Below are 115,343 nucleotides of genomic sequence, written 5' to 3'. Positions count from 1 at the left end.
GGCGTCAAGACCTGCTTCGCGCCCTGCCCTATGCCCGGCGGTACGCCCGCGCATTATGTGGCAGTCAGTCGAGTGGTGACCTGCTGGTTGCCGAAAGCCTGCGCGAACTCATGGCGGTGGACGATCCCTCCATGCCGCCGAGGCTGCGCCTTTACCAGTGGATATCCCGACACCATGCCGAACATGGCCGCGAAGACGAGACGGCGGGCGGCATGCCGCCCCTGGGGCGCAAGCTGCTGCTCCTGACATCGCTGGAGGAGCTGCCGGTCAATGACGCGGCACGTGTCCTTTCCCTGTCCCCCGCGCAGGCCACCACCATACTGGAGGACGCCCACACCCGCCTGCGTTCCTGCGCCCAGACCAGCGTGCTGATCATCGAGGACGAACCGATCATCGCAATGGATATCGAGGAACTGGTGCGCCAGTGCGGCCATACCATTGCAGGCGTCGCCAGCAGCGAGGCGGAAGCCGTAAGGCTTGCGCGCGAAACCAGGCCGGGCCTGATCCTGGCCGATATCAACCTTGGTGATGGTGGCGACGGGATGAAGGCGGTTTCCAGCATCCTGCAGCACCAGGACATTCCCATCATCTTCGTCACCGCCTACCCCGAACGCCTGCTGACGGGCGATACGATCGAACCGGCATTCGTGATTACCAAGCCATTTGAACCACTTACACTGGCCGTCTCCACCTATCAGGCCGTTTCGGGTGGCGTTTCCCTGAACTGACACATCCGCATGCCAGTACCGCGCCTGCGCCATCCCCCCCGTATGGCCCGGCGTGTATGGTGCCTGTTCTGGCCGCATAACCGGCTGGGGCTGATCCGCCACGCGACAGCTTATCAGAGAGGGCAGAATGAAACGGCTGGTCATCGTATCCAATCGCGTTCCCGTTCCCAAGGAAGGGCTGCGGCCCGGCGGCCTCGCGGTTGTGCTGAAGGACCTGCTGGCGCGCAAGGGGGGCATGTGGTTCGGCTGGAACGGCACCTGCCATCCCGACGCGGCCCATCTGCCGCCCGAAATCCAGCAGGCGGACGGGGTGGAATACGCCACCATCGGCCTGACACCCGCCGAACACCGCAATTATTACACCGGCTTTTCCAATTCCACGCTGTGGCCGCTCATGCATTCCCTGCCCGAGCACATCCACTTCGAACGGCGTGAACTGGCCACCTACTGGTCGGTCAACGAACGGTTCTGTGAAAACCTGCTGCCCCTGCTGCGGGCGGAAGACGTGATCTGGATCCACGACTACCACCTGCTGCCGCTTGCGGCCCTGCTGCGCCGCCACGGCGTGCGCCAGCCCATCGGCTTTTTCCTTCATACCCCTTTCCCCGCGCCCGACATGCTGGCTACGGCACCCGATGGCGGCACGTTCCTGCGCGACCTGCTGCGCGCGGACCTGCTGGGTTTCCAGACAGCCGACGACACGGCCAATTTCATCTTTGCCGCCACCCGCAAGGCAGGCGCCACGGCGGAAGATGACAGCACCCTGACATTCGAGGGACGCAGGGTGCGCGTCGGCACATTCCCCGTTGAAATCGATCCCCAGGCCTTTGCCCATGCGGCAACGGCAGCCGCCGGGTCGCAGGACCTGCGCCGGCTGTCCGGCTCCCTTGCGGGGCGCAAACTGGTCTTTGGCGTGGACCGCATGGACCCGACCAAGGGGCTTGACCATCGCCTTGCCGGGTATGAACGCCTGCTGGAAACCTATCCCGAACGGGAACGCCAGGTCACGTTCCTGCAGATCGCGGCCGAAAGCCGGACGGACGTACCGTCCTATCAGGCGCTGCGCAACAAGCTGGAACACCAGATCGGCAAGCTGAACGCCCATAAGGGACAGGCCGACTGGACGCCGCTGCGCTTCCTGACACGCGGCAGCCCGCGTCCCACCGTGGCCGGTTACATGCGGCTGGCGGACATTGGCTACATCACCCCGCTGCGCGATGGCATGAACCTTGTGGCCAAGGAATTCATCGCGGCACAGGACCCCGAAAATCCCGGGGTGCTGATCCTCTCGCGGCTTGCCGGGGCGGCCAAGCAGCTTGAAGCTGCCCTTCTGGTCAACCCGCTGGACCATGACGGAATGGCCGATGCGCTGGAACGCGCGCTGGCCATGTCGGTGGAAGAACGGCGCGAACGCTGGAAAGCATGCTGGAACAGCATTGCCAACCGCACGGCCCTTGGCTGGGGGCTGTCATTCCTGAACATCCTTGAAAACGCGGCGCGGCAGTAGCCTTGCCTCCCACACCGGCCTTGCGCAGGGAGTGGTTGAGAATACATAAGTGGGCATGGCTTCACCTCCCCTTCTTCTCCTTCAGGATATTACCCTGACCCTTGGCGGCGCGCCGCTGCTCAATGGCGCGGGCTTCGGCGTTGGCCCGGGCGAGCGCATCTGCCTTGTCGGGCGCAATGGCTGTGGCAAGTCCACCCTGCTGCGCATTGCGGCGGGTGAGATACAGGCCGATGACGGCACCGTTTTCATCCAGCCCGGCACCACCATGCGCTACCTGCCGCAGGAGCCCGACCTGTCGGGCTTCGCCACCACGCTGGATTATGTCCGCGCGGGCATGGGACCGGGCGACCCGGAATACCGCGCCGAGCTGCTTCTGACCGAACTGGGGCTGAATGGCACGGAAGACCCGGCCACGCTGTCTGGCGGTGAAGCCCGCCGCTGCGCGCTGGCCCGCGCACTTGCACCCGAACCCGACCTGCTTCTGCTGGACGAACCCACCAACCACCTGGACATGCCCACCATTGAATGGCTGGAGCGCGAACTGCTGTCGCTGTCTTCCGCCATGGTCATCATAAGTCATGACCGCCGCCTGCTGGAAACGCTGTCGCGTTCGGTCGTGTGGCTGGACCGGGGCGTGACCCGCAGGCTGGACCAGGGATTCGCCCGGTTCGAGACGTGGCGCGAAGAAGTGCTGGAGCAGGAGGAGCGCGACAGCCACAAGCTTGACCGCCAGATCGCGCGTGAAGAAGACTGGATGCGCTATGGCGTGACCGCGCGACGCAAGCGCAATGTCCGCCGCGTGGCCGAACTGGCCGAACTGCGCAATACCCGCCGCACCGCCATCCGTCAGCCCGGTGGCCTGAAGATGGAAGCACGCGAAAGCGACCTGTCGGGCAAGCTGGTTGCGGTGGCGGAAGACATGTCACGCGCCTACGACCCCGCTCACCCGGTGGTCAGCCATCTGGACCTGCGTGTCCTGCGCGGCGACCGGCTGGGAATCGTGGGGGCAAATGGCGCGGGCAAGAGCACGCTGCTGCGCCTGCTGACGGGGCTGGACAAACCGGATTCCGGCACCATCAATATCGGCAGCGCGCTCAATGTCGTGACACTGGACCAGCAGCGTCGCTCGCTCGATCCCAACACCACGCTGGCGGATACGCTGACGGGTGGCGGCGGTGACATGGTGCAGGTTGGCGATGAGAAACGCCACGTTATTGGCTACATGAAGGACTTCCTGTTCCGCCCCGAACAGGCCCGCACGCCGGTGGGCGTGCTGTCGGGCGGGGAGCGCGGGCGGCTCATGCTGGCCTGCGCGCTGGCGCGACCGTCCAACCTGCTGGTGCTGGATGAGCCAACCAACGACCTTGACCTTGAAACGCTTGATCTGCTGCAGGACATGCTGGCGGCCTATTCCGGCACGGTGCTGCTGGTCAGCCATGACCGTGATTTCCTCGACCGGGTCGCCTCCTCCATCCTGATGGCGGAAGGCGGCGGGAAATGGGTGGAATATGCCGGTGGCTACAGCGACATGCTGGCCCAGCGGCAGGACGGGACACTGGCCGCCCGCCCCCGGCAGGACCGCGCTGACGCCGCGCCGGCCAGAACCGACGTCGCACCGTCGTCTTCACCCCGGCAGCCATCGCGCAAGATGTCGTACAAGGACAAGCACGCGCTGGAACAGTTGCCCAGGCAGATGGCGGCGCTGGAGGCGGAAATCGAACGCCTGCGCGCCATCCTGTCTGATGCGGGGCTGTATGCGCGCGACCCTGCGGGCTTCACCGCCGCCACCACGGCGCTGGAAACGGCACAGGCCGACCTGACGGCGGCGGAAGAACGGTGGCTGGAACTCGAAATGCTGCGTGAGACGCTTCAGTCTTCCTGACCGGGGGGAATGATCAGACCGGACGCCTCCATCCGCGCACGGGTGGCAGCGATTTCCCGTGTCACCGCCAGCGCCGCGGCCAGCGCCCGGCGGCCCGCCACCGCGTCCACCAGCACCTGCGCGCCATCAAGGCATGAAGCCGCGAAGGCGGCATGTTCGGCCGCCAGCGTATCATGGTCGCGCCACGTTACGGATTCGCGACGGAATCCGCCCGATCCCGGCAGCGGCAGGCCGCGCGTACGCCCGATCATGGTCAGTTCGCGCTTCATGAAATCGGCGGACAGATAGCCTTCCTGCGAAAAGACGCGCATCCGCCGCTCGGTCTTGAGGGAAATGCGGCTGGCCGCAATGGTGGCGACACAGCCGTTTTCAAAACGCACGCGGGCGTTGGCAATATCCTCGAAAGGCGAACTGACGGCAGCCCCCAGCGCATCGACACTTTCGATCGGGCTGTCCACGATGGACAGCACCAGGTCAAGATCGTGGATCATGAGGTCAAGGATGACCGATACATCCGTTCCACGCGGCTTGTAGGGTGCAAGGCGCGTGGCCTCGATATAGAGGGGACGCGAAATCCGGTCGGTAATGGCACGGTGTTCGGCGGAATAGCGCAGCAGGTGCCCCACCTGCAGCACCACGCCATGCACCTGCGCCAGATGCGCCAGTTCATCAGCCTGCGCCAGTGTCGCCGCCATGGGCTTTTCCACCAGCACATGCTTTCCCGCCGCAAGGGCCTGCCGGGCAAGTTCGAAATGGTGTTCGGCCGGGGCTGCGACAATAATCGCATCCGAACAGGCCAGCAGGTCGGGATAGGACAGGACCGGCGCGCCACCGGCCTCCACCGCGACCTTGCGCGCGCGCGCCGTATCAGGGTCATGAATGCCGGCCAGCACTTCCCGCGCGGCCGCCTGCACCTTGAGCGCATGGAAACGACCGAAATGCCCCGCCCCCACGATCCCGACGCGTAACAACCCCGTTCCTGACTGCGTCATGCCCTGCTCCTGCCTGTTCATGTCCGTAACCTGCCTTCCGGATTAGCAGCCAGCCACGCATGCGCCCACCCCCGCCGGGCGCACGCGCGGCATGACGGGCCGTGCGAATTGCGGCAAAACGGCAACGGATGCGGGCTGGCTGGCGGATCAGCGGTTGCATCATCGGGCGCGGACCGGCATGTTCCCGCCACTGATTTTCGCACACGCGATACACTGATCATGCCGGGCGTAGGGAGCTTTCCATCAAGTCATGATGTATTACAGTCGGCTCAGAATGGCTTCGGTCATTGGCGTATGTCTGATCGGGCTGGCGCTGTGCCTGCCCAATGTCATCCGCCAGCCCATGGCGTCCCTGCCGTGGCGGCAGATCCACCTGGGCCTTGACCTGCGGGGCGGGTCCTACCTGCTGCTGCAGGTCGATATGAACAGCGTGACAGCCGACCGGCTGCGCGGACTGCAGGACGAAACCCGCCAGACCCTGCTGAAGAATTCGCTGGGATACCGCAACCTGACCACCAGCGCGCATGGCGTGACGTTCACGCCCCGCACGCCCGAAGAGGCCCAGCCCGACATCAAGGCGCTGCGCGCCATGCCGATGAACGTGCCGGGCGAATTCAGGGTTGAACAGGCCGAGGGGGGCCAGATCACCCTCACCCTGTCAGAAGAAGCCGCACGCCAGCGCTCCTATGACGCGGTCACACAGTCGATCGAGATCGTGCGCCGCCGTATCGACGCGACCGGTGCCATCGACCTCGAAATCACCCGCCAGGGCGATGACCGGATCATTGTCGAACTGCCCGGTATCAGTGACCCCGAACGGGTCAAGAACCTGCTGGGCACCACGGCGAAGATGACGTTCCACCTGGTTGCGGATTCTGCCATCGGGTCCTCCGTGCCGCCGCCGGGCGTGGAACTGCTGCCCATGACCGACGGGCAGAGCAAGCTGCCGGTCTTCTCGCACGTGGATGTGGATGGCGCGGACCTGACCAACGCCAGCGCCTCGATTGACCAGCAGAGCGGCGAATGGGCGGTGAACTTTACCTTCGATTCGACCGGCGCGCAGGAATTTGGTGACGTCACCCGCGCCAACGTGGGCAAGCGCTTCGCCATCGTGCTGGATAACAAGGTGATCGAGGCCCCGGTCATCCGCACCGCCATTACCGGCGGCAGCGGGCAGATAACCGGCGGGTTCAGTGCCCAGCAGGCGACCGATATGGCGCTGCTGCTGCGCGCGGGGGCACTGCCTGCACCGCTGAACGTGATCGAACAGCGTTCCATCGGCCCGTCGCTGGGGGCGGATTCAATCCGGGCGGGCGGCTACAGCCTTGCCGCCGGTTTCGTGCTGGTGATCGCGTTCATGGCGCTGTTCTATGGCCGGTTCGGGTGGTACGCGAACATTGCCCTGCTGGCCAACCTGGTGCTGATGACGGCCATCCTGTCGCTGTTCGAGGCGACGCTGACCCTGCCGGGCATGGCGGGCATGCTGCTGACCCTGGGCATGGCGGTGGATGCGAACATCCTGATCAACGAACGCATCCGCGAGGAAGTGGCCCGCGGCCGCAGCGCGCTGCAGGCCATGCAGGCAGGCTTTGAGCGCGCGACCGGCACGATCGTGGACAGTAACGCCACCGCCCTGCTGGCGCATGTCATGCTGTTCGTTTTCGGGACCGGGCCGGTACGCGGCTTCGCACTGACCATTACGATCGGTATCGTGACCACCCTTTTCACCACCCTTCTCCTATCCCGGATGCTGATGGTGCGCTGGTATGCCCGCACGCGCCCCAGCGCCCTGCCGGTCTGAGGCGCGCCGAATGATGTTTGATCGTCCCCTTCTCCGGTTCGTGCCGCGTGGCACGAAAATCAACTTCATGCGCGGCCGCTTTATCGGGCTTGCGACATCGGCAGTGCTGTCCATTGCCTCGCTGATCCTGTTCTTCCACCCCGGCCTGACGCTGGGTCTGGATTTCCGTGGCGGCATCGTGGTGGAAGCGCGCACGCAGGGACCGGCGGATTTCAACGCCATCCGTGCAGCACTTGCAGCCGAGCATGTCTCTGCGGCGGGCGTGCAGTCCTTCGGCGGGCCGGATGACGTGCTGATCCGCCTTGATACGCCACCGGACAGCGAACCCGACCATGAAGCGCGCACGCAGGCCATGGTCGATTCCGTGCGCCATGCCATCGGCACCCTGCCCGGCGCGCAGGTGCTGCGTGCGGATGCGGTGGGCGCTTCGGTATCAAGGGAACTGTTCCGTAACGGCATGCTGGCCCTTGGCATCAGCCTGCTGATGATCCTGGCCTACATCTGGTTCCGCTTTGAATGGGAGTTCGCGGTCAGCGCGGTGGTGACGCTGATCCTGGACCTGACCAAGGCCATTGGCTTTCTGGTCATCACGCATTTTGAATTCGACCTGGTCATGGTGGCCGCCATCCTGACCATCCTTGGCTATTCCACCAATGACAAGGTAGTGGTCTATGACCGCGTGCGTGAAAACCTGCGCAAATACCGCACCATGCCGCTGGCGGAACTGATTGACCTGTCGATCAACGAAACCCTCAGCCGCACACTGGGCACGTCCTCGACCGTGTTCCTTGCCGCCCTGCCGCTGGCACTGTTTGGCGGCGCCAGCCTGTCGGGCTTTGCGTGGGTGATGCTGTTCGGGATCGTGGTGGGCACGTCATCCTCCATCTTCATCGCGGCACCACTGCTGCTGCTGATGGGAGAAAAGCGCCTGCGCCGCGACGCACGGCCGCCCACGCGCACGTAATCAGCCACCGCTGCCACACGTCGGAATGCGTGAGGAGCGGAGGCGATCTTACCTGCCGGGGGTGGGCGTGGCCGATTGCGGCCGGGCCTGCCCCTTTTTTGCATCCGGCCCTACAAAACCAGCCGGCAGGCAGCGGGCCGGTGTTCCGCCGGGGAAGGTGGACGGATCGGGCTGGTTGGTGCACGCGATCATCAGTTCCACCGCGCGCTGGCCATCGCGGCGCGCCCTGCCCGAGGGTTTGGTCAGGGCAGCGAGCAGCATGCTCTTGCCGTATTTGAGCGCGGTCGCCATGTCATACACCTGCTGGCCCGACAGGCCGCCATCCTGCAGGCGGCTGACCATGCCCCCTTCGGCCATGAAATAGGATGTGATCAGCAGGTAATCCTGTGCCGGAGCCGACAGGTGCGACATGTCCTGCCGTGGGGTGCTGTGACACCCCGCCAGCGCAGCCGCCATGGACAGGGCCAGCAGCCCCCGGCGCACATGTCGTGTAATATCAGTCATAAGCCAGCCCTTCACCATACCGGGGGATATTGGGCAGTCCCGTCCCCCCGCACAAGGGCGGTCATGGATACGCCAAAAAAAACGGGCACCCGATCGGGTGCCCGTCCTGCCCTGTCGCAGTCTGATATATCTGGATCAGGCCTTGGGCGCGGGTGCCGCCGGCTTCTGGGCCGCTTCCGCCTTCAGCACATCGAGGATATCCTGCAGCAGCACTTCGTTGCGCGGCGGTGCGGGCGGGGTCGTGGGCTTTTCGGCCTCCTTCTTCACCGTCAGGCGGTTGATGGCCTTCACAACCCAGAAAATCACGAAACCGATGATGATGAACTGGATCACGGCATTCAGGAACAGGCCGATATTGATCGTGACCGCCCCGGCCTTCTGCGCGTCGGCCAGTGTTGCCATGTGCGGACCGCGCAGGGTGATGAACAGGTTGGTAAAGTCGATACCACCGATCAACAGGCCCAGCACCGGCGTGAACACGTCCTTCACAAGGCTGTTCACAATGGCGGTGAACGCGGCACCAACAATCACACCGACCGCCAGATCAACCACATTGCCACGCATCAGGAATGCGCGGAATTCCCCCAGCCAACCGGGTACATGAATATCCTCGACGTGCAGTTCGGGCACGTGATCCGGCAGTTTCGCCATGGATGCCAATCCTTTATTTAATAGAAGATGCCCTAGCTCTAGCAACATCCCGACATCATGACGACCATATATCGTCATATCGCTTTTTCATTCCGCGCCATATGATGCAAGCGGGTAACACCATGGCGGCAAACCCGGGGAACCGGCTTTTCTTGCCATCGGGTGTTGATCTTGCCGGTGCTTGTCGTCTATACGCCTGCCGATACAACGCCCCCGGTCGGCATCGGTGGGCCCAGCGCGAAAGTGTTTGAAATGAAATCCGGCATCCACCCCGACTATCACGAAATCAATGTCATCATGACCGATGGCACCGAGTACAAGACCCGCTCCTGCTACGGCAAGGCTGGCGACACGCTTCGTCTCGACATCGACCCGAAGTCCCACCCGGCCTGGACCGGCGTGCAGCGCATGATGGACACCGGGGGCCAGGTCGCCAAGTTCAACAAGAAGTTCGGTGCACTGGGCCAGCGCAAGAAGGGCTGATTACCCCGCCCTCCCGAACAGGTCTGAAGTTTATGGAAATGCCCGGTCCCTTGAACAGGGGGCCGGGCATTCCCATGTCTGGGATGCGCCGGACGCCCACGCGGGTCCATGCGCATCACCCGAAAATCGTGGTCCGCTCAGTCGAGGGGCCGCAAGACGACAGACCTTGCTTCATGGAGGTTTCAAACATGGCTTATGATTTCGCGCCACTGTTTCGCAGTGCCATAGGATTCGACCGTCTGGCCCAGCTTGTCGATACGGCGACACAGAACCCGGTCAGTCCGTCCTATCCCCCCTACAATATCGAAAAACTGTCCGACGCCCAGTATACCCTGACAATGGCGGTCGCAGGCTTCGGCCCTGATGACATTGAACTGACGGTGCAGGACAATACCCTGATCGTGTCAGGTCGCGTCAGTGACAATGCGCAGGGCCGGGAAATGCTGTATCGCGGCATTGCCACGCGTGCCTTTGAACGCCGGTTCGTGCTGGCGGATCATGTAGTGGTGGAAAAGGCTGACCTGACCAACGGACTGCTTCGCATTGCCGTACGCCAGATCATGCCTGAGGCGCTCAAGCCGCGTCGTATTCCCATTTCATCGGGGCAGGCCATGGCGGGCAGTGATGCGTCAGGCGACGCACCTGCACCCGCAACCGGTGAAATGGACGGGCAGATTGCGGCCCGGACCACCGCGACACCTGCCCCGCAGCCCGCACGGCAGGCCGCGTAAAATTCCACCTTCACCATATTTTACCGCAGGGGCGGGCCATTGGCCTGCCCCTGTTTTTATTGATGCGAAACATCCCGAGTGGGTGGATTGAAGTCTTGACCTTTACGGTCCGCAACCGTCATATCACTTCCACGAGTGTTTTCTGTTTCTGGCGCGCCAGCAGGTACGCACGGCCCCCACTTCGCTAGGGGGCTGTTTCAAACACCCTTTCAGGTGCCTGCGTGTGGCGCCACACGCTGTAGGACCTGAGAATGACTGCCCTGCCCTTAATGCCCAAGGCAACCGCCGTGTGGCTTATTGAAAAGACGGCGCTGACCTTTACCCAGATTGCCGATTTCTGTGGAATGCACCCCCTGGAAGTACAGGCCATTGCCGATGGGGAAGTTGCACAGGGAATCGTGGGCTATGACCCGATTGCCAACCACCAGCTGACCCAGGCGGAAATCGACCGCTGCGAAAAGGACCCGGAATCCCGGCTCAAGATCCTGCCGCCGGCCAACCCGATCAACCGCCGGTCCAAGGGCGCGCGCTATACCCCGGTTGCCAAACGTAATGACCGGCCGGACGCGATTGCCTTCATCCTGCGCAATTTCCCGCAGCTGTCGGAACAGCAGACCAGCAAGCTGCTGGGCACGACCAAGGACACCATTGAAAAGGTGCGCACCAAGCAGCACTGGAACAGCGCGAACATCAAGCCGCGCGACCCGGTGACACTGGGCCTGTGCAGCCAGACGGACCTGAACGCCATGGTGGCCGCCGCCAACGAACGTCTGGCGCGCGAAGGCCAAGCCGTGCCGCCGCCGCTGGAACTGGACGACGACAGCGAACACGGAATCTGACCCGGCCCCTGCCGCCCGGCCCGCCGGGCGGCAGGAACGGTGTCAGCCCAGCCGGGCCAGACGCTCGATTTCCTCCTTCACACGAAGTTTCTCAAGCTTGAGCCGCCGCAGGGCGCCCTCATCGGGCATGGGCCTGCGGTCTTCATCGAAAATGCGGGCATCAAGCCGCGCATGACGGGTTTTGAGGCTGTTGATACGTGCTTCGTACGACATGGAACCCTCCAGCGTCTTTGCTACAACCCGATCAGGCTAGACCAGACCGTGCGGCAATTTCCATGCTAAAATTGCAGCCCCCGGGGGGCATGCCGGGCATTTCGCCTTTTGCCGCGGATATGCTTAGGATACGACATGTCCACCTAAAAGATGAGCCGCCATGCTGACAGACCGGGACACCCTCCTTCGCAAGCTGCACGAACTGCGCAGCGAACACCGTGACCTTGATACGGTCATAAGCCGCATGGCCCTGCAGGTAACGGACCAGTTGCAGCTACAGCGGCTGAAAAAGCGCAAGCTGCTGCTGAAGGACGAGATCACGTGGCTGGAAAGCCGCATGATCCCCGACAGTATCGCCTGATACCCAGACAAGAGTATTTCAATCGTGAGCCACCCCCCCCTTCCGTCCTCCGGCACGAAATCCCCGCGCGTGGGGCTGATCATGGGCAGCCAGTCCGACTGGGAAACCATGCGCCATGCCACCGCCGTGCTGGACGCGCTGGATATCGCGCATGAGGTGCGCATCGTGTCCGCCCACCGCACGCCCGACCGACTGGCGGAGTATGCGAAATCGGCACAGGGACGTGGCCTGTCGGTCATAATTGCCGGTGCGGGGGGGGCGGCGCACCTGCCGGGCATGTGCGCGGCATGGACGGCGTTGCCGGTACTGGGCGTTCCGGTCGAATCCCATGCGCTGAAGGGCATGGACAGCCTGCTGTCCATCGTGCAGATGCCCGGCGGCATTCCCGTGGGTACGCTGGCCATTGGCAAGGCGGGGGCAACCAATGCCGCCCTTCTGGCAGCGTCCATCCTTGCCCTGTCGGATGCCCCCCTCGGGGAACGTCTGGCGGCATGGCGGGCGAAACAGACCGCTGCCGTGGCGCAGGAACCTGTGCGATGACGCAGCTTCCTCCCGGTTCGGTCCTTGGCATTGTCGGGGGCGGGCAGCTGGGCCGCATGTCGGCCATTGCCGCAGCCCGTCTTGGCTATCGTGCCCATATCCTGACGACGGAAGACGATGGCCCGGCGGCGCAGGTGGCCCATGCCATCACCCTCGGCCGGTATGACGACCATGACGCCCTGCGTCGCTTTGCCGATGCGGTGAATGTCATCACCTTTGAATTCGAAAATATCAGCGCCGACGGGCTGGACCTGCTGTCCAGCATCCGACCGGTCCATCCCGCAGGCCATATCCTGCGGATCAGTCAGGACCGGATCGCCGAAAAGACCTTCATGGCGGAAAACGATATTCCGGTGGCCCCGTGGCGGGGGGTGCACGACCGCGCCGATCTGGACAGGGCGGCGCAGGCACTGGGCTATCCCTTCATCCTCAAGACCACGCGCCTTGGCTATGATGGCAAGGGACAGGTCCGAATCCATGACGCGGACGGTCTGGACGCCGCGTTCGACGGCCTGCGCCCCCATCCACTGGTGGCTGAAGGCATGGTGCGCTTTGCCTGTGAGATCAGCGTGATGGTCGCCCGCAACGCACGCGGCGATATCGTCACCTTTGACGTAACCGAAAACCGCCATCGCAACGGTATTCTGGATATCAGTCTGGCCCCGGCCCGAATCGTGCCCGAACTTGCGGCGCAGGCGCGCGATCTTGCCCGGCGCATCGCCTCGGCGCTGGACCTGACCGGCCTGCTGGGGGTTGAAATGTTCGTGGACCGTGATGGCAGCCTGCGCGTGAATGAAATCGCGCCCCGGCCCCACAATTCGGGACACTGGACCATGGATGCCTGCCCCGTGGACCAGTTTGAAATGCACGTGCGCGCCGTAACCGGCCTGCCCCTGCCCCCGGCCAGCCGTCACAGCGACGCCGTCATGAAAAACCTGATCGGCCCCGATGACATGGCCCTGTGGCCTGAAATCGTGGCGACACCCGGCCTGCTGGCCCACCATTACGGCAAGGCGGAAGCCCGTCCGGGGCGCAAGATGGGGCATGTGAACGTCCTGTTCCCAAAGGGTGCGCTGCCGGGGGAATTCGGCGTAAAGGCCGCACTTGGCCCGCTGGCGCGCCCGATGGACGCCACATAGCTAGATCAGCAGCCCCGCCTCGCGGAAGCTGTGGGTGCGGCCATTGCCCACGATGATATGGTCATGGACCGTGACCTGCATGATCCGACCGATCTGGGCGATGCGCAGCGTCATTTCGATATCGGCGGGCGACGGCTCCGGCTGTCCCGCGGGGTGGTTATGCGCCAGTACCAGCAGCCTTGCCCCAAGCGCCAGGGCGCGACGCATGATCTCACGCGGGTAAACCGGCGAATGGTTGACCGTGCCGGTCCCCATCAGTTCATCGGCCAGCAGGCGGAAGCCTTCATCAAGGAACAGCACCCGGAACTGCTCGATCACTTCATGGCCCATGCAGGCCTGCAGGTAGGCCTCCAGCCCCGCGCGTCCCGCCAGCACGTCCGTGCGGCGCACGCGGGCGCGGAACAGGCGCAGCGCCGCCTCCCGCGCCACTGCAAGCAGCGGCGGTAGCGCGGTTTCCCGTCCCGCCACTTCATCCAGTCCCCCCACATGCGCCGACAGCGCCATGCCCGCCGAACCAAAATGCGCCAGAAAGCTGGCAGCCAGCCGGTCCGGCGCGGAGTGGGTGGTGTCCAGTGTGCGGATCAGATCCTGCAGAAAGGTATGGTCATCCGCCCGGCTTATGCCGCCCCCAAGGGGTAACGTGACCGGCGCGTACTGCCTGTGTTCGGACAAAACGGGAATTTCCCAACAATTTCAGGACAAGGCCGCCCGGAATGATGCATGATGTGTTCAGGACTAAGGAGGTTATGAACCTGCATGCTGCTTCACAAGAACCATACCGTACTTTTTGACCTGGACGGAACCATCGTGCGGTCCCGCGATGGTATTGTAGAGTCCATTTATGCCGTGCTGCGTGACCTCGGGCATGAACCCGACATGTCAGTTGACCTGACATGGGTGGTTGGCCCACCGCTGGAGGAACTGATCGCCCATATCCTCGCCCATTATGGCGATGACCGGGTGCAGGAAGCGATGGCGCTTTACCGCAAGCACTACGAATCGGAAGGCATGCACAAAAGCCCGGTCTTCGAACATATGCGCAACGTGATCGAGACCCTGTCGGCGGAGGGCGTGCGGCTGTTTGTCGCGACATCCAAGCCACGCCATCTTGCGCGCAAAATCCTGCACCTGCGCAATCTCGTGCAGTATTTTGATGGCCTGTCCGGCGCCCGCGCGGATGACAGCGGCGCCGAAAAGCCCGAACTGATCGCCGCCGTGCTGCGCGAACATGACATTCGCCGCGAGGACGCGCTAATGATTGGCGACCGACGTTTTGACATAAGCGGCGCCCATGCCAACCACGTCCGCGCCCTGGGCGTACTATGGGGATATGGCACGCGGGAGGAACTGACGCAGGCAGGCGCGGACGCGCTGGTCAGCCAGCCATCCGAACTGCTGGACGCCATCCGCCAGCAGTTTGCCGCAGCCGAGGCCCATCCCCACGCCTGACAGGCTGCCTAGGCCACGATCATGGCCCGCAGGCTGGTGCTGGTTCCGCCGCCGCGCAGCACGCAGTCATGCAGGGTCAGGCCCAGCAGGCGGGCATGGGTATGCAGCATGCGGCCGAAACGCAGGTCTGCAGGACTGCCGCCCTCCGGCGGGGCCTGCCGGCCCATGTCCCTGACCGCGACAAGGGAGACGGCATGCAGTTCCAGTGCCCGCGCCAGCACCGCACGGCACATGTCGGCAGGCTGGCCGGTGGCCGTTACCTCGTCGGCCAGCACATGCCGCACGGAATCCAGGTAGAACACCCGCCACCCATCAGTTTCATGCACCGGCAGCCGGTCGCAATAGTCCAGTACCGCCGTCATGTCCGTAAACATCACCTGCGCACGCAGGTCGGGATGGGCCAGACGCCACGCGACACGCGCGGGACACCCCAGCACCGCCACCCCACGCGGCCCCAGCCCCGCCGCGCGCAATGCGGCGGGCGTGGCGTCCAGCACGGCCTCCAGGCTGCCGAAGCTGGCCAGCAGCGCCTTGGCCTGTGGTTTGGTATCGCGCCGGGGCACGGCCGCGAACAGAAGCACTTCCAGCAGTTCATAATCCGCCAGCGAATGCGCGCCCGCCGTGCGGATGCGCCTGCGCATGCGTGCCCTGTGGCCGCCCGGTCCCGTACCCGTTTTCATGCCGTCCCTGCTTCCCACCGCATTTCCCCCTGGCCACGACTGATAGCATTGGTTCCCCCGCGCCGGGGTTGCTATAGAAGATACCGTGATGGACAGCCTTATCCCAACCGGCCGCGCGCCGGATTACCTGAACCGCCTCAATCCCGAACAGCGGGCCGCGATCGAGACCACCGATGGTCCGCTTCTGGTTCTTGCCGGCGCGGGCACGGGCAAGACGCGGGTGCTGACAACGCGGTTCGCGCATATCCTGCTGTCGGGCCGGGCGCGACCCAACCAGATCCTTGCCGTAACCTTCACCAACAAGGCCGCGCGCGAAATGCGCGAACGCGTCAGCGCCCTGCTGGGTGAACCGGCGGAAGGGCTGTGGCTGGGCACGTTCCATGCCCTGTGCGCGCGCATGCTGCGCCGCCATGCGGAATATGTCGGGCTGACCAGCAGCTTCACCATCCTTGATACCGATGACCAGCTGCGCCTGCTCAAGCAGATCCTCGAACCCTACCGTATCGATACCAAGCGCTGGCCGCCACAGGCCATAATGGGCGTGATCCAGCGGTGGAAGGACCGCGGGCTGGTGCCTGACGCCATTACGGCGGCGGAGGATACGGATTTCGCCAATGGCCGGTGCGCCGAGATCTATACCGACTACCAGCTGCGCCTGAGGCAGATAAACGCCTGCGACTTTGGCGACCTCATGCTGCACATGACGGAAATCCTGCGCAGGCACCCCGATGTGCTGGCGCAGTATCACCGTTTCTTCCGGTATATCCTGGTGGACGAATATCAGGATACCAACACCATCCAGTACCTGTGGCTGCGGCTGCTGGCGCACCGCGGCGGCCAGCCGTCGAACATCTGCTGCGTGGGGGATGACGACCAGTCGATCTATTCATGGCGTGGCGCGGAAGTGGAAAATATCCTGCGCTTCGAACGCGACTTCCCCGGGGCGAAGGTCGTGCGGCTGGAACGCAACTACCGCTCCACCCGGCAGATCCTTGGGGCGGCGTCAGGCCTGATCGCCCATAACGAGGAACGTCTGGGCAAGACGCTTCAGCCCGGCCGCGAGGATGCGGAAGGCGAAAAGGTCCGCGTCATTTCCGTACAGGATTCGGATGACGAAGCCCGCATGGTCGGCAGCGAGATCGAGCGCCTGCGCGCCGATGGCCACCCGATGGCGGAAATCGCCATCCTTGTCCGCGCGGGCTTCCAGACCCGCGCGTTCGAGGAACGGCTGATCACCCTTGGCCTGCCCTATCGCGTGGTTGGTGGCCTGCGCTTTTACGAACGCGCCGAAATCCGCGACGCCATCGCCTACATGCGCGTGGTCAACCAGCCGTCTGATGACCTTGCGTTCGAACGCATCATCAACGTGCCGCGCCGGGGCGTGGGCACCACCGGCCTGCAGAAAATGCACATGCACGCCCGCGAACGCCAGATCCCGCTGACCGCGGCCGTGCTGGAAATGCTGGGCGCGGGCGATATCAAGGGTCGGGCCAGGGAACAGCTTGCCGCCCTCATGCGCACGCTGGCCACCACGCGGGACATGCTGGGGCGCGAGGGGCATGTCGTCGCCATTGATTACCTGCTGGAAGACAGCGGGTATATCGACATGTGGAAGGCCGACAAATCCCCCGATGCCCCCGGACGGCTGGAAAACCTGAAGGAACTGGTGCGCTCGCTGGCAGATTATGAAAACCTCAGCGGGTTCCTTGAACATGTCGCCCTTGTCATGGACACCGAAGACAGGTCGGGCGAGGACAGCATGAGCATCATGACGCTGCACGGCGCCAAGGGGCTGGAATTCGACACCGTATTCCTGCCGGGATGGGAAGAAGGCGTCTTCCCGTCCCAGCGCACGCTGGATGAAGGTGGCCTGAAGGGGCTGGAGGAAGAACGCCGCCTCGCCTATGTCGGCATTACGCGCGCGCGCAAACTGGCGATTATCAGCCACGCTGCCAACCGCCGCATATATGGCAACTGGCAGTCCGCCATTCCCAGCCGCTTTGTCGAGGAACTGCCGGGGGAACATGTCGAGACACGCGGCGATACATCCAACAGCAGGCGCAGCTTCCTTGGCCGTCCGGCCGTGTTTGGCAGCACGCCCTTCCCGCTGGTGGCGTCGCGCCGCGTGCATGACGTAACCCCGTCCACCACCGCCACGTCAGGCATGAAGGTGGGGGTGCGTGTATTCCACCAGAAATTCGGCTACGGCACGATTACCTCGGTCGAGGGAAACCGGCTGGAAGTCGCGTTTGAAAAAGCAGGCCCCAAGCGGGTGATCGATACATTTGTTGAGCAGGTATAGATGAGCCTTTCCCCCCGGCGTCACGCCACAGAACTGGAAACCATATCGGTCTCCGTCCCGCCGGACGCGGTCGAAGCCTATGAATCCGCCCTGTCCACCGTCTGCGCCACCATCGGTATCTTTGAAGTCGATGACAGCCAGACCCTGTGGCGCGTGGAAGGCGTCAAGGATACCGGCAGCGGGGAAGACGAACTGCGCGCCGCCCTGATCCTGGCGGCGCTGACCAGCGGCGTCGATGCGGAACTGGACCGCAGCCACACGGAATCCGAAGGCTGGCTGGCCCGCACGTACGAATCCTTTCCCGAGCAGCTTGCGGGCAAACGCTTCGCGATCCGTGGCACGCACCTTGAACGCACCACCAGCCCCCAGCGCATCACCATCACGCTGGATGCCGGCGTCGCCTTCGGGTCGGGCGAACACGGTTCGACCCGTGGCTGCCTGCGTGCGCTGGAAATGGTCGCCTATCGCAGGCCGCAGCGTATCCTCGACCTTGGCTGCGGGTCGGGCATCCTGGCCATGGCCGCGGCCGCCCTGCTGCACAAACGCGTACTCGCGACCGATATCGACCCATGGTCCGTGCGCGTGACCCGGCGCAACGCGGCCATGAACGGGCTGTCCAATCTGGTGGACTGTCACCTTGGCAATGGCTGGGCCACGCCCGCCATCCGTCATCATGCGCCCTATGACCTTGTCTTCGCCAACATCCTTGCCCGCCCGCTGTGCAGCATGGCGGCGGACCTTGCGCGCAACCTGCTGCCCGGTGGCACTGCCATCCTTGCGGGACTGCTGAACACGCAGGTGCGCATGGTGCTGGCTGCCCATCGCCGCCATGGGCTTGTACTGGAACGCCACCTGCGTGAAGGGGACTGGGGCACGCTTATCCTGCGCAAACCCAATGGCTGACACGCCGCCCCTGCTGATCCGTGATGCAACGGATGCGGATATTCCCGCCATTGTCGAAATCGTCAATCACGCCATCCGCAACAGCACATCCATGTGGGAAACCCACGAAACCACCATCGCCGCCCGGCTGGACTGGCTGCATTCCAGTCAGGCCAGCGGGTTTCCCGTGCTGGTGGCCGAAACACCCGATGGCCATGTGGCGGGTTACAGCAGCTGGAAAACATTCCGGCCCTTTTCCGGCTACAGGCACACGGTCGAACATTCGCTGTACATCGCTCCGGCCTACAAGCGCCGTGGCATTGGCAGCGCACTGCTGCAGGCACTGTGCGACCGCGCGAAGGCGGCGGAGGTACATGTCATGATCGCGGGCATCACCTCCACCAACATCGCGTCGCGCAAGCTGCATGAACGCTTCGGCTTCCAGCATGGCGGCCTGCTGCCGGAATGTGGCACGAAATACGGACGGTGGATGGACCTTCTGTTCCTGTACCGCATCATGTCCGTTGCCTGATTCCCTACACCCGAAGGATATGCTCATGCCCCCAGCCCCAAATCGCCCCGATGCACTACGCACCGTGCTGAAACAGATGGGCGTTGACGGATTTATCCTGCCCCGTGGGGATGAGCACCTGGGTGAATATGTCGCCCCCTGCGCCGAACGGCTGGCATGGCTGACCGGCTTTACCGGCAGTGCGGGCATGGCGGCGGTGCTGCCAGACCGGGCGGCCGTATTTTCCGATGGCCGCTACATCACCCAGATGGACCAGCAGGTCGATGCCGCTGCATGGGAACGGCTTCATATCCGCGAGGTCCCGCCCGCCACATGGCTGGCGCGGCATGGCGCGACCTGCCGGATCGGCTACGACCCACGCCTGATCAGCGAAAGCGCGCTGCGCCCGTTCAGTGATGCGGAGCTGGAACTTGTGGCGCTACCCGCCAACCCGGTTGACCGGATCTGGTTCGACCGTCCTGCCCCTCCCTGCACGCCCTGCGTGCCGCAGCCCGAGGAATGGGCCGGGCAGTCCAGTCACGACAAACGCACGGCCATTGCCGACGGGTTGCGCGATGCGGGGGACGCCGCACTGGTGCTGAGCGACCCGGCCTCGATCGCATGGCTGCTGAACATACGCGGCCGCGATGTGCCGTACACGCCGCTCAGCCTGTCATTCGCCATCGTGCATGATACCGGTCGCGTCACATTGCTGATTGATCCGGCCAAGGTCTCCGACGCCACGCGGCAATGGCTGGGCGCGGATGTCACGATCGCCCCCCCCGATGCGCTGGAATCCAGCCTGCGCGCCCTGTCTGGCGCACGCGTGCAGGTGGACCCGGTCAGTAACGCCGTCTGGTTCATGCAGACGCTGGAAGATGCAGGGGCCACGGTCATTCGCAGGGGCGATCCCTGCCAGATGCCCAAGGCGATCAAGAATGCAACCGAGCAGGACGGCAGCCGCCGCGCCCATCTGCTGGACGGTATCGCCATCTGCCGTTTCCTGCACTGGCTGGATGAAAACGCCACGGATACGGCAGAACTGGAGGCAGCGAACCAGCTGGACCGTTTCCGCGCGGCCTGCCCGGATTACCGCGAGGAAAGCTTCCCCGCCATTTCCGGCTCCGGCCCGAACGGGGCCATCATCCATTACCGCGTCACCCCCGAAACCGACCGCAGGCTGCAACCGAACGAGGTGTACCTGATTGATAGTGGTGGCCAGTACCCCTTTGGCACGACCGATATTACCCGCACGGTCTGGACCGGGCCCGACGCACCGGGGGCGGAAGTGCGTGACGCCTTCACCCGTGTGCTGCGCGGGCATATCGCGCTTGCCCGTGCGCATTTCCCGCGTGGTGTGACCGGCCACGCGCTGGATGCCCTTGCCCGCCATGCCCTGTGGGAAGGGGGACTGGATTATGACCATGGCACCGGCCACGGCATTGGCAGCTACCTGTCAGTGCACGAGGGTCCGGCCACCATTTCCCCCGTTTTCCGTCCCGTAAAGCTGCATGCGGGCATGATCCTGTCCAACGAGCCGGGCTATTACCGTCCCGGCGCGTTTGGCATCCGCCTGGAAAACCTGCATCTGGTCCAGCCGTGCCCCACGGCGGAGGAAGGGCGCAGCTTCCTGCAGTTCGAGGTGCTGACCCTTGCGCCGTTTGACCGGCGCCTGATTGACGCAGGCAGCCTGCAGAAAAACGAGATTGCCTGGCTGGACGCCTATCATGCACGGGTTTTTGAAATGATCGCCCCACATCTGGGAAGTCAGGAACGCACATGGCTTGGCGTTGCATGCGCGCCGCTGAACGCCGGATAATGTGACTGCAAAACCACGGCCATGGCCCGGTGGCCCGATTGTCACGCGGGGCTGGGGGGCCTAGGACTTTTAACCAGTTCCGACGGGGCACCCGGCAACGAACCGGGTACGCCAAGCCGGTGCATGCTGAAACGCTTTTCAGTAGCAAGCACAAAGGGAGACGTCCGAGAATGTCTACAGAAAAAACAATTCCCGCCACCCTGATTCCCGGTGATGGAATCGGGCCTGAAATCGTCCAGTCCGTTACCGAGATCCTGGATGCGGTTGGTGCCCCCTTCAAATGGGAAAAGGCTCTTGGTGGTGTCGCGGCTCTTGATGCCACCGGCAGCCCGCTGCCCAAGGAAACGATCGAAAGCATCCGCCGCACCGGCCTTGCGCTGAAAGGCCCGCTGACAACCCCAGTCGGTGGCGGCTTCAAATCCATCAACGTGACACTGCGTCAGGAGTTCGGCCTGTTCGCGAATGTCCGTCCGACCAAGACGATCGTACCCGGTGGCCGTTTCGAGAACATCAACCTCGTCATCTTCCGCGAAAACCTCGAAGGGTATTACGCGGCGATGGAAAACTACATTCCCTACGGTGACGACCCGCATGCCATCGCCACCAGCGCAGGCTACACCACGCGCAAGGAATGCAACCGCATCGTGCGCTATGCCTTTGAATACGCGGTCAAGAACAACCGCAAGCGCGTCACCCTGGTGCACAAGGCCAACATCCTGAAGCTGCTGACGGGCCTGTTCCTTGAAGAAGGCCGCAAGGTCGCCAAGGAATATGAAGGTCGCGTGGAAGTGAACGAACGGATCGTCGATGCCTGCGCCATGCAGCTGGTGACCGATCCGTGGCAGTATGACTGCATTGTCACCACCAACCTGTTTGGTGACATCCTGTCTGACCTGACCGCCGGTCTGGTTGGTGGTCTTGGCCTTGCGCCGGGTGCCAACATTGGCGAAAAAGCCGCCGTGTTTGAAGCCGTCCATGGTTCGGCACCCGACATTGCTGGCCAGAACAAGGCCAACCCGACATCGCTGCTGCTGGCTGCCAACATGATGCTGGCGCATGTCGGCCGTCAGGATCTGGCCACCCGTATCGACAAGGCCATCGAGAAGGTCATTACCTCGGGCGCCGTGCGCACGGGTGACCTGGGCGGCAAGGCCACCACGACCGAACTGACTGCAGCCCTGAAGCAGGCGCTGGTCTGATCCATTTCTCCCACCATGGGGAAATAAAAAAGGGGCCGTGGCGGATCAGACGCTACGGCCCTTTTTTATTAAAGACGTTTTCTGGTGAAGCTTTTTTCAACAGGCTTCGGAGAACGCCGCCTTTAAAAAAAGGCGACACCCAAAAACTTTTATTCTGTCACAAATACGCTACTCAGCTGCCCCGATAGGTCGAGAATCCGTAGGGCGAGACCAGCAGCGGCACATGGTAATGCCCGCCCTTTTCCCCCGGTGCTACCTGCGCCATGCCGAAGGCAATCGGCACGACATCAAGGAACGGCGGGTCGGACAACGCGACATCGCGCGTACGGAAATAATCCGCCACGGCGAATTCCAGCCGGTATGATCCCGCCTGCATGTCCCCTGTCGTCTGGCCCAGTTCCGGGCAGCGGCCATCCACATTGGTCACGCCACGGAACAGGCATTCATGGCCTGCCCACAGGCTGATCGCCATGCCTGCGGCGGGCTTGCCCGAAACAAGGTCAAGAACATGGGTGGAAAGGGTGCTCATGGTTCCTGCTCCAGCCGCGCCAGCACATCCGCCAGTCGCAGGGCGGCAATCTTGTTAATTTCACGCAGGGCGGCCTGCTGTTCTTCTTCCGGCGTATTGTCCAGCCGGGTACGGATCCCGTTCAGGATGCCTTCCTTGTCCGACCGGCGCACGCAGATAATGAACGGAATGCCGAACCTTGCGGCATAGGCATCATTCAGGGTGCGGAATGTTGTGAATTCATCTGGCGTCAGGCGATCCAGCCCGGCGGATGCCTGCTCCGCCGCTGATGCGGATGTCAGCGTCGGATCCACGCCCATGCGCTGCGCCAGTTCGGGATGGGCACGGATCAACGCCATTTTTTCCGCATCCGTCGCCCGGTCCAGTTCATGCCGCATGGCAGCCAGCATGGCCTCCCCGTCGGCAAAGGGACCATGGGCATGCGCACGCTGGGCAATCCATGGGGAATGTTCGTATATCGGGCCGAACAGTTCCACAAACCGGACTGTGGACGCCCCGTTGACCCGATCCATCACGTTTTTCATGCCGGATGCACATCCAGCCAGTGCCGGGCGATATCCAGCCGGGTTGCGACCCATACCTTTTCGCGTGTGGCGATATAGTCAAGGAAACGCGCCACAGCCCGCGCACGCCCCGGACGGCCCGCCACACGGCAGTGCAGGCCAACGGACATCATGCGCGGTTTGTCAGCACCTTCCTCATACAGTTCATCAAAGGTGTCACGCAGGTAGTTGAAGAACTGCTCACCTTCGGTAAAGCCGTTCAGCGCGACAAAGCGCATGTCGTTCACATCCAGCGTATAGGGCACGATGAGCTGCGCGCGGCCGTTGCTGCGGTCATAATATGGCAGGTCATCGGCATAGGAATCCGCGTCGTATACAAAGCCGCCTTCTTCCGCCACCAGACGCGCGGTATTGGGGCTGGTACGCCCCTGATACCAGCCCAGCGGGCGTGACCCCGTCAGCTTCGTATGCAGCGCGATACATTCCTGGATATGCGCGCGTTCCACTGCTTCGGGCACGTGCTGGTAATCGATCCAGCGCAGCCCGTGGGACGCGATTTCCCAGCCTGCGTCCTTCATTGCCGCAACCGCTGCGGGGTTACGCGCCATGGCCGCCGCCACGCCAAAGACCGTCAGAGGCTGCTTACGCTGGGTAAAGATGCGGTGCAGCCGCCAGAACCCGGCACGGGAACCATATTCATACAGGCTTTCCATCGCGATCGCGCGCGCGCCGGTAATCGACTGCGCCCCGACCATTTCCGACAGGAACGCTTCCGACCCGCGATCACCATGCAGGACCGAGTTCTCGGCCCCCTCTTCATAATTGATGACGAACTGCACCGCGATCCGCGCGCCGCCGGGCCACTTCGCATCCGGCGGGTTCCCCGCGTACCCAACCAGATCGCGGGGATAGCTACCCGTTTCAGACATTACGCCAGATCCCCCGTTCTTATGCGTTATAGGCCGCAAGGGCGGCATCGACACCGCTGCCTGCGGCAAAGCTGTAGCCTTCGTGGCGCAGGACGGTTTCCAGCGCACCGATGGTCAGCAGCACCTTGTGCTTTTCCGCGTTGTAGCCCATTGCGCCAATGCGCCAGATCTTGCCCTGCAGCGGGCCGAAGGCGGAACCGATCTCGATTTCGAAATCCTCGCGCATGCGGCCACGGACCTTTTCACCGTCAATGCCCTTGGGAATGTAGACACCGGTCACGTTGGTCATGCGGTAGTCGTCGCAACCAAACAGTTCCAGCCCCAGCGCGCGCATGCCCGCACACATCGCACGTGATGCACTGGCATGGCGGGCGAAGCGGGCCTGCAGCCCCTCTTCCAGCACGATACGGGCGGCTTCACGCGCGCCATACAGCATGGAGGTGGCTTCTGTATGATGGTTCAGCCGCTTTTCAGACCAGTAATCCATGATCATGGCCAGGTCGAAATAGTTCGAGGGAATGCGCACGCGCGTGCCGTCATGCGTATCCGCGCCACGGATCCCGGCCTCGACATGGCGGCGGGCGAAGATATGTTCCGCCGCACGGTCGGAAATGGTGATGGGGGCCGAACCCGGCGGGCCACCCATGCATTTCTGCAGCCCTGAACTGACCACATCCACGCCCCAGCGATCGGTCGCAACTTCCATGCCACCCAGCGTGGCGGTGGTGTCGACATAGGATAGTACGCCATATTTGCGGCACAGCGCGCCCACACCATCAAGCGGCTGGGCAACGGTGGTGGAGGTATCGCCATGGATACACGCCAGCACATGCGGACGGTGGGTGGTGAGTGCGTCCTCGATCTGCTCCAGCGTCGCGACCTCGCCCCACGGAATGTCCAGCGTCACGATTTCCGCGCCAATGCGCTGCGCGATTTCGGACAGCAGCAGCCCGAAGCGGCCCGCGCGCACGATCAGCAGTTTCATGCCCGGTTCAACCAGCGAGACAAGCGATGCCTCGATCCCGGCGCGCGCCGTGCCATCAACCAGGAATGTCCAGCGGTTGTTGGTCATGAACACCTGACGGTACAGGTCCATCGTCTGGTTCATGTATTCGGTCATTTCCGGGTCGAACTGACCCAGCATGTCGGCCGCCATGGCCCGCAGCACGCGCGGGTGCGCATTGACCGGTCCCGGCCCCATCAGCAGCCGGGCGGGAGGGTTGATCTGGCCGAAAAAGGTCTGGGTCATCCGAAACGTCTCTCAAAAAGTCCGATAAAAGTAATCATCGCCCGCAGCGCGGCATCCGTATCGTCATCGGTCACGGATTCAGCCGGGTTATGGCTGATACCACCCGCGCACCGGATAAACAGCATGGAAACCGGGGCCAGATGCGCCATGATCATCGCATCATGTCCCGCACCACTGACCAGCAGCGGCGCAGGGGCATGGGTTACGTCATGCACCGCCTGTTCCATAAGCGCGGTCAGCGCGGGATCGCACGGCGTGGCGTCCAGATCCTGCTGCAGCGCCACATCCATCTCCAGTCCGCGCCGCTCGGCCACCTGACGGGCTTCCTCCAGGATTGCCGCCGCCGCGCGGTCGCGCGTGGCGTCGGTGCCGGCCCGGACATCAATGGTCAACACCACTTCGCCCGGCACGACGTTGGCCGCCCCCGGCATGACATCCAGCGACCCGACAGTGGCCACCAGCCCGTCCTTACCGGCACGGCCAATGCGTTCAGCGGCAAGGATGATGTCCGCCGCCCCCGCCAGCGCGTCGCGCCGCAGCTTCATGGCCACCGTGCCCGCATGGCCCGCCATGCCACGCAGCGTCACGCGGTAGCGGTACTGGGCCGCGATGGCGCTGACCACGCCAAGGGCGCGGCCTTCGGCTTCCAGCGCCGGACCCTGTTCGATATGTGCCTCGATATAGGCCACGACCGGGTCGCCCTTGCGGGACGCGGACTGCATCTGCCCCACATCCAGCCCGAATGCCTCCAGTGCGCTGGACAGGGTCGCAGTCTCGGCCCAGTCGGACATGGCCGGATCCGGGTTATCCAGCACGCCTGCCACGGCATGGGAGGTCAGCATGCCGGACGGAAAGCGTGATCCTTCCTCATCACCAAACCCGATGACTTCCAGCGCGAAGGGAAAGCGTTTTCCCTGCCGCGCGAAATGGGCCACCGTCTCGATGCCAAGGATTACGCCCAGCATCCCGTCAAAGAACCCGCCATCGCGCACGCTGTCGATATGCGACCCCAGCAGCACGACCGGGGCATCGGGCGCAAGACCTTCATACCGCCCGACAAGGTTGCCTGCGGCATCCATACGGGTGGTCATGCCAGCGTCGCGCATCCACTCCGCCAGTCGCCCGCAGGTCGCACGGTAGGACGGGCTGAGATAGGGGCGGAACAGCCCCCCTTCCATATCCGAATACGGCGCACGGCCCAGTTCTGTACATCGCGCCACGGCACGCGCACCACAGGGATGATCCATTGTTTTACCTGCCTGCATTACCATGCCGCCACACATCCATCACTACGCGGGTCGGTCGCCCCTTCCAGCAGGCCCGATTTATGGCGCACCAGTGCGCCCGCATGGCCCATTGTGGAAGAAAACGGCTCAACCCGTTCCATCTGGTGTCCCGCCGCCTGCATCCGGGCGATGACCTCAGGGTCGAAGCGGTCTTCGTATTTCAGGCTGACACTGCTTTCGCCCCATGTCCGCCCCAGCAGCCAGCGCGGCGCCGTGACGGCTTCCTGCAGTTCCATGCCGTAACGTGCGTAGCGGGTGAAAATGGCGGACTGCGTCTGTGGCTGCCCCTCGCCCCCCATGGTGCCATAGACCATGGTCCGCCCGTCATCAAAACGTGCGCCGGCGGGGTTGAGCGTATGGAACGGCTTGCGGCCGGGACGCAGGCCATTCCAGCCCTGCGGGTCCAGTCCGAAGCTGGTGCCACGGTTCTGCCAGACAATACCGGTGCGCGGCAGCACGACACCGGACCCGTATTCGAAATACAGGCTCTGGATCATGCTGACGGCCAGTCCGTCGGAATCAATCACACCAAGCCAGACCGTGTCCCCCGCCTGCGACTGCCACGGCCACGGCGCCGCCCGGTTGGGGTCGATGCTGGCGGCCATGCGATCAAGCGCCTTGCGGTCATCAAGGATGTCCTGTGCCTGAACGGTCATGTAGGCGGGATCGCCCACATGGGTATCGCGATAGCGGAATGCCTGCTTGGTCGCTTCAACCAGCCCGTGCAGGTAATCGAAATCATCCGCCTTCGCCGCCTTCAGCCGGTCGAACAGCGCAAGGATCAGCAGGGACGCAACCCCCTGCGTCGGCGGTGCGAGGTTGTACAGGTCCGCTCCATGGATACGCGCATGCAGCGCGGGCTGGTGCGTTGCCCTGTGCGCCTGCAGGTCCGCAAGCACGAGCGGGCTGCCCACGTCATTCAGGTCGGCTGCGATCTCGCGCGCCACAGTGCCCCGATAGAAACTGGACAGCCCTTCATCCGCCAGCCGCCGCAGGGTCGTGGCAAGGCGCGGATTGTGCAGGATGTCACCGGGCTGTGGCAGGCGGCCACCGGGTGTGAACATCTCCCGGAAACCTGGTACGTCCTTCAGTTCATCAAACTTCGCGCGGGTCAGGTTGGCCGCACTGTCGGTTACGGGCACGCCCTGTTCCGCGTAATACAGCGCATCACGCAGTACCCGCCCCAGTGGCAGGGCGGGCGTCATGGCATGGCTCCATGACAGCGCCATGTCCCAGCCCGATACGGTGCCCGCCACGGTATTGGCCGCAAGCGGGCCGCGCCATGGAATCGTATCCAGCCCCGCGGCATGGTAAAAGGCGGGGTCGGCCTTCTGCGCGGCCGCCCCACAGGCATCGATGGTTTCCACGCGGCCATCGGGCCACATGGTCAGCCAGAATGCATCCCCGCCAATCCCGGTCATGTGTGGATAGACCACAGCCAGGGCTGCGGCGGTAGCGACTGCGGCCTCAATTGCCGTGCCCCCGGCCTTGAGCACGTCCAGCCCGGCCTGACTGGCCAGGTGGTGGGGGGATGTGACCATCCCCCGGCATGAACGCGGCGTATTCAGCATCAGCTGTCCTTCCGTGCGTATCCTGCCTCAATCGGGCGGCAGGCCGCCAGACCCGCGCGCTGCAGTTCGGCCGCCACGGCAAACAGCTTCGCTTCCCCACCCGGTGCACCGATAAGCTGGATGCCCTGCGGCAGGCCATCAACCGCCAGCGGGGCCGCCAGCACCGGCAGCCCGGCAAGGCTGATCGGCTGCGTGAAGATGCCAAGGTTGGCGCGGGCGGATACCGTCCTGCCATTCACGGTAATGGATGGCTGGTCAATCCGGGGTGCGACACCCACCGTGGTGGGCGCCACCAGAACGTCAGCATTGGCAAGGGCGGCATGTACATGCCCGCGGAACCAGCGACGGAAACGCTGCGCCTGCACGAATGTCGCGGCAGGCAGCATGGCCCCGGCCATAAGCCGCCCGCGCGTGGCGGGATCATACTGCATGGCCCGGCGGCGCAGGCGCGGCAGGTGCAGGTTGCCCCCTTCCGCCGCGCTGATCAAAAACGCCGAGGCCCGCGCACGCGCGACTTCAGGCAGTTCGATCACCCGGTCATGCCCCAGATGCGCCATGACACGGTCAATGCCAGCGGCAAGTTCGGGGCTGATATTTTCGGCAAACCATCCGCCAAGGCGGGCCACGCGCACATCACCCACGTCGGGTTCGCCCATATGCAGCCCACCGGCCATGATGCCGTACACCGCCCGCAGATCCTCGACCGTGTCGGCCATCGGGCCAACCACGTCCAGGCTGGCCACGAACGGATAGACACCGCGCAGCGGCATCTGCCCGTATGTCGGCTTCAGCCCCCACACCCCGCACAGCGAGGACGGAACGCGGATGGACCCGTTGGTGTCCGACCCCAGCGTGAACGGCAGCAGGCCCGCAGCCACCGATGCCGCCGACCCGCCCGATGACCCACCGGCCAGACGCGCGGGATCATGCGGATTGCGTGTTGTGCCGGTATGGGCGTTTTCGGTGGAAAAGCCGTAGGCGAATTCATCCATGTTCAGCGTCGCGACCGGCACGGCGCCTGCCGCGCGCAGGCGTTCGACCACCTCCGCATCGCGCGTGGCGGGCAGGTTGTCGCGCAGGACGATGGAGCCTGCCGTGGTGACCTCGCCACGGACGTCAAACAGGTCCTTCACCCCAAAGGGCACCCCCGCCAGCGGGCCGGGATCGCGACCCGCCGCAACGGCCTTGTCCACCTCCTCGGCCTGCGCCACGGCGGCGGGGCCAAGGATGCGGGTCACACTGTTGAAACGGGTGTCACGGGCTTCGATATCCCCGATGACAGCGGTCACGACCGATACGGCGCTGCGGCGTCCGGCACGTACATCCGCCGCAATGGCAAGGGCGGCGCCCGCCTTGTGCCCCTGACCGGTCATGGCGTGTACTCATAGGCGGGTTCGCAGTCATCAGGCAGCGCAAAACCGCTGACCAGATCGGCATAACCATGCAGCAGGGCGGTATTCGCCACGACATCGGGCATGCAGGCGGCCGGAATGGACAGGCCGATAATCCGCGCCATATCGGCCACGGGTGGCCCCTTGCGGTCATCATGCCCCCCCGCGCCGGTCATGGCCGGCGCGGAAGGGGAAAGGTGTGCTGCACTGCTCATCTGATCAACTTTCTCCCGAATGGATAACTCTACCCGGGACGCATCATGCAACAGGAGGGTCGAGACTGACCAGTTCCGGCACGTCATAGGCCAGCAGACTTTCAAGGTGCTGCCTGCCATCGGCCACGTACAGGTCACGCCCAAGCCCGTGTGCCAGACGCTCCACGCCAAAGCGCATGCCGCTGATGGACGCCCCCGACAGACCCATGCTTGGCGTGGCGGAGAACGTGAAATTATGGATGTTCGCCAGCATGGGCGCCAGCGGATCATCCGCACGGCGCGGCAGGAACTGGTAGTTTTCCCCCAGATAGGGATAGCTTTCCAGCACGGCGCTTTCCGACCCGGCGGGTGCGGTGTAGCGATCACCCCACAGCGCGACGGAGGGGGCGAAGGATTTCGTCTCGGCCCTGCGGGACAGGTCGGTTGTGAAACCCGTGCCGATAATCACGAAATCGAACCGCATCTCACCAGTGGGCGAATCGACCACGATCTCATCCCCGTCCATGCGCACGCCCGTCCAGGGACAGCCCGTGCGGAAGGAGAAGTTCGCATGCCGACGGCAGCGCCAGAACGTATCCTGCGGCGGCGGCTGGTTGAGTTCGAAAATCCGGCGCATGAAGCCCCAGCGCAGCTCATCCGACAGGGCGGGGTAATAGGCGAGGAAGCCGGTATTTTCCATCCACCGGTACGGGTTGATGGACGGGATTTCCTTGCGCCGCAGGCACAGCGTCACGCTGCCCGCACCGTCTTCCAGCGCCGTGGCCGCGTTATCAAACGCCGAGGCACCAGCCCCCAGCACACCGATCCGCTTGCCCTTCAGCGCCGCGAAATCAATGTTTTCCGACGTGTGGGCATACCGCGCACGCGGCAGGCCATCGCGGACGAAGTCGGGCACATGCCACGACCCGCAGCCTTCGATCCCGGTAGCCAGCACCAGCTTGCGCGCGTAATGCACATGGGTCGAACCGTCGGGACGACGGAAGGTCAGGCGCAGCAGGCCACCTTCCCATGTCACGCCCTGGAAATCATGGTCATTGGCGACCGGCAGCTTCAGGATGTCGCGGTACCAGTCCAGATAGGCCTGCCACTGCCCACGCGGAATTTTGTCCAGCTTTTCCCAGGCTTCGGCGCCATACTGCGCTTCGTACCACGAACGCGGGGTCAGGGACGGCACGCCAAGGTCGGGGCCGGTCACGTATTTGGGCGTGCGCAGCGTGATCATGCGCGCGAATGTCACCCACGGGCCTTCGCCCCCCTTGGCCGCACGGTCAAAGATGCGGACATTGGTGATGTTATTGCGCTTAAGCGCGAAGGCTGTGGCAAGACCACCCTGCCCGCCCCCGATAATGGCCACGTCCAGCACGCGCTGGCCGTCACGTTCCATGGGGGGAACCCATTCCTTGCGGGGATAACGGATGATCTCAAGATCCCGGCGCACTGCCGCATCCAGTGCAGCAAGCCCGCCGGCCGTCCCGGCATTCGGCTGCGTTGTGGTATCCATCTGCGGGTTCCCATTCATTTTTTACTGTGTGTTGATGCAGCCCGCATGGCGTCCCCCGACGCCATGCGGATATTCCCCCAACCGCACCATGATGGGGAAATCTAACCAGCCTTCCCCCTGTTTCGTCTAGTATAATGATTTGACCGTTCCGTTGCCCAAAACGCAACAGATGTCAGACCACCCGTTCATCGCTGACACCCTGCACACGCCGCAGTTCCAGGCGCAGTTCCTCAATCACCGTTTCCAGCAGCGGCGGCAGCCAGCGGGATTCCCGCACATAGGCCCCGAGGTCCGTAACCGCCCGGGTATCACGCAGCGGCACATGGCGCAGGGTGTCCTGTCCCGGCTGCACGCCCACCGCCAGCGGGGACTGGAACGCCAGCCCGACGCCCGCCTGCACCATGCGGTTGGTCAGTTCGATCGATCCGGTCTGCAACACCACGTTCAGCCGGTCCTGCCACGGGCGCAGCATGGGTTCCATGACACGGTACAGCGACAGCGTGCGTGTAGGCAGGATCAGGCGATAGGCCGTACATTCCTCCACCGTGACCGTGCGCAGGTGCGCCAGCGGATGGTCCGCGCGCACCACCGCGCCAACAGGGAAATGCCCCACCGCCACCCGCCGCAGTTCGGGGTACAGCGCCAGCGAAAACGCAATGCCCAGATCCACCCGCCCGTCCTGCAGGGCGGAGACGATGGTCTTGGGCGCACCGACTTCCACATGCAGTTCCACGGCCGGATAGGCGGAAATGATGCGTTCCAGCAGGGCGGGCAGCAGCTGTCCCGCAATCCCTTCCACCGCCATGATACGCAGCCGCCCGTCATGCCGACCGGACAGGGCGTTGATCTGTTCCTCCGTCCGGGCGGCATCCTGCATGACGGTAACGATATGCCGGGCCATGATCGTGCCCACTTCCGTCAGCACCATGCCATCGGGCAGGCGGTCGAACAGGGGGGCGCCGATTTCCGCCTCCATCTGCGCAAGCTGGCGGGTCAGGGCGGACGGCGTGACGTTCAGCCTTCGCGCCGCCTCGCGGATGGAGCGGCATTCCCGCACGGCGTTGAAATAGGAAATGCCCCGCGCGTGCAGCCGCATCATGCGGGGCGTACGGGAAAGCGGATCGTTCATGGGCTGGTGTCATCCCCGTTTACATGACCGCCCGCCTGCACGGGGTGCAGGAAGCGGGTAACAATTTCTGCCGCGACCAGTGCGGCGATGACGGCGGGCCGCTTGTCACGCACGCCCCGGTCCCCGATCGGGCAGACCAGTGCGGCGATGCGGTCTTCCGGCAGGCCGATCTGGCGGAACCCGGCTTCGAACCGGCGGCGCTTCGTATGCGAACCAATCAGGCCGACATATCGAAAATCCCCCCGTTCCAGGATGGATGCAACAATAACGCTGTCCAGCGCATGGCTCTGCGTCAGGACCAGCGCGCCTGAACCCGCGGGCGCGCTGGCGACCAGACGTTCCCATGCGCCATCGTCATGCACCTCTACCCCCGGGGGAATGGTTGAACCGAATTCATGCGGGCGCGAATCGCACCATGCAAGGCGCAGCGGCAGCGGGACCAGCACATGCGCCAGCGCGCGGCCCACATGCCCCGCCCCGAACAGAAGCAGCAGCGGCTGCATCCGGCGCTGGTGTTCCAGCTGTTCCATGATGGCGTCCAGCCTGTGGGGGGCGGGCAGGTCAAGGTTCAGCCAGACCTCCCCGCCGCAGCACTGGCCCGAATTACCCCCCAGGCTTATGCGCTGGACCAGCGCGTCGCCGCCATGTTCCAGCAGCCTGCGGGCGTGGTGGATGGCGTTCCATTCCAGATCCCCGCCACCGATCGTGCCAGACTGTTCTGTGGGGGTGACCAGCATGAAGGTTCCGGCCTCACGCGGGGTGGACCCCCGCGCGTCCGATACACTGATCCGGGCGATGGGCTGGCCTGACATCCGCCATCGCGCCAGATCCGCGCGCATCTGCATGCCCATGTGATCAGGCGGCGGGCGGGTTGCCGTGCCGCATGCGTTCGGCCACGCGCAGGATCATTTCCGGCGTGGCGGGCGCGTCCAGACGGGGACAGGTGCGATAGTCATCCAGACTGGCCAGCGCATCGGACACCGCCTGCAGCACCGACACCCCATGGACGAATGGCGGTTCCCCCACGGCCTTGGAGCGGAAAATGCTGTATTCCCGGTTGGGCGCGTTTTCCAGCAGTTCGACATTGAACACCCGTGGGCGGTCGGAGCAGGCCGGGATCTTGTACGTGCTGGGCGCATGCGTGCGCAGGCGGCCCGCCTTATCCCATACCAGTTCCTCGCAGGTCAGCCATCCGGCGCCCTGCACGAAGCCGCCTTCGACCTGCCCGATGTCCAGAACAGGGTTCAGGGACTGCCCCGCGTCATGAAGGATGTCCACGCGGTCGATCTTCATCTCCCCCGTCAGCAGGTCGATCACGACCTCCGAACACGCCGCCCCGTATGCAAAGTAATAGAAGGGACGGCCCTGCCCCGTATCCCCGTTCCATGAAATCTTGGGCGTCTTGTAAAACCCGTTGGCGGACATGGACACACGTGCAAAATAGGCCTGCCGCGTCAGGTGCGAAAACGCGATCACCTTCTGCCCGACATGCACGCCATCGGGCGCGAAGCGGACGTCGTCCTCGGCCACGTTCCAGTGGCCGGCCGCGAATTCCACCAGCCTGCGCTTGATCCGGCGCACCGCGTCCAGCACCGCCATGCCATTGAGGTCCGCCCCGGACGACGCGGCGGTAGCCGACGTATTGGGCACCTTGCCCGTCGTGGTGGCGGTAATGCGCACCTGATCCGTGCCCAGCCCCAGTTCACGCATGACGACCTGCACCATCTTGGTATGCAGGCCCTGCCCCATTTCCGTGCCGCCGTGATTCACCTGCACCGACCCGTCGGTATAGACATGAACCAGCGCGCCCGCCTGATTGTAATGCGTGGCGGTAAAGGAAATGCCGAACTTGACCGGCGTGATCGCAATACCGCGCCGCAGGTAGGGACTGCCGGCATTGAATGCACGGCAGGCCTCGCGCCGTTTCACATAATGGCAGCGTCGCGCCAGTTCAGGCAGGACGTCTGCGGTAATCGAGTCCTCGACCACCATGTTGTAGGGCGTGACGTTGCGGTCATGCGTGCCATAGGCATTGCGCAGCCTGACCTCCAGCGGATCAAGGCCGGTGGCGAAGGCAATTTCCTCGATCACGCGCTCGGCCGCGACAATGCCCTGCGGGCCGCCAAAGCCGCGATAGGCGGTATTGGACTGCGTATTGGTGCGCAGCGGTTCGGAGCGCAGGCGCACATCGGGATAGAAATAGGCATTGTCCGCATGGAACAGCGCACGGTCGATCACGGGGCCGGACAGGTCGGCCGACCACCCGCACCGCGCCGCCAGCACCATGTCCACCGCAAGGATATGTCCCTCGTCGGTATAGCCGACATCGTAATCAATGACGAAATCATGCCGCTTGCCGGTCATGGTCATGTCGTCGTCACGGTCCAGTCGCATCTTGGCCGCGCGCCCGGTCAGGTCGGCCACCAGCGCCGAAAGGCAGGCACAGGCATTGGCCTGCGTTTCCTTGCCGCCAAAGCCGCCGCCCATGCGCCGGACCTCCACCGTCACCAGGTTGGCGGGACGGTCCAGCACATGGGCGACCATGTGCTGGGTTTCGGTCGGATGCTGGGTGGAGGAGGTGACATGCATCTCCCCTTCCTCACCCGGACGGGCAAGGGCGATCTGCCCTTCGAGGTAGAAATGTTCCTGCCCGCCCACGGTAATGCGGCCAGACAGCCTGCGGGGCGCGTGCTCCAGCCCGGCCACCACGTCGCCACGCTTCATTTCCATCGGTCGCCAGACCATGGGACTACCCGCCGCGCGGGCCTCGGCCACGTTCAGGATGGCAGGCAGGTCTTCATATTCCACTCTGGCCAGCCGCACGGCCCGGCGTGCAGCCATGCGCGTGGTCGCGGCGACCACGAATAAAGGCTGGCCATAAAACGAGACCTCGGTGCTCGCCAGCAGGGGCTCATCCCCCTTGCCGACGGGGCTGATCTGATTCTCGCCGGGAATATCGGCGGCGGTATAGACACCCACCACGCCTTCGGCCTGCCTTACTGCATCAAGATCCATGGACACGATGCGGGCATGGGCGCGCGCGCTCAGCCCCGGGACAAGGTGCAGCGTGCCGCGCGGTTCGGGCAGATCATCAATATAGGCGGCACTGCCCTGCACGTGCATGGCGGCACTTTCATGCCGCAGGCTGCGTGATGCGCCACCGGCCACAATGCCGTCCCCCGACGCAGGGGCCGTCGTGGCAAAGCCGTTTCCATCAGCCATGTGCGTGTTCTCCCGCAGCGGCGCACGCGGCGCGCACGCTGGTCTGTGCACGTGCGTCCCGTGGTCCGCAATCGGCGTAAAGCCGGGTCAGCAGATTGGCCGCGACGGTGCGGCGGTACCAGTCGCTGGCCCGCATGTCGGTAATGGGCGCGAAATCATCCATCATGGCCTGCCGCGCAGCAGCCAGCGTGGTCTCGTCCCACTTCCGGCCTTCAAGTGCGGCTTCCGTCCGGCTGGCGCGGCGCGGTGTGGCCGCCATGCCACCAAAGGCCACGCGGGCATTGGTGATGGTGCCATCAGGCGCGATCGTGAGCGAAAAAGCCCCCAGAATGGCCGAAATATCCTGATCGAACCGTTTGGAAACCTTCCATGCCCGGACCACGGTATCCGGCGTGGGACGGGGAATGCTCACGCCTTCCACGAACTCACCCGGCGCGCGGTCCTGTTTGCCGTAATCGATGAAGAAATCTTCCAGCGCGATAACACGCCGCGCATCCCCACGGCGCAGGTGCAGCTTCGCCCCCGCCGCGATCAGCACCGGCGGTCCGTCACCAATGGGCGAACCGTTGGCGATGTTGCCGCATACCGTGCCGCTGTTGCGCACCTGCACGGACCCGATGCGGCGGATTACCTCCGCATCCGGCTGCGGCAGGATGTCCGCCAGCGCCGCACGCGCTTCCTGCCACGTTACGGCGGCACCCAGGTACACGCCGTCCGCACTGCATTCGATCCGGCGCAGGTCGGGCACCTGCCCGATGGTGACGATATGCGGCAGGTCGCGCATACCCTTGGTCACCCACAGGCCCACATCGGTCGCGCCGGCCACGATCCGTGCATCGGGGTCCGCCACCATGGTCTGCGCCAGCGCGTCCCCTGTCGCCGGAATGGTCAGGCGGCCCGCAGGCCCGCCAAGTTCCACCGTCGCGCCATCGCGAAGGGCGCGCAGGCGATCCGCAATCGCATGGGCCTGCGCATCAAAATGGTCAGGCCCTGCTTCCATGGCCTGCCGCATGGCACGCACGATGGGCGCGTAGCCGGTGCAGCGGCACAGGTTGCCCGCCAGCATGTCGTCAATTGCGTGCTCATCCTGCGCCAGTCCGTCGGCCTTGCGGCCCGCCACCATGGACATGACAAAGCCGGGCGTGCAGAAGCCACACTGCGAGCCATGCTGGTCCACCATGGCCTGCTGTACCGGATGCAGGCTGCCATCGGGGGCGCGTACGTCCTCGATGGTCAGGACCTGCGCGCCGTCCAGCATCGAGACGAACTGGATGCAGGCATTGACCGCACGCCAGACCAGCCGGTCGCCCTCCAACCGCACCACCAGAACGGTGCACGCCCCGCAATCGCCTTCGTTACAGCCTTCCTTGGTGCCGGTCAGGCCGCGATCCTCGCGCAGCCAGTCCAGCAGCGTACGCGTTGGCGCGACATCGGCCAACGTGTGGCATTCGTTTCCGACATAGAAACGGATACCGTGTCTGATCCCCGTCAAATCTGTTCCCTCTGATCATGGCCACATGACTGCCTCACCCCCCTCAAGGCAGACAGCCGGAACAGCCTTTTGTTTTGATATACGTAATATATGGAACCTGATCGCGCCTTGTCACCCCGGCAAAACAAGAAAGGTCGTGATCCTATGGTTCCCCGTCACGCGTGGACAGGTGCGCCGCCCTGCGCATCCGTGCCGACAGCGCGGGACGGAACGCCGGGCATGGCACATACGACCCGCGCCACGCGGCGGCGTACGGCCTGTTGTCCTTCCACACCGTCACCCCGCCGCGAATGACCTGCACCGCACGCCCCCCCAGCGTGATCCCCGCATACAGGGCGGACGGGGCAGCGGGGCACGTTTCTTCCGCCCCGCCGTCCCACAGGACGATATCCGCATCCGCGCCCGGCATGATCGCCCCCTTGCGAGGGTAAATATTGAAGGCGCGCGCCGCCGCCTGTGACGTGACGGCCACGAATTCCTCCGCCGTCAGCACGCCCGCCTGCACGCCATGCCGCCAGACCACGCGCATGCGCTGCGCAAGGCCGTCCACCAGCCCGTCGTCCCCCATGCCCGCCGCACGGAACCCGCTGGCGACCATGCCGATGTTGCCCGATGCCACAGCCCCCCACAGCGCACGCCGATGGGCCACGTCACGAAAGGGCGGCAGGGTCAGATACGGGTCGGGTTCGCCTGCCCTATCCCCTTCGGGATCATAGACCGCTTCATCCACGACCAGATGCGGGGCCAGCACATGCCCCTCCACCCGCTGCCCGCGCAGGCGCGCGCGCGCAAGGCCCTCCGTGGCCCCGGTGGTGGAAACCGGCCCCACATGCACTGGCGCACCCACGAGGCCCGCCAGCATGATGGCACGGTCCACCGCTTCGGCCTCGACCTGCGGGGGGGCCGACAGCAGGCAGGCTTCCCCGCCGGTAATGCCCGCCTGATCCAGTTCCGCACGCAGATAGGCCACGGCCTGCGCGTTCTGGGCGGCAATCCGGCACAACGCCCCGCAATCCGTGGCATGGCGGGACAGTTTCAGGATGGCGCGGTCAGACAGCCCGGCCGCCATGGACAGATGAAAGGTGTTCACGCCCCTGTCCATCACCAGCGCGTCCATGCCATCCAGCACGGCTTCGCCCGCATCCGGCAGCGCCATATGCAGCCCGACATCGACATGCGACCGGCGTGCCGCATGCCGCCACGCCCGCCACGCCGCATCCAGCCCGTCATTCCCGGGGCACATGGTGTCGAGTATGGTGGTCGTACCACCGGACAGGGCGTCCATCGTGCAGGCGAATCCCGCCTCATCCGCGCCGATGGCGGTATGCGCGTCCACCCCGCCGGGCATAACCAGCAGGCCACCGGCATCCACCACCGCGCACCCGGCGGGAATATCCAGATCGGGACCGACGGCCAGGATCCCGTCCGCGCCGCCACACAGCACATCCACCCGCAGGCTGGCCTGCCCCGTCACCACCATGCCGCCACGGATCAGCAGCAGGTCGCGCCCATGTCCATGCCGCATGCCCATATCGCCCTGTATTCAGTTCCTGCCGGTCAGATCAGTGATCGCGGATCCTGACCGTCATATCCAGCGCAGTGCCCAGCCGTTCCAGCCTGCGGCGCACGCTTTCGCCCTGCACCACATCGCGCCCCGGCGCGAAATGCAGCGACAGGACGCCGTCCATACAGTCCAGCCGCGTGCCATCCAGCAGCGCCTCGGTCCCGCCACTGACGGTATAGGCCAGCCGCAATGCCTGCCCCAGCGCCACGGCACGGCCAAACTGTACCTGATCCAGCAGCTGCCGCGACGGCTGCAGATACGCCACCGACAGATCCGCGCCATACCGGACCGCAAGCGTCAGTGACAGGAACGCACGCGCCTGATGGGTAAAGCCCACCCCCTGCATGCGCAGGATACGCAGATAGGTCTGTTCCGCGCGGTACTCGGGGTGATCATGCGCGCCCACGTCCGACAGCCAGCATGCAACGCTGCGCAGGCGGGTTGCGACCTGACCTTCATCCGGGAAAAGGGGCGCGGTCCATTCCGCCAGACGTTCGGGCAGGGTCATGCTGCGTCCCAGCATGCTGCACATTTCACGCGCGACGGCATCCTGCGGGTCATTTCCCGACACGCTGGCGGCGACGTTGCGCATGTACCAGCCTTCGCGCAGGCCATCGACACAGAACACCAGCCCCGTTGAATGCGTACGCCGCATGAGCCTGCGCAGCACCGTCGCGGCGTAAGGCGCATCCTCCAGCCGCTTGCGCGGCACGCCGGGCAGGCGTTCGAGCGAACGCTTGCCCGCACCAATGATCCAGTCCGCCATTTCCCGCGTAACATCGGGCGTGAGGCTGTACAGATGCACGATATTCAGTGGGTAGGCCGTCCGGGCGATCTGCATGCGTGCCAGCGCGCGAAACGCCCCGCCCACCAGGTACAGGTCCTGGCCATGCACGTCATCCAGCCACCCAACCCTGGCCAGATCCTCGTCCACCAGCGCGCGGGCGCGGGCCAGATCGCCATCGGCACGGTCATTCAGCCTGATCACACCCAGCGGCAGCGTGCAGGCATTGAGCTTGCGCCCGTTTTCCAGCCGGATCAGTTCCAGCGACCCGCCGCCAATATCGGCCACCAGCCCGTTGGCGTCCGGTATGCCGCACAGGACGCCGGTGGCGGAATAATCGGCTTCCTCCTCCCCGCTCAGGATACGGATCGGAACGCCGGGCAGCCGGGATTTCAGCCCCGCCACGAATTCCGGCCCGTTGCTGGCGTCACGCACGGCGGCGGTGGCCAGGACCTCGAACGGACTGGCCTCCATCCCGCGCGCGATGGCGTTGAAACGGGCCATGACCTCCATCGCCAGGGGTACGGCTTCCTCATTCAGGCGTCCCGTCGCATTCAGGCCCCGCCCCAGTCGCAGGACCACCTTTTCATTGAAAATGGGAGCCGGATTGCGCGAAATCCCGTCAAACACCACAAGGCGGACGGAATTCGATCCCAGATCTATGACCGCCGAGCGGCGAAACCCGCCATCCACCGTCACATCCGGCCCCATATGTCGCCAGCCCACCATGCCATGACCGCACCCATACCGTAATCCCTAGTCCTCAATCGTCTGTTCCGCATGCCATGGCTGGGACGCGCTGACCCGGATCGGGGCATCGCCCACCGTGGCCCGTCCTGCATGGACCGGATGTTCCATGAAATATTCATGGGATGAAAAGGGTCGACGCCCCGGCTCCAGCCGACGCCATACACCGTTCCGCTGTAGAATCCACGACTGCAGGTTGTCCTTGAGGTCGATCATCATGATCTGCTCAAGCACGCGGGCATGGACCTGCGGGTCCAGCATGGGCACCATGCTTTCCACCCGCCAGTCCATGTTGCGCTGCATCCAGTCCGCCGAGGAAATATACAGCTTCGCCTGCCGGCTGGGCAGCCGGTGCCCGTCGCCAAAGGCGTAGATGCGGGCATGTTCCAGAAAACGCCCGACAATCGACTTGACCTTGATATTGTCCGACAGCCCCGGAACACCGGGGCGCAGGCAGCAGATCCCCCGCACCACGGCCGTGATCTTCACCCCGGCGCATGACGCGGCGTACAGCCGGTCGATCAGGTCGGGATCAACCAGTGAGTTCATCTTGAGCCAGATCTGCCCCGGACGGCCTGCCTGCACATGGGCGATTTCCCCCGCGATCAGTTCCTCGATCGTGCGGCGGATGGTCACGGGCGAAAATGCGATCGCCTCCATCCGCGCGGGCACGGCGTAGCCGGTCATGTAATTGAACAGCCGCGCCGAGTCCCGCGCCAGTTCGGGATTGCAGGTGAAAAACGACAGGTCGGTATAGATCCGCGCCGTGATCGGGTGATAATTGCCGGTGCCGAAATGGGCGTAGGAGCGCAACGCCCCCCCCTCGCGCCGCACGACAAGGCTGAGCTTGGCATGCGTCTTGAGGTCGGAAAAGCCAAAGACCACCTGCACCCCCGCCCCTTCCAGCGCGCGGGCAAGGCGGATGTTGGCTTCCTCATCAAAGCGCGCACGCAGTTCCACCATGGCGGTCACGGCCTTGCCAGCTTCCGCCGCCTCGATCAGGGCCTTGACGATGGGGCTGTCGCGCGATGTGCGGTAAAGCGTCTGCTTGATCGCGACCACGGCGGGATCGATGGCGGCCTGACGCAGGAACTGCACCACCACGTCAAAGCTTTCAAAGGGGTGATGCACGATCATGTCGCGCGCGCGGATGGCAGCGAAGCAGTCGCCCCCGCAATCGACAATCCGTTCGGGAAAACGTGGGGTATAGGGGGCGAACAGCAGGTCGGGCCGGTCATCGACAATCAGCTGCTTGAGGTCGACCACGCCGATCAGCCCGGACTGCACGAACACTTCATCCGGTGGCGGGGCCAGCCCCTCGGCCATGGACCGGGCCAGGTCCTCGGGCATGCGGGCCTCGATGTCCAGATGGATCACCACGCCCCGCCTGCGGCGTTTCAGCGCGCTTTCATACGACCGGACCAGATCCTCGGCCTCGTCCTCGAATTCCACGTCCGTATCGCGCACCACGCGCATCACCCCCCAGTCCCCTGCCACAAGACCGGGGAACAGGCGGTCGATGCACATGACAATCAGCCGTTCCAGCAGGATGAAACGCGTCACCCCCGGTGGCGACAGGGCAGCCGGCAGGCGGATGAAGCGTTCGATCCGCGCGGGCAGCAGGATCAGCGCCTCCATCACGAACTGGCCTGTTTCGGCATTCATCAGCCGCAATGCCTGCGCAATACCCATGTTGGGAATGAAGGGCAGCGGATGGGCCGGGTCGATGGCCAGCGGGGTCAGGACGGGAAAGACCCGTTCCATGAAACAGGTTTCCAGCCATGCCTGCTCCTCTGGCGTGAAGGAGATTTCATCGCGCACGACAATGCCCGCCTCCTCCAGCTCGCGCTGCAGGTCGCGCCAGATGCGCTGCTGTTCCTGCAGCAGGCGCCCGGTACGCTCGCGCACGGCGGACAGCTGCTGCTGTGGCGTCAGCCCGTCGGGGGATGTCTTGACCAGCCCCTCGCGCACCTGCCCCACCAGCCCGGCCACGCGCACGGAATAGAACTCGTCAAGGTTGCTGGCGCTGATCGACAGGAAGCGCACGCGTTCAAGCAGCGGATTGCGTGGGTTGTCGGCTTCGTCCACCACGCGCTGGTTGAAATCGAGCCATGACAGTTCACGGTTGATGAAGCGCGCGGGCGATGTGGCGTCGGGTACGGGTTCCATCGGCGCACGTACCGCAACCTGCCGCCCGGTCGCGGCCGGCTTGCGGCTGCGCGCGCGCGGACGCGGCTTGCGCGGGGTATCTTCCGGGGCTTTGCGTGGCGATGTAGCCAATGGATTCGGTCTCCCGTTCGGGGGTGGTGTTCTTTGTTGCATATGACCCTAGGCCAGCGACACGCCTGTTGGCCAGAGCAACCGTATGGTTCAGTCCCCGGGCACGCTGGCGGCGGCCGATATCGTGTCCACCAGCATGTCCGCCAACGCGCGTGCGGCAAGGCCGCGGGTAATGGGCCGCCCGCAGGCAAGGGCGGCATGATCCAGCCGGTCCACCGCGTCCTGCATCGCCCGCGCAGTCCGTGGCAGGCGCCGCAGAAGCCATTCCACAACCGGCTGCGATACGACAATCTGCCGTTCCGCCAGCAGGCGCAGCAGCAGCACGCGCAGCAGCCCGTCGCCCGGCTGCCGTATGGCCACCGCCATGGTCGCGCGCAGCCTGCTGGCCAGGTCAGGCAGGGCCACGGGCCAGCGCGCCGGTGGTGTCCGCCCGCCCAGAAGCAGGGCAATCCGCTGTTCACGCGCGGTATTGAGCAGGTGCAGCAGCGCGCGTTCATCCCTGCATTCATCGGCCCGGTCCACCGCCATGGCCATGACCGGAGCCCCCGTGGCGCGCGCGGCGAACAGGGCGGTGACATGTGCAAGGGACAGGCTGCCGCCATGCAGCAGCACCGCATCATGCACACGCGCCCATATTTCCAGCATATGGGTCTTGCCCGTGCCGGCCGCCCCCCACAGTGCCAGCCTGCGCTCGGGCCATGGCGTGGGACCAAGAACCCAGCTGCGCGCAGCCGCGTTGGAAGCGGAAAAGACAAAGTCCCCCACTGCAAAACGTGGCGTGTGGGCAAACGGCAACACCAGTTGCCCGATCACCCCCGCAACCGCGTTTTCATCCGTTTTCAGCTTCGTGCCTTCAACCACCGCTTTGTGCGTTGCCCCGCCTTGACGTAAAGAAGGCCGGAAGTCCGTTCGACCCCGGTCCCATACGACGGTTTTCATAGCCCGCGTGCGGGAGTCCGGGAAAGTGATAGTTTGATTACGAAAAAGGCCCCCGCATGACGTCCGCCCCCTGCCCGCCCAATGCTTCATCCGATACAGCGCCTGGCGCCACCTACCGCGATGCCGGGGTGGACATTGCCGCCGGTGACGCGCTTGTCGAAGTCATCAAGCCCGCCGCCAAGGCAACGGACCGTCCCGGCACCATGGGGGGCCTGGGCGGTTTCGGCGCGCTGTTTGACCTGAAGGCGGCCGGTTTTTCCGATCCCATCCTGGTGTCCTGCACCGATGGCGTGGGCACCAAGCTCATGATCGCCATTGAAAGCGGCCTGCATGAGACGGTGGGCATCGACCTTGTCGCCATGTGCGTCAACGACCTGGTGGTGCAGGGCGCAACACCGCTGTTCTTCCTGGATTATTTCGCGACCGGCAAACTGTCGATCGAGGACGCGGCCAAGGTCGTGCGTGGCATCGCCAGAGGCTGTGCCGACTCCGGCTGCGCGCTGGTGGGGGGGGAGACCGCGGAAATGCCGGGCATGTACGCGCCCGGCCATTATGACCTTGCCGGTTTCTCGGTCGGGGCGGCGGAACGCACGGCGCTGCTGCCGGGTGATATCCGGCCCGGCGATACGCTGATCGCCCTGCCCTCCGCCGGCGTGCATTCCAATGGATTCTCGCTGGTACGCGACATCGTCAGGCGCAGCGGACTGGCATGGGACGCACCGTGCCCCTTCGCCGATGGCCAGACACTGGCGCAGGCGCTGATGACGCCCACCACGCTGTATGTCCGCCCGGTGCTGGACCTGCACCACGCGGGCCTTCTGGTGGGGGCGGCCCACATTACGGGCGGCGGCCTGCCGGGCAACCTGCCGCGCGTACTGCCAGAGGGCGTGCGGGCGGTGGTGGATGGCACGGCATGGCCGATCCCGCCGGTCTTCCCGTGGCTGGCCAGCATCGGCAATGTCACGACCGAAGAAATGCTGCGCGTCTTCAACTGCGGCGTGGGCATGGTGCTGGTGGTGCGCGACAGCGACGCCGCCATGGCACGCCTGACCGCACGCGGGCAGCAGGCTTTTGTCATCGGCACGATCACGCAGGGCGACAGCCCCGACAGCCCGGCCACGCTGAGCTTTGACGAACTGCCCGAACTGCGTGACTGAACCGGCCTGTGACCTATAAAACACCCATCGCGATCCTGATCAGCGGGCGCGGCAGCAACATGCGCGCGCTGATCGATTCGTGCGCCCGCCCCGATTACCCCGCCCGCATCGCCCTTGTGCTGAGCAACAACCCCGATGCGCCGGGCCTGGAGGTGGCGCGCGCGGCGGGCCTTGCCACACAGGCCATCGACCATCGCGACTACCGCCGGGACCGCGCAGCGCACGAACGCGCACTGGACGCGGCACTGCACGCGGCGGGCGTGGAATATGTCTGCCTTGCGGGCTACATGCGCCTGCTGACCCCGTTCCTGACCACCGCATGGGCGGGGCGGATGCTGAACATCCACCCCAGTCTGCTGCCGGCCTTCCCCGGGCTGCATACGCATGAACGCGCGCTGGAAAGTGGCGCGCGCATCCATGGCTGCACCGTCCACTGGGTGACGGAGGGGATGGATGAAGGCCCGATCATCGGGCAGGCGGCGGTGCCCGTTCTGGCCGATGATACACCCGATGTGCTGGGCGCGCGCGTACTGCAGCAGGAGCACCGCCTGTATCCCGCCGCGCTGCGGCGCGTGCTGGTTCCAGATGCAGCGCCCGCCGCCACCGCGGCGGACTGCCTGCTATCGGTCTGATCGTTGATAGACAAAAACAAACGTTTTCAGGTGCTGCCCTCTTCAAAGGGCAGCGTCTTCTGAAGCTTTTTGAAAAAAGCTTCACCAAAAACTTCTTTGATGTTCTGCGCGATGGCGCAAAGGCTGCCTTTCTGAACAGCCTCCAGACATGAAAAAAGCCGGCCCGAGGGCCGGCTTTTCCATTAGCGGGGACGAAAGCCCCCGCCACCATGACCCATAGGGATCAGGGCAGGATTTCCGTGCCGGCGAAGAAGAAGGAAATTTCGTTCTTCGCGTTTTCAAGGCTGTCGGAACCGTGGACGGAGTTTGCTTCGATGCTTTCGGCAAACTGCGCACGGATGGTGTGGGCTTCGGCCTTCTTCGGGTCGGTGGCACCCATCACTTCGCGGTTCTTCAGGACAGCGTTCTCACCTTCGAGAACCTGCACCACGACCGGGCCAGAGATCATGAAGGACACCAGATCGTTGTAGAACGGGCGTTCCTTGTGCACTTCATAGAATGCGCCAGCGGTCGCCTTCGTCAGCTGGATGCGCTTCTGTGCGACGATGCGCAGGCCGTTGCCTTCGAACACGGCATTGATCTTGCCGGTCAGGTTGCGGCGGGTCGCATCGGGCTTGATGATCGAGAGGGTACGTTCGACTGCCATGGGACAGCTCCTTTCAAACGGGTTCTGAAATATACGAGGCGGCATTGGACATAAGCCGACATCACCTTACAAGCGCCATCTAGAGCATATCGCCGCAGACTGGTAGGTACAACCCGCACGAAACCAGCCATGTCCCCCATATTGCCGGAGTTTTCCGCCCGTGAGCCTGCTCGTCATATCCGACCTGACCCTGCGCATCGCAGGACGCACCCTGCTTGATGGTGCCAGCCTGAGCATTGATCCGGGGCGCAAGATCGGCCTGGTCGGCCGCAACGGGGCAGGCAAATCAACCCTTCTGGCCGCAATCGCGGGGGATATCGCGCCCGATGGCGGCACGATCCACATGTCGTCGCGCGCGCGCATGGCGCGGATCAGGCAGGAAGCGCCCACGGGCTATGGCTCGCTGCTGGATACGGTGCTGGCGGGCGATACCGAACGGACGGAGCTGCTGCGCGAATCCGAAACCACGACCGATCCCGCCCGCATTGCCGACATTCATGAACGCCTGCTGGCGATTGATGCCCACAGCGCACCGGCGCGGGCGGCGGCCATCCTGTCCGGGCTGGGGTTCGATGCGCAGGCGCAGACACGCCCGGTATCGGACTTTTCGGGCGGGTGGCGCATGCGCGTCGCCCTTGCCACCGCGCTGTTCCTCAACCCCGACCTGCTGTTGCTGGATGAGCCGACCAACCACCTCGATCTTGAGGCCACGATCTGGCTGGAAAACTGGCTGGCGCGCTTTTCGGGCGCGGCCCTGATCGTCAGTCACGACCGGGGGCTGCTGGACCGCGCGGTTGACGCCATCGCCCATCTGGACCGCGGCAAGCTGACGCTGACGCCGGGCGGGTATGAGGAATTCGTGCGCGTCCGCACCGAACAGGCCCTGCAGCAGGCCCGCATGGCCGAACGCATCAATGCCAAGCGCGCGCACATGCAGTCCTTCGTGGACCGTTTCCGCGCCAAGGCCACCAAGGCCAAGCAGGCGCAGGCCCGCATCAAGGCGCTGGAAAAACTGCCGCAGATCGACAGCGTGGTGGAGGATACGCCCAGCCACTTTTCCTTTCCCGAACCCTCCCCCCTGCCGCCGCCCATGCTGACCATGGAACGGGTTTCGGCCGGGTATGGCGACCACACCATCCTGTCCAACCTGTCGCTGCGCATCGACATGGAAGACCGGATCGCCCTGCTGGGTGCGAACGGCAACGGCAAATCCACCTTCGCCAAGCTGGTGGCGGGACGGCTGGAACCGCAATCGGGCACAATGCAGCACAGTCCGAAGCTGAAGGTCGGCTATTTCGCCCAGCATCAGGCCGAGGAACTGCGCCCCGACGAAACCCCGGTGGACCACATGGCCCGCGCCCTGCCCGACGCCACGCCGCCCGCCGTGCGCGCGCAGCTTGCCCGCTTCGGGCTGGACGCGGAACGTGCGGAAACACCCACGCGCGACCTGTCCGGGGGCGAAAAGGCCCGCCTGCTGCTGGCACTGGCCACGCGCGATGCGCCGCACCTGCTGATTCTGGATGAACCGACCAACCATCTTGACCTTGACGCACGCGATGCGCTGATCCGCGCATTGGCGGAATTCGAAGGTGCGGTCCTGCTGATCAGCCATGACCCGCATCTGGTTGAACTGGTGGCCGACCGGCTGTGGCTGGTGGGCGATGGCACCGTGCGTCCGTTTGACGGCGACATGGCGGAATACCGCACGTGGCTGACCGAACGCGCGCGCGCGGTATCGAACAACGACCCCGCCCGCCCTGCCGCCGCCCCGAAACGCGACGACCGCCGCGAACGCGCCGAAGCCCGCAAGGCCACGGCCCCGCTGCGCAAGCGCATCCGTGACGCGGAACAGCTGATGGCCCGACTGGTGGCCGAACGCGCGAAGCTGGAAGCCCGTCTGGCCGACCCGAAGCTGTATGAAAGCGGCAGGGCCGATGAAGTCACCGCGCTGAACACCCGTCTGGCCGCCATCGCGCGCGAACATGACCGCGCGGAAGAAGACTGGCTGGAAGCAGAAACGGAACTGGAAGCCGCCAGCGCGGAATAAACACCGGCCCACACGGCATGGAGGCGTTCTGGACGCCGCCTTTTTCAAGGAGGCGATGTCCGGAACCTTTTATGCCCCATTCATCAATTGCCTGAGTTGAGATAATTCCTAAACTAGGTCAGGTACAGAACGCGCGCTGCCACGCCGCGCCAGCAGCCCGGTCAGGAAAACCGCCAGTCCCGCCGCCGACAGCCCGGCGCCCGCCCAGCCCACGTCCTGCGCGCCGTAGCCCGCTGCGATCACCATCCCGCCCAGCCACGCGCCAAATGCATTGGCCACATTGACAGCGGAATGGTTCAGCGCCGCCACCAGCCCCTGCGCATCCCCGGCCACGTCCATAAGCCGTGTCTGCAGCGCGGGCAGCAGGGCGATGATGCCCCCCATCAGGCTGGTCACGATCAGCACCGGCACCATGCTGTGTGCGCACAGGGAAAACAGGCACAGCATGACCGTGCTGGCCACCAGCGTCACCACCACCGCAAGGACGGGGCTGATATCCACCAGCCGCGCGCCCGCCATGTTGCCCGCCACCATGCCCACACCCCACAGCGACTGCGACAGCGGCACGACATAGGCAGGCACCCCGGTCACGCCCAGCAGCACCGTTGACAGGTATGTACCGACGCAGAACATGCCGCCAAAACCGATTGCCCCGGTCGCCAGCGTGAACCAGACCTGTGGCCGGCGCAGCGCCCCCATTTCGCGTAACAGTGACCCCTGCAGGTCGGGCGTCATGGCGGGCACCGTGCGCGCGATCATGACAAGGGCCAGAAGCTCCATGCCCGTGATGAACCCGTAAACCGCGCGCCAGCCCAACATCTGTCCCGCCCATGTCACCAGCGGCACCCCCACCACATGGGCGACCGTCAGCCCCACGAACACGCCAGCCACCGCCCGTCCCCGCCGCGCGGGATCGGCCATGTCCGCCGCGACCAGTGCCGCCACACCGTAGAAGGCCCCATGCGGCAGCCCGGTCAGGAACCGTATGACCAGCAGCGCGCCATAGCCCGGCGCCAGCGCCGATGCCGCATTGCCCACGACAAACATCGCCTGCAGCGCCAGCAGCAGCCTGCGCCGTGACAGGCGCGCGCCGACAAGGGCGACAAGCGGGGCACCAATCACCACGCCCATGGCATAGGAACTGATGACATGCCCCGCCACCGGCACCGAGATGCCCAGCGAACGGGCGACACCGGGCAGCATCGCCATCAATGCGAACTCCCCCGTGCCTATGGCAAAGGTTGCAACAGCCAGTGCCCACCCTGCCGCCCCGAGGCGCGCGGGCATGGCCGGACGCGAAGATGAAATATCCGGAGTGCTCACATGTCTGCCCTTTTCCGACAGGAAATATTGGCTTACGCCTTAACCGGTCACGCAGGGATACGCCCGCCTGTATCCCACGCGCCCTGACCCGCCGTCAGTTAGCGGAATTTTAGGCCAGCGCAATCCATACCCCTCCGGGGACGTTAACCCGGCTGTGGCCGTGCTGGCGTTCACATTCCATGCAGCCCGTTTCATGCCCACCATACGGACATATAGATGACAGCCTCCCCCCCGTCGGCATCTACCGACGCTACAAACGGCCACGCGCCGGATTCCGGTTCTTCCCCGAAAAAAGACGACACACCCGACCCGCGCGCGCAACAGCTTGCGCGCATCTATGCCCTGCTGCGGCTGACGCTGGTCATTACCATCGTGGTCATGCTGATCTGGGTGGTGGGCGATGTGCTGATGGTCATTTTCGCGGCAACCCTTGTCGCCGTGATCCTGCACAACCTTGCCGGGCTGCTGGAACGCCGCACGCACATGCCCTACTGGCTGTCCCTTACGGCGGTGGTCGTGGTCATAATCGGCGCGCTGACCGGACTGATCTGGAGCAGCGGCCCCGAAATATCGGAACAGGCCCTGAAACTGCGCACCGCGCTGAGTGAGCAGGCCCACAACCTGCGCGACAGCATGGGCCATTCCTCCACCGGGCGGATGATCCTCGACAACCTGCCCACCACGCTGGGCGGGAACGAACAGGCAGCCAGCAGCGGCGGATTCGGATCGCTGGCGGGGTCGATGACGGGGTTCGTCTCCTCCGCGTTCGGGGCGGCCGGCACGCTGGCGGTCATCCTGATCGCGGGGCTGTATTTCGCCATCTCGCCCGAACTGTATGTCAACGGCATGCTGCGGCTGATCCCGCATGAATACCGCCACACATCGCGTGAACTGCTGCTGACGGCGGGCCGTACCCTGTGGGCATGGACGGCGGGGCAGGCGCTGGACATGACCGTTGTGGGGCTGCTGTCCTTCATCGGGCTATGGTGCATTGGCGTGCCGCTGGCGCTGGCGCTGGGGGTTGTGGCGGGCATGGCCAACTTCATTCCCTATATCGGCGCCTTTGTCGGCGCGGTGCCAGCCGTGCTGATCGGCCTGTCGCAGGGCACACGCGAAGGGTTCATGGTGCTGGGACTGTATGCCGCCATCCAGTTTTTCGAAGGGAACGTCATGGCGCCGCTGATCCAGCGCCACGCGGTGCAGATGCCGCCCGGGCTGACCATCCTGTCCCAGACGATCTTTGGCACCATCCTTGGCATTCCGGGGCTTATCCTGGCCTCGCCACTTACGGCGGCCCTGCTGGCGACCGCGGATCGCGCGACCCCGAAGCTGAAGGACGACGAACGGGTATGAACGCAAAACGGGGGCGGGAGATCATGCTCCCGCCCCCGTCTGCCATTCATCCGCACGCCGTGCCTCAGGGCAGCAGCGTATTCACGTCCACATGCGTCATGCCCGCGCGGGTGGCCGCCAGCATTCCCTCCCGGCTGTCCTCGAACACGAGGCAGGATGCAGGCGCAAGGTCCAGCCTGCCCGCCGCCAGCAGGAACATGTCCGGCGCGGGTTTCGGATTTGTCACGTCATCTATGGTGATGATGACGTCAAACAGCCGTTCCAGCCCAAGATGACGCAGACAGGCGGAGACAATCTGCCGTGACCCGTTGGACGCCACCGCCATGGGCAGGCGTCCATGGTACGCGCGGGCAATGTCCGCCACCACGGTAATTTCCCGCAGCACATGCAGCTTGCGCAGCATGCTTTCGCGCGCCTGCGAAATAATGCCGTCGCGGTCCACGCGCTGGCCCAGTCGCGCCTCGACAATATCCAGCACCATATGCTCGGACATCCCGCCATGGCCATGGAACCATTCAGGCGGCACGGCCTGCCTTATGGCGTCCTCAAGGGCCGCCATCCAGCCTTCGCGGTAGAGGGGCAGGCTATCGACCAGCGTGCCGTCGCAGTCAAAGATCAGGCCAGCCGTATCCGCGCGCACCAGGGTCATGGGAAAGCGGACCGGGGATAATCGTACTGGTTGACCAGATCACGCAGGGCGTTGAAATCCTTGTCCTTGAAATGATGGAAGCGGATGACCGCGCCGGGGCGTTCTTCCACAAACACGGTGTTGTTCCAGTCTGCAGCGCTGATCCCGGTCCACAACGTAATGCGGTAGGGCTGCGTCGCATCGCCCGCGGGCTGGTCGCCCTTGTGTTCGACCTGCATTTCCAGAACTGCGTCCCCGCTGGACGGCGGGGTCTGGCCCAGCGGGCCCCAGCCTGCGGTATGGGCCTGCAGCCAGTCATTGAGCGTATGGACCTGCGTTGCCGTCAGCGTGCGTTCCTTGCGCATGGGGCCGACGGCAATGGTGCCGGCTTCCATGGTGGGAAAGCTGAGGGGCCGGAAATTGGGCAGGGCGATCAGCCACAACCCCGCTGCCGTACCGATCGTGATGACAAGGAACCCGATCAGTAGGGCTGTCTCGCGTCTCATTTGCGTATGATCTCCTTATGCACGCACGGCCGCGATGACCCGGCCCACGTCATGATCCGACAGTTCCGCATGCAGCGGCAGCGCCATGATCCGGCGCGACAGGTCTTCCGCCACCGGCAGCGCTACACCATCATGTGCGGCGGCATAGGCAGGCTGCTTGTGCAGCGGAAGGGGATAATAGATGGCCGACGCCACGCCATGGCTTTTCAGCTTGTGCTGCAGGGCTGCGCGGTCGTCCTTCCCCTTCGTCAGGACGGAATAGATCGCCCACGAAGCGTGGCTGTCCGGCACGCGCGCCGGCGGGATCACGTGGCCCGCAATACCCGCGTCATACGCGTCGGCAATGGCGCGCCTGCGCCCCAGTTCCATGTCGAACACATCCAGCTTGGCCAGCAGGATCGCGGCCTGGATGGTGTCCAGGCGCGCATTCATGCCGGTGCGCAGGACTTCATACCGGGTCTTGCCTTCCCCATGCGTGCGCAGCGACCGGTACAGTTCGGCCCGCCTGGGGTCATCCGTCAGGATGCCACCCGCATCGCCATAGGCGCCAAGCGGCTTGGAAGGAAAAAAGGACAGCGTGGTCGCAACGGCCTCACGTCCCAGCCTGCGGCCCGACAGCGTCGCGCCAAAAGCCTGCGCACAGTCCGCCATCAGGAACAGCTTTTCCTCCTCCGCAATCGCGCGCAGTTCGGACCACGGGGCCGGCTGGCCAAACAGGTCAACGCCAATGACCGCACGCGGCTTCAGCCTGCCTGCCTTGCGGACATCGGCAATGCGGCGGCGCAGGCTGGCAGGATCGATCTGGAAGGTTGCGGGGTCCACATCCACGAAAACCGGGGTCGCCCCCAGCACCAGCGGTACCTCCGCCGTGGCAGTATAGGTGAAGGCGGGCAGGAATACGGCGTCGCCCGCGCCGATTCCCTCGGCCATCAGCACAATCTGGATGGCGTCCGTCCCGGACGAGACGCCAACACACTGCGCAGCGCCACTGTAGCTGGCCAGCCGCCCCTCGAGTTCGGTGACTTCAGGCCCCATGACAAAGCGGCAGTGTTTCATGACCGCATCGACACGCTGCCTGATCTCATCTGCAATCAGGGTCTGCTGCTGGGGCAGGTTCAGAAAACCTATGGGTGCGTCCGCCGGAGCGTTCATGATGCATTCCTTTCCACATCGATCTGCCCCGCTGTGTCCGGAGTGGCCACGCCATGCGGGTTATGGGCAAATTCGGGGACAAGCCTGCGGACAAGCGCCAGCGCGCGTGCGCCATCACCATCCCGGCATGCCAGAGTAAGTGCATCCATGATATTGGCGACCTGCGCAAGGTCCACAGTACGCGGCGTTGCCATCCGCAGGCCGGGACAGTCGGTGGGCTGGAGGATTTCCTGCTTGTAAAACAGATCTTCAGCCAGCTTTTCCCCCGGTCGCAGCCCGGTAAAACGGATCTGCACGTCACGATCGGGCCGCAGTCCGGCCAGGACGATCATCTGCCGCGCCAGATCGACGATGCGCACCGGCGTGCCCATGTCCAGCACGAACACCCCGCCACTGCGCAAAAGCGCGGCCATGCCATCCGCCCGCGCGCCCACCCCGCGCGCGCTGGCCTGCAGCACCAGCCCCACTGCTTCGGATACCGTCATGAAATACCGCGTCATGCGCGGGTCCGTCACCGTCAGCGGACCGCCGCACTCCAGCTGGTGGCGAAACAGGGGAATGACCGACCCCGTCGACCCCATGACATTGCCAAACCGCACCGTCACGCACCGCATGGCGCTGCTGTCACGACTGTTGCGCGCATCCACATCCAGCGCCTGACAGTACATTTCCGCAATGCGCTTGGATGCGCCCATGACACTGGCGGGATTGACCGCCTTGTCCGTTGAAACCAGAACCATGGCCGTCACCCCGTGCCGGGCCGCGGTATCGGCCACGATGCGGGTGCCGGTCACGTTGGTCAGCAGCCCTTCGCAGGGGTTTTCCTCCACCATGGGCACGTGCTTCAGCGCGGCTGCATGAAACACCAGTTCGGGACGGAACCGGGCGAAGATACGCTCCATCCGTCCGGCATCGCGTATATCGGCCAGGACAAGATGCCGCGTGACGTCAGGCGCCTTTTCCGCAAGGTCGATATCCACCTGCCATAACGGGAATTCCCCCATGTCCAGCAGGATAAGCTGATCGGGACCGTGGCCTGCGATCTGGCGGGCCAGTTCGCTGCCGATCGATCCCCCAGCCCCCGTAATCAGCACGCACCGCCCCCGCAGCATGTCCGCAATCCCCTGCCCGTCCGGTGCGATGGCCGGGCGGTTAAGCAGGTCGGACAACCTGACCGGATGCAACGGCGCCGTAGCACTTCGTGCGATTTCCGACAGGTCGGGCATGCAGCGGACCTGCGTGCCCGTTGCCTGCGCCATCCGCAGCACGGTGGACAGCCGTTCCCCCCTGAAGCGTGGGTCCGCCACCACCAGCAGCAGGTCGTCTTCCGCGTGGAAGGATGACAGGATGTCCGGCAGGTCCGTGACCTGTCCCAGCACCGGCACGCCGCGCAGCCGCCGGCCGGGACGGCGCTGGCGGCCCTCGACCACCATGCCCACGACCAGCCCGCCCATATCCGGCATCAGGCTGAGGAAGCGGCTGGCATCCTCCCCATCACCCAGCAGAATCACGCGCCGGCGCGCGGTGTCCCGGCCATTGCGGTAATATCGCCACCGCTGGTAGGCCGCCCGCGTGCCCGCCATGATGACGAAAGCCGCCATGGCGTACGCCACGCCAAACGCCACGGCGCCCGGCCCCCACCACGGCGCAAGTCCGCCCATGACAAGGGTTCCCGCCAGCGCGCACGCCCATCCCAGCCGCCAGAAATCGGACCGCCCGGCAAAACGCCAGTGCTGCTGGAATATGCGAAAAGGCCAGCCCGCAATGACAATGGCCGCCATGCCAAGGACAGGCAGGCCCCGCCACGACAATGACGTGTCACCGGGATAACGGCACAATCCCATCGCCACGACCGCGGCCAGCGCGCCCATCAGCGTATCAAGGGCACTGTTGACCGCCAGCGTCCGTATCTTGCGCAGACACTCCGCCATGCTGCCGCCGCCTGAGGATTGCGTAACCATTACCCTCCCCCTATAGCCGAGCAGACGCAGGGCAAGAAGGAGAGATCATGCGTCCCTTCCCGCTTTCATGACGATGACCCATTCATTTTATACCGAAACCGGCCTTTTCGGGCTGTTTCTGGTGGTTGTGGCCGTAATGTCGGCCATCCTGTCGCGCCGGGTCATCGCATTGCGCGTGCTGGATTACCCCACCGGGCGCAGCGCCCATGACACCCCGGTGCCCAAGGGTGGCGGACTTGCGATTCTGATCGTCTTCGTGGTGGGCGTGCCGCTAGGGCAGTTGCTGTTCCACCATCATGCGGATACGACCGACGTGACACTGCTGCTGGCCACGGTATGGCTTGGGCTGTTTTCGTGGCGTGATGACATGCAACCCATGTCACCCACATGGAAACTGGGGGCGCAGATTGCCGCAGCCGTAATGGTGGCATGGGGCGACATGGCGGGCGCTGGCGCCCATACCGTGACGCTGGACGGCATGGGCGTTCGGATCATGTGGTTGGTAGTCCTGTGCAACTGCCTGAATTTCATGGACGGCCTGAACGGACTGGCCAGTGGTTGCACGCTGCTTGCGGCGCTGGTGACGGCGGGGCTGTGCGCAGCCGTGGGCGGCGGGGTGGAAACGTGGGGAACCGCGCTGGTGCTGGCGGCGGCCATCACCGGATTCCTGCCCTTCAACATCCCCCAGGCACGACTGTTCATGGGCGATGTTGGCAGCCAGTGCTGCGGTCTGGTGCTGGGCGCGCTGGGGCTGCGCATGGCGGGCATGGGGCAACTGGCCCATGGGGCGTGGCTTATGCCCCTCATGCTGTCAGGCCTGCTGCTGGATGTCAGCATTACGTTGCTGCGCCGGGCATGCCATCGCCGTCCGCTCATGCAGGCGCATCGGGAACATGTCTACCAGATGGCGCAGCGCAGCGGCATGCGGGCCATGGACGTCACCACCGTGGCATGGGCAGGCACCATATGCGGCGGCATGGGGGCCGTGGCTGTCGGGCTGGGATGGATACCGCCCGTCCCGGCCCTGCTGGGCACGGGCCTGATCCAGTCTGTCTGGATCGCAGCGGTCATACGCCGGGTGAGACGGACGCCCGATCTGTCATGGTAACAACGAAAACAGGGGAAACCGCCCGCTGGCCATTTCCCCTGTTCCCTGTAACCTGACAGCAGATTTTATTTGGTCAGGGTAATCTTCATGCCCTGCGCCGCAGCCGCCAGACGGCCGCCGGAGCTGGACGTATCAAGGCGGATACGGACGCCAGCGGGATTGTTGAGCAGCACCGCGCCCACGCCTGTTCCCGCCGTGACATCGCCATTGACGGCCGCATAGCTGCCTTCGAAATCCTTGACCTTCGTGAGGTTATAAACCTCACCACGGCCACTGATCTTGGCAAAGCCAACGGCCGCCAGCGATCCACCTTCGATCTTGAAGCGGTACGTGTGGTTCCGGAACACCAGCCTGCCGGTGCCCCATGTGTGGCCCACACCCACATCAAGCGACTTGAACTTCATCGTAACCTGTCCGGAAGGCGTGCCCAGCGAGGATTCCGCGGCATGGGCAAGCACCGGTCCGCCCGCAATCGGTGCCATGATCATGGCAAGGGCAACCAGACGTCGTGAGATACGCATGGAACTGAAACCTTCTGTCCGTATCGGCATGAAGTGAACCCTCATGTAACTCAGCCTGCGCGGCGGAGTTCCTCTGTCCGTCGGCCACGTGCGGGCTTGCGGGCGGGGGCTGCCGCCTTTTCCTGTGCCGCGGTCTCGGTCACGATGGCGCACAGGTCGCGCAGGTAGGCGTTCCCCTTGAGCGTGCGCTTGATCAGCACGGAACGGCGATCCATCGGGTCGGGCGTGCGACGGGCAAGGTCAAGCGCCTTCAGCCGGTCCAGCGCGCGGGTGATCGCGGGCTTGGACACGTTCAGGTCGGCGGCGAGGCCACGCACGGTGTGCGAATCGTCGCGGAGGTAGCAGGTCAGGAAAACGGCCAGCTGCCGCGCGGACAGGTCGGGCCCGTCGCGGCGGACCATCGCGACAATGGTGTCGCGCAGGGAATTGATCATCTGATCCGTGTTAGCCTGTGATGACTTGGCCATCGGTGAAAATCCTCTGTCAAAGGTCAGCCTGCAGACCCGTGCGCCTGAATGCGGACTCGGGTAGGCTGGCGTGGTGTGATTTGGTTCTGCCTATATAATTGGCATTTACGGCATATATAAGTCGCACCATGCATTTTAGTTCGCATCCGGCATTGTTTCTTTAGTGATGCATTCTGTCCTCGATATTAAATATTTTTAACATCGCTTCGTAAGTCGCTCTTAAACCAAGACTTTCTCCACCCTCTGGTCGGCCAGGACGCGAAGAATCATTCCATCCGTAGGTATCGATATGAACCCAGCGCACATCAGTTTTGACAAATTTCTCTAGAAAAAGCGCCGCCGTGATCGCGCCAGCCATGGGTTTGGATGAAATATTGTTCATATCCGCAACCGGACTCCCCAGCCATTTGCGATAGCCCGGCCACAACGGCAGGCGCCAAAGCGGATCGCCACAGGCCATGCCGGATGCCACAAACGTCGCCGCCGTTCCGTCATGGTTGCTGAACAGCGCGGGCACATCCGGCCCCAGCGCCACGCGGGCGGCCCCGGTCAGGGTTGCGGCATCCACCAGAAGGTCAGGCTGGCGTTCGCACGCCGCATGCAGCAGGTCACACAGGACCAGCCGGCCTTCGGCGTCGGTATTACCGATTTCCACCGTCAGCCCCGCGCGCGTCTTCACCACGTCGGACGGCCGCATGGCATGTCCCGACACGCTGTTTTCCACACAGCCCAGCCGCAGTTCCAGACGCACCGGCAAATCACGCAGCATGATCAGCCGCGCAAGGGCCAGCATGATGGCGGCGCCCCCCATGTCCTTTTTCATGCGCAGCATGGATGATGGTGGCTTGAGGTCATACCCGCCGGTATCGAAACACACTCCCTTGCCCACCAGCGATACCAGCGGGGCTGTATCGGTCGCCGTGCTGCCGTGCCAGCGGGCCTCCACCACGCAGGGGGCACGGTCCGATCCCTCACCGACATGCATCACGGTGGGAAATTCCTGCGTCAGCCGCGCACCACGGATGACCGAGACATCTGCCCCCAGCGGGGCCAGCGCCTCCTCCGCCGCGCGGGCCAGGTCATCCGGCCCCATAAGGTTGGGCGGCGTATTGATCAGCGAGCGCGCAAGATTCATGCACCGCGCCATGCTGGCGGCCGCCTGTCCCGCAGCGTCCACCACCAGTCGCGCACACGGTGCGGCGGGCGCGCTGTCACGGCCAAAGGCGGGCATGCGATAGGCCCCGAGGCAGAAACCCAGCGCGACCTCTCCGGCCTGCACATCCACCGGCGCGCGTACCCGCCATGGCCCGGCAGGAAGCGAGTCGGGCAATGCCCCGAATACGAACGGATCTGCACCATCTGCTTCTTCCGCAATGCCCAGCAGGGCCGACGTAATGGCGCCATCCGCACCGGGCAGCAGCAGCACCTGGCCATAACGGGCGGCAAAACCGGCCTGACGGGCGAAACGGGCTGCGGCGTCGCCCACCATCGCATCAAGCCCCTCCAGCATGGAGGGACGGACGACATGCACCGTACCCACGTCCCCATCCTGCACATCATCTGCCGCGACCAGGCAGTCCTGCGTGTCCAACACGTTCATCGCACGTCCCTTCCTGAATATGTTCCTGTTCCCGGCAGGGTGCGTCCCCCATCCGGGCAACGCAACACCCCAGCGCGATCAGCATGTGGTTTTGCTTGCATTTGCCGCCACTTGGCCAGAGCATACGTCCATGACGGGTGTACCCAAGGGCACTGGTGGCCCCTATCGCGCAGCGGCCGGACACGGTTCCGGCCCCCATTCCGATATGCTGGTGCGGGCCGTGCTCGGCCCGACCAATACCGGCAAGACCCATCTGGCCATAGAAAGGCTGCTTTCACATTCCAGCGGCATCATCGGTTTCCCCCTGCGGCTGCTGGCGCGGGAAAACTATGACCGGATGGTTGCGAAAAAGGGCGAGCATGCCGTCGCCCTGATCACGGGCGAGGAAAAGATCATCCCGCCAAAGGCACGCTGGTTTTCCTGCACGGTAGAGGCCATGCCGCTGGACCGCCGCGTGGAATTCGTGGCGGTGGATGAAATACAGCTCTGCGCCGACCCTGATCGTGGCCATATCTTTACCGACCGCCTGCTGCATGCCCGTGGCCTGTCGGAAACCATGTTTCTGGGCGCGGACACCATCCGCCACCTGATCCGCCGTCTGGTACCGGGGATCGAGATCGAACATCGTCCCCGCCTGTCGCAACTGACGCATGCGGGGGCATGCAAGCTGACGCGCCTGCCGCCGCGTTCGGCCATTGTCGCCTTTTCCGCCGGCGAAGTTTACGCCATTGCCGAACTGCTGCGCCGCAGGCGCGGGGGCTGCGCCATTGTCATGGGCCAGCTTTCGCCACGCACCCGCAACGCGCAGGTGGCGCTGTACCAGGAAAAGGAAGTCGATTACCTGGTCGCGACCGATGCGATCGGCATGGGGCTGAACATGGACGTAAACCATGTGACCTTTGCCAGCCTGTCCAAATTCGACGGCACGCGCATCCGCCCGCTGACGGCAGGGGAAATCGCGCAGGTGGCGGGACGGGCGGGGCGGGGATTGCGGGACGGCACGTTCGGCACCACCGGCACCTGTCCGCCGCTGTCCGAGGAAGTGGCTGAAGCGGTGGAGGAACACCGTTTCGACCCGCTGACCCGTCTGGCATGGCGCAACAGCGATCTGGATTTCTCCTCGCCTGACCTGTTGCTATCCAGCCTCAACCGTCCTTCCCCCCGTCCCGAACTGGTCGCGGGGCATGAGGCGAGTGACATGCTGGCCCTGTCCGCGCTTGCAGCCAGTTCCGACATCCGCCCGCTGGTGCATTCGCGCGCCGCCACGCGCATGCTGTGGGAAAGCTGTCAGATCCCTGATTTCCGCAAGCTGGGCGATGACAGTCATATCCGTCTGTGTGGCCGGATCTTTACGCACCTGATCCGAGACGGGCGCATTCCGTCGGCATGGATGGATAGCCAGATCACCCATTTTTTCCAGACGGCGGGCACCATAGATTCGCTTATGCAGCGTCTGGCGGGAATCCGCGTGTGCAGCTACATCGCAGCCCGGCCCGGCTGGATCGCCAATCCCGAACACTGGCAGGCCCGCACGCGGGAAGCCGAGGACCGGCTATCTGACGTACTGCATGAACAGCTGACCGCCCGCTTTGTTGATCGTCGCGCCACCACCCTTATCCGCAGGCTGGATGAAGGTGGGCATGACAACCTGCTATCCGCCGTAACGGCGCAGGGCAATGTCGTGGTGGAAGGGCATGAGGTCGGTCGCATTGCCGGGCTGGACCTGATCGCGGGCGAACATACCGATGCGGAAGACGGACGCCTGCTGATGCGCGCGGCACGGCGTGCGGTCCGCAGCGAAATCCCCCGCCGCGTCGCGCTTCTGGTGCGCGATGATGACCAGCAGTTCGCGTTTTCCTCCGATGGGTCTCATATCCTCTGGCAGGACATGCCCATTGCGCGGATGCTGCCGGGCAGTGACATACTGTCCCCCCGCCCACAGGTTCTGGATAACCCGCTGCTGGATAATGCCCAGCGCGAGCGCATCCGCAACCGCCTGCAGGCATGGCTGGAACAGGTCGTGCGCGAACACCTTGCACCCCTGTTTGCCGTGCAGGCCGCAGTCGCCAGCACGCCCGAGCTGCGCGGTCTCATCCACCGGCTGATGGAAGGGGCCGGAATCGCCCCGCTGCATCGTGGCGAGCGGCCGGGACATGACATGATCCAGCGGCTACGGCGGCTGGGCGTGCGGGTCGGGCACTACAGCATCTTCATGCCCGCGATCCTGAAGGAACGCCCCATGCGACTGCGGGCGTGGCTGGTGGCGATCAGCCTGAACATCCCCTGTCCATCCCTGCCCGCCATGGGCCGCATTACATTACTGCCCGATGCGCTGCCGCCCATCTTCATGGACCGGATGGGCTGGCTGGATGCCGGGCCGGTGCGGATCAGGCTGGATATCGCGGAGAAATTCATCCTTGAACTGGCCCGCATGACGCGCCGCGCGCCCGTGCCGCTGCCCCTTCACCTGGCATCCCGACTGGGCATCCGTCGGGAAATGCTGCCTGCGGTAATGAAGGGACTGAATATGCGCGTGCACCATCCACGCCCCATGGCGGCCAACCACTACGGACCGCCTGCCCCCCTCATGATCCGCTTCCTGCCCGAAGGCGAAAAGGGCGGAAAGGCAAAAGCCGCACATGCTACCCCCCCGAAGGCCGGCAGGCGACCGGCAGCGACGCTGCGTCCCCGGCGGGCCGACAGTCCTTTTGCCGCCCTTGCAACCCTGCTCAACCGTCGTTGAACACCATGACACACACGCCTGACCCCATCGTGAACCAGCGACTGGACCTGTGGCTGCTTCATGCCCGTTTTGGCCGCAGCCGCAGCATATGCGCAAAGATCGCCACCGGCGGGCAGGTGCGCATAAACCGGCAGCGCGTGACCAAGGCACACGCACAGGTGCATGTGGGCGATATCCTGACCCTGCCGGCCCCGGACCGTAAAACCGTCATGGTCATACGTGTCGTGGGCTGTGCCGAACGGCGGCAATCCGCCCCACTTGCACAACTTCTGTATGAAATTGTTCCGGAAACTGTCTGAATATTGTGTCGAACAGGCCAATACAGGCCATGATTATGCATTACCCGCCGTCTTGGGCTTGCCACGGCCGGAAAACACTCTCATATCTTCCGCCATTCCCGATGAGGTCATGCCCTGCGTGGCGCCTCATCCCTTTCAATGGCCGGGCCTATTGCCGCAGGCCGAACAAATAATGATCGGAGATAGGCGATGACCTATGTGGTCACCGAAAACTGCATTCGCTGCAAATTCACGGATTGTGTCGAAGTCTGCCCGGTTGACTGCTTCTATGCCGGTGAGAACTTTCTGGTAATCAACCCGGACGAATGCATCGACTGTGGCGTGTGCGAACCGGAATGCCCGGCTGAGGCCATCTTCCCCGATAGCGACGACCGCGCCACCCCCTGGGCTGAACTGAACGCCAAATACGCCGCCGTATGGCCCAACATCACGCGCAAGATCGATGCCCCGGCCGATGCCGAGGAATGGAAAGACAAGCCCAACAAGAAAGAGCTGCTTTCCCCCGAACCCCAGAAAGGCTGATCCAGACCTTTCCCATCGGGTTACGCCATAAAAAAAGACCGGCACGAGTGATCGTGCCGGTCTTTTTTTATGCCGTCCGGCCCGGGGGCAGTCGCCTGCCCCCGCACCCTGACATGATGCCGCTTAGCGCGACATCATGTTGATGGCGGTGTCATGCATGATGAACATCGTGCCAGCCACAAGGACCAGAACCGAAAGCACCGTGAAGACAAAAGCCATGACGTTCCAGCGCTGTTCGGACGAACCGTTCATGTGCAGGAAGTAGATCAGGTGAACAACAATCTGCACCACTGCCAGCAGGGCAATCGCCCCGCCGGTGCCAGCCGGTGACATCGCATGCGACATCACCAGACCGAAGGATGCAACCGTCAGGATAACGGCAAGTACGAACCCGGTAAGGTAAGACCCTACACTCCCGTGGCTCTCTCCCGAGGAAGAAATATGGTCTGCCATCAGATCACACTCATCAGATAGACAAAGGTGAAGACACAGATCCAGACGATATCCAGAAAGTGCCAGAACAGGCTGAGGCAGGTCAGCTTACCGATCATGCGTTCGTTCAGCTCGGTCTTGCCAGCCGTCTGGAACAGCAGGACCGCCATCCACAGCAGGCCGCAGGTGACATGCAGACCATGCGTGCCAACCAGCGTGAAGAAGGCGGACAGGAACGCGCTGCGATCCGGGCCATTGCCTTCGGCAATCATGTGAGAGAACTCACGGATTTCCATGAACAGGAAGCCCAGCCCCAGCAGGAAAGTCACCCCGAGCCAGGTCCGCATGGTGCTGACCTTGTTCTCGTGGGCGGCAATCATGCCGAAACCGTAGGTGATGGAGCTGAACAGCAGGATTGCCGTTTCAATGCCAACACCCGAAAGTTCGAACACTTCGTGGCCGGTCGGACCGCCGGCAAACTGGTCACGCAACACCGCGAACACTGCGAACAGCGTACCGAAGATGATGCAGTCCGTCATCAGATACAGCCAGAACCCGAACACCACGGGAGATTCGTGGTGTTCATCATGGGCGTGGGCTGCATCAGCAGTCATGTTTTGCGCCATTATTCCGCTGCCTGTGCTGCCATGAGGTTATGGGTGTGCTCCTGCTCAATGCGGACCACCTCGGACACCGGCACGTAGTAGTCGACGTCGTTGTCGGACGAACGGGCGATCACCGTAGCGATGACACCGATCAGACCAACAGCTGCCAGCCACCAGATGTACCAGACCGCACCGAAGCCCATCACGAAGCTGAAGGCACCAATCAGGAAACCGCATGCCGTGTTCTTCGGCATATGGATCGGCTGATAGTTACCACCGGCCTGACGCGTATCGATACCGGCTTCCTTGTCGTGGGCGAAGGCGTCCAGTTCATGGACTTCCGGCAGGATGGCGAAGTTGTAGAACGGCGGCGGCGAAGACGTGGACCATTCCAGCGTACGTGCGTTCCAGGGATCGCCCGTCAGGTCACGGTTTTCGGCCAGGTTACGATCACGGATCGAGACATACAGCTGGGTCAGCTGGCACACGATACCGCATGCGATCAGAACCGCACCAACTTCAGCAATCAGCAGCCAGGGGTGCCATTCGGGGTTGTCATAGTGGTTCATACGACGGGTCATGCCTTCGAAACCGAGGACATAAAGCGGCATGAACGCAACATAGAAACCAACGAACCAGAACCAGAACGCGCGCTTGCCCCAGGCTTCGTTCAGCTTGAAGCCGAAAGCCTTCGGGAACCAGAAGTTCATGGCAGCGACGTAACCGAAATACACACCACCGATAATCACGTTATGGAAGTGAGCGATAACGAACAGGCTGTTGTGGAGAACGAAGTCAGACGCCGGGATGGCCAGCATGACACCGGTCATACCACCGATGGAGAAGGTGATCATGAAGCCGATCACCCAGTACATGGTCGCGTGGAAGTCGATACGCCCCTTGTACATCGTGAACAGCCAGTTGAAGATTTTCACCCCGGTCGGAACCGCAATGATCATCGTCATGATACCGAAGAACGCGTTGACGTTCGGGCCGGCACCCATGGTGAAGAAGTGGTGAACCCAGACCACCAGCGACAGGACCATGATGGAAGCGGTCGCGTAGACCATGGTCTTGTAGCCGAACAGCGGCTTGCGGGAGAAGGTCTGCGTGATTTCGGAGAATGCACCGAAGGCAGGCAGAACCAGAATGTACACTTCCGGATGGCCCCAGCCCCAGATCACGCTCAGATAGAGCATCTGGTTGCCGCCGCCGTCATTGGTGAAGAAGTGCATGCCCAGATAACGGTCCAGACCCAGCAGGCCCATGGCCACGGTCAGGATCGGGAAGGCCACCATGATCAGCACGGTCGTGCAGAAAATGGTCCAGGTGAACACCGGCATACGCATGTAGGTCATGCCCGGCGCACGCATCTTCACGATGGTCGCGAAGAAGTTCACACCCGTCAGCAGCGTGCCGACACCCGACAGCTGAACCGCCCAGATGTAGTAGTCAACACCGACACCGGGGCTGAACTGCTGTTCGGACAGGGGCGGGTAAGCCAGCCAGCCGCACTGCGAGAACTCACCGATGAACAGCGAGACGTTGACCAGCAGGAAGCTGATGGTCGTCATCCAGAAGCTCAGTGTGTTCACGAACGGGAAGGCCACGTCACGCGCACCGATCTGCAGCGGCACCACGATGTTCATCAGACCCTGCATGAACGCCATGGCCATGAAGAAGATCATGATCGTGCCGTGTGCGGAGAAGATCTGGTCATAATGGTGCGGCGGCAGGTAGCCAGGGTTACCGGCATAGGCCAGCGCAAGCTGGGAACGCATCATGATCGCGTCCGCGAAGCCACGGAACAGCGCCACGAGTGCGACAACGATATACATGACACCAATGCGCTTATGGTCGACCGAGGTCAGCCATTCACGCCACAGGTAGCCCCATTTACCGTAATAGGTGATGAGACCGACAACGGCCAGGCCAGCAATGGCCGCACCGATGAACGTCCCAACAAGGATCGGCACATCATAAGGAATGGCCGACAAAGTTAATTTGCCTAACATCTGTCCTATTCCTTCATGTTCATGTCGGACATCGCGGACTGCTGCACATGCAGCATCTTGCCGGTGCTCTTATCCATGACCATGCCATTGTTGTACTTGGCAACGATGTCATCGAAGAGACCCGCATCGACATGCGAGAAGTATTCAACCGGGTTGGCCTCGCTCGGCGCGGCCAGCTTCGGATAGCTTGCGCTGTCCAGCTGCTCGGAAGAAGCCTTCACCTTCTCGACCCATGCGCTGTACTGGTCCGCCGGCATTGCCAGCGCACGGAAACGCATGTCGGAGAAGCCACGGCCGCTGAAGTTGGAGGATTCACCCTGGAAATCACCAGCTTCGTTCGCGATCAGGTGCAGCTGTGTCTGCATCCCGGCCATGGCGTAGATCATCGTACCGAGCTGCGGGATGAAGAAGGAGTTCATCACGGAGTCAGAGGTGATCCGGAAATCAACCGGCGTATTCACCGGCATGGCCATCTGGTTGACGGTCGCGATCCCTTCATCCGGATAGATAAAGAGCCACTTCCAGTCCAGCGCCACAACATCGACATGAATAGGCTTGACGTTGGCTTCAGCCTCAAGCGGCTTGTACGGGTCAAGCGAATGACATGTCTGATAGGTCAGAACCGCCAGGAACAGAATGATCAGGCTGGGAACGGCCCAGATGATCACTTCGATCTTGTTGGAATGCGACCATTTCGGCAGATATTCCGCCGCAGTGTTGGACTGACGGTACTGCCACGCAAACAGCAGCGTCAGGATGCAGACCGGTATGACTACCAGCAGCATCGCGTAGGTCGAGGTCAGGATCAGGCTTTTTTCCTGAGCGCCGATCACGCCTTTGGGGTCAAGCGTATCCCACGAACAGCCTGCTAGCAGCGCTGCCGAAGATAGGCTCATCAGCTTCGTTAATCTTGGCAAGATTTTTTTCTTCATCTCACGCCTCGTTGGTTTCGACATCACCCTGTTTTGCTCACATCCTCGCTTCATCCACGGGCTTAGACAACAACGGCCACGTTATACGCTTGGCAGGAAAAATGCATCCGGCTTTCCCCCTGGCACCCAGCGACATCGCGCCTAAGTCGACTTCCGAAAGCGGCACACGGCCTTTTTCGGTTTGCATCCGTCATGAGTTAGTTGCCGACCGGCTGACCATGATCTTGATCAATACGGCCCGCCAGACCTTACGTAATTATTACTGTCAGGGCAGATCGGACCATAAATCGCGACGCCGTCCTGTGTGCTGAAGCGCATGTTCTGTGCCGCATACCCTTTCATATAGTTTTTCTATTCAAGGGTTATCCGACCTGAATGGCCTCAGAGGCAAGCCTTCACATAATATTTCAATATATTTCATTGCCAAAAATTTATTTAAAAAAGTCTATGTTTTACAATGGGTTGCGTAAGTGTCGCGAACCTCACACTCCTGTCATCTTATATTTTCTATATATGAATAAGTCTTATCTTTTTTTCCCGGCCGCACGGCCGGGCCGTCTTTCCATGCAAAAAGGGCCGCCACTTCCGTGACGACCCTTCCATATCCTTATACCAGACCAATATGGTTCTGGATCGGCAGGACTCCTGCCCATCAGTTGTCGCTGTTGTTCCGCACACCCATGAACTGTAGCAGGAACTGGAACAGGTTGATGAAGTTCAGATAGAGGTTCAGCGCATCATACACCGAACGCTTGGCCGCCTGTTCCGGCCCCTCGTAATAGGCAAACTGCTGGTAGTTCGCCTTGATCTGCTGCGTATCGAACATGGTCAGACCGACAAACAGCAGCACCCCCACCGCGCTATAAACAAAGTACAGGCCGGGGCTATGCAGGAACATGTTCACCACGCCCGCGATGATCAGACCGAACAGCCCCATCATCAGGAACGAACCAAAGCGGCTGAGATCGGTACGAGTCGTATATCCCCAGATCGACATGGTGCAGAACGTTGCCGCGGTGATGAAGAACACCCGCGTCACCGATACACCGGTAAAGACCATGAAGATATTGGACAGACTGGCCCCCATCACACCGCAGAACAGCCAGAACAGGGTCTGCACCGCCTGCGTGGACAGCCGGTTCACACCAAACGACATGACCAGGACAAAGCCCAGCGGCGCGATCATGGCCAGCATGGACAGGCCGGTCGGCTTCAGTGCCATGCCCATGGGCGTCGGCACATGCTGGTAAAACAGGGCCTGCAGGCTGGTATTGGCGATCAGATAGGCGACCAGACCGGTCAGAACCAGTCCCGACGCCATCCAGTTATAGACTCGCAGCATATAGGCGCGCAGGCCCATATCGACAGAACCTGCGGCACTATCAGCGGTGGGGCGGATGAAACTCCGCGAATCAGGGCCAAAAGCCATTGTGTTTCCTTCCTCCACGTCGTTGACTGACGTGCCTCTCCCTGCATGTGGGAATATGTTAGAACACGTTCAAGAACGGGGGCGTGTCCAATACATTACAATACAGCAACGCAGCCCCCGGGCACATCTCCTTAATATACTGTACGTCCGGTTATGACGGCACATGCCGTTTCCCCCTGCCGCAGGTGTTCCTTCATGCGTCTTTTCGTTGGTCTAGAACTCCCGCCATCCCTGCTTCATGCGATCGCCGGATTACGTGGCAGCCTGCCGGATGTGACCTGGCTGCCGCCCGAGTCCTATCATCTCACGCTGCATTTCATTGGTGAGGTGACCCACGGCCATCTGCTGGAAGAGATTCATCATACCCTGTCCGCCATCCGTTCCACCCCGCCAGTGCTGCAGCCCGGCGGGGCGGGCCTGTTCATGACCTCCCGGCCACATGGATCCGATACGCTGTGGATCGGCTGCGCGCCGGATGCGGCGCTGCTGTCCCTGCGGGATCGCATTCGCAAGGGACTCAACCGGGCAATCCCCCCGGGCGAGAAAAACAGCCGCCATTTCACACCGCACATCACCACGGGCCGTATGGACCATCCCGATCAGGTCCGGCGACAGCGGTGGCTGGCCATGACCCTGCCCCCCGTCGCGGCGCAGGCCATTGGCCATTTCACCCTGTTCCAGTCCATGCGCCATGCGGATGGCCCGGTTTACGAGCCACTGGAACATTATCCGTTACGGTTCTGATTCTCCGCCCCGCCCAACCGGGGATGGACGGGTTCAAACGCCCCCGTCACCAAAAATTTATTCCATTTATGAATAATAAAAATATATTTCTTCTCAATTATTGTGAACCACCTGCACGCGGCCGGCAGACACACCTTGTAATTTCTCCTGAAATAATAAGAGATTTCATAAAATTGTCCGGAATGTGGAGATATCCGTTTCATTGCTTATGCGACAGCATATTCACGTTTTAGTGAGCTCGAACACTAAAATGTCAGAAGACGGGCGTGCTAGCCTCGGTATGTTCGGATGAAACGGACCACCTGCTTTCTCTTCCCTGTCTGAAGCCGGTTTCCTGTCTGGCCGGAAAAAAAGCACCGTCACGCTTTTTTTGCCGGATACATTCAGAAAGCCTGTCCGGACGGAAAGTTGCGGCGGCGGCATCCTGAATTCGAAACCGTTAGTTTTCTGAGGACATCACATATGATTTCTGCCGTTTTCGGAAAAAGACGTTCTCTGAGCAGAACGCTTACAGCCGGAACGATATGTGCGGCTCTCATCTCCGGTTATGCCACCATGGCGTCCGCGGATGAGGGGCAGGGCGCCACAGGGGAAGCGATCATCCATGCCGATGATCATCCCGGTAACTGGATGACCTATGGCCGCACCTATTCTGAACAGCGCTACAGCCCGCTGGATCAGATCAACCGTTCCAATGTCGGCAACCTGAAGCTGGCCTGGTATCTGGATCTTGATACCAACCGCGGCCAGGAAGGCACGCCACTGGTTGTTGATGGTGTCATGTACGCCACCACCAACTGGAGCATGATGAAAGCCGTCGACGCCGCAACCGGCAAGCTGCTGTGGTCCTATGACCCGCGCGTGCCCGGCAACATTGCCGACAAGGGCTGCTGTGACACGGTCAACCGTGGCGCGGCATACTGGAATGGCAAGGTCTATTTCGGCACGTTCGACGGCCGCCTGATCGCGCTTGATGCCAAGACCGGCAAGCTGGTCTGGAGCGTCAATACCATTCCGCCCGAAGCGGAACTGGGCAAGCAGCGTTCCTACACGGTTGACGGTGCACCGCGCATCGCCAAGGGTCGCGTGATCATCGGTAACGGTGGTTCCGAATTCGGCGCACGTGGCTTCGTCTCCGCGTTCGATGCCGAAACCGGCAAGCTGGACTGGCGCTTCTTCACGGTTCCGAACCCCAAGAACGAACCGGACCACGCTGCATCCGACAGCGTGCTGATGAACAAGGCCTACCAGACCTGGAGCCCGACCGGCGCCTGGACCCGTCAGGGCGGCGGCGGCACGGTGTGGGATTCCATCGTGTATGACCCCGTGAGCGACCTGGTCTATCTGGGCGTGGGTAACGGTTCGCCGTGGAACTACAAGTACCGTTCCGAAGGCAAGGGCGACAACCTGTTCCTGGGCAGCATCGTCGCACTGAAGCCGGAAACCGGCGAATACGTCTGGCATTTCCAGGAAACGCCGATGGACCAGTGGGACTTCACCTCGGTCCAGCAGATCATGACGCTTGATCTGCCGATCAACGGTGAAACCCGCCACGTCATCGTTCACGCCCCGAAGAACGGCTTCTTCTACATCATCGATGCGAAGACCGGTGAGTTCATCTCGGGCAAGAACTACGTCTATGTGAACTGGGCCAGCGGCCTTGATCCGAAGACCGGTCGTCCGATCTACAACCCCGATGCGCTCTACACCCTTACGGGCAAGGAATGGTACGGGATTCCGGGTGACCTTGGCGGCCATAACTTCGCAGCCATGGCGTTCAGCCCCAAGACCGGGCTGGTCTATATCCCGGCACAGCAGGTTCCGTTCCTGTACACCAACCAGGTCGGTGGCTTCACGCCGCATCCCGACAGCTGGAACCTTGGTCTGGACATGAACAAGGTCGGTATCCCCGACTCGCCCGAAGCCAAGCAGGCCTTCGTGAAGGACCTGAAGGGCTGGATCGTTGCATGGGATCCGCAGAAGCAGGCTGAAGCATGGCGCGTGGACCACAAGGGTCCGTGGAACGGCGGCATCCTGGCAACTGGCGGCGACCTGCTGTTCCAGGGCCTGGCGAACGGCGAATTCCATGCCTATGACGCGACGAACGGGTCCGACCTGTTCCACTTCGCGGCAGACAGCGGCATCATCGCACCGCCTGTGACCTACCTTGCCAATGGCAAGCAGTATGTTGCGGTTGAAGTGGGCTGGGGCGGCATCTATCCGTTCTTCCTTGGTGGCCTGGCACGTACCAGCGGCTGGACCGTCAACCACTCGCGCATCATTGCCTTCTCGCTCGATGGCAAGTCCGGCCCGCTGCCCAAGCAGAATGACCAGGGCTTCCTGCCCGTCAAGCCGCCGGCACAGTTCGACAGCAAGCGTACCGATAACGGTTACTTCCAGTTCCAGACCTATTGCGCCGCCTGCCATGGCGATAACGCGGAAGGTGCTGGCGTGCTGCCTGACCTGCGCTGGTCCGGGTCCATCCGTCATGAGGACGCGTTCTACAATGTTGTCGGCCGCGGCGCGCTTACCGCCTACGGTATGGATCGCTTCGACGGTAACATGAACCCGACCGAGATTGAGGACATCCGCCAGTTCCTGATCAAGCGTGCGAACGAGACCTATCAGAGGGAAGTTGATGCCCGGAAGAACGCTGACGGTATCCCCGAGCAGCTGCCGTAATCTCCCGGTTTTGACAATTTTTCGCATCAACGCGACGCATGATGGTGAACATAATGATCAACAGACTTAAGGTGACATTCAGCGCGGCAGCGTTTAGTCTGCTGGCAGGAACGGCACTGGCACAGACGCCAGATGCTGACTCCGCGCTGGTCCAGAAGGGGGCATATGTCGCGCGACTGGGTGACTGCGTAGCATGTCATACCGCTCTCCATGGGCAGCCGTACGCAGGCGGGCTTGAAATCAAGAGCCCGATCGGTACGATCTACTCCACGAACATCACGCCGGATCCGACCTACGGTATCGGCCGCTACACCTTCGAAGAATTCGACGAAGCTGTGCGCCACGGTATCCGCAAGGACGGCTCCACGCTGTATCCGGCCATGCCGTATCCCTCCTTCTCGCGCATGACGAAGGAAGACATGCAGGCGCTGTATGCGTACTTCATGCATGGGGTGAAGCCGGTCGCGCAGCCGGACAAGCAGCCGGACATTTCCTGGCCCATGTCCATGCGCTGGCCGCTGGGCATCTGGCGCATGATGTTCTCGCCTTCGCCGAAGGACTTCACGCCGGCGCCGGGCACGGATCCTGAAATCGCACGTGGCGATTATCTGGTCACCGGCCCCGGCCACTGCGGTGCGTGTCATACCCCGCGTGGTTTCGCCATGCAGGAAAAGGCGCTCGATGCGTCTGGTGGACCTGACTTCCTTTCCGGTGGTGCACCGATCGACAACTGGGTCGCGCCGAGCCTGCGCAACGATCCTGTCGTTGGTCTGGGCCGCTGGTCCGAGGATGACATCTACACCTTCCTGAAGTCCGGCCGTATCGATCATTCCGCCGTGTTCGGTGGCATGGGCGATGTGGTGGCATGGAGCACCCAGTACTTCACCGATGACGACCTGCACGCCATCGCAAAGTACCTGAAGAGCCTGCCGCCGGTGCCGCCGTCACAGGGCAACTACACCTACGATCCGTCCACCGCGAACATGCTGGCTTCGGGTAATACCTCCAGCGTTCCGGGTGCTGATACGTATGTGAAGGAATGCGCCATCTGTCACCGTAACGACGGTGGTGGCGTGGCCCGTATGTTCCCGCCGCTGGCGGGTAACCCGGTTGTCGTGACCGAGAACCCGACCTCGCTGGTGAACGTGATCGCACATGGTGGCGTACTGCCGCCGAGCAACTGGGCACCGTCCGCAGTGGCAATGCCGGGTTACAGCAAGTCGCTGTCCGCCCAGCAGATTGCTGATGTGGTCAACTTCATCCGCACCAGCTGGGGCAACAAGGCACCCGGCACCGTTACGGCCGCGGATGTTACCAAGCTGCGCGATACGGGCGCCCCGGTTTCCAGCTCCGGCTGGAACAGCGTCAGCAGTGGCTGGTCGGTCTTCCTGCCGCAGCCTTATGGCTCGGGCTGGACGTTTGCTCCGCAGACGCACACTGGTCAGGACGCCGCACAGTAAGGTGGGTGGGTGGTCCCCCTGCGGGGACCACCGCCTTCTCCTGATACATGTTACCGAAAACCGCCATGGACCCGGTCCGTGGCGGTTTTCTTATGTACGGCAGTCCTCCACACTGGGGCCGAAACCAACAGGGGAGTCACCGGCATGCAACGCATCGTGGTCCTGACCGGGGCCGGCATAAGCCAGGAATCGGGATTGCAGACCTTTCGCGGGGCGGATGGCCTGTGGAACCATGAACGGATCGAGGATATCTGCACGCCACAAGGCTTCCGGCGTGACCCCATGCGCGTGGACCGCTTTTACAACGGCCTGCGCGCGCAGTTGCCCGGCGTTCACCCCAATGCCGCCCATGTGGCCCTGGCGGATCTGGAACGGGCGGGGCGGGAGGGCCGCTGGAACGGGCAGATGACCGTCATCACCCAGAATATCGACGATCTGCACGAACGCGCTGGCAGCCGGAACGTTATCCACATGCATGGTGAACTGCTGCGCCTGCGCTGCACAAGCTGCCACGCCACCCCGCAATGGCGGACGGACTGTTACCCTGATACCCCCTGCCCTGCCTGCGGTCAGCCGACGTTACGACCCGATATCGTCTGGTTTGGGGAAATGCCCTATCACATGGACAGCATCGCCCGACATCTGGCGGAATGTGATCTGTTCGTTGCCATCGGCACATCCGGCGTGGTCTATCCCGCCGCCGGTTTTGGGGACAGCGTGGCCGGGCACGCGGATACGATGCTGTTCAACCTTGAAGTTCCACCCGGCCCCTCCGCCTTTGATCAGGTCATTGTCGGTCCCGCCACACGGACCGTCCCGGCATGGACACGCGACCTGCTGGAAGCATAAGGCTGGACCATGTCCGAAACACTGGAAGAACTGCTGAACGCCATCCGCGCGTGCCAGACCTGTGCCGCCCACCTGCCGCTTGGCCCACGGCCGGTGCTGCACGTCTCGCGCACAGCGCGGCTACTGATCGCAAGCCAGGCCCCCGGCACCCGCGTGCATGAAACCGGACAGTCCTTCAATGATGCTTCTGGTGACAGGCTGCGTGGCTGGATGGGAATCGACCGGGCAACATTCTATGATGCCAGCCGCATTGCGCTGGTTCCCATGGGGCTATGTTACCCCGGCAGGCTGCCACAGGGTGGCGACTGCCCGCCCCGCCCCGAATGCGCACCCCAATGGCGCGCGCGCATCATGGCGCAGATGCCCGATATCAGGCTGACACTGGTGGTGGGGTCCTATGCCCAGCAGCATATCCTGGGCAAGGGACGCGTCAGCGAGCGCTGCCTTGATTTCCGGCGTTACCTGCCACGGTATTTCCCCCTGCCCCATCCGTCATGGCGCACGGGGGCGTGGGAACGGCGCACGCCCCGGTTCGGTTCGGACGTGCTGCCCGCGCTACGGGCCTGCGTGCAGGCCGTTCTGGCAGGTGAGGACCTGCCGGACATCCCGCCTTTATCCCCCGCCTTCAGTTCGCCATAAGCAGGACGGCCCGCGCACTGGACAGGATCACGCCCTGTATGCCGGTAATCAGGATCTGCACTCCGATCGACAGCAGGATCAGCGCAGCAAGGCGCGAGACAATACGCGTGCCGGTCGTGCCCAGCAGGCACAGCAACTGATCGGCATAGGTATAGGCTGCCCATACGATCGCGGCCACCAGCATGCCCGCCAGTGACAGCACACCATAAAAGACAAGGTGATGCCCACCCGCAGGCCCTTCCGACCCCAGTGCGATCGCGACGGCAATCGTGCCGGGACCGACGGTAAAGGGCATGGTCAGGGGGAAAAACGCCTGCCCCATCATGTTGCTGCTGGCCTGTGCGTTACTACCCTGGCTTGCCTGCGCCTGCTTGCGGGCCTCTTCCGTTTCGGGGGCCTGCAGCAGGGCCCAGGCCCGCACTGCAACCACCAGTCCCCCCGCAATGCGCAGGGCATCGATGGTAATGCCAAAGAATGACAGAACCAGCCCCCCGATCCAGATCGAGGCCAGCATAAGCATGGCGGAATAGAATGCGACCTTGCGTGCCAGCACCATGCAGGTCCGCCGGTCATGTCCCGCCGTGACCTGTGCAAAGATCAGCGCCGCACCCAGCGGATTGACAATGGAAAACAGCGCCGGGAATGCCATGAGAAAGGCGCCGGAGAGACTGGGCAGCCCCACTACGGTGGAAAAATGGGTCAGCAGCCCTGCATGACTGGTCATGGATGCCCTTTCATGCTGCCGGGAAAGCACATGTCCTTATTCTTGCGCCTGTGCCGGGACATGGAACGAGGAGCGCATCAGGATGCGGACCATGCTCAGGTCATCCGCCGCCGCGCACAGGTATCCCGGATGGGTGGGATGTCCTTCTTCCGTCAGGGGCCACGGCGTCAGGCCCAGTTCGTTATACACAGGCAGCAGGCTGACCCCGACATGCCAGAAAACCGGCTGGCAGCCCTCCTGTACCGCAAGGTCGCGCAGCCACCATATGGCAGATGTGCAGTCATCCGCCTTGCCCGCCGGATCGCCCAGCCCGACCAGATACGGACCCAGCCGCACAAACGGCAGCAGCGCCTGCCTGCGCGCGCCGGGTATCAGCCCCTCCGGCACCGGCGTCGTCTGCCCCAGATCGTCCAGCGAGTGGTCAAAGCTGTGATACAGGGCCTGCGTCTGCGCATTCCACGGCATCACCTGAATGCGGCCCGGCCGCACCAGCCGCACGATCATGACCAGCGCCAGCATGACCGCAAGCCCCAGCGTCCACTGGGCAATGCCCGGACGCGTGGCGAACAGCATGATTTCCCACCAGCTTCCACCCGCGGAATCATGCGGACCCGCCATGACCAGAATCACGATGGAACTGATCAGCAGCACCAGCGACACGATGGTATGGGAGGACAGCGGTTCGCTCATGATCCGCGCATGGCGGTAATATGACCCGCGGAAGGGGGCGATCAGCATGCACACCAGCATGAACAGTCCCGGCACACCCACCGGCGAGCCCCGCAGCAGCGTCAGCATGCACGCCGCGGCCAGAAGCACCATCGTGGCCTTCCACGCCAGCGTCACGCGCTGCGACAGGCCAATGCCAAGCCCGATCAGCACCACCCCGATCAGCGACAGCAGGTAATCCCCCAACGTCGCAAACAGGGGCTGCATGCGCCCTGCATTCAGCCAGTTTTCCGGGTCCAGCAACGTCAGCGCCAGCAGCAGGCCACCACATAGCGAGACCGCCCCCGTTGCCACCGCCACGGAAAAATCGGCCTCGCTTTCCCGTATGACCTGGCTGGGGCGGCCCATGCGCGGCCCCCGCACCGGACTTCGCGCGTCCACCTTGCGCGACAGGGCGGCGTCCCCCCGCAGGAACAGTTCATGGGCGGCGAACATGATCCCGGCCACGAACAGGGGCACGATATAATAGAACAGCCGGAAGATCAGGATGGCGGTCACGATGCGGGTCGCGGGCACGTAAGGACCCAGCGCGAACATCATCGCACCATCAAAGACGCCAAGGCCACCAGGCACGCTGGCCACAAGCCCTGCGGTATAGGAGGCGATATAGATGGCAAGGAACGTACCGTAATCCAGACCGGGTGCCACAGGCAGGAAGGTGTAGGCAATGGCCGCTGTCGCCGCGACTTCCAGTGTCGCAACAACCGTCTGCATGATCGCCATGCCCGAGGACGGGAATGTGATCTGCCAGCGCCATATCCGCACCTCGTCCACATAACGGCCCATGATAATATAGGCCAGAACCCCGCCCCACAGCATGATCCCCACCAGCCGCATGAGGATGGCGGGCAACGTATGGCCGATGAATGGCACCGTACCGGGTTCCAGCACCAGCACGCTACCGATCAGCACCGCCGCCCCCAAAAGGTAGGTGGCGGAACAGAAGGCGATGATCTGCGCGACCTGAAGCGGCTTCAGCCCCCAGTTGCCATACAGCCTGAAGCGGACCGCGGCACCGGAAATGGCGGAAAACCCGAGATTATGCGACAGCACATACGAACAGAACGCGGCAAACGCAGTACGCCTGAAGCCAAGCGGGCAGCCCACCTGCCGCACCGCAAGCCAGTCATAGAAGGACAGGACCAGATAGGACAGCAGCGTAAACCCGGCCCCGGCCCATAATGTCCCCACCGGAATGGCCGCCAGCGCGTGGCTTATGTCACGCCAGTGCAGGTGGCGTACCTCGCGCTGCACCACCACTACGGCCCCGACCAGCAGCAGCAGCCCCAGCACATGCGGCAGGTGCCGCAGCAGGGGATGCCGGGCGGGAGATGGCCTGGTCCTGGCCGCATCCCTGTCCTCATCCCGCGGGGAGGGGGGAGTGTGCAACGGACGGTCGGCCATGGGCTGGCCCTTAGGCCACGGCCCCTTCGTTACGGGTCAGCGCGGCCTCGATCAGGGCCACGGTTTCCGAAATCCCGTACAGCGCCACGAAAATCCCGAAACGCGGACCTTCCTTCTGCCCCAGCAGCACTTCATACAGGCAGCCGAACCAGGCCCGCAGCGGTTCGAAGCCATGGGTCTTGCCGATCTCGAACACAAGGTTCTGGCAGGTATCGGGGGAGACATCCTCCCCTTCCAGTCCACGCAGGGCTTCGGCCAGATCGGCCAGCGCCTTGCGTTCATGTGCATCCGGCGCACGGTAATGCTTCGTCGGGCGAACGAAATCGGCATAATAGACGATGGCGTGGTCCACCAGACGTGCCAGCATGGGGCAGCTTTCTGGCGTGGCCTGCGCGTCATAACGCTGGATGAACTTCCACAGCACGTCCGGCGTCTCGGCATTGGCGACGGAGGCGAGATTGAGCAGCATGCCAAACGTGATCGGGCTGCCCGCATCCGCCGGGATCGTGCCCTTGTGGATGAACCATGCCGGATTGGTCAGCAGGACGGGATCTTCCGCCGCCAGCGTCTTTGCCCTGGCCACATGGGCCAGATATTCATCCGTCGCCTTGGGGATCACGTCAAAGAACAGGCGCTTGGCACGCTGCGGCGCATTGAACATGTACTGTCCCAGGCTTTCGGGCGGGGCATAGCGCAGCCATTCCTCGACCGAGATGCCATTGCCCTTCGACTTGGAAATCTTCTGCCCGTTCTGATCCAGGAACAGTTCATAGGTCAGGCCCGCAGGCGGCTGACCACCAAGGATCCGGCAGATCCTGCCCGACAGACGTACGCTGTCGATCAGGTCCTTGCCCGACATTTCATAATCAACGCCCAGCGCATACCAGCGCATGGCCCAGTCGGCCTTCCACTGCATCTTGGCATGGCCACCGGTGACCGGGGTCTCGAACGTCTCGCCGTCCTCATCGGTCCAGCGCACCGTGCCCGCCACGGGGTCGATGGCGTCCATCTTCACCTGCATGACCTGGCCGGTACGCGGGTGAATGGGCAGGACGGGGGAATAGGTGGCGCGACGTTCCTCGCCCAGCGTGGGGGCGATCACGGCCACGATCTTGTCATGCACTTCCAGCACGCGCTTCAGGGCCGCATCAAAGCGGCCGCCTTCATAATACTGCGTGGAGGATGCGAATTCATAATCAAACCCGAACCCGTCAAGGAAGGCACGCAGGCGGGCATTATTATGGGCGGCAAAGGATTCGTGCGTGCCGAACGGATCGGGTACGCGCGACAGCGGCCTGCCGATAAACTGGCGCAGCATGTCCTGGTTGGGCACGTTGTCCGGCACCTTGCGCAGGGCGTCCATGTCATCGGAAAACGCCAGCAGGCGCGTGGGCAGACCGGTCAGCTTCGTAAACGCCTGCCGCACCCATGAGGTGCGCGCGACCTCGCCAAACGTGCCGATATGGGGCAGGCCCGACGGGCCATAGCCGGTTTCCAGCAGAACAGGACGGTCAGCCGTCACCTCACGCGCGGTGTTGCCGACATGCGCGGACAGTTTGGCGGCCTCCTCGAACGGCCAGGACTTCGGGAGGGGCGAGATAAGGGGACGATGCTGTTCTGACATGGACCGGCAAGCTATGGACAGGAGGGGCGCGGGTCAATCCATCCTATTCCACACCCGGGGGTACAGCAATAATAATGACATGACACACGGCGGGCGACAGATGCCCGCAGGTGCCCTATATCATTTACGGACATGCCAGACACCCCGCCCCTGCCGGACAGTGCGCCGGCGATCATTCCCCGCAACGGCGCATGGTCGGTCCTGACCCCGGATGGGGAAATCCTGTCCATGTCGGCCGACGACATACGGCGTGAACTGCCACAGTGGCCGGCGCCCATGGTCATCCATGCGCCCGCCACCGCACGCAGGCTGGACCTGCCGCCGCCACCGCGCCCCAGCCCATGGCTGGACCTGCTGGAACTGTTCGCCTTCGCCCTGCCCGCCCACGGCGTGCCACCGACCGCGCGCGGGCTGGGAACGGCGCTGGGCATTGCCGAGAACAGGCTGGATGCACCCGAGGCTGACCTGCTGCCCGACCTGGCATTTGAACTGCTGCGCCGGATCGCGGCCATCCGCAACACACCCGAAGGCGGCATAAGGACAGCGCTGGCATGGAGCATGCGCAAGGCCGGATGGGCATGGGGGCCGTCGGTCTGCGCCGCACTGGGACTCTCCCCCGCAGGCGGCCTGCCTGCAGGCATGATCCAGCCCAACGAGGCGCTGAAGATCTGGACGCGCCTGCCAAAATGGGAAGAAACCGCACCCCGCCCGGCCCCTGCGGCCCACCCCGTCACGGGGGAGGAAGCACGCGCCCACCTGCGCACCATACTGGGTGAAGGGGCGGAACACCGCCCGGCGCAGGATGCCTTCAGCCACGTTGCCGCCCGTGCCTTCGCCCCCCGCACGACACAGGGCGACCCGCATATGGTGCTGGCGGAAGCGGGCACCGGCACCGGCAAGACCCTTGGCTACGTCGCCCCTGCCAGCATCTGGGCAACCCGTAACGGCGGGACGGTCTGGATCAGTACCTATACCCGCCACCTGCAACGCCAGATCGAATCGGAACTGGCCCGCGTCTATCCCGATCCCGACATCCGGCGCAGCCATGTGGTGGTGCGCAAGGGGCGCGAGAACTATCTGTGCCTGCTGAACATGGAAGAAAGCGTGAATATCGCGCTGTCACGTGGGCAGGCAGGCAACCACACCATCATCGGGCTGGCGCTTGTGGCGCTGTGGGCGGCGCATACGCGTGATGGCGACCTGTTTGGCGGCGACCTGCCGGGATGGTTTGCCGACCTGTTCGGGCGCGGCCTGCTGACCAGCATTGCCGACCGGCGCGGCGAATGCATCCATGGCGCGTGCCCGCATTACCAGCAGTGCATGGTCGAACATTCCATCCGCCGTGCCCGCACGGCCGACCTCGTGATCGCAAACCATGCGCTGGTCATGTCACAGGCCGCATGGCACGCCATGGATGGTACGGACACCAATAACGAGGACAACACCCCCACCCGCTACATCATGGACGAGGGGCATCATATTGCGGATGCCGCCGACAGCGCCTTCGCCCTGGAACTGTCCGGGCTGGAAGCCGCCGAACTGCGGCGGTGGCTGCTGGGGGCGGAAGGCGCACGGTCGCGCGCGCGGGGACTGCGGCGCAGGCTGGAAGACCTGATGGTGCATATCCCCCGGATCGAGACGCCGCTGGACACGGCTCTCATGGCCGCCCGCGCCCTGCCCGCGCCCGGCTGGTCCGCCCGCCTTGCCGCCCTCGACCCCGGCGGCAGGACAGCAGCCCCGGCCGATACGCCAGTGGAAACCGGGGAACCGGCCCTGTCCAACCCATCGGAGGTGCTGCTGCATGAACTGCGCCAGCAGGTGCTGGCCCGCACGCACGGCAGTCCCGAAGGAGGTGGCCGGCGCAGCGACAGCGAATGCGACCTGCACCCCATGCCCGACTCCCTGCATGCGGCGGCGCAGAGACTGGAACGCGCGCTGCGTCGGCTGGCCGAACCGCTGCGCATCCTGATCGCGCGGCTGGATGAAGCACTGGAAACCGAAGCCGACTGGCTGGATACCCCCATGCGCGAGCGGATTGCCGCCGCCATCCGCTCGATCCGTCCCCGCGCGCTATCGCGCGTGGATGGCTGGTGCGCCATGCTGGGCACCATGCAGGCAGGTGAGCCACCGCCCGATGGCGGGACACCGCAGTATATCGACTATATCCGCATGGACCGGCGCGAGGGCCAGAACCCCGGCGAGCGGGATGTGGGCCTGTACCGCCACTGGCTGGACCCGACCATTCCGTTTGCCAGCGTGCTGGCGGCCCCGGCGCATGGCGTTCTGGTCACATCCGCGACGCTGCGTGATGAAACGGGCGAGGACACGGCGAATGACAGTGCCGAACGCGCATGGGACGCGGCGGAAGCCCGGTCCGGTGCAATTCACCTGCCATCCCCCGCCATCCGGTCGTCATTTCCCAGCCCGTTCGATTACGCCCGACAGAGCCGCGCCTTCATCATCACCGACGTGGCGCATGATGATCCCGCCGCCCTTGCGGGGGCTTACCGCACGCTGTTCATGGCATCGAACGGTGGCGCGCTGGGGCTGTTTACCGCCATATCGCGGCTGAGGGAGGTGTACAGGCGCATCCTGACCCCGCTGGAGGCAGCAGGGCTGCCGCTGTTCGCGCAGCATGTGGACCCGATGGACAATGCCACGCTGGTGGACATTCTGCGCAGTGAGCGCAATGCCTGCCTGCTGGGCACGGATGCGATGCGTGATGGGGTGGATGTGCCGGGCAATGCGCTGCGGCTGGTAGCGTTCGAGCGCGTGCCGTGGCCGCGTCCCGATATCCTGCACCGTGAACGGCGCATTCACCTGTCCGGTGGCGCGCCGGGCCGTTATGATGACCGGATCGCCCGCCTGCGCCTGCGCCAGGCATTCGGGCGCCTGATCCGCAGCCGGCAGGACAGGGGTGTATTCGTCCTGCTGGACCGGCGCACCCCGTCACGCCTCCTGTCCGCCTTCCCCGAAGGGGTGGCGGTGCGCCGCCTTGGACTGAGCGCGGCAGCACGGGAGATCACGGCCTTCCTGCAGGCGCAGGACACCTCCGTGGATCAGCTTTCCTGATCAGTGCTCCCCAATGCTTCCCGCCCCGCCAGGGGCTGTGCGTCAGAGCGCCTTGAGGTTAGTCGCGGCGGCCTTGCCACGTTCCATGGCGATGTCATAGCTGACCGCCTGATCCTCGTTCAGGCCACGCAGGCCGGCGGCCTGCACCGCGGTGATGTGCACAAACACGTCCTTGCCGCCATCATCAGGCATGATGAAGCCAAAACCCTTGGTTGCGTTGAACCATTTTACTTTTCCGGTAGCCATAGCCAGTCTCTTCTCCAGCGCCATCCTTGCCGGTCCTAATACCGGCAATCCGGGCGCGTGCCTTTACGGCCATGAAAAAAACGGGGCATCCGGAAAACACCCTGCAGCTTTCACGTCGTTCGTGCACCATAGGGGCAGCATGAAATGGGCCGCCCTGTCAAATCATGAGATACGCCGCCCCCCTGGATCGAGATATAATATATCAAAAAACAGTGATCTTCCTCCCGATGGCGGACCCGTTGATTTCCGGCATCCGGCCGCGCCGCATGCCACGACCCGCAGGCAGGCGACAGGACAGCCCGGACATGCCTCACCCCTCCCCGCAGGACAGAGCGCCCATGAGCCAGAACATATATGACCAGCCGGATTTCTTTCATGGCTACAGCCAGTTGCCCCGTTCGCGCGACGGGCTGGACGCGGCGGCGGAATGGCCTGCCATGCAGGCCCTGCTTCCACCGCTTGAGGGCACGCGCATCGTTGATCTGGGCTGCGGGTTTGGCTGGTTCTGCCGCTGGGCCAGCGCGCGCCATGCCCGGTCCATACTGGGGATAGACCTGTCGGAAAACATGCTGGCCCGTGCCCGCGGCTTCGGTCATGACGCGGCCATTACCTATGTCCGGCAGGATCTGGAAACGCTGGAACTGCCCCCGGCTGTGTTTGACCTGGCCTACAGTTCGCTGGCGCTGCACTATGTCAGCGAACTGGCCGCGCTGTTGCAGACCATTCATGACAGCCTGCTACCGGACGGCCATTTCGTGTTTTCCACCGAACACCCGATCTACACCGCCCCGTCCCATCCCGACTGGACGCAGGACGCGACGGGGGCGCGGATCTGGCCCCTAAATGACTACCAGAAGGAAGGCCCGCGCAGCACGGACTGGCTGGCGCCCGGCGTCATCAAGCAGCACCGCACGCTGGGTACCCTGATCAACGCGCTGATCGACACGGGCTTTACCGTGACGCATGTGGAAGAATGGAGTCCGACCGACCAAGACCTTGCCGCCCACCCCGACTGGGCACCCGAACGGGACCGGCCGACCTTCCTGCTGATCGCCGCCCGCAAACAGGCGGCCCCGTGAAATCCGGCCCATAAAAAAAAGCGGGCGTGACCGAAGTCACACCCGCTTTCTTCAACGGTCCGGATGGAAAAGGGACAGCGGGCGAACCCGCCATCCCCGTCCCTCCAGGGTAGCCGGAGGCCGGACTTAGAAGTCCATGCCACCCATGCCGCCCATTCCGCCCATGCCACCTTCCGGCATTGCAGGGGCCTTCTTTTCCGGGCGCTCGGCCACCATCGCTTCGGTGGTGATCAGCAGGCCGGCAACCGATGCCGCATCCTGCAGCGCCGTGCGGACAACCTTCATCGGGTCGATGATACCGGCGTCCACCAGGTCCTTGTAATCACCGATCTGGGCATCGAAACCGAAGGTGTAGGTATCGTTTTCCAGAACCTTGCCGGCAATGACCGCACCATCTTCACCCGCGTTGTGGGCGATCTGGCGCAGCGGAGCCTGCAGGGCCTTGCGGATGATGTCCGCACCGACGCGCTGGTCATCGTTATGGAAGTGCAGGCCACCCAGCTTGGTCGATGCGCGGGCAAGCGCCGTGCCGCCACCGGGGACAATGCCTTCCTCAACCGCCGCACGGGTCGCGTGCAGGGCGTCGTCAACACGGTCCTTGCGTTCCTTCACCTCGATCTCGGTGGAGCCACCGACGCGGATCACGGCAACGCCGCCAGCCAGCTTCGCCAGACGTTCCTGCAGCTTTTCACGGTCGTAGTCCGAGGTGGTTTCCTCGATCTGCGCGCGGATCTGGGCGCAACGGCCCTTGATGCCATCCGTGCTGCCCGCACCTTCGACAATGGTGGTGTTTTCCTTGTCGATGTGCACCTTCTTCGCGGTGCCCAGCATGTCGAGCGTCACGCTCTCGAGCTTGATGCCGAGGTCTTCGCTGATGACCTGGCCACCGGTCAGGATCGCGATGTCTTCCAGCATGGCCTTGCGACGGTCACCGAAGCCCGGCGCCTTGACGGCGGCGATCTTCAGGCCACCACGCAGCTTGTTGACCACCAGAGTCGCCAGCGCTTCGCCATCAACGTCTTCCGCAATGATCAGCAGCGGGCGGCCGGACTGCACGACGGCTTCCAGCAGCGGCAGAACCGGCTGCAGCGAAGACAGCTTCTTTTCGTGGATCAGGATGTAGGGGCTGTCCAGATCGACAGTCATCTTTTCCGCATTCGTCACGAAATACGGGGAGATGTAACCACGGTCGAACTGCATGCCCTCGACCACGTCCAGCTCGGTGTGCAGGCCCTTGGCCTCTTCCACCGTGATGACGCCTTCGGAGCCGACCTTCTGCATGGCCTGCGAGATCATCTCGCCGATTTCCTTTTCGCCATTGGCGGAAATCGTGCCGACCTGTGCCGTTTCGGCCGGGGTCGTGATCTTCTTTGCGTTCTTCTTCAGCTCTTCAACGACAACGCCAACCGCCTTGTCGATGCCGCGCTTGAGGTCCATCGGGTTCATGCCCGCGGCAACCGCCTTGGCACCTTCACGCACGATGGCCTGCGCCAGCACGGTTGCGGTGGTGGTGCCGTCGCCCGCGATGTCGTTGGTCTTGGATGCGACCTCACGGACCATCTGCGCGCCCATGTTCTCGAACTTGTCGGCCAGTTCGATTTCCTTGGCGACGGAGACACCGTCCTTCGTGATGCGCGGTGCGCCGAAGCTCTTGTCCAGGACAACGTTACGACCCTTCGGGCCCAGCGTCACCTTTACCGCGTCTGCAAGAATGTCCACGCCACGCAGCATGCGCTGGCGGGCTTCACCGCCGAACTTTACGTCCTTGGCTGCCATTTTCTTCTTCTCCGATATGGAAAGTTCTAAAGGTTTACTCGGTCAGGAAAGCACCGGGTGGATCAGCCGACCACGCCCATGATGTCGCTTTCCTTCATGATCAGCAGTTCTTCACCGTCGATCGTCACTTCCGTGCCCGACCACTTGCCGAACAGGACGCGGTCACCCGCCTTCACGTCGAGGGGCACGATCTGGCCCTGCTCGTTACGGGCACCTGCGCCCACCGAGATCACCTCGCCTTCCATCGGCTTTTCCTTGGCGGTCTCAGGGATGATGATACCACCTGCTGTTTTTTCCTCGCTCTTGAGGCGACGGACGACCACACGGTCATGCAGGGGACGAAATTTCGTCATGGATCGCTCCAAATCTCTTAAAAGGTAACGCCCTTGAATCAAGCAACGCCACCGGTTGGCGCGCGCGCCAGGCCGCATCGCGTTAGCACTCCCCTCATGAGAGTGCTAAGAAGCAGATAGGAAGCCCCCCGACAGGTGTCAAGAAGCGCGACGGGGCCGGGCGCGCATAATTCGCACCCCAGGGGCCACAAAGAATGACGCCCCATTTTTATTATTTTATATCAGATACTTATTCAATATCAGCCGACCCCGTCAAAAGCGGCAGCCCAGCCTTCACCCCAGCGCATGATGGCGGGGCTGCCGATTCCTTCCGCCAGACAGGAACGGCCTGCGTGAACAGCCTGCGTGCCCGACGTCTTTTCCGATGTCTGCCAGCCCACTGTCGGAATGCCCGTAACCGTAGCCTTGATGGGGTATCCTGCCTTCCGGTGACCATCACTCGGCAGCAGGCCGATTACGCCGCATCCCGGTCACAGGGCAATCGCCCCGCCCCGAATGGAATGCACGCATGCAGCCGGTTCTGATGTCCTGCCGTAGCTGCGCCATGAAACCCCTGTTCCTGTCGCACCCATCTCTGGATCCACAAAGGATGTATCGATCCCGAATATTTTCGGACGCCATTTTCTGGAAAAGGGATTGGTACAGTATGGTTAAGTCACACCATAAACCAAACCCACAAACTGATATTTCGCTAATTTCCACACAAAACGATATTTAAATTTTTTTAAAACTGATACAGAGTTTTTATTGTTTGATGACATATGGATTTGTAACAGGTCCAAAATTCTGGAAGGGGCTGATTCCGTGGCAAATGAATACAAGGACTACCAAGGTGCTACCTATCATGAAAATCAGCCTCAGATAGATTCCAGTCATCCGGATGATGATAGCGCGCAGGTTACCGTTCAAAGCAGTCAGATTTTTGAAGGCACCCTGAACGGCAACACGTTCGATCCTGTTTCGATTGCAGACGAAAATTACGCGCCTTCCAGCTCCGATATCATGCAGGCCGATGCAGGGATGGCTGGCGACAATACGATATCGCTGAACAGCGATTATAATGGCACAACGAATACCGGCCTGGTCGAAGCCACAACAACGGGCGGCGATGGTGGCAAGGAAAGCATGCTGCTGCAACAGACCCCGTACACGACGGCGGACGGGACCGGCACCATCTTCTACGTGCCCGAGCAGACAATAACCGACACATATAATGGTCAGACCTATGATGAGGGCGTAGTAGGCGGCGAAGGGGATTACATTGAAGCCACGTCCACGACATATACGGCTGCCAATGACATTCCGTCCTCTCAGGATCTCGTCAGCAATGGCAATTCCTTTGCACCGATCGATACCGCCTGCTTCGTAACCGGCACCTTCATCCGCACGCCCGATGGGGATGTCACGGTCGAGGATCTGAAGGTCGGGGACATGGTGCTGACATCCAGCGGGCAGATCCGGCCGGTACGCTGGATCGGCAACCTGCATGTCACCAACCTGCCATCGCAGGACTGCGCACGGGCACGGAACCTGTGGCCGGTACGCATCGCGGCGCATGCCTTCGCGACCAACGTACCCGACCGGGATCTGGTCGTCTCCCCCGGTCACGCCATTGCCGTGACCGTCATGGACGAAGTGTTCACCCAGGCCATCCGTCTGGTCAATGGCGCGACGATCCGCCAGGAACCACGTGACAGCGTGACCTACTGGCATGTGGAACTGGACAGCCATGACGTGCTGCTGTCGAACAACCTGCCCAGTGAAAGCTATCTGGACGTGGGCAACCGCGCGGCGCTCGGGCTGAATGTCCCTGCCCTGCGTCCGGCTGCGTCCGTGTCGGATTATGCCCGTCCGCTGGTTGAAGACGGGCCGGTCATCGACGCCATCCGTGCACGCCTTGTCGCCCGGGCACGGGGTCTGGGCTGGCAGGTTTCAAGCCGTTCCAACATGCACCTGACTGTGGATGGCAGGCGGGTCGAGGCCGTGATGAATGGCGATCAGGCCTGCTTCACCTTCCCGGCGACAGCACAGAACGTGCATCTCCGCAGCCGTACGTTCCGTCCTGCCGAATGGGAAAGCTGTTCCGACACCCGTACGCTCGGCCTGTCCCTGTCTGGTCTGCACATTGCCGACGGACTGGGTCATGAAGCGGACATCGCACTGGATCATGCCAACCTTGAAAACCAGTTCCATGAAGGCGAAGCGGCTGACAACGTGGCATGGCGCTGGACCCGCGGTGACCTGCACCTGCCCCCCGAGTTATGGGCGAACTGCAAGGGCCAGGTTACCCTGACGCTGACCCTGCAGCATGCGAACGGGCAGTACTGGGATCAGGCTGGCGCAGAAAATGACGACACCCCCGCAGGCGATGCCCATATGTCGCGCATGCAGGCCTGATTCCGCCTGCGCCTTGCGTAGCCTGATGAAAGGGGAGGCATTCCGGGAATGCCTCCCCTTTCATGTATTGATGGGCAACCACCTGTTTACTTTCCGTTGAATGAACAGGCCGCCCACGCCGGACCGGCGATCAGGTAAGGCAGCTATCCCATGCGTTTCGCCAGATGCCTTCACTGCCCTGTAGTGCACGCGACCGCGATATTGCCGGGTCACATACCCCCTGTCTTCTCCATGAACACCGTTCCCGCCACGCGGGGCCCGTCCATTCCGAACGGGCCAGAGGCATGAATGCAGGGCTCCCCGGTGCATGCCCGCCCGACAGCAGGAAACCACCAGCAGATCAGGCCATATGCGCACGGCAGGCCGGTCGGCAGGACAGGGGAAAATTCTTATAAACTGTCTCCTCACGCGGGTTTCATATTGACGCATGGGGTCCCCGCATCATTGTGTGACGGGCAACGAAGGAATGAATGGAGTAAAAGCCATGGGCGCAGACATCACCGTTACAGCGGCGGACGGGCACACATTTTCCGCCTACCGGGCCGGTCGGCCGGATGCCGCGCGCTGCGTTGTGGTGGTACAGGAAATCTTCGGGGTAACGCCCTATATCCGGTCCGTATGTGATTCATTTGCGGCGGAAGGGTATCAGGCCATTGCCCCTGCCCTGTTTGACCGCGTCAGGCGCAACACCATCCTGCCCTATGACGGCACCGGCATGCAGGAAGGCCTGACCCTGCGCAGCCAGATTGCGCAGGACGACACGCTGAAGGATCTTGTCGCGGCGGCGGACATGCTTCCGGCAGAGAAAAAAGGCATTGTCGGGTTCTGCTGGGGCGGCAAGCTGGCATGGGAAGCGGCGTGCCATACCAAGGCGTTCGCGGCGGCGGTGGCATGGTATGGCGGGGGCATTGCCCAAACCCGCAACCAGGTCCCCAACTGCCCGGTGCAGCTTCATTTCGGCGCGGAAGATGCCCATATCCCCGCTGACGAGGTCGACGCCATCCGTGCCGCGCATGAGGATATCGAGATTTTCACATATGACGGCGCCGATCACGGCTTCGGCTGTACTGATCGCCCATCTTATAACGAAGCTGCCGCCACGCTGGCCATGCAGCGCACGCTGAGCTTTTTTGAACACTGGCTCTGACACGTCGCGCATGAAAAATGCCCATGCCGTGCCGGCCATGGGCGCTGCTTTCAAAGAGATTCAGAGAACGCCGCCTTTCTGAAAAAAGGCGGCGTCTGAAGACTTTCAGGACATGCCCCCGCCACCACCGGGTGATGAGCGCAGGCAGCCGTCATTCAGCCCCGGTTCAGCACACGACCCGCAACGGCTTCCAGCTTCTTCAGCAGGGCAGGGTCACGCCTGTCAGGTGCGGTGATGATGGCATGTTCCAGCGCCCGGTCACAGCCCGCGTAACACGGGCCACGCTTCGTCCCCAGTTTCGGGATGACCGAACGGACAAGGGCACGGGCACGGCTGGCGTTTTCCTGCATCACCTTGACCACGGCATCCACCGTCACGCTGTCATGATCATCATGCCAGCAGTCATAATCGGTCACCATGGCAACGGTGGCGTAACAGATCTCGGCTTCGCGGGCCAGCTTGGCTTCGGGCATGTTGGTCATGCCCACGACCGAGCAGCCCCACGAACGGTACAGGTTGCTCTCCGCACGGGTAGAAAACTGCGGCCCTTCCATGACCAGATACGTGCCCCCACGGGTGACATCCAGCCCCAGTTCGCGGCACTGGCTTTCCAGCACGTCGCCAATGCGCGGGCACAGCGGGTCGGCCATGCCGACATGGGCCACGCAGCCCGTGTCGAAAAAGCTTTTTTCACGCGCGAACGACCGGTCGATGAACTGGTCGATAACCACGAAATGTCCCGGCGGCAGTTCTTCCTTCAGCGAACCGACGGCAGACAGCGACACGATGTCGGTAACACCCGACCGCTTCAGCGCGTCGATGTTGGCACGATAGTTCAGGCGCGAAGGCGGCAGCGGGTGGCCACGGCCATGCCGCGGCAGGAACACGCAGCGCACCCCGTCCAGCCTGCCAAACAGAAGCTGGTCGGACGGCTTGCCCCACGGGGTTTCAACCGTGCGCCATTCCTTGTCTTCAAGGCCTTCGATATCATACAGGCCGGAACCGCCAATCAGGCCGATGACCGGCTCGATCTGCTCACCGGCAGCAGGGTTAGTGGACATTGGACCACGTTCTCCGTTTCAGACAGATGGAAAGAATAAGCAGGATCAGAAGGAACACGACCGCCCCCACCCCCACGCGGTGCCGTTCCGTCAGGTGCGGACTGGCCACCCACGCCAGGAAGGTGGTGACATCACGCGCCTGCTGCGCCACCGTCGCGGGCGTGCCGTCGGGATAGGTCACCCTGCCATCATGCAGCGGTGGTGGCATGGCGGTCTGCCCGTTCGCGGCATAGGGGTTGTAGAACAGCCCCGGCGCCACCGTCATGCCCGGCGGCGGGGTCTGCCCATAGCCGGTCAGGAAGGCATCGATACGGTCCACCCCGCCGGGATGCACGACTGCCAGCCGCGACTGGTCAGGGGGGGCAACGCCATGGTTGGCTGCCGCCGCCGCATGCGCATCGGGATAGGGGGACAGCAGGTGATCATCCGTGTTGGCCGGCCGGGTAGCCGGATGGCCGCTGCCATCCACCCCTGCCGGGACATGGTGCGCCCCTGCAATGGCATTGACGTCCGCTTCCTTCAGCCCCAGTCCGGCAAGGTCACCATAGGTGAGCGATTTCATGCCATGACAGGCGGAACAGACCTGTGCGTAAACGGTATAGCCACGCTGGACCGAAGCCATATCGAAATGGCCCAGCGGCCCACGGAAACTCCAGTCCTGCCGGGGTGGTTCACGGTAATCACGCGCCCACGCCGCTGAAGCGCCACCCCCAAGGCACGACGGGATGACAAGGCAGGACAGCAGCACACCACGCCGCAACACGTTCCGCGCGAATGGCGTCCTGCCCTGCTGTTGGCCCCGTTCATGCATGTCCGCTACGTTCCCGCCGCAATTACGTGCTTCCTTCCGCATTCCTGCCGGAAGTGCGCCCCCTTCCTAGCGGGTGGGTAGCGGGTCTTGCAATCGCCCGTCTTGCAATAGGCGGGACAAACGGGCACCCGTAATATCATCGCGAACGACCAGAACGGGCAGAATGATACGACCATGACAACATCCCGCACCCCAGTCGCCCATGACGGACTGAAGGACACGGCCCGCGCCTGGTTTGAAAACCTGCGTGACCGGATATGTGACGCCTTCGAACGGATCGAGGATGACGCCGCGGCACAGGGTTCCCCCACCCTGCCGGGGAAGGAGACCCCCGGCCGCTTCGAACGCACGCCATGGAACCGTACCAATGATGATGGCACCCCCGGCGGCGGTGGCGTGATCAGCCTCATGCGCGGGCGCGTGTTTGAAAAGGTGGGGGTCAATGTATCCACCGTCAGCGGGGAATTCAGCCCCGGCTTTCGCGACTCGATCCCCGGCGCGTCGGAAGACCCACGCTTCTTCGCCACGGGCATCAGCCTTGTCGCCCATATGTGCAGCCCGCTTGTGCCGGCCGCCCACTTCAACACCCGCATGATCATCACGACGCAGGGTTGGTTTGGCGGCGGTGGCGACATTACCCCCATGTTCCCCGAAAGCGCCGAAGCCATAAGCGACGCCGCCCGGTTCCATGACGGGTTCCGGCAGGCCTGCGAAAAGCATGACCCGCAATATTATCCGCGTTTCAAGGAATGGTGCGACAAGTACTTCTACCTGCCGCATCGCAATGAAGCGCGCGGTCTGGGCGGCATTTTCTATGACCGGCTCAATACCGGTGACATCGATGCCGACTTCGCCTTCACCCGCGACGTGGGGCTGGGTTTTCTGGAAACCTACCCCGATATCGTGCGCAGCCGGATGATGGAACCGTGGACCGATGAACAGCGCAAGGCGCAGCTTGTCCGCCGTGGACGGTATGTGGAATTCAACCTGCTGCATGACCGGGGCACCATTTTCGGCCTGAAAACCGGCGGAAATACCGAAGCCATTCTCATGAGCCTTCCCCCGGAAGTCCACTGGCCATAAGAATAGGCCATGTCCGCCCCATACCCGCCATTCCGTCCCGTCCTGAACGCCCGCATTTCCCTGCGTGCGCAGGTGCAGCCATGATCGGTCGGCGCGCGCTTCTGGCCCTGCTGGCCGGGGGAGCTGCCATGCCCCTGCGCAGGGGGGCTGCGTCCGAACTGCCGCGTGAACGCCTGCTCATGCCCACGGGGGCATCTGGCGGGGCGACCCTGCTGGTGGCAGGCAACCACAGCGCCATGGCCGACCGATGGGTGCCGGTACTGCCCACGGCGCTGGCGCAGGGGCTGGACCTGCCCGCCCCCCTGCCGGTGCGCGATACCGTGGGGCAGGACGGGGTGACGGGGGCAAACCTGTTTGATTCCCAGTTCGCGTCCGATGGCATGGTCGCGCTGGCGGCGCCGGGTTCGGCGCTGGTGTCCTCCCTGTGCGGGGATCCGCGCGTGCATTTTGACTACAGCCGCTGGCTGCCGCTGCTGCTCAGCCTGACCATGCCGGTGGTCATCGGACGGGCGCAACTGCACCGCAGCCTTGGCAATTTCATGCGTGACCGGCCCGTGCGCATTGCCGTATCGACCCTGACGGGGATCGAACTGCCGACCGTACTGGCCATGAGCCTGTTCGGGCTTCGCCCCATTCCGGTCACGGGCCTTGCCACGCCGCAGGCCGCCGCCGCAGCCCTGCGTGACAACCAGGTTGATACCATACAGATCACCGACCCGCTGGGCACACCGGAAACCACCGCACTGATCAGCACGCTGGCGCAGGCGGGGTTTCCTGCCCTGTTCACACTGGGCACGCAGGTTGATCCCCTCCCCCTGCCCAATGACCAGCAGGTCATGAGCCTGCAGGCCCGCCTGCAGCAGGACGCGCATTCCGCCCTGCATGACCTGCTGTACGCCGCATGGAAACCACTGGCCGCGGCGGCAGGGGTGGACCTTGCCCTTGTGCTGCCCATGCTGACGCAATCCGCGACACTGGCGCGGTGGCGGGCGGGCACGACGCAGGCCATGCATGACAGCGCCATACAGTCCATGGCCCATCAGTCCGGCCGCACGCTCCTGACCGGCACGGATGCGACCGAGGCCCTGCGCCTGGCATCGGGGGATACGTCCACCATCATGACGCTGCGCCGCTGGCTGGCCGCCCACCTGCCTACATGGCGTCTGGGCTGAGGCCGCACGCGGTCCCTCGCCGCCGTCCTGCCCTTCGCGCCGCCTGTTTCAGAAACCGTTTCCACGTGCTGAACGGCGCAGCAGCACGCGCACCGCGCCCTGATTGGCGGCATGCGGATGCACGACCGCCAGAATCAGGCGGCCCAGATCCCCACGCCCCAGCCAGAATGGCAGTTCCCGGCGCAGGATGCCGCCATTATGGCCGCTGCCCAGCCCGGTTATGATCTCGACACAGCGCACATTGTCTGCATGTGCCTGAATGATGAAACCATGCAGGCGGTGGAACGCCGTCTGCGCCACCTGCCCATGCAGGTCCAGCCTGCGGGCGGGACGCAGCTTGCCACTGACCAGCCCACGCCAGCTTGTGTCATCCAGTCCCGGCCTGCGCACACCAATTTCAACTGCGCCGCCCCTGCCCTTCTGCACGGTCAGACTGTGGCTGGCGGTTCCATGCACCGCATGCACCCCGCCCGATGACAGCCTCTGCATGATGGCGGCACGACTCATGCCCGGTTTTGCCGGGGTGGTGGAGGGCGAAACCGGAGGGTCGGGTGGCAGGGTCGCGGGTTTTGCCTGCCGGGCGGTCCGCAACGGCGCGATTCCCTGCGCGAAGGCCGCCCAGAGGGCCTGTTCCTCCTCGTTCAGTCTGCGCTGCCTCACGGTATGATTCCTTTCTCCCGGCCGATGGCCTTGGCCATAGAATCATACCGCGCCCGGCAGGTCCATGTTTTCAGGCATGACCACATACGCAAAAACCCCGCCGCATGTGCGGCAGGGCCTGCGTTCCCGGATAGGAAAAACCGTTTTACGGCGCGGTATTGCGCAGGGTCTCGCCCTGATAGCGCCCGGTCAGCGTGTTGAGAAACGCCACGATATCCGTCACGTCCTGATCGGAAATGTTATGGTCGGGCGTCTGGTAACGCGCCATGTCACGTACGGCCCCATCCAGCGTCTTGATGCTGCCATCATGGAAGTAGGGACCGGTCAGCGCGATGTTGCGCAGGTTGGGCACCTTGAAGCGTTCCATGTCGGCGGGGTCATGGGTCACTTCGAAACGCCCCTTGTCCGCGTCCGTCAGCTTGCCGCCACGGGCCGAGAAATAATTGCCTTCCAGTCCCAGCGGCTCGAACGCCTGCCCGCCCATGGACGGCCCGGTGTGGCATCCGGAACAGCCGATCTGCTTGAACAGCGCGTAACCGTGCTTTTCCTGCGTGTTCAGCGCCGCATCATCCCCCTTGAGGTACTGGTCAAAGCGGCTGTCCGGTGTCACCAGCGTCTTTTCATATTCCCCGATGGCATCGGTGATGGTGTTTTCATCAATCGTGTCGCTGCCATATGCGGCCTGGAAATCCGTGGCATAGGTCGGGTCTTCCCGCAGGCGGTCCGCGACCGACGTCCAGTCATGCGATCCCATCTCGACAGGGTTCATGACCGGTCCCGCCGCCTGCTGCGCCAGCGTGCCCGCGCGGCCATTCCAGAACTGCCATTTGTTGAAGACGGCATCAAAGACGGTCGGCACGTTGATCGGCCCCTTCTGCCCATGGATGCCGGTCGCGGTCACCAGTCCATCCACACCGCCATGCTGCAGGCTGTGGCAGCTGGCGCAGTTCAGGGTACCATCACCCGACAGTTTGCGATCAAAGAACAGCCGCTGGCCCAGCGCCACCTTGTGCGGGTCCACCGGCACGGATTCCGGCACGGGCTGCACCGGTTCGGCTGCGAATCGATCCGCAACGCCCTGCGTCGCGTAATGCTGGCGGCGAACCTGCGCGATCCATGCCAGCATGCTTTCGCGCTGCGCGTCAGACAGGTGGGCATGCCAGTGCATGAGCAGGTACAGCGTGGGCGGCATGCGGTTCTGGTTGATGACTTCCTCGATCCGGGCCAGCGGTTCCTGATCGGGCACGCTGCCGTTCTGAAGGGCGCTTATGACCGGCTCCACCCGGAAATGCCGCAGCCCCTGATCGCGATCATGGCTCATCAGCGTATTGGCCACGGGCAGGCTGAAATAGAACGGCAGGTCTACCCTGGCCGCGTGGCAGTAGTCACAGCGGGCTTCGCGCATGACATTCAGCGCCGCCGACGATACCGCATCCACCCCTGCCCCCGCAGGTGCTGGCGCGGTCGCATGATCGAAATGGGTGAGATAGGCGACCGTCCCGCCATACGCCACGATACCTGCGGCGACCACCGCCGCCACTGCCTTCTTTACCGACATCAACAAAACCCCCTTGTCCCTTGCTTGAGTGGGTTTTGGCCGATTCAGGAATTATTTGTCAAAATAATCGTTTCAATGAAAACCATCAAAAGTTTCGATCATCCGTCCCGGCCACGCCATCCACCTGCGCTTCCATGGCCTGCCGTACCCGCTGCCGCGCGACATTGACATAGATGGTATCCAGGTCGATTCCGATGCCCTGCCCCCCTTCGCGCACGGCGGCGACCAGCGTGGTACCCGTCCCCATGAACGGGTCCAGCACCACGGGGGCGGCCTTGCCATGCAGGCGAATGCACATCTGGGGCAGCAGCACGGGAAACGTGCCGGGATGATGGAATTTCTGCGCTTTTCCCTGAACGGTCTCATACGGGATGAACCATGTGTCGCCCCGGCAGCGCCGGTCCTGCCGGTGGCCACGGCGCATGATATTGGACTTGTCCATGTAGGGCACGCCGATATCGAGGCGATTGAGCCCGACATTGCCCGTACGCGTCAGGTGAAACAGGTGTTCGTGGTTACGGTTGAGGTAACGGGGGCTGTTGACCGGCTTGAAATGCCCATGCGTTTCCACCCCCACCGAGATCGACTTGACCCATGAGATATGGTTCTGCAGCACGAACATCTCACGCAGCCGCACCATCAGTTCAAACGGCAGCCATGGCTGGGCTGAAGACCCCGCGACATTCAGGAAGAACGACCCGTCGGGCCGCATGACGCGCCGTACTTCACGCGCGACCTCGACCATCCAGTCCAGATAGCCATCTTCTTCCAGCCGGTCACGGTACGTGCGGTATTTCAGGCCGATATTGTAGGGCGGCGAGGTGACGACCACGTCCACGCTGTCAGGCTCCATGCGCCGCATGGCCCGGATACAGTCGCCACGCACCAGCAGATGCGGCCCCTCGGTATAACGGACAGTCCGCGGCAGGCGGGGTGTGGATGCGCAAGCCTGCCCCGCGCGGGATCGCCCTGTCATGATGCTACTACGCTCTTCACTCCGCCCATGCGGATCTAGTGTTTCTTTTCCGCTTCGCCGCTGCGGGGTACCAGCACGATCATCTGTCCGGGCGATCGCAGGTTTCCAGCCGCCTGCGCTGCCTCCGGCCCCCAACCCATATACAGATCGGCACGGTCCGGGCCCTTGATGTCGGTTCCCAGATCCTGTGCGAAGTCCAGCCGCTGCCACGTTACGGGGTGCCCATCAACCGGCACCTGTGCCTGCACCCATACCGGGCTTCCCAGCGGAATGAAATCCCGGTCCACCGCCATGGACCGGCCCGGCGTCAGCGGCACGCCCAGCGCACCGGGCGCACCGGCCTGCGTATCGCCCGGATCCAGTTCACGGAAAAAGACGTAATTCGGGTTCTGCTCCATCATGTCCATGGCTTTTTGCGGATTTGCTTCCAGCCAGTTCCGGATGGACGCCATGTTCACGTCATCGGGCTTCAGCAAACCCTGCGCCACCATGACGCGGCCCAGCGGCACATAAGGCTGACCGTTCAGACCGTCAAAGCCCAGACGGATCACCTTGTCATTGGGAAGACGCACCCGGCCTGCGCCCTGCAACTGCAGGAAGAACAGGTCGACCGGGTCCGCCAGCCACAGCAGTTCAAGCTTTTTGTGGGCCAGCACGCCCTGGTCGATCTGTGCGCGGGTCCAGTAGGGCACGATCCGCCCATCCTCGCTGCGGCCTGTCACGACCTTGCCCTGCGCGTCACGCTCGCGCACCAGATCGGGCGGGCGGCGATAGACCGGGGTCTGGTAAATGCCGCCCCGGCGCAGGGAACCGCGGATTTCAGGTTCATAATACCCCGTGAACAGCATGCCGTCCGCCCGCTTGCCCGCCGGCAGGCTGTAGGGCACGAACCACTGTTCAAAAAACGCCCGCGCGGCGGCACGGTCACCCGTGGGCACGGTTCGCGCCGCGTTGCATGCAGCCTGCCAGTCCCCGACCTGCCGGCCGGGGTGGCTGATGCCGTCGCCGCCCAGACTGCTGTCTGCCGGCAGGCTGGCAACCTTGTGACAGTCCTGCAGGAAAACCGGCAGCGCATCTTCCAGCGCATCGTCCTGCCATCCCGGCAGACGATCGAAACTTATGGCATGGGCATGATGATGATGGGATTTATGATGCTTCCCGCTGGCGGGAGGGGCGCCAAGATTGGGGCCTTCCCCGAAATGACATCCACACAGGGCAACAACGGCGCACAACGGCGCGATACGCTTCATGACTTTCATGCACACAGATTGATCACGGCTTTGTCAGGAAATTATGGCAATGCGGCCTATGCGCTGCGGCTGGCCCCCAGACGCCACCCGGACCCATCGGTATTGACGCCCAGCAGGCGCTCGAACGTCCACAGGTCGGAAAACTCGGTCACGGCGTCTACGCCCGCCACGGGCTGGCCATTGCTGTCCACGGTCAGGCTGATCTGATCGGATACGATACGCACCTCGATCCGGGCGACCGGGCTGGGGCCCGCCGTTTCATCAATATCGGCACCAATGATGGCGATGTCGGTAATATCACGAATTTCACTGCGCAGGACTTCGCCCGCCTGCTGGCGGGACTGGATCGCGGCCTCGAACGCCGTGAATGTCGCAGCCGTCAGGCGCTGGCGCAGCACGTTCAGGTCCCCTGCCGCATACGCACCGACGATCTGGCGGAAAGCCGCCTCCGTCCCCTTGGCGAATTCCTGCGGGGTGAAGCCGGGCTGCAGGGTGGCGATGCGGGCCAGCACCTGCCCCACCCGCGTGTCCGGCGTGGGAATGTCATATGTAATGGATGGCGGCGGGGGTTCGGGCTTCTGTTCCACGACATTCGCGGCCATGGGCGGGGGCGCCATGGGGCGTGGTGCAGGTTCTGCGCCAACCCGACGGCCAAGAATGCTGCGCAGTCGCAGAACAAGGAATACAGCCACCAGCCCCAGAACAATCAGATCCAGCGGAAAATGACCAAAAGAAAAATTCATGCCGCGCGTCCATAACGGCAGGCGGGTGGCCTGCCAAGATTACCCTTGGCACAACATAAGCAACGGCCGGAGCCAGCACAATGCGCAAGCACCGTTAAAATTCCGACAGCTGGTATGGCATCCCCCGCAGACCCATGCTACGGCCTGAGAATACGGTATTCATTTCTTTTTTCCGCATATCTCTGGGGAATACAGACAAGCATGTCCGACACGACTCAGCCGCCCACCCCTGAAAACGGCCAGAGCGCCCCCCCGGCGCTGCCGCTGGCGATCAATCTGCAGTATATCAAGGATCTTTCGTTTGAAGTGCCCGCTGGTGCGGAAATCTTCGCAACGCTGCGCACGAACCCGCAGATTTCGGTCAACATCGACGTGCAGGCCAACCGCCTGGAACAGGAACAGCCGGTCTTCGAAGTGGTCCTGACCGTAAAGGCCGAAGCCACCGAAGCCCCGCAGCAGGAAGGTGGCCCCGCCGGTCGCCCGGTGTTCATCGCCGAACTGTCCTATGCCGCGATCGCCACGCTGAACAACCCGCCCGCCGAACTGATCGAGCCGATCCTGCTGGTGGAGGTGCCGCGCCTGATTTTCCCGTATGTGCGCAACATCCTGAGCGAAGTGACACGCGACGGCGGGTTCCCGCCCGTGGTGCTGCAGCCGATCGACTTCGTGGCGCTGTGGCAGGCCAAGCGCAACTCGTTCGACCAGACGCCGGGCCACGCCTGATTCACAGGCTACGGACGACAGGGCCGGGGGCACATGCTCCCGGCCTTTTTTTATGGCCGGGACACGTCGGTTCAGTCCCCTCCGCCGGGCAGGCAGGCCAGCATGCGCTCCTGCGCCGGCCGGGTGGCAATGCGTATGCCACCCCAGCGCAGACCCGCGCCAAGGACGGCGGCCACCCCATCGGACATGGCAATGGCCTCGACCCCCACGAGCGCGGGCACAAGCGCTGGCGGCAGGGCAGCGACAAAGGCTTCCGCCGTGCGGGTGGAATAGAACATGACCGCCGCCACCTGCCCGGCCCGCAGGGCGGCAAGCGCATCGGGCGGCAGGCATGTCGCCGGGCGCACGGCATAAACGCAGCGTCGCAGTACCCGGTATCCCCGCCCGCGCAGGTCCGTCGCCATGTCCTGCCCATATCCCCGTCCCACCGCCAGCAGCAGCCGGGCAGTGGGCTGCATGGCCGCGCGCAGCAGCGCCGTCAGGTCATCCGCCGTGCCGGATGCCGCAATGACATGGGCAAATCCCACCGCACGGGCGCGTCGCGCAGTGGCGGCACCCACCACGTAACAGGGAATATGATGCAGGCCCGGGTCGGTCAGGCTGCCCACGGCCTGCCCACTGGTCAGCACGATGGCATCAGGACGGAACATACCGATGGAAAGTGCATGCTGGCTGACATGCAGCATGGGGGCGGCGATGGGATGGAGTCCCCGCTCCGCCACTGCCGCCATGGTGGGGGCAAGCCCCGGCGGCGGGCGGGTCACGATCACCCCCGCGCGCATGGCGGGGGATGAAGGCTGGTTACTTCTGTTCAACAAAAATATCGGCGGGACTGTCGGCACGCAGGCTGCGGCCAAGGTCACGGCCCAGACGCGCCGCATCGGCGGGCGCGCCACTGATGGAGCGCTTGAGCAGGAAGGACCCGTCTTCACGCGCGACAAGACCGGTCAGGTGCAGTTCCGGCGCACCACCCGCGACAACCGGGATCAGCCGGGCATACCCGCCGATGGGCGTGCGGCACGACCCGTCCAGTTCCGCCAGCAGCGCGCGTTCCGCCGTGGCGACGGCGCGGGCTTCATAGTCCTCGATCGCGGACAGCAGTTCACGCAGTTCGACATCGCTTTCGCGTACCGTCACACCGACAATGCCCTGCCCCGCCGCAGGCACCATGATCGTGGGATCAAGGATCACGTCCGCCCGGTCTTCCATGCCAAGGCGACGCAGCCCGGCATAGGCCAGCAATGTCGCATCGCACTGCCGCGCCGCCAGCTTGTCCAGCCGCGTCTGCACATTGCCGCGCAGCAGGCCGAATTTCAGGTCGGGCCGCACATGCAGCATCTGCGCCTGCCGCCGGACCGAGGCACACCCCACCAGCGCCCCATGCGGCAGGACCGCGTACGGATCCGCCGGGTCGGGCTCCCCACAGCCGGGGCCGAGGATCAGCACGTCGCGCGCATCCTCACGCTTGAGTGTGCAGGCCAGCACCAGCCCCGGCGGTAGCGTGGTTTCAAGGTCCTTCAGGCTGTGGACGGCGAAATCGATCCGGCCATCCAGCAATGCTTCGTGAATTTCCTTGGCGAACAGGCCCTTGCCGCCAATATCCGCCAGCTTGCGGTTCAGCACCTGGTCGCCCGTGGTGCTGATCTGGTGTTCCTGGAACGCGCCCATGTCGCGCAGCACGGGGCAGAAACGGGTCAGCACCGTCAGGAACGCCCGTGTCTGCACCAGCGCCAGCGGGGAAGCGCGCGTGCCCACCTTCAGCGGCAGCTGCCGGCGGTGGGATTCGGCATGTGTGGCTTCCTTTCGCTGGCGTGCAGCGGCCTCGGCCGCGACTTTCTGTAGCGCGGACGATGGAAACGGGGCTGATGGCTTTGCGGACTCCATATCGCGTGTCTATTACCGCACCGCGATAAAGGAAAGATGACATTCGGCACATCCGGATTGTAAATTACGCCATGCCCCATACCGAACCGACATGCCCCGATCTGCCAACTCCCGTTATGGCCATTGAATCTTCGTGCGATGACACGGCCTGCGCCATCGTGTCGACAGATGGCAGGATCCTGGCAGAAGCGACATTATCGCAATCCGGCCATGTGCCATTCGGCGGGGTCGTGCCCGAAATTGCCGCCCGGGCCCACCTTGGCGCGCTGCCCGCGCTGGTGCGCGATACGCTGCGCACGGCCGGCATGCAGCCGCATGACCTGGGTGCGATTGCCGCAAGCTGCGGTCCGGGGCTGATTGGCGGGCTGATCGTGGGGGCCGACATGGGCAAGGGCATGGCCATTGCGCTGGACCGGCCATTCATTGCCGTAAACCATATCGAAGCCCATGCCCTGACCGCGCGCCTGCCCGGTGTGGCAGCCAACGGCGCACCGTTCCCCTATCTCCTGCTGCTGGTATCGGGCGGACACTGCCAGTGCATCGCGGTGGAAGGGGTCGGCCATTACCGCAGGCTGGGCGGCACGATTGACGACGCGGCGGGCGAAGCATTCGACAAGGTGGCCAAGATGCTTGGCCTCGGCTGGCCCGGCGGGCCTGCGGTCGAACGCCTGGCGTGTGAGGGCGACCCGCACGCCGTGCCCCTGCCGCGGCCGCTCATGGGGCGTCCGGGGTGTGATTTTTCCTTCTCGGGGCTGAAAACCGCCGTGGCGCAGAAACTGCCGGCCGAGGTCCGCACCGCCCTGCCGCGCCAACAGGCCGCCGACATCGCCGCCAGCTTCCAGCAGGCCGTAAGCGATATCGTGATCGACCGCCTTGGCCATGCGCTGGAGATGATGGAACGCCCCACCACGCTGGTCGTGGCGGGCGGGGTGGCCGCCAATGGCGTCCTGCGCACGCGGCTGCACGAATTCGCCACCGCGCACGACCTGCCGTTCGCCGCGCCGCCGCTGCGGCTGTGCACTGATAACGCGGTAATGGTGGCATGGGCCGCGATCGAGACCATGCGCGCGCGCGCGGCCCTGGGCCTGCCCGTTCCCAATGACATTGCCATGCGCCCGCGCCCGCGCTGGCCGCTGTCGGACATGGCGCAGCGCATGACGGCGGATACTGACGGGGCCGCCGCCTGATCCCCCCTGCCCTGTCGCCAGCAGGCATGCAGGCCTCCCGCCTTGCATGGCAACCACAACAGGCGCATTGCGGTTACAGGGACCAACAGAATGCCGGATACGGCACGTAATCGTCAGGAAACGAACGGATGACCCATTCCGCACGGATTGCCGTGATCGGCGCAGGTGCATGGGGGACGGCACTCGCGCTGCAGGCCGCGCGCGCGGGCGCCGAAGTCAGCCTGTGGGCACGCAATCCCGCCTCCATGTCCGCAGGCCGCGTCATGCCCCGCCTGCCCGGCCATGCGCTGCCGCCCCGCATTACCGTAAGTGATGTCATGCCCCGGCAGGCCGACCTGATCCTGCTGGCCTGTCCCATGCAGCACCTGCGCACCATTGCGCGGAACGTGCCGCCCTGTGCGCCGCTGATCGCGTGCTGCAAGGGCGTTGAGGAGGCAACCGGCCTCCTGCCCCTTCAGGTCCTGGGGGAAATGTTCCCGCACAGCGTGCTGGGTGTCCTGTCCGGCCCCAATTTCGCGCATGAAGTCGCGGCTGGCCTGCCCGCCGCCGCCGTACTGGCCTGCACGGACCGCACGCAGGCCCGCAGGCTGGCGGACCTGCTGACCACGCCAGCCTTCCGGCTGTATGCCAGCGATGACCCGACGGGCGTGCAGGTAGGCGGAGCAGCCAAGAACGTGGTGGCCATCGCCGCGGGTGCCACGATCGGGGCGAAGCTGGGGGAAAATGCCCGCGCGGCCCTGATCACCCGCAGCATTGCCGAACTGTCGCGCCTGTCGCACGCGCTGGGCGGACGGCCCGAGACGCTGTCAGGCCTTGCGGGAATCGGGGATCTGCTGCTGACCTGCACGGGGGCGGCGTCGCGCAATTACCGTCTTGGCCTGGCGATCGGCCAGGGGACACCGACGCAGCGGGCTGCAGATGCGTTGAAAGGCGTGGCCGAAGGCCGGGCGACGGCGCCTGCGCTGCTGCGGCTTGCGCGCCAGCATGGCGTCAGCACGCCGGTCATCGCCACCGTCACCAGCCTGCTGGCGGGCACGATCGACATGGAGGACGCCAGCCAGCTGCTGCTGTCGCGTCCGGTCGGACATGAATTCGCCTGAATGGACATCCACGTCACATTCCACATTTGCAAACAGGCGGCTTGACCCCTGCCATGCGACCCGGCAATCCGGTTACTCCGGCGCGCTTACGAAACCGAGCATTTCAATGACCACGATCTATGACTTTGTCCTGCCTGCCCTGAATGGCCCCGACATTGACCTGTCCAGACTGCGGGGCAAGCCGATCCTGATTGCCAACACGGCATCCAAATGCGGTTTCACGCCGCAATATGAAGGATTGCAGAGCCTGTGGACCACATGGCGCAGCCATGACCTGATGGTGATTGGCGTGCCGTCCAGCGACTTCGGCAACCAGGAACCTGGCACGCCCGACCAGATCGCCACCTTCTGCCAGCGCAACTACAATGTCACCTTCCCCCTGACCGCAAAGAGCCACGTCAGGGGGCCGCAGGCGATCCCGCTGTTCCGCTGGCTGGCGCGTGAAGGCGGGTTCCTGTCGCTGCCACGGTGGAATTTCTACAAATACCTGATCGGGCGCGATGGTCAGCTGGCCAACTGGTTCACCTGCGTCACGTCACCGGAATCGCGCCGCGTGCGCATGGCGGTCGAACGGGCGGTGATGGATCACTGATGTCCCCATCATGCCCGCGCGCGCCATGCTGAACCGATGCTGAAGGGGTTCCTGACCGTCAGCGGCTGGACCATGATCAGCCGCGTGCTGGGGCTGGTGCGCGACCAGCTGCTGGCCGCCCTGCTGGGCACGGGGGCGGCACAGGACGCGTACCAGATCGCGTTCCGCCTGCCCAACATGTTCCGCCGGCTGTTTGGCGAGGGTGCGCTGAACGCCGCCTTCGTGCCGCTGTTCTCCTCCCTGCTGGAACGCGAGGGCCGGGACACCGCGCAGCGATTCGCCAGCGAGACGATGAGTGTCCTGCTGTCATGGCTGCTTGTGCTGACGGTGCTGGGGGAAATCTTCATGCCCGGCGTGCTGCGCCTGATCGCGCCGGGGTTCACGCATGGCGACCTGCGGGACTCGCTGGCCATATCGCTCAGCCGCATTACATTCCCCTACCTGCTGATGATCTGCGGGGCCGCACTGGTTTCGGGCGTGCTGAACGGCATGCACCATTTTGGCGTGGCGGCGGCCGCCTATGTCAGCTTCAACGTCATCGGCATTGCCGCCATCCTTGTCCTTCCCCCGTTCACGGGTGATGTGGCGCACGCCGCCGCATGGGGGGTGACCGCGTCGGGCGTGGTGCAGTTCGGCATCCTGCTGTACGCCGCCCGCCATGCGGGCATGCGCCTGCGCCTCATGACGCCGTGCCTTACGCCACGCATCCGCACGCTGCTGGCGCGCATGGGCGTGGGACTGGTGGGCAGCGGGATCACGCAGATCAACTTCCTGGTCGATACCATCATCGCCACCCTGCTGCCTGCGGGCAGTGTATCGCTCATGTATTTTGCCGACCGGGTGAATCAGCTGCCACTGGGGGTACTGGGGGCGGCGGCAGGCACAACGCTGCTGCCCGTGCTGACGCGGCATCTGGCGGCGGGTGAGGTAAAGGCGGCCCACCACACCCAGAACCGGGCCATTTCCTACGCGCTGATCCTGACGCTGCCAGCCGCGGCCGGGCTGCTGGTGATTGCGGCCCCGGTCATGATGGCGCTGTTCGGGCATGGGCATTTTTCCGCACATGACGCGGTGCTGTCCGCGCAGTCGCTGCGGGCCTATGCGCTGGGGCTGCCGGCCTTCGTGCTGGTCAAGGTTCTCTCGCCGGGGTTCTTCGCGCGCGGGGATACGCGCACGCCGGTGCTGGTCGGCATGGGCACGCTGGCGCTGAACTTCGTCCTGAACATAAGCTTCATGCACTGGCTGGCCCATATCGGCCCGCCACTGGCCAGCAGCCTTGCGGCCATGGTCAATGCGGGCGTGCTGGCGTTCGTGCTGCGGCGACGCGGCGCGCTGGTTCCCGACCCGGCCCTTGTGCGGCAGCTGGCGGGCATGATGGTGTGCGCGGGCATCATGGCGACGGGTCTGGTCGGTCTGGGCTACACCCCGCTGGGGCGCGCGATGGAGGCCGGGCCGATCATGCGGATCGTAGATGTCGGAGGGCTGGTGATACTGGGCGTTGGCATCTACCTGCTGGCACTGCAGGTGCTCGGGGTGGCCGACATGCGCCAGGCCATGGACGCAATCAATCGCCGCCTGCGCCGCGGGCGCACGGCATAGGGGACAGGGACCATGAAATCCGCACTGGCGAATCCCCTACCCCACCGCTAGACACCGGACATGACATTCCCATCGCCCGAGGGCGCTACACCCGCCATGGCGCAGTGGTTTGCGCTGAAAGCCGAACACCCCGACGCCCTGCTGTTTTTCAGGATGGGGGACTTCTACGAACTGTTTTTCAATGATGCGGAAGCAGCAGCGTCGGCGCTGGACATTTCGCTGACCGCGCGTGGCACCCATGGGGGCGAACCCATTGCCATGTGCGGGGTGCCAGTGCATGCGGCGCAGGCCTATCTGGCCCGCCTGATCCGCCGCGGGTTCCGTGTATCGGTCGCCGAACAGACCGAACAGCCCCGCAAGGGGCGCCCCGCGTCCAAGGGACCACTGCGGCGCGAGGTCGTGCGCCTGATCACGCCGGGCACGCTGACCGAAGACGAACTGCTGGAGGCGGGACGGCAGAACCTTCTGGCCGCCATCATCTGCCCCACCGGGCGCGACGCCAGTAATCCCGGCCTTGCATGGATCGATATTTCCACCGGCCTGTTTGAAACCGCCACCGTTCCCCCGCGTGACCTGAACGACCTGCTGGGCCGTCTGGACCCGGCGGAGATCCTGTGCGCCGATACCGTGGAACTGGGTGATTTCGCCGCGCGCCGCACCCCCATCGTCCCGCCCGCCAGCGCCGATGCCGCACGCCAGCGCATGGCCGAAGCCTTTGGCGTCGCCAGCCTTGACGCCTTTGGTACCTTCAGCGACGCGGAAGCCATGGCGGCTGCGGCAGCCATCGATTACATCCGCCGCAGCCAGGCGGGCCAGCTGCCGCGCCTGTCGCATCCCCGCCCCAGCGACAGCAGCGACATCCTTGGCCTTGATCCCGCCACCCGCGCCAGTCTCGACCTGCTGCGCACGCGCGATGGCGAGACCGAACACACCCTGTTCGCTGCCGTATCGCGCACCGTGACCGCAGCGGGCAGCCGGATGCTGGCGGACTGGATCGCAGCCCCGCTGACCGATCCCGAACGCATTGCCCGCAGGCAGGCGGGATGGACGTGGCTGCTGGACAAGCCGGGCATACGCGACGACCTGCGCGCCAGCCTGCGCGCAGCCCCCGACATGGCGCGCGCACTGGGTCGGCTATCGCTGGGACGTGGGCAGCCGCGCGATGCCGTGGCCATCCGCCTTGGCCTGGGTGTCGCGCGTGAAATCGGGGCGATCCTGAACCGGCACGAAAACCTGCCCCCCATTCTGGAACAGGCCGCACGCCACCTTGATCGCGCACATGAACTGGAGGACCTGCTGAGCCGCGCCCTGAGCGAGAACCCGCCCGCCCGCATGGATGACGGCGGCATCATCGCCAGCGGGTATGATGCGGAACTGGATGCCCAGCGTGAACTACGCGATGGCAGCAGGCGCGTCATTGCGGCGCTGCAGCAGGAATACGCCGCGGAATTCGGCATCCCCAACCTGAAGATCCGTCACCATGCCCAGCTTGGCTACGTGATCGAGGTGCCCGCGGCCGCCAGCGCGCGCCTGCGCGGGCGCGAGGACCTGATCATGCGGCAGGGCACCGCCAGCGCCAGCCGCTTTTCCACCGAACGGCTGGTCAGCCTTGACCAGCAGATCGCGCAGGCTGCCGAAAACGCGGGCATGCGCGAACGCCACCTGTTTACGCAGGTGGTGGGAAAGATACTGGACGAAGCCGCCCTGCCGGACATGGCCGCCGCCCTGTCATGCATCGACATCGCGCAGTCCTGCGCGGTGCTGGCCGGTGGCGGCATGTGGTGCTGTCCTGCCGTCGGCACGGATACATCCTTTGTCATCCGCGCGGGACGCCATCCGGTGGTGGAAGCGGCCCTGCCCAGGAACGCCCGCTTTACCCCCAATGACTGCGACCTTGATCCCGATCACCGCGTCATGCTGCTGACCGGCCCCAACATGGCGGGCAAGTCCACCTTCCTGCGGCAGACGGCGCTGGCGGTCATACTGGCGCAGGCCGGCCTGCCGGTTGCGGCACAGACCATGCGCCTTGGCGTGGTGGACCGGCTGTTTTCACGCGTTGGCGCGTCGGATGACCTGGCGCGCGGACGATCCACCTTCATGGTGGAAATGACCGAAACCGCCGCCATCCTGAACCAGGCCGGACCGCGGTCGCTGGTGGTGGTGGATGAAATCGGGCGCGGCACCTCCACGCTCGACGGGCTGGCCATTGCGTGGGCGGTGCTGGAAACCCTGCATTCCACGCTGCGCTGCCGCGCGATATTCGCAACGCATTTCCACGAACTGGCCGAACTGGCGGACACCATGCCCCGCCTGTCCCCCCACACCATGAGCGTGCGGGAATGGAAGGGACAGGTCATTTTCCAGCATGAGGTCATACCCGGTTCCGCCCGCCGCAGCTGGGGCGTGCATGTCGCGCGCCTTGCCGGCGTGCCGGATCCCGTGGTGCGCCGCGCGGGACGCCTGCTGTCCACGTTGGAAAAGGAACGCGGGCGGCAGGCCCCGCCCCTGCCGCTGTTTGAACAGGCCAAGGCGGATGAGGCGCCAGCACCACCGCCCACACCCGCGCTGCCGCCTGCCGCACTCGACATGATCGAGGATCTGGACCCTGATACGCTCAGCCCGCGCGCGGCGCTGGAAATGTTGTATAAACTCAAAAAACTGCTGAAATCCTGATACGGCTCTGGACCTGACCCCATCAGGGGCGGCACACTCGATCCCGGATCTTTATCGCCATTTACAGGACGCCATCTGACGACGATGTCGAACGCTGCCCCCCCTTCCGCCTCCGCTTCGGTCGAGGCCATGACGAACGCCCTTCATTCCGCCCTGTTCCCCGCCGGGACGGGCGGTGGCGATGTACGTGCCCTGCCGCGCGAAGACGCCATCGGGCTGGTACGCCGCCACCTGTCGCGCTACCAGGCCCACGTGCGCGAGGAATTCGAGCATCACCGCCTGGGCGGGGCCGAGGCAGGGAAGCTGCTGGCCGCCTATACCGATGGCATGATCCGCGTGCTGGCGGCCTTCGCCATGCAGCAGACAGGCATCGATTCGCATCCTGAAGCCCCCTTCGCCATTGCCGCCACCGGCGGGTACGGGCGCGGGCTGCTGGCGCCATTCAGCGATATCGACCTGCTGTTCCTGGTGCCCGACATACAGGACGGACAGGGCGAGGACGTGCGGGCCTGCGTGGAATACATCCTGTATTTCCTGTGGGATCTCGGGCTGAAGGTCGGGCATGCCACGCGCACCATCAATGAATGCATTGCCGAGGCCGAGGCCGACACCACGGTGCGGACCACGCTGCTGGACGCCCGTGCCCTGACGGGCAGCGAATCGCTGTTTTCCATGTTCCAGGCCCGCTACATCATGGCCTGCGTCCGGGCAGGCGCCGACCGCTTCATTACCGACAAGCGCAAGGAACGCGCCGCCCGCCACCACCGCTTTGGCGACAGTCCCTATCTGGTGGAACCCAACATAAAGGAAGGCCGGGGCGGCCTGCGCGACCTGCAGACGCTGTACTGGATGTGCCGCTACACCTTCGGCACGCGCCATGTATCCGACCTGCTGGCCCCCGGTTTCAGTGAGCTGGGACTGCTGACCGAACAGGAAGCCAAGCGCGCGCGCCGGGCGTGGGACTTCCTGTGGCGAGTGCGCTTCCACCTGCATTACGTGTCGGGCCGGGCGGAAGAACGCCTGACCTTTGACGTGCAGCCGGTTGTGGGCGGCCGCATGGGCTACACCCGCCATGGACGGCAGGTGGGTGTGGAACGCTTCATGCGCCACTACTTCCTGACCGTGCGCGAGGTGATGCGCCTGACACTGGTGCTGGAACCCGCCGTGCTGCGTCAGGCGCTTGGCCCCGTGGCCAACGCACCCGAAGCCGACAGCCAGATGCGTGACGCGGGCTTTACCGTGCTGGACGGTCGTATCCTGCCCCAGCGCGGCACGTCGTTCGAGGATGAACCCATCCAGATGATGCGCCTGCTGGACTGGGCCAAGAAGCGCAAGCTACCCATCCACCCCATGGCCATGCACCAGCTGATCCGCTGGGAACGCCGGGCTGCCAGCCTGCGCGGCGACCCGGAAACCGCGCGGATCTTCCTTGACCTCATGTGTGGCGACCCGCCCGAACGCCCGCAACGCGCGCCGCGTGGCGATGCCGCCGAACAGGCGGACGCCACCCCCAGCTTCCACCTGATGGATGAGGGGCGGCGCAAGGGAAATGCCTACTGGCTGCATATCCTCAATGAAACGGGGCTTATGGGCCGCCTGCTGCCTGACTGGTCGCGTGTCGTGGGGCAGATGCAGTTCGACACCTATCATGTGTTTACGGTTGATGAGCATATCATCGACGCGCTGCGCATCCTTGGCCGGGTGGAACACGGGCAGATGGCCGATGAAATCCCCATCGCCTATGACCTTGCGCGCAACCTGCATTCGCGCCGCGCGCTGTATGTCGCGGTCATGCTGCATGACATCGCCAAGGGCCGCGGCGGCGACCATTCGGAAATCGGGTCGCAGATCGCGCTGTATGTCTGTCCCGAACTGGGTATGGACAGCGAGGAGACGGAAACCGTTTCATGGCTGGTGCTGCATCACCTGCTGCTCAGCCACACCGCGTTCCAGCGCGATATTGACGATCCCAAGACCATCCTTGACCTGGCCGACATCATCCAGTCGCCCGAACGCCTGCGGCTGCTGCTGCTGCTGACGATCGTGGACATGCGCGCGGTGGGGCCGCGCGTATGGAACGCGTGGAAGGCGACGCTGCTGAACGAACTGTACATGCGCGTGGCCGAAGTGCTGGAAGGCAGCCTTGCCACCACCGAGCGCGACGTGCGCGTGGAACGCGCCAAGGACGCCACCTCCCGATGGCTGGTGGAAGACGGCATGAACGAAGCCGATGTCCGCCATTTCATGGGGCTGGGTTATGGCAGTTACTGGCTGTCCTTCGACCATGACACCCATGCCCGCCATGCCCGGCTTATCAGCGAATCCGAACGCGTGCATTCCCCCCTGACGGTGGAAACCCAGCCCCTGCCGGCGCGCGGGGTAACGGAAGTCACGATTTACGCCGCCGACCATCCGGGCCTGTTTTCCAAGATCGCGGGGGCGGTGGCCATTGCCGGGGCCTCGATCGTGGATGCGCGCATCCACACCATGACCAATGGCATGGCGCTGGACACGCTGTGGATTCAGGATGCGGGCGGTGCGGCGTTCGAGGAACCGCAGCAGCTTGCCCGCCTGTCGCTGCTGGTGGAACAGGCGCTGACGGGGCACCTGAACATCAACCGTGAAATTGCCCAGTGCGGCCGCAGGGTGAGTGGCCGCCGCATGCGCGCCATCCACGTGCCACCGCGCGTGGTAATCGATAACCGCGCATCGAACACCTGCACGGTGGTGGAAATCAACGGGCGTGACCGCCCCGGCCTGCTGCATGACGTCACGGCGGCGCTGAGCGAACAGAAACTGCAGATCGCGTCCGCCCACATCACCACCTATGGCGTGCGGGCGGTGGACGTGTTTTACGTCAAGGACCTGTTCGGGCTGAAGATCACTGACAAGGGACGTCTGGACCGGATTCGCACGACCCTGCTGGCGGGCCTGCAGGAAGCGGAAGCTGCAGCCCAGCGCCGGTCATCCGAACTGGAATCCATCACGATCTGAAACGGTCCGGGGTGTCTTTTTTCAAAAAGGCACCCCGAAGCTTCCCGGAAAGAGCGTCACCAAAAACCTTTCATGATTCCCGCGACATTTCAGGGATGAATGTCCGGCACCTGCCCCGCCACCCATGCATTCAGGGTGCGCGACAGGGTGGCCATGACCTGTGTCCACGCCTGCTGCGGGGGCAGAAGACGTTCCTGCCGGAACAGGCGCAGGGTCGGGTACCACCGGCTTGCGGGCCGGCGCAGAGTGGACTGCCCGCCATTTTCCGGCTGTGACGTGCCGGTTGTCGGCGCAGGCAGGTCAAAAGCCGTCGACCACCGCCAGTCCCCGCCAAAACGGCACAGTAGCCAGACCGGACAGCCGATGGCCCCGGCCAGATGCGCCACCAGCGTATCCACGCTGATCACCAGATCCAGTGTCGCGATCAGGCGCGCCGTATCCAGCAGGTCCGCATCGGGCAGCAATTCGTGCCGGACAAAGGACGGGTCCATCTTTCCCTCTGCCGGTGGCCGCAGGGAAATGAATTCGACCCCCGCAATGTCCTTCAGTGCCAATAAGGCATCCACTGGAAGGGAACGCCGCGCGTCAAAGCGATAGACGGCATTCCCCGCATGGCACAGGCCAATACGCAGCAGTCCCCTGCGTGCCGCCGGTCGTTGCCATGGGCTTTCCCCCAGATACGGCATGAATGACGGAACGCTGTCCGCACCCAGCAGGTGCGGCAGGCTGAACAGGTCGCATTGGGCTGCGACATCAGAATTGTTATTTATATTACGGGTGATAATTTTTACGGAATGGGCCATGTCCTGCCCCAGCGTGGCCGCAAGCCGGCGCAGGGGGGATGGAACCTCCAGCACCACCGGAACCCTCCGGGCTGCAAGCCGTACATAGCGCAGGAAATGGACGGCATCCCCCAGTCCCTGCCCCTGCATATGCACAAGCAGCTTCCGACCTGCAGGCAACGCTCCCCCGTCCCATCGCGGCAGATGCCCTGCCGATGGATGCGGCGGCTGGAATTCCAGCCGGGCGTCCCACAGCGCCCATCCCTGCCCCAGTTTTCCCTGCGCCAGACGGGCAACGCCAAGGTTGAACCGCGCCCGGGCCCGCGTCTCACGATCAGGCGGCGGCGCATGGGTCAGTATGGTTTCATGGATGGCGGCGGCCCGTGCACCCGACATATCCCCCAGTGCCATGCGGGCAAGGCCGAGGTTACTGGCGGTTTCGGGCTGCGGATCATGCGCCATGGCACGTTCCAGCATGTCGGCCGCCGGCCCCATGCGCCCGCGCGCAAACAGCAGCGCACCCAGCAGGGACCGGGCAGCGCCATCATCGGGAGCATGCTCCAGCCCCGCCCGCAGAACATCCTCGGCCTGTTCACGCTGGTGATGCGCCATCAGCATTTCGGCCAGTTCACGGACATGGACGCCCTCCCCCGGCGCACGCCGCACGACATGGTGCATCTGCTGTATGGCAGCGTCACGCTGTCCCCGTCGCCATAGGAAACGGGCATGCAGCGTCCGGGCCCGCATGTCATGCGGGGCGGACAGGCTGACCGCCCGCCCATAGGCCCGTACTGCCGCCCATGTATCGCCTGTCGTCTCCATGATCTCGGCACAGGCCAGCAGGACGGGCACATCATCCGGCTGACAGAGGCAGGCGGCCCGGATCGCAGCCTGCGCTGCCATATGGTGCCCCCGTGCCAGCAGCGCGCGGGCCAGCACTTCATGAAAAGGCCCGTGGGGTGCGCGCCGCACCGCCTGTCCCGCAAGGCTGATGGCCAGATCCGCCCGTCCTGCCGCCAGGGCCACGCAGGCCAGGCCATGCAGGGCAGCGGGATCGTCCGGCCCCTCCGCCCGCAGGGCCACGAAGCACGTCCGCGCGGTGTCGATATCCCCCCTGCGCAGGGCCGCATGGCCCCGCGCCATGACATGCTGCCTGTCCGTATCGTGTCCATGCGTGCTGGTCGCGTTCATCTCGGCCGGCCCTCCCTTGCGTGGCGGAGAATGGTCCCGCACACTCCCAACACTATCCATACGCGACAGAGCGTTAAGAATTTCGATCAGGAACCCACATGAACGTCACCTCCGCCACGGTCGGCCAGCAGGCCTATGCCACGCTGCGGCAGCGTTTTGCCCGCATGGGGCATATCCGCAACGCAATGGGAATTCTGGGCTGGGACAAGGACACCATGATGCCGGCAGGGGCGAGCGAAAGCCGCGCCGAGAGCATTGCCGCCCTTGCCGTCCTGTCACATGACCTCATGACTGCACCGGACATGGGCGACCTGCTGGCCCGCGCCCAGGCCCCCGATGACGCCATGGCGCGCGCCAACCTGCATGAAATGCGCCGCCAGCACGCCCATGCCGCCGCCGTGCCGTCCGATCTGGTCGAAGCAATGTCGCGTGCGTCCTCGCGGTGTGAAATGGCATGGCGTACCGCGCGGCAGGACAGTGATTTCGCCAGCCTGCTGCCGGAACTGGAAACCGTGCTGGCCCGCACTCGCGACATTGCCGCCGCCAAGGCGCAGACCCTTGGGCTGTCCCCCTATGACGCGCTGCTGGATCAGTATGATGCGGGCACGCGGCAGGCGGATATCGACCCGGTCTTTGCCGAACTGGCCAGTGAACTGCCCGACCTGATCCGCACCGCACTCACCCATCAGGCCACGCTGGCCGCCCCCGTGCCGCTTTCGGGATCGTTTGACGTGCCCGCACAGGCACGGCTGGGGCACGAGACCATGCGCGCACTGGGCTTTGACATGCAGCGCGGGCGGCTGGATGTCAGCCTGCACCCCTTCTGCGGCGGGGCGGAGGACGATGTCCGCATCACCACCCGGTATGAGGAGGATGACTGCATCAACGCACTCATGGGCATCATACATGAGACCGGGCACGCGCTGTACGAGCAGGGCCTGCCCGCAGCATGGCGCGCCCAGCCTGTGGGTGAGGCACGTGGCATGAGCCTGCATGAAAGCCAGTCCCTGCTTATGGAAATGCAGGTCGCGCGGTCGCAGCCCTTCATGGACTGGATGGTCCCCCGCCTGCGCGCGGCCTTTGGTGGCGCGGATACCGACCCGGCATGGCAGGCGGATAACCTGCACCGCCTTGTCACACGCGTGCGCCCCGGTTTCATCCGCGTGGATGCCGATGAGGTCACGTACCCCGCGCATATCCTTGTACGTTATGAAATGGAAACCGCGCTGATTGCGGGAAAGATGAAGCTGTCCGACCTGCCGGAAGCCTTCAATACCCGGATCCATGACCTGCTGGGACTGAACGTGCCCGAGGACCGGCTGGGCTGCCTGCAGGATATCCACTGGCCATCAGGCGCATGGGGGTATTTCCCCACCTACACGCTGGGCGCGATTATCGCCGCACAGTTGCGCGAAGCAGCCGAACGTAGCGACCCCGCCATCATGCCCAGCATAGGCAAGGGCGATTTCGCACCCCTGCTGGCATGGCTGCGCCCGCACATTCATGCACGCGGCAGCGGGGCATCCACCCGCGACATCGTGCGCGACGCCACGGGGGCGGTGCCCAATACGGGTCCCTACCTGCGCCATCTGCGCCAGCGGTACTGTGCGCAGGTCTGACCCGGGCGCGGTCTGATCGGGCGACGACGTCCGGCGGCGGTTCGAAATGGCCGGTTGATCAGGGGACTGCCTGAAAAAACCGGCCTGTAAAACGCCCTGCGAACCTGATGAAAGTGATCAGCCGCCTTCTGGAAACACTCTTTTATGGCAGGGCGGACATGCCGCATGTTCCACTTGCCATTCGCTGCGGTTCGTGACGAGATAACGCGCGATGTACGCGAAATCTCCATCTGCCATCCGTCGCCTGCGCTCAGCGGGTTTCCTTCTTGCCTGCGGCACCTGCCTGCTGGGGGCCGACCATGCCGCCCGTGCCGCCAAACCCGCGCCGCCGCTCAGCCCGGCCGCGACGCTGGAGGATGTCGTATCCTCCTCTACCGCCGCATGGGACCGTGTGGTCGTGCTGCCTGACGGGCGGCTGCTGGTGGAACTGCCGCGCTGGGCGGGCAATACCGGGCCGGGGCTGGCGCTGCTGGATGGGGACAACACGCCCCATCCCTATCCCGACAATGCATGGAACGACCCCGCCACGCCGGCGGCAAAGCGGCTGGTTGCGCCTTCGGATGTACAGCTCCAGCCCGATGGCACGCTATGGGTGCTGGACAGCGGACAGCCCGACCCGGCGGGAAAGCCGGAAGCAGGTGGCCCCAAGATCGTGAAGATCGACAGCCATACCGGTCAGGTCATGCAGACATGGCCGCTCGATCCGGGCATGCTGCGCACGGGCAGTTACGCCGCCACCATGCGCATCGCACGCGGGCATGCCTTCATCGGGGATGCCGGCATCCCGGCCATGATCGTGGTCAAGCTGGACACCAACACCCAGCGGCGACTTATGGAGCATACCCCGGCGCTGACCGCGCACCAGCCCATTACGGTTTACGGCCGGGTGGCGACCAACCCCGCGGGTCATACCGCCATCATCAACATCAGCCAGATGGACATAAGCGCCGACGGGCAGTGGCTGTATTTCGAACCCCTGTGCGGCCCCGTGTACAAGCTGGATACCGACCTGCTGGTGGACCCGAAGGTCACCCCCATCGAACTGGAGGAAGGCCCCACCCTGTGGTACAAGACGCCGCCGCTGGGTGGCATCACGGTCGGGCCGGATGGCACGCTGTATTTCAATGACGTGTCCACCGGCAGCATCTTCCGCCTGATGCCCGATCGCGTTTAC

99 protein-coding genes (2 of these 99 only partly in view) are annotated in these 115,343 nt (G+C 63.9%); 45 read left to right on the top strand and 54 right to left on the bottom strand.

Features of this window, described 5'->3' with window-relative positions:
• The 3 genes from CFR80_RS01775 to CFR80_RS01765 all read left to right on the top strand — a co-directional run.
• Positions 1–728, top strand: the 3' portion of a protein-coding gene (locus tag CFR80_RS01775) for a response regulator (RefSeq protein WP_010514386.1). Its footprint begins 13 nt before the window's first position; only the last 728 of its 741 coding nucleotides appear in the window; its start codon lies beyond the left edge, outside the window; its stop codon occupies positions 726–728.
• Positions 729–855: 127 nt separating this feature from the next.
• Entirely contained in the window at positions 856–2,235 is a 1,380-nt protein-coding gene (locus tag CFR80_RS01770) for an alpha,alpha-trehalose-phosphate synthase (UDP-forming) (protein WP_010514382.1), read from the top strand.
• Positions 2,236–2,290: 55 nt separating this feature from the next.
• Complete coding sequence (locus CFR80_RS01765; RefSeq protein WP_110507046.1) at positions 2,291–4,117, top strand: ABC-F family ATP-binding cassette domain-containing protein; 1,827 nt, start codon at positions 2,291–2,293, stop codon at positions 4,115–4,117.
• Here CFR80_RS01765 and CFR80_RS01760 read toward each other — a convergent pair.
• Positions 4,105–5,109: a Gfo/Idh/MocA family protein gene (locus CFR80_RS01760; protein ID WP_029329464.1), complete on the bottom strand. Its 1,005-nt coding sequence runs from the start codon at positions 5,107–5,109 to the stop codon at positions 4,105–4,107. The genes CFR80_RS01765 and CFR80_RS01760 overlap by 13 nt on opposite strands.
• Positions 5,110–5,359: 250 nt before the next feature.
• Here CFR80_RS01760 and secD point away from each other — a divergent pair, with 250 nt between their 5' ends.
• Positions 5,360–6,910, top strand: coding sequence for a protein translocase subunit SecD (gene secD, locus CFR80_RS01755; protein WP_110507045.1), 1,551 nt, complete (start codon positions 5,360–5,362; stop codon positions 6,908–6,910).
• Positions 6,911–6,923: 13 nt separating this feature from the next.
• Positions 6,924–7,874 carry a protein translocase subunit SecF gene (secF, locus tag CFR80_RS01750; protein ID WP_029329462.1) on the top strand — a complete coding sequence of 317 codons (951 nt, stop codon included), beginning with the start codon at positions 6,924–6,926 and terminating at the stop codon, positions 7,872–7,874.
• Positions 7,875–7,922: 48 nt separating this feature from the next.
• On the opposite strand, the gene CFR80_RS01745 is transcribed toward secF, so the two are convergent.
• Together CFR80_RS01745 and mscL are read right to left on the bottom strand one after the other, a co-directional pair.
• A complete protein-coding gene (locus CFR80_RS01745; protein ID WP_029329461.1) occupies positions 7,923–8,378 on the bottom strand; it encodes a hypothetical protein in 456 nt (151 codons plus the stop codon).
• Positions 8,379–8,513: 135 nt separating this feature from the next.
• A complete protein-coding gene (mscL, locus tag CFR80_RS01740; protein ID WP_010514375.1) occupies positions 8,514–9,029 on the bottom strand; it encodes a large conductance mechanosensitive channel protein MscL in 516 nt (171 codons plus the stop codon).
• A 252-nt stretch (positions 9,030–9,281) separates the two neighbouring features.
• On the opposite strand from mscL, the gene rpmE reads away from it, so the two are divergent.
• The 3 genes from rpmE (at position 9,282) to CFR80_RS01725 (ending at position 11,082) form a co-directional block, all read left to right on the top strand.
• Complete coding sequence (rpmE, locus tag CFR80_RS01735; RefSeq protein ID WP_010514374.1) at positions 9,282–9,512, top strand: 50S ribosomal protein L31; 231 nt, start codon at positions 9,282–9,284, stop codon at positions 9,510–9,512.
• A gap of 188 nt (positions 9,513–9,700) precedes the next feature.
• The gene (locus CFR80_RS01730) at positions 9,701–10,243 is read left to right on the top strand and encodes an Hsp20 family protein (protein WP_029329460.1); all 543 of its coding nucleotides are present in this window, start codon (positions 9,701–9,703) and stop codon (positions 10,241–10,243) included.
• Positions 10,244–10,494: 251 nt separating this feature from the next.
• A complete protein-coding gene (locus tag CFR80_RS01725; RefSeq protein WP_029329459.1) occupies positions 10,495–11,082 on the top strand; it encodes a DUF1013 domain-containing protein in 588 nt (195 codons plus the stop codon).
• A 42-nt stretch (positions 11,083–11,124) separates the two neighbouring features.
• Here CFR80_RS01725 and CFR80_RS01720 read toward each other — a convergent pair whose 3' ends face one another.
• Positions 11,125–11,295 (bottom strand): YdcH family protein, encoded by a 171-nt coding sequence (locus CFR80_RS01720; protein WP_010507586.1) that lies wholly within the window; start codon positions 11,293–11,295, stop codon positions 11,125–11,127.
• Between the two features lie 160 nt (positions 11,296–11,455).
• Here CFR80_RS01720 and CFR80_RS01715 point away from each other — a divergent pair, with 160 nt between their 5' ends.
• The 3 genes from CFR80_RS01715 to CFR80_RS01705 are packed head-to-tail and all read left to right on the top strand — an operon-like array spanning position 11,456 to position 13,335.
• Entirely contained in the window at positions 11,456–11,656 is a 201-nt protein-coding gene (locus tag CFR80_RS01715; protein ID WP_010514370.1) for a DUF465 domain-containing protein, read from the top strand.
• Positions 11,657–11,680: 24 nt separating this feature from the next.
• Positions 11,681–12,196 (top strand): 5-(carboxyamino)imidazole ribonucleotide mutase, encoded by a 516-nt coding sequence (gene purE / locus CFR80_RS01710; RefSeq protein ID WP_110507044.1) that lies wholly within the window; start codon positions 11,681–11,683, stop codon positions 12,194–12,196.
• A complete protein-coding gene (locus CFR80_RS01705) occupies positions 12,193–13,335 on the top strand; it encodes a 5-(carboxyamino)imidazole ribonucleotide synthase (RefSeq protein ID WP_010514368.1) in 1,143 nt (380 codons plus the stop codon). Before purE ends, CFR80_RS01705 begins: the two co-directional genes overlap by 4 nt.
• On the opposite strand, the gene CFR80_RS01700 is transcribed toward CFR80_RS01705, so the two are convergent.
• Complete coding sequence (locus CFR80_RS01700; RefSeq protein ID WP_110507043.1) at positions 13,336–14,007, bottom strand: JAB domain-containing protein; 672 nt, start codon at positions 14,005–14,007, stop codon at positions 13,336–13,338.
• 84 nt (positions 14,008–14,091) lie between these two features.
• Here CFR80_RS01700 and CFR80_RS01695 point away from each other — a divergent pair, with 84 nt between their 5' ends.
• Positions 14,092–14,784, top strand: coding sequence for an HAD hydrolase-like protein (locus CFR80_RS01695; protein WP_010514366.1), 693 nt, complete (start codon positions 14,092–14,094; stop codon positions 14,782–14,784).
• Between the two features lie 8 nt (positions 14,785–14,792).
• Here CFR80_RS01695 and CFR80_RS01690 read toward each other — a convergent pair whose 3' ends face one another.
• Positions 14,793–15,464: a JAB domain-containing protein gene (locus CFR80_RS01690; RefSeq protein WP_010514364.1), complete on the bottom strand. Its 672-nt coding sequence runs from the start codon at positions 15,462–15,464 to the stop codon at positions 14,793–14,795.
• A gap of 88 nt (positions 15,465–15,552) precedes the next feature.
• Here CFR80_RS01690 and CFR80_RS01685 point away from each other — a divergent pair, with 88 nt between their 5' ends.
• The 5 genes from CFR80_RS01685 to CFR80_RS01665 all read left to right on the top strand — a co-directional run bounded on the left by CFR80_RS01685 (position 15,553) and on the right by CFR80_RS01665 (position 22,177).
• Positions 15,553–17,766, top strand: a complete 2,214-nt coding sequence (locus tag CFR80_RS01685; RefSeq protein ID WP_010514362.1) for an ATP-dependent helicase — start codon at positions 15,553–15,555, stop codon at positions 17,764–17,766.
• Positions 17,767–18,669, top strand: coding sequence for a 50S ribosomal protein L11 methyltransferase (locus tag CFR80_RS01680; RefSeq protein WP_010514361.1), 903 nt, complete (start codon positions 17,767–17,769; stop codon positions 18,667–18,669).
• Positions 18,662–19,180, top strand: a complete 519-nt coding sequence (locus tag CFR80_RS01675) for a GNAT family N-acetyltransferase (RefSeq protein WP_010514360.1) — start codon at positions 18,662–18,664, stop codon at positions 19,178–19,180. Before CFR80_RS01680 ends, CFR80_RS01675 begins: the two co-directional genes overlap by 8 nt.
• Before the next feature lie 25 nt (positions 19,181–19,205).
• Positions 19,206–20,978 carry an aminopeptidase P family protein gene (locus CFR80_RS01670; protein ID WP_029329457.1) on the top strand — a complete coding sequence of 591 codons (1,773 nt, stop codon included), beginning with the start codon at positions 19,206–19,208 and terminating at the stop codon, positions 20,976–20,978.
• Between the two features lie 170 nt (positions 20,979–21,148).
• Entirely contained in the window at positions 21,149–22,177 is a 1,029-nt protein-coding gene (locus CFR80_RS01665; protein ID WP_010514358.1) for an isocitrate/isopropylmalate dehydrogenase family protein, read from the top strand.
• A gap of 172 nt (positions 22,178–22,349) precedes the next feature.
• Here CFR80_RS01665 and uraH read toward each other — a convergent pair whose 3' ends face one another.
• From uraH to CFR80_RS01580, 17 genes are all read right to left on the bottom strand, one after another.
• Positions 22,350–22,706 carry a hydroxyisourate hydrolase gene (gene uraH / locus CFR80_RS01660; RefSeq protein WP_010514357.1) on the bottom strand — a complete coding sequence of 119 codons (357 nt, stop codon included), beginning with the start codon at positions 22,704–22,706 and terminating at the stop codon, positions 22,350–22,352.
• A complete protein-coding gene (uraD, locus tag CFR80_RS01655; RefSeq protein WP_010514356.1) occupies positions 22,703–23,218 on the bottom strand; it encodes a 2-oxo-4-hydroxy-4-carboxy-5-ureidoimidazoline decarboxylase in 516 nt (171 codons plus the stop codon). The genes uraH and uraD overlap by 4 nt, the downstream gene beginning before the upstream one ends.
• A gap of 8 nt (positions 23,219–23,226) precedes the next feature.
• Positions 23,227–24,138, bottom strand: a complete 912-nt coding sequence (gene puuE, locus CFR80_RS01650; protein WP_010514355.1) for an allantoinase PuuE — start codon at positions 24,136–24,138, stop codon at positions 23,227–23,229.
• A gap of 19 nt (positions 24,139–24,157) precedes the next feature.
• Entirely contained in the window at positions 24,158–25,387 is a 1,230-nt protein-coding gene (locus CFR80_RS01645; RefSeq protein ID WP_010514353.1) for a pyridoxal-phosphate-dependent aminotransferase family protein, read from the bottom strand.
• On the bottom strand, positions 25,384–26,658 hold the full coding sequence (locus CFR80_RS01640) for an allantoate amidohydrolase (RefSeq protein WP_110507058.1): 1,275 nt from the start codon (positions 26,656–26,658) through the stop codon (positions 25,384–25,386). The genes CFR80_RS01645 and CFR80_RS01640 overlap by 4 nt, the downstream gene beginning before the upstream one ends.
• Positions 26,652–28,244, bottom strand: a complete 1,593-nt coding sequence (locus CFR80_RS01635) for a gamma-glutamyltransferase family protein (protein ID WP_010514351.1) — start codon at positions 28,242–28,244, stop codon at positions 26,652–26,654. The genes CFR80_RS01640 and CFR80_RS01635 overlap by 7 nt, the downstream gene beginning before the upstream one ends.
• Positions 28,244–29,617, bottom strand: coding sequence for an AtzE family amidohydrolase (locus tag CFR80_RS01630; RefSeq protein WP_010514350.1), 1,374 nt, complete (start codon positions 29,615–29,617; stop codon positions 28,244–28,246). The genes CFR80_RS01635 and CFR80_RS01630 overlap by 1 nt, the downstream gene beginning before the upstream one ends.
• Positions 29,614–29,850 (bottom strand): DUF4089 domain-containing protein, encoded by a 237-nt coding sequence (locus CFR80_RS01625; RefSeq protein WP_010514349.1) that lies wholly within the window; start codon positions 29,848–29,850, stop codon positions 29,614–29,616. Before CFR80_RS01625 ends, CFR80_RS01630 begins: the two co-directional genes overlap by 4 nt.
• 43 nt (positions 29,851–29,893) lie before the next feature.
• Positions 29,894–31,351, bottom strand: a complete 1,458-nt coding sequence (locus CFR80_RS01620) for an NAD(P)-binding domain-containing protein (protein ID WP_029329454.1) — start codon at positions 31,349–31,351, stop codon at positions 29,894–29,896.
• 172 nt (positions 31,352–31,523) lie between these two features.
• Complete coding sequence (locus tag CFR80_RS01615) at positions 31,524–32,480, bottom strand: LysR family transcriptional regulator (protein WP_010514343.1); 957 nt, start codon at positions 32,478–32,480, stop codon at positions 31,524–31,526.
• Complete coding sequence (gene xdhC, locus CFR80_RS01610) at positions 32,477–33,331, bottom strand: xanthine dehydrogenase accessory protein XdhC (RefSeq protein WP_110507042.1); 855 nt, start codon at positions 33,329–33,331, stop codon at positions 32,477–32,479. Before xdhC ends, CFR80_RS01615 begins: the two co-directional genes overlap by 4 nt.
• Positions 33,332–33,335: 4 nt before the next feature.
• Positions 33,336–35,702 (bottom strand): xanthine dehydrogenase molybdopterin binding subunit, encoded by a 2,367-nt coding sequence (gene xdhB, locus CFR80_RS01605; protein WP_010514341.1) that lies wholly within the window; start codon positions 35,700–35,702, stop codon positions 33,336–33,338.
• Entirely contained in the window at positions 35,695–37,194 is a 1,500-nt protein-coding gene (gene xdhA, locus CFR80_RS01600; RefSeq protein ID WP_083819085.1) for a xanthine dehydrogenase small subunit, read from the bottom strand. The genes xdhB and xdhA overlap by 8 nt, the downstream gene beginning before the upstream one ends.
• 142 nt (positions 37,195–37,336) lie before the next feature.
• Positions 37,337–38,719: an amidohydrolase family protein gene (locus tag CFR80_RS01595; protein ID WP_232275694.1), complete on the bottom strand. Its 1,383-nt coding sequence runs from the start codon at positions 38,717–38,719 to the stop codon at positions 37,337–37,339.
• Positions 38,720–38,756: 37 nt separating this feature from the next.
• A complete protein-coding gene (locus CFR80_RS01590) occupies positions 38,757–40,253 on the bottom strand; it encodes a Ppx/GppA family phosphatase (protein WP_042658843.1) in 1,497 nt (498 codons plus the stop codon).
• 45 nt (positions 40,254–40,298) lie between these two features.
• A complete protein-coding gene (locus CFR80_RS01585) occupies positions 40,299–42,569 on the bottom strand; it encodes an RNA degradosome polyphosphate kinase (RefSeq protein WP_010514336.1) in 2,271 nt (756 codons plus the stop codon).
• Positions 42,570–42,659: 90 nt separating this feature from the next.
• A complete protein-coding gene (locus CFR80_RS01580; protein WP_010514335.1) occupies positions 42,660–43,430 on the bottom strand; it encodes an HdaA/DnaA family protein in 771 nt (256 codons plus the stop codon).
• A gap of 134 nt (positions 43,431–43,564) precedes the next feature.
• On the opposite strand from CFR80_RS01580, the gene purM reads away from it, so the two are divergent.
• Complete coding sequence (gene purM / locus CFR80_RS01575; RefSeq protein WP_010514333.1) at positions 43,565–44,665, top strand: phosphoribosylformylglycinamidine cyclo-ligase; 1,101 nt, start codon at positions 43,565–43,567, stop codon at positions 44,663–44,665.
• 59 nt (positions 44,666–44,724) lie between these two features.
• The gene (purN, locus tag CFR80_RS01570; protein WP_232275698.1) at positions 44,725–45,297 is read left to right on the top strand and encodes a phosphoribosylglycinamide formyltransferase; all 573 of its coding nucleotides are present in this window, start codon (positions 44,725–44,727) and stop codon (positions 45,295–45,297) included.
• Positions 45,298–45,520: 223 nt separating this feature from the next.
• On the opposite strand, the gene ndk is transcribed toward purN, so the two are convergent.
• Entirely contained in the window at positions 45,521–45,943 is a 423-nt protein-coding gene (ndk, locus tag CFR80_RS01565) for a nucleoside-diphosphate kinase (RefSeq protein ID WP_010514331.1), read from the bottom strand.
• A 160-nt stretch (positions 45,944–46,103) separates the two neighbouring features.
• On the opposite strand from ndk, the gene CFR80_RS01560 reads away from it, so the two are divergent.
• The gene (locus CFR80_RS01560; protein WP_010514330.1) at positions 46,104–47,990 is read left to right on the top strand and encodes an ABC-F family ATP-binding cassette domain-containing protein; all 1,887 of its coding nucleotides are present in this window, start codon (positions 46,104–46,106) and stop codon (positions 47,988–47,990) included.
• A 108-nt stretch (positions 47,991–48,098) separates the two neighbouring features.
• Here the strand turns inward: CFR80_RS01560 and CFR80_RS01555 are convergent, their stop codons facing one another.
• Positions 48,099–49,313 (bottom strand): MFS transporter, encoded by a 1,215-nt coding sequence (locus CFR80_RS01555; RefSeq protein WP_373636444.1) that lies wholly within the window; start codon positions 49,311–49,313, stop codon positions 48,099–48,101.
• Positions 49,314–49,529: 216 nt separating this feature from the next.
• Between CFR80_RS01555 and CFR80_RS01550 the strand changes: the two genes are divergently transcribed.
• A complete protein-coding gene (locus CFR80_RS01550; RefSeq protein ID WP_010514328.1) occupies positions 49,530–50,666 on the top strand; it encodes an AI-2E family transporter in 1,137 nt (378 codons plus the stop codon).
• 64 nt (positions 50,667–50,730) lie between these two features.
• Here CFR80_RS01550 and CFR80_RS01545 read toward each other — a convergent pair whose 3' ends face one another.
• The 4 genes from CFR80_RS01545 to CFR80_RS01530 are packed head-to-tail and all read right to left on the bottom strand — an operon-like array spanning position 50,731 to position 54,883.
• Positions 50,731–51,315 carry an HAD family hydrolase gene (locus tag CFR80_RS01545; protein WP_010514327.1) on the bottom strand — a complete coding sequence of 195 codons (585 nt, stop codon included), beginning with the start codon at positions 51,313–51,315 and terminating at the stop codon, positions 50,731–50,733.
• On the bottom strand, positions 51,312–51,800 hold the full coding sequence (locus CFR80_RS01540; RefSeq protein ID WP_010514326.1) for a hypothetical protein: 489 nt from the start codon (positions 51,798–51,800) through the stop codon (positions 51,312–51,314). Before CFR80_RS01540 ends, CFR80_RS01545 begins: the two co-directional genes overlap by 4 nt.
• A gap of 15 nt (positions 51,801–51,815) precedes the next feature.
• Complete coding sequence (locus CFR80_RS01535) at positions 51,816–52,952, bottom strand: DegT/DnrJ/EryC1/StrS family aminotransferase (RefSeq protein WP_010514325.1); 1,137 nt, start codon at positions 52,950–52,952, stop codon at positions 51,816–51,818.
• Positions 52,949–54,883 (bottom strand): polysaccharide biosynthesis protein, encoded by a 1,935-nt coding sequence (locus tag CFR80_RS01530; RefSeq protein WP_110507041.1) that lies wholly within the window; start codon positions 54,881–54,883, stop codon positions 52,949–52,951. Before CFR80_RS01530 ends, CFR80_RS01535 begins: the two co-directional genes overlap by 4 nt.
• Positions 54,884–54,986: 103 nt before the next feature.
• Here CFR80_RS01530 and CFR80_RS01525 point away from each other — a divergent pair, with 103 nt between their 5' ends.
• The gene (locus CFR80_RS01525) at positions 54,987–56,021 is read left to right on the top strand and encodes a glycosyltransferase family 4 protein (RefSeq protein ID WP_232275692.1); all 1,035 of its coding nucleotides are present in this window, start codon (positions 54,987–54,989) and stop codon (positions 56,019–56,021) included.
• 65 nt (positions 56,022–56,086) lie between these two features.
• Here the strand turns inward: CFR80_RS01525 and CFR80_RS01520 are convergent, their stop codons facing one another.
• The 3 genes from CFR80_RS01520 to CFR80_RS01510 all read right to left on the bottom strand — a co-directional run bounded on the left by CFR80_RS01520 (position 56,087) and on the right by CFR80_RS01510 (position 58,609).
• Complete coding sequence (locus CFR80_RS01520) at positions 56,087–56,542, bottom strand: hypothetical protein (protein ID WP_010514322.1); 456 nt, start codon at positions 56,540–56,542, stop codon at positions 56,087–56,089.
• Between the two features lie 50 nt (positions 56,543–56,592).
• Complete coding sequence (locus tag CFR80_RS01515) at positions 56,593–57,009, bottom strand: MarR family winged helix-turn-helix transcriptional regulator (protein ID WP_010514321.1); 417 nt, start codon at positions 57,007–57,009, stop codon at positions 56,593–56,595.
• 160 nt (positions 57,010–57,169) lie between these two features.
• Positions 57,170–58,609, bottom strand: coding sequence for a leucyl aminopeptidase family protein (locus CFR80_RS01510; protein WP_010514320.1), 1,440 nt, complete (start codon positions 58,607–58,609; stop codon positions 57,170–57,172).
• Positions 58,610–58,739: 130 nt separating this feature from the next.
• Between CFR80_RS01510 and CFR80_RS01505 the strand changes: the two genes are divergently transcribed.
• The 3 genes from CFR80_RS01505 to fdxA all read left to right on the top strand — a co-directional run bounded on the left by CFR80_RS01505 (position 58,740) and on the right by fdxA (position 62,173).
• Positions 58,740–61,352, top strand: coding sequence for a helicase-related protein (locus tag CFR80_RS01505; protein WP_110507056.1), 2,613 nt, complete (start codon positions 58,740–58,742; stop codon positions 61,350–61,352).
• Positions 61,353–61,357: 5 nt separating this feature from the next.
• Positions 61,358–61,651, top strand: a complete 294-nt coding sequence (locus tag CFR80_RS01500) for an RNA-binding S4 domain-containing protein (protein WP_010514318.1) — start codon at positions 61,358–61,360, stop codon at positions 61,649–61,651.
• Positions 61,652–61,840: 189 nt separating this feature from the next.
• Positions 61,841–62,173, top strand: coding sequence for a ferredoxin FdxA (gene fdxA / locus CFR80_RS01495; protein WP_010507641.1), 333 nt, complete (start codon positions 61,841–61,843; stop codon positions 62,171–62,173).
• A 123-nt stretch (positions 62,174–62,296) separates the two neighbouring features.
• Here the strand turns inward: fdxA and cyoD are convergent, their stop codons facing one another.
• From cyoD to CFR80_RS01470, 5 genes are all read right to left on the bottom strand, one after another.
• Entirely contained in the window at positions 62,297–62,626 is a 330-nt protein-coding gene (cyoD, locus tag CFR80_RS01490) for a cytochrome o ubiquinol oxidase subunit IV (protein ID WP_026018424.1), read from the bottom strand.
• A complete protein-coding gene (gene cyoC, locus CFR80_RS01485; RefSeq protein WP_010507645.1) occupies positions 62,626–63,231 on the bottom strand; it encodes a cytochrome o ubiquinol oxidase subunit III in 606 nt (201 codons plus the stop codon). The genes cyoD and cyoC overlap by 1 nt, the downstream gene beginning before the upstream one ends.
• Positions 63,231–65,225, bottom strand: coding sequence for a cytochrome o ubiquinol oxidase subunit I (cyoB, locus tag CFR80_RS01480; RefSeq protein WP_010514314.1), 1,995 nt, complete (start codon positions 65,223–65,225; stop codon positions 63,231–63,233). The genes cyoC and cyoB overlap by 1 nt, the downstream gene beginning before the upstream one ends.
• A 5-nt stretch (positions 65,226–65,230) precedes the next feature.
• On the bottom strand, positions 65,231–66,157 hold the full coding sequence (gene cyoA / locus CFR80_RS01475) for a ubiquinol oxidase subunit II (protein WP_029329447.1): 927 nt from the start codon (positions 66,155–66,157) through the stop codon (positions 65,231–65,233).
• Between the two features lie 652 nt (positions 66,158–66,809).
• Positions 66,810–67,586 (bottom strand): Bax inhibitor-1/YccA family protein, encoded by a 777-nt coding sequence (locus tag CFR80_RS01470; RefSeq protein WP_010514311.1) that lies wholly within the window; start codon positions 67,584–67,586, stop codon positions 66,810–66,812.
• Between the two features lie 195 nt (positions 67,587–67,781).
• Between CFR80_RS01470 and thpR the strand changes: the two genes are divergently transcribed.
• The 5 genes from thpR (at position 67,782) to CFR80_RS01445 (ending at position 73,960) form a co-directional block, all read left to right on the top strand.
• Positions 67,782–68,330: an RNA 2',3'-cyclic phosphodiesterase gene (gene thpR, locus CFR80_RS01465; protein WP_010514310.1), complete on the top strand. Its 549-nt coding sequence runs from the start codon at positions 67,782–67,784 to the stop codon at positions 68,328–68,330.
• Between the two features lie 462 nt (positions 68,331–68,792).
• A complete protein-coding gene (locus CFR80_RS01460; RefSeq protein ID WP_029329446.1) occupies positions 68,793–71,012 on the top strand; it encodes a PQQ-dependent dehydrogenase, methanol/ethanol family in 2,220 nt (739 codons plus the stop codon).
• Positions 71,013–71,065: 53 nt separating this feature from the next.
• Positions 71,066–72,472, top strand: a complete 1,407-nt coding sequence (locus tag CFR80_RS01455; RefSeq protein ID WP_232275690.1) for a c-type cytochrome — start codon at positions 71,066–71,068, stop codon at positions 72,470–72,472.
• 144 nt (positions 72,473–72,616) lie between these two features.
• Positions 72,617–73,321: an NAD-dependent deacylase gene (locus CFR80_RS01450; protein ID WP_110507040.1), complete on the top strand. Its 705-nt coding sequence runs from the start codon at positions 72,617–72,619 to the stop codon at positions 73,319–73,321.
• A 9-nt stretch (positions 73,322–73,330) separates the two neighbouring features.
• The gene (locus tag CFR80_RS01445; protein WP_010513734.1) at positions 73,331–73,960 is read left to right on the top strand and encodes a uracil-DNA glycosylase family protein; all 630 of its coding nucleotides are present in this window, start codon (positions 73,331–73,333) and stop codon (positions 73,958–73,960) included.
• Here CFR80_RS01445 and CFR80_RS01440 read toward each other — a convergent pair.
• Genes CFR80_RS01440 through CFR80_RS01430 form a run of 3 tightly spaced genes read right to left on the bottom strand, consistent with a single transcriptional unit; the run spans position 73,947 to position 78,441 of the window.
• Complete coding sequence (locus CFR80_RS01440) at positions 73,947–74,684, bottom strand: MarC family protein (RefSeq protein WP_010513736.1); 738 nt, start codon at positions 74,682–74,684, stop codon at positions 73,947–73,949. The two genes, CFR80_RS01445 and CFR80_RS01440, sit on opposite strands and share 14 nt — an antisense overlap.
• Positions 74,685–74,720: 36 nt before the next feature.
• Positions 74,721–76,817: a lysylphosphatidylglycerol synthase domain-containing protein gene (locus CFR80_RS01435; RefSeq protein ID WP_110507039.1), complete on the bottom strand. Its 2,097-nt coding sequence runs from the start codon at positions 76,815–76,817 to the stop codon at positions 74,721–74,723.
• A 10-nt stretch (positions 76,818–76,827) separates the two neighbouring features.
• Complete coding sequence (locus tag CFR80_RS01430) at positions 76,828–78,441, bottom strand: lysine--tRNA ligase (protein WP_010513740.1); 1,614 nt, start codon at positions 78,439–78,441, stop codon at positions 76,828–76,830.
• Between the two features lie 132 nt (positions 78,442–78,573).
• On the opposite strand from CFR80_RS01430, the gene CFR80_RS01425 reads away from it, so the two are divergent.
• Entirely contained in the window at positions 78,574–81,513 is a 2,940-nt protein-coding gene (locus CFR80_RS01425; RefSeq protein WP_110507038.1) for an ATP-dependent DNA helicase, read from the top strand.
• Positions 81,514–81,555: 42 nt separating this feature from the next.
• Here CFR80_RS01425 and CFR80_RS01420 read toward each other — a convergent pair whose 3' ends face one another.
• Positions 81,556–81,759, bottom strand: coding sequence for a cold-shock protein (locus CFR80_RS01420; RefSeq protein WP_010507660.1), 204 nt, complete (start codon positions 81,757–81,759; stop codon positions 81,556–81,558).
• Between the two features lie 338 nt (positions 81,760–82,097).
• Here CFR80_RS01420 and CFR80_RS01415 point away from each other — a divergent pair, with 338 nt between their 5' ends.
• Positions 82,098–82,838, top strand: coding sequence for a class I SAM-dependent methyltransferase (locus CFR80_RS01415; protein WP_010513744.1), 741 nt, complete (start codon positions 82,098–82,100; stop codon positions 82,836–82,838).
• Between the two features lie 126 nt (positions 82,839–82,964).
• Here CFR80_RS01415 and groL read toward each other — a convergent pair whose 3' ends face one another.
• From groL to CFR80_RS19185, 3 genes are all read right to left on the bottom strand, one after another.
• A complete protein-coding gene (gene groL, locus CFR80_RS01410) occupies positions 82,965–84,614 on the bottom strand; it encodes a chaperonin GroEL (protein WP_010513745.1) in 1,650 nt (549 codons plus the stop codon).
• Between the two features lie 62 nt (positions 84,615–84,676).
• Entirely contained in the window at positions 84,677–84,967 is a 291-nt protein-coding gene (groES, locus tag CFR80_RS01405) for a co-chaperone GroES (RefSeq protein ID WP_010513746.1), read from the bottom strand.
• 239 nt (positions 84,968–85,206) lie between these two features.
• Positions 85,207–85,347 carry a hypothetical protein gene (locus tag CFR80_RS19185; RefSeq protein ID WP_010513747.1) on the bottom strand — a complete coding sequence of 47 codons (141 nt, stop codon included), beginning with the start codon at positions 85,345–85,347 and terminating at the stop codon, positions 85,207–85,209.
• A 424-nt stretch (positions 85,348–85,771) separates the two neighbouring features.
• On the opposite strand from CFR80_RS19185, the gene CFR80_RS01400 reads away from it, so the two are divergent.
• Positions 85,772–87,364: a Hint domain-containing protein gene (locus CFR80_RS01400; RefSeq protein ID WP_010513748.1), complete on the top strand. Its 1,593-nt coding sequence runs from the start codon at positions 85,772–85,774 to the stop codon at positions 87,362–87,364.
• A gap of 484 nt (positions 87,365–87,848) precedes the next feature.
• Positions 87,849–88,511, top strand: a complete 663-nt coding sequence (locus CFR80_RS01395) for a dienelactone hydrolase family protein (protein WP_010513749.1) — start codon at positions 87,849–87,851, stop codon at positions 88,509–88,511.
• Positions 88,512–88,666: 155 nt separating this feature from the next.
• Here CFR80_RS01395 and CFR80_RS01390 read toward each other — a convergent pair whose 3' ends face one another.
• Entirely contained in the window at positions 88,667–89,572 is a 906-nt protein-coding gene (locus CFR80_RS01390) for an S-methyl-5'-thioadenosine phosphorylase (protein ID WP_010513750.1), read from the bottom strand.
• On the bottom strand, positions 89,562–90,383 hold the full coding sequence (locus CFR80_RS01385; protein WP_010513751.1) for a cytochrome c1: 822 nt from the start codon (positions 90,381–90,383) through the stop codon (positions 89,562–89,564). Before CFR80_RS01385 ends, CFR80_RS01390 begins: the two co-directional genes overlap by 11 nt.
• Positions 90,384–90,557: 174 nt before the next feature.
• On the opposite strand from CFR80_RS01385, the gene hemF reads away from it, so the two are divergent.
• Both hemF and CFR80_RS01375 read left to right on the top strand, forming a co-directional pair.
• The gene (gene hemF / locus CFR80_RS01380; protein ID WP_010513752.1) at positions 90,558–91,466 is read left to right on the top strand and encodes an oxygen-dependent coproporphyrinogen oxidase; all 909 of its coding nucleotides are present in this window, start codon (positions 90,558–90,560) and stop codon (positions 91,464–91,466) included.
• A gap of 80 nt (positions 91,467–91,546) precedes the next feature.
• Positions 91,547–92,638, top strand: coding sequence for a hypothetical protein (locus CFR80_RS01375; RefSeq protein ID WP_048855366.1), 1,092 nt, complete (start codon positions 91,547–91,549; stop codon positions 92,636–92,638).
• Positions 92,639–92,686: 48 nt separating this feature from the next.
• Here CFR80_RS01375 and CFR80_RS01370 read toward each other — a convergent pair whose 3' ends face one another.
• The 5 genes from CFR80_RS01370 to CFR80_RS01350 form a co-directional block, all read right to left on the bottom strand.
• On the bottom strand, positions 92,687–93,298 hold the full coding sequence (locus CFR80_RS01370; RefSeq protein ID WP_110507037.1) for a Smr/MutS family protein: 612 nt from the start codon (positions 93,296–93,298) through the stop codon (positions 92,687–92,689).
• Between the two features lie 145 nt (positions 93,299–93,443).
• Complete coding sequence (locus CFR80_RS01365; protein ID WP_181418150.1) at positions 93,444–94,856, bottom strand: cytochrome-c peroxidase; 1,413 nt, start codon at positions 94,854–94,856, stop codon at positions 93,444–93,446.
• An 85-nt stretch (positions 94,857–94,941) separates the two neighbouring features.
• Positions 94,942–95,832, bottom strand: coding sequence for a DNA-methyltransferase (locus CFR80_RS01360; protein ID WP_010513758.1), 891 nt, complete (start codon positions 95,830–95,832; stop codon positions 94,942–94,944).
• Positions 95,833–95,867: 35 nt separating this feature from the next.
• A complete protein-coding gene (gene mltA / locus CFR80_RS01355) occupies positions 95,868–97,082 on the bottom strand; it encodes a murein transglycosylase A (RefSeq protein WP_048855364.1) in 1,215 nt (404 codons plus the stop codon).
• Between the two features lie 56 nt (positions 97,083–97,138).
• On the bottom strand, positions 97,139–97,825 hold the full coding sequence (locus CFR80_RS01350) for a Tim44/TimA family putative adaptor protein (protein ID WP_010513760.1): 687 nt from the start codon (positions 97,823–97,825) through the stop codon (positions 97,139–97,141).
• A 201-nt stretch (positions 97,826–98,026) separates the two neighbouring features.
• On the opposite strand from CFR80_RS01350, the gene secB reads away from it, so the two are divergent.
• Positions 98,027–98,548 (top strand): protein-export chaperone SecB, encoded by a 522-nt coding sequence (gene secB / locus CFR80_RS01345; RefSeq protein ID WP_010513761.1) that lies wholly within the window; start codon positions 98,027–98,029, stop codon positions 98,546–98,548.
• 71 nt (positions 98,549–98,619) lie between these two features.
• On the opposite strand, the gene CFR80_RS01340 is transcribed toward secB, so the two are convergent.
• Together CFR80_RS01340 and hemC are read right to left on the bottom strand one after the other, a co-directional pair.
• The gene (locus CFR80_RS01340; RefSeq protein WP_258367712.1) at positions 98,620–99,363 is read right to left on the bottom strand and encodes a uroporphyrinogen-III synthase; all 744 of its coding nucleotides are present in this window, start codon (positions 99,361–99,363) and stop codon (positions 98,620–98,622) included.
• Positions 99,350–100,432 carry a hydroxymethylbilane synthase gene (gene hemC / locus CFR80_RS01335; RefSeq protein WP_110507035.1) on the bottom strand — a complete coding sequence of 361 codons (1,083 nt, stop codon included), beginning with the start codon at positions 100,430–100,432 and terminating at the stop codon, positions 99,350–99,352. The genes CFR80_RS01340 and hemC overlap by 14 nt, the downstream gene beginning before the upstream one ends.
• A gap of 71 nt (positions 100,433–100,503) precedes the next feature.
• On the opposite strand from hemC, the gene tsaD reads away from it, so the two are divergent.
• The 6 genes from tsaD to CFR80_RS01305 all read left to right on the top strand — a co-directional run bounded on the left by tsaD (position 100,504) and on the right by CFR80_RS01305 (position 110,577).
• Positions 100,504–101,619, top strand: coding sequence for a tRNA (adenosine(37)-N6)-threonylcarbamoyltransferase complex transferase subunit TsaD (gene tsaD / locus CFR80_RS01330; RefSeq protein ID WP_110507034.1), 1,116 nt, complete (start codon positions 100,504–100,506; stop codon positions 101,617–101,619).
• Between the two features lie 128 nt (positions 101,620–101,747).
• Complete coding sequence (locus CFR80_RS01325; protein WP_110507033.1) at positions 101,748–102,719, top strand: NAD(P)H-dependent glycerol-3-phosphate dehydrogenase; 972 nt, start codon at positions 101,748–101,750, stop codon at positions 102,717–102,719.
• 106 nt (positions 102,720–102,825) lie between these two features.
• Positions 102,826–103,311 (top strand): glutathione peroxidase, encoded by a 486-nt coding sequence (locus CFR80_RS01320; RefSeq protein WP_010513766.1) that lies wholly within the window; start codon positions 102,826–102,828, stop codon positions 103,309–103,311.
• Positions 103,312–103,347: 36 nt separating this feature from the next.
• On the top strand, positions 103,348–104,910 hold the full coding sequence (gene murJ / locus CFR80_RS01315; RefSeq protein ID WP_010513767.1) for a murein biosynthesis integral membrane protein MurJ: 1,563 nt from the start codon (positions 103,348–103,350) through the stop codon (positions 104,908–104,910).
• A gap of 60 nt (positions 104,911–104,970) precedes the next feature.
• A complete protein-coding gene (gene mutS, locus CFR80_RS01310) occupies positions 104,971–107,583 on the top strand; it encodes a DNA mismatch repair protein MutS (protein ID WP_110507032.1) in 2,613 nt (870 codons plus the stop codon).
• Between the two features lie 84 nt (positions 107,584–107,667).
• Entirely contained in the window at positions 107,668–110,577 is a 2,910-nt protein-coding gene (locus CFR80_RS01305; protein ID WP_029329356.1) for a [protein-PII] uridylyltransferase, read from the top strand.
• Between the two features lie 89 nt (positions 110,578–110,666).
• On the opposite strand, the gene CFR80_RS01300 is transcribed toward CFR80_RS01305, so the two are convergent.
• Positions 110,667–112,550, bottom strand: a complete 1,884-nt coding sequence (locus CFR80_RS01300; protein WP_110507031.1) for a tetratricopeptide repeat protein — start codon at positions 112,548–112,550, stop codon at positions 110,667–110,669.
• A 98-nt stretch (positions 112,551–112,648) separates the two neighbouring features.
• On the opposite strand from CFR80_RS01300, the gene CFR80_RS01295 reads away from it, so the two are divergent.
• Positions 112,649–114,169: a carboxypeptidase M32 gene (locus CFR80_RS01295; protein WP_110507030.1), complete on the top strand. Its 1,521-nt coding sequence runs from the start codon at positions 112,649–112,651 to the stop codon at positions 114,167–114,169.
• Between the two features lie 211 nt (positions 114,170–114,380).
• Positions 114,381–115,343, top strand: partial view of an L-dopachrome tautomerase-related protein gene (locus CFR80_RS01290; protein ID WP_110507029.1) — the 5' portion only. 189 nt of this gene lie beyond the right edge of the window; the window shows 963 of its 1,152 coding nt (coding positions 1–963); its start codon is at positions 114,381–114,383; the stop codon falls past the right edge of the window.

The organism is Komagataeibacter oboediens (assembly GCF_003207815.1).
GTDB lineage: Bacteria > Pseudomonadota > Alphaproteobacteria > Acetobacterales > Acetobacteraceae > Komagataeibacter > Komagataeibacter oboediens.
The sequence above is the reverse complement of the archived record's forward strand: the minus strand, read 5'-3'. Positions and strand labels throughout refer to the sequence as shown.

What these genes read in the sequence shown, in the direction of transcription:
- CFR80_RS01640 (WP_110507058.1), bottom strand. Translation starts at nt 26,658, where the DNA reads ATGGTAATGCAGGCAGGTAAAACAATGGATCATCCCTGTGGTGCGCGT.
- groL (WP_010513745.1), bottom strand. Translation starts at nt 84,614, where the DNA reads ATGGCAGCCAAGGACGTAAAGTTCGGCGGTGAAGCCCGCCAGCGCATG.
- CFR80_RS01715 (WP_010514370.1), top strand. Translation starts at nt 11,456, where the DNA reads ATGCTGACAGACCGGGACACCCTCCTTCGCAAGCTGCACGAACTGCGC.
- purN (WP_232275698.1), top strand. Translation starts at nt 44,725, where the DNA reads ATGCGCGCGCTGATCGATTCGTGCGCCCGCCCCGATTACCCCGCCCGC.
- CFR80_RS01425 (WP_110507038.1), top strand. Translation starts at nt 78,574, where the DNA reads ATGCCAGACACCCCGCCCCTGCCGGACAGTGCGCCGGCGATCATTCCC.
- CFR80_RS01420 (WP_010507660.1), bottom strand. Translation starts at nt 81,759, where the DNA reads ATGGCTACCGGAAAAGTAAAATGGTTCAACGCAACCAAGGGTTTTGGC.
- uraD (WP_010514356.1), bottom strand. Translation starts at nt 23,218, where the DNA reads ATGGATCGGGTCAACGGGGCGTCCACAGTCCGGTTTGTGGAACTGTTC.
- mltA (WP_048855364.1), bottom strand. Translation starts at nt 97,082, where the DNA reads ATGAAGCGTATCGCGCCGTTGTGCGCCGTTGTTGCCCTGTGTGGATGT.
- ndk (WP_010514331.1), bottom strand. Translation starts at nt 45,943, where the DNA reads ATGGCAGTCGAACGTACCCTCTCGATCATCAAGCCCGATGCGACCCGC.
- CFR80_RS01550 (WP_010514328.1), top strand. Translation starts at nt 49,530, where the DNA reads ATGACAGCCTCCCCCCCGTCGGCATCTACCGACGCTACAAACGGCCAC.
- xdhB (WP_010514341.1), bottom strand. Translation starts at nt 35,702, where the DNA reads ATGGCTGATGGAAACGGCTTTGCCACGACGGCCCCTGCGTCGGGGGAC.
- CFR80_RS01445 (WP_010513734.1), top strand. Translation starts at nt 73,331, where the DNA reads ATGTCCGAAACACTGGAAGAACTGCTGAACGCCATCCGCGCGTGCCAG.
- CFR80_RS01745 (WP_029329461.1), bottom strand. Translation starts at nt 8,378, where the DNA reads ATGACTGATATTACACGACATGTGCGCCGGGGGCTGCTGGCCCTGTCC.
- CFR80_RS01630 (WP_010514350.1), bottom strand. Translation starts at nt 29,617, where the DNA reads ATGACCGGTCAGGGGCACAAGGCGGGCGCCGCCCTTGCCATTGCGGCG.
- murJ (WP_010513767.1), top strand. Translation starts at nt 103,348, where the DNA reads ATGCTGAAGGGGTTCCTGACCGTCAGCGGCTGGACCATGATCAGCCGC.
- CFR80_RS01320 (WP_010513766.1), top strand. Translation starts at nt 102,826, where the DNA reads ATGACCACGATCTATGACTTTGTCCTGCCTGCCCTGAATGGCCCCGAC.
- cyoA (WP_029329447.1), bottom strand. Translation starts at nt 66,157, where the DNA reads ATGAAGAAAAAAATCTTGCCAAGATTAACGAAGCTGATGAGCCTATCT.
- CFR80_RS01540 (WP_010514326.1), bottom strand. Translation starts at nt 51,800, where the DNA reads ATGAGACGCGAGACAGCCCTACTGATCGGGTTCCTTGTCATCACGATC.
- CFR80_RS01390 (WP_010513750.1), bottom strand. Translation starts at nt 89,572, where the DNA reads ATGTCCACTAACCCTGCTGCCGGTGAGCAGATCGAGCCGGTCATCGGC.
- CFR80_RS01325 (WP_110507033.1), top strand. Translation starts at nt 101,748, where the DNA reads ATGACCCATTCCGCACGGATTGCCGTGATCGGCGCAGGTGCATGGGGG.
- CFR80_RS01435 (WP_110507039.1), bottom strand. Translation starts at nt 76,817, where the DNA reads ATGGCCGACCGTCCGTTGCACACTCCCCCCTCCCCGCGGGATGAGGAC.
- secB (WP_010513761.1), top strand. Translation starts at nt 98,027, where the DNA reads ATGTCCGACACGACTCAGCCGCCCACCCCTGAAAACGGCCAGAGCGCC.
- CFR80_RS01460 (WP_029329446.1), top strand. Translation starts at nt 68,793, where the DNA reads ATGATTTCTGCCGTTTTCGGAAAAAGACGTTCTCTGAGCAGAACGCTT.
- fdxA (WP_010507641.1), top strand. Translation starts at nt 61,841, where the DNA reads ATGACCTATGTGGTCACCGAAAACTGCATTCGCTGCAAATTCACGGAT.
- secD (WP_110507045.1), top strand. Translation starts at nt 5,360, where the DNA reads ATGATGTATTACAGTCGGCTCAGAATGGCTTCGGTCATTGGCGTATGT.
- CFR80_RS01525 (WP_232275692.1), top strand. Translation starts at nt 54,987, where the DNA reads ATGACCCATTCATTTTATACCGAAACCGGCCTTTTCGGGCTGTTTCTG.
- CFR80_RS01295 (WP_110507030.1), top strand. Translation starts at nt 112,649, where the DNA reads ATGAACGTCACCTCCGCCACGGTCGGCCAGCAGGCCTATGCCACGCTG.
- CFR80_RS01450 (WP_110507040.1), top strand. Translation starts at nt 72,617, where the DNA reads ATGCAACGCATCGTGGTCCTGACCGGGGCCGGCATAAGCCAGGAATCG.
- hemC (WP_110507035.1), bottom strand. Translation starts at nt 100,432, where the DNA reads ATGGAGTCCGCAAAGCCATCAGCCCCGTTTCCATCGTCCGCGCTACAG.
- CFR80_RS01620 (WP_029329454.1), bottom strand. Translation starts at nt 31,351, where the DNA reads ATGGATACCACAACGCAGCCGAATGCCGGGACGGCCGGCGGGCTTGCT.
- CFR80_RS01595 (WP_232275694.1), bottom strand. Translation starts at nt 38,719, where the DNA reads ATGCGGCATGGACATGGGCGCGACCTGCTGCTGATCCGTGGCGGCATG.
- CFR80_RS01770 (WP_010514382.1), top strand. Translation starts at nt 856, where the DNA reads ATGAAACGGCTGGTCATCGTATCCAATCGCGTTCCCGTTCCCAAGGAA.
- CFR80_RS01685 (WP_010514362.1), top strand. Translation starts at nt 15,553, where the DNA reads ATGGACAGCCTTATCCCAACCGGCCGCGCGCCGGATTACCTGAACCGC.
- CFR80_RS01680 (WP_010514361.1), top strand. Translation starts at nt 17,767, where the DNA reads ATGAGCCTTTCCCCCCGGCGTCACGCCACAGAACTGGAAACCATATCG.
- CFR80_RS01430 (WP_010513740.1), bottom strand. Translation starts at nt 78,441, where the DNA reads ATGTCAGAACAGCATCGTCCCCTTATCTCGCCCCTCCCGAAGTCCTGG.
- CFR80_RS01470 (WP_010514311.1), bottom strand. Translation starts at nt 67,586, where the DNA reads ATGGCTTTTGGCCCTGATTCGCGGAGTTTCATCCGCCCCACCGCTGAT.
- CFR80_RS01645 (WP_010514353.1), bottom strand. Translation starts at nt 25,387, where the DNA reads ATGACCCAGACCTTTTTCGGCCAGATCAACCCTCCCGCCCGGCTGCTG.
- cyoD (WP_026018424.1), bottom strand. Translation starts at nt 62,626, where the DNA reads ATGGCAGACCATATTTCTTCCTCGGGAGAGAGCCACGGGAGTGTAGGG.
- rpmE (WP_010514374.1), top strand. Translation starts at nt 9,282, where the DNA reads ATGAAATCCGGCATCCACCCCGACTATCACGAAATCAATGTCATCATG.
- CFR80_RS01505 (WP_110507056.1), top strand. Translation starts at nt 58,740, where the DNA reads ATGACGGGTGTACCCAAGGGCACTGGTGGCCCCTATCGCGCAGCGGCC.
- hemF (WP_010513752.1), top strand. Translation starts at nt 90,558, where the DNA reads ATGACAACATCCCGCACCCCAGTCGCCCATGACGGACTGAAGGACACG.
- CFR80_RS01675 (WP_010514360.1), top strand. Translation starts at nt 18,662, where the DNA reads ATGGCTGACACGCCGCCCCTGCTGATCCGTGATGCAACGGATGCGGAT.
- CFR80_RS01730 (WP_029329460.1), top strand. Translation starts at nt 9,701, where the DNA reads ATGGCTTATGATTTCGCGCCACTGTTTCGCAGTGCCATAGGATTCGAC.
- CFR80_RS01510 (WP_010514320.1), bottom strand. Translation starts at nt 58,609, where the DNA reads ATGAACGTGTTGGACACGCAGGACTGCCTGGTCGCGGCAGATGATGTG.
- CFR80_RS01455 (WP_232275690.1), top strand. Translation starts at nt 71,066, where the DNA reads ATGATCAACAGACTTAAGGTGACATTCAGCGCGGCAGCGTTTAGTCTG.
- CFR80_RS01615 (WP_010514343.1), bottom strand. Translation starts at nt 32,480, where the DNA reads ATGAACGATCCGCTTTCCCGTACGCCCCGCATGATGCGGCTGCACGCG.
- CFR80_RS01520 (WP_010514322.1), bottom strand. Translation starts at nt 56,542, where the DNA reads ATGCGTATCTCACGACGTCTGGTTGCCCTTGCCATGATCATGGCACCG.
- CFR80_RS01670 (WP_029329457.1), top strand. Translation starts at nt 19,206, where the DNA reads ATGCCCCCAGCCCCAAATCGCCCCGATGCACTACGCACCGTGCTGAAA.
- CFR80_RS01535 (WP_010514325.1), bottom strand. Translation starts at nt 52,952, where the DNA reads ATGAACGCTCCGGCGGACGCACCCATAGGTTTTCTGAACCTGCCCCAG.
- CFR80_RS01635 (WP_010514351.1), bottom strand. Translation starts at nt 28,244, where the DNA reads ATGCTGAATACGCCGCGTTCATGCCGGGGGATGGTCACATCCCCCCAC.
- CFR80_RS01375 (WP_048855366.1), top strand. Translation starts at nt 91,547, where the DNA reads ATGATCGGTCGGCGCGCGCTTCTGGCCCTGCTGGCCGGGGGAGCTGCC.
- tsaD (WP_110507034.1), top strand. Translation starts at nt 100,504, where the DNA reads ATGCCCCATACCGAACCGACATGCCCCGATCTGCCAACTCCCGTTATG.
- CFR80_RS01725 (WP_029329459.1), top strand. Translation starts at nt 10,495, where the DNA reads ATGACTGCCCTGCCCTTAATGCCCAAGGCAACCGCCGTGTGGCTTATT.
- mscL (WP_010514375.1), bottom strand. Translation starts at nt 9,029, where the DNA reads ATGGCGAAACTGCCGGATCACGTGCCCGAACTGCACGTCGAGGATATT.
- mutS (WP_110507032.1), top strand. Translation starts at nt 104,971, where the DNA reads ATGACATTCCCATCGCCCGAGGGCGCTACACCCGCCATGGCGCAGTGG.
- CFR80_RS01385 (WP_010513751.1), bottom strand. Translation starts at nt 90,383, where the DNA reads ATGCATGAACGGGGCCAACAGCAGGGCAGGACGCCATTCGCGCGGAAC.
- CFR80_RS01530 (WP_110507041.1), bottom strand. Translation starts at nt 54,883, where the DNA reads ATGGCGGAGTGTCTGCGCAAGATACGGACGCTGGCGGTCAACAGTGCC.
- CFR80_RS01720 (WP_010507586.1), bottom strand. Translation starts at nt 11,295, where the DNA reads ATGTCGTACGAAGCACGTATCAACAGCCTCAAAACCCGTCATGCGCGG.
- CFR80_RS01705 (WP_010514368.1), top strand. Translation starts at nt 12,193, where the DNA reads ATGACGCAGCTTCCTCCCGGTTCGGTCCTTGGCATTGTCGGGGGCGGG.
- CFR80_RS01765 (WP_110507046.1), top strand. Translation starts at nt 2,291, where the DNA reads ATGGCTTCACCTCCCCTTCTTCTCCTTCAGGATATTACCCTGACCCTT.
- CFR80_RS01760 (WP_029329464.1), bottom strand. Translation starts at nt 5,109, where the DNA reads ATGACGCAGTCAGGAACGGGGTTGTTACGCGTCGGGATCGTGGGGGCG.
- CFR80_RS01365 (WP_181418150.1), bottom strand. Translation starts at nt 94,856, where the DNA reads ATGTCGGTAAAGAAGGCAGTGGCGGCGGTGGTCGCCGCAGGTATCGTG.
- CFR80_RS01300 (WP_110507031.1), bottom strand. Translation starts at nt 112,550, where the DNA reads ATGAACGCGACCAGCACGCATGGACACGATACGGACAGGCAGCATGTC.
- CFR80_RS01545 (WP_010514327.1), bottom strand. Translation starts at nt 51,315, where the DNA reads ATGACCCTGGTGCGCGCGGATACGGCTGGCCTGATCTTTGACTGCGAC.
- CFR80_RS01440 (WP_010513736.1), bottom strand. Translation starts at nt 74,684, where the DNA reads ATGACCAGTCATGCAGGGCTGCTGACCCATTTTTCCACCGTAGTGGGG.
- CFR80_RS01665 (WP_010514358.1), top strand. Translation starts at nt 21,149, where the DNA reads ATGTCTACAGAAAAAACAATTCCCGCCACCCTGATTCCCGGTGATGGA.
- CFR80_RS01500 (WP_010514318.1), top strand. Translation starts at nt 61,358, where the DNA reads ATGACACACACGCCTGACCCCATCGTGAACCAGCGACTGGACCTGTGG.
- CFR80_RS01625 (WP_010514349.1), bottom strand. Translation starts at nt 29,850, where the DNA reads ATGAGCAGTGCAGCACACCTTTCCCCTTCCGCGCCGGCCATGACCGGC.
- CFR80_RS01415 (WP_010513744.1), top strand. Translation starts at nt 82,098, where the DNA reads ATGAGCCAGAACATATATGACCAGCCGGATTTCTTTCATGGCTACAGC.
- cyoB (WP_010514314.1), bottom strand. Translation starts at nt 65,225, where the DNA reads ATGTTAGGCAAATTAACTTTGTCGGCCATTCCTTATGATGTGCCGATC.
- thpR (WP_010514310.1), top strand. Translation starts at nt 67,782, where the DNA reads ATGCGTCTTTTCGTTGGTCTAGAACTCCCGCCATCCCTGCTTCATGCG.
- CFR80_RS01695 (WP_010514366.1), top strand. Translation starts at nt 14,092, where the DNA reads ATGCTGCTTCACAAGAACCATACCGTACTTTTTGACCTGGACGGAACC.
- CFR80_RS01350 (WP_010513760.1), bottom strand. Translation starts at nt 97,825, where the DNA reads ATGAATTTTTCTTTTGGTCATTTTCCGCTGGATCTGATTGTTCTGGGG.
- CFR80_RS01590 (WP_042658843.1), bottom strand. Translation starts at nt 40,253, where the DNA reads ATGGGGCCGGATGTGACGGTGGATGGCGGGTTTCGCCGCTCGGCGGTC.
- secF (WP_029329462.1), top strand. Translation starts at nt 6,924, where the DNA reads ATGTTTGATCGTCCCCTTCTCCGGTTCGTGCCGCGTGGCACGAAAATC.
- CFR80_RS01305 (WP_029329356.1), top strand. Translation starts at nt 107,668, where the DNA reads ATGTCGAACGCTGCCCCCCCTTCCGCCTCCGCTTCGGTCGAGGCCATG.
- xdhC (WP_110507042.1), bottom strand. Translation starts at nt 33,331, where the DNA reads ATGGGCATGCAGATGCGCGCGGATCTGGCGCGATGGCGGATGTCAGGC.
- CFR80_RS01515 (WP_010514321.1), bottom strand. Translation starts at nt 57,009, where the DNA reads ATGGCCAAGTCATCACAGGCTAACACGGATCAGATGATCAATTCCCTG.
- cyoC (WP_010507645.1), bottom strand. Translation starts at nt 63,231, where the DNA reads ATGGCGCAAAACATGACTGCTGATGCAGCCCACGCCCATGATGAACAC.
- groES (WP_010513746.1), bottom strand. Translation starts at nt 84,967, where the DNA reads ATGACGAAATTTCGTCCCCTGCATGACCGTGTGGTCGTCCGTCGCCTC.
- uraH (WP_010514357.1), bottom strand. Translation starts at nt 22,706, where the DNA reads ATGAGCACCCTTTCCACCCATGTTCTTGACCTTGTTTCGGGCAAGCCC.
- purM (WP_010514333.1), top strand. Translation starts at nt 43,565, where the DNA reads ATGACGTCCGCCCCCTGCCCGCCCAATGCTTCATCCGATACAGCGCCT.
- CFR80_RS01690 (WP_010514364.1), bottom strand. Translation starts at nt 15,464, where the DNA reads ATGAAAACGGGTACGGGACCGGGCGGCCACAGGGCACGCATGCGCAGG.
- puuE (WP_010514355.1), bottom strand. Translation starts at nt 24,138, where the DNA reads ATGTCTGAAACGGGTAGCTATCCCCGCGATCTGGTTGGGTACGCGGGG.
- CFR80_RS01395 (WP_010513749.1), top strand. Translation starts at nt 87,849, where the DNA reads ATGGGCGCAGACATCACCGTTACAGCGGCGGACGGGCACACATTTTCC.
- CFR80_RS01360 (WP_010513758.1), bottom strand. Translation starts at nt 95,832, where the DNA reads ATGACAGGGCGATCCCGCGCGGGGCAGGCTTGCGCATCCACACCCCGC.